This window comes from Bacillus sp. RC240 (assembly GCF_044907945.1).
GTDB lineage: Bacteria > Bacillota > Bacilli > Bacillales > Bacillaceae_G > Bacillus_A > Bacillus_A mycoides.
This window is the reverse complement of record NZ_JBIYCT010000005.1, coordinates 1-115,343: the sequence shown is the minus strand read 5'-3', so window position 1 is coordinate 115,343 and position 115,343 is coordinate 1. Positions and strand designations below refer to the sequence as shown.

At 34.8% G+C, this 115,343-nt stretch carries 101 protein-coding genes, 4 tRNA genes, 2 pseudogenes and 1 riboswitch (1 of these 108 running past the window's edge); of the genes and pseudogenes, 36 read left to right on the top strand and 71 right to left on the bottom strand.

Going from position 1 to position 115,343, the window contains the following annotated elements:
• Together ABH955_RS17925 and ABH955_RS17920 are read right to left on the bottom strand one after the other, a co-directional pair.
• Window positions 1-31, bottom strand: the start of a protein-coding gene (locus ABH955_RS17925) for an SGNH/GDSL hydrolase family protein (RefSeq protein WP_113936155.1). It extends 851 nt beyond the left edge of the window; the window shows 31 of its 882 coding nt (coding positions 1-31); its start codon is at window positions 29-31; its stop codon lies beyond the left edge, outside the window.
• Between the two features lie 10 nt (window positions 32-41).
• On the bottom strand, window positions 42-1,019 hold the full coding sequence (locus ABH955_RS17920) for a LacI family DNA-binding transcriptional regulator (protein ID WP_002068605.1): 978 nt from the start codon (window positions 1,017-1,019) through the stop codon (window positions 42-44).
• Window positions 1,020-1,117: 98 nt separating this feature from the next.
• Here ABH955_RS17920 and ABH955_RS17915 point away from each other — a divergent pair, with 98 nt between their 5' ends.
• Window positions 1,118-1,744, top strand: coding sequence for a YczE/YyaS/YitT family protein (locus ABH955_RS17915; RefSeq protein WP_219300782.1), 627 nt, complete (start codon window positions 1,118-1,120; stop codon window positions 1,742-1,744).
• A 29-nt stretch (window positions 1,745-1,773) separates the two neighbouring features.
• Here the strand turns inward: ABH955_RS17915 and ABH955_RS17910 are convergent, their stop codons facing one another.
• From ABH955_RS17910 to ABH955_RS17900, 3 genes are all read right to left on the bottom strand, one after another.
• On the bottom strand, window positions 1,774-3,069 hold the full coding sequence (locus tag ABH955_RS17910; RefSeq protein ID WP_404454837.1) for a homoserine dehydrogenase: 1,296 nt from the start codon (window positions 3,067-3,069) through the stop codon (window positions 1,774-1,776).
• Window positions 3,070-3,206: 137 nt separating this feature from the next.
• Entirely contained in the window at window positions 3,207-4,112 is a 906-nt protein-coding gene (metA, locus tag ABH955_RS17905; protein ID WP_113936153.1) for a homoserine O-acetyltransferase MetA, read from the bottom strand.
• Window positions 4,096-5,394, bottom strand: coding sequence for a bifunctional O-acetylhomoserine aminocarboxypropyltransferase/cysteine synthase (locus tag ABH955_RS17900; RefSeq protein WP_404454840.1), 1,299 nt, complete (start codon window positions 5,392-5,394; stop codon window positions 4,096-4,098). The genes metA and ABH955_RS17900 overlap by 17 nt, the downstream gene beginning before the upstream one ends.
• A 235-nt stretch (window positions 5,395-5,629) precedes the next feature.
• A riboswitch (SAM riboswitch) is annotated at window positions 5,630-5,734 on the bottom strand.
• Window positions 5,735-6,050: 316 nt separating this feature from the next.
• On the opposite strand from ABH955_RS17900, the gene ABH955_RS17895 reads away from it, so the two are divergent.
• The gene (locus tag ABH955_RS17895; protein ID WP_404442459.1) at window positions 6,051-7,280 is read left to right on the top strand and encodes a chloride channel protein; all 1,230 of its coding nucleotides are present in this window, start codon (window positions 6,051-6,053) and stop codon (window positions 7,278-7,280) included.
• A 186-nt stretch (window positions 7,281-7,466) separates the two neighbouring features.
• On the opposite strand, the gene ABH955_RS17890 is transcribed toward ABH955_RS17895, so the two are convergent.
• A complete protein-coding gene (locus tag ABH955_RS17890) occupies window positions 7,467-8,162 on the bottom strand; it encodes a YjjG family noncanonical pyrimidine nucleotidase (RefSeq protein WP_404454843.1) in 696 nt (231 codons plus the stop codon).
• A gap of 106 nt (window positions 8,163-8,268) precedes the next feature.
• Here ABH955_RS17890 and ABH955_RS17885 point away from each other — a divergent pair, with 106 nt between their 5' ends.
• Window positions 8,269-8,940 (top strand): transcriptional regulator YeiL, encoded by a 672-nt coding sequence (locus tag ABH955_RS17885; protein WP_404442465.1) that lies wholly within the window; start codon window positions 8,269-8,271, stop codon window positions 8,938-8,940.
• A 57-nt stretch (window positions 8,941-8,997) separates the two neighbouring features.
• Here the strand turns inward: ABH955_RS17885 and ABH955_RS17880 are convergent, their stop codons facing one another.
• The 3 genes from ABH955_RS17880 to ABH955_RS17870 all read right to left on the bottom strand — a co-directional run bounded on the left by ABH955_RS17880 (window position 8,998) and on the right by ABH955_RS17870 (window position 12,054).
• Window positions 8,998-9,624, bottom strand: coding sequence for an FMN-dependent NADH-azoreductase (locus ABH955_RS17880; RefSeq protein WP_404442468.1), 627 nt, complete (start codon window positions 9,622-9,624; stop codon window positions 8,998-9,000).
• A gap of 190 nt (window positions 9,625-9,814) precedes the next feature.
• A complete protein-coding gene (locus tag ABH955_RS17875; RefSeq protein WP_404454846.1) occupies window positions 9,815-10,462 on the bottom strand; it encodes a response regulator in 648 nt (215 codons plus the stop codon).
• Between the two features lie 20 nt (window positions 10,463-10,482).
• Entirely contained in the window at window positions 10,483-12,054 is a 1,572-nt protein-coding gene (locus ABH955_RS17870; protein ID WP_113936147.1) for a GAF domain-containing sensor histidine kinase, read from the bottom strand.
• 134 nt (window positions 12,055-12,188) lie between these two features.
• On the opposite strand from ABH955_RS17870, the gene pdxK reads away from it, so the two are divergent.
• On the top strand, window positions 12,189-13,013 hold the full coding sequence (gene pdxK / locus ABH955_RS17865) for a pyridoxine/pyridoxal/pyridoxamine kinase (RefSeq protein ID WP_002016397.1): 825 nt from the start codon (window positions 12,189-12,191) through the stop codon (window positions 13,011-13,013).
• Between the two features lie 111 nt (window positions 13,014-13,124).
• On the opposite strand, the gene ABH955_RS17860 is transcribed toward pdxK, so the two are convergent.
• The 8 genes from ABH955_RS17860 to ABH955_RS17825 form a co-directional block, all read right to left on the bottom strand.
• Window positions 13,125-14,180: a diguanylate cyclase gene (locus tag ABH955_RS17860; RefSeq protein WP_078213803.1), complete on the bottom strand. Its 1,056-nt coding sequence runs from the start codon at window positions 14,178-14,180 to the stop codon at window positions 13,125-13,127.
• A 147-nt stretch (window positions 14,181-14,327) separates the two neighbouring features.
• Window positions 14,328-14,531 carry a YbdD/YjiX family protein gene (locus ABH955_RS17855; protein WP_002184484.1) on the bottom strand — a complete coding sequence of 68 codons (204 nt, stop codon included), beginning with the start codon at window positions 14,529-14,531 and terminating at the stop codon, window positions 14,328-14,330.
• Window positions 14,524-16,599, bottom strand: coding sequence for a carbon starvation protein CstA (gene cstA / locus ABH955_RS17850; protein WP_404491405.1), 2,076 nt, complete (start codon window positions 16,597-16,599; stop codon window positions 14,524-14,526). The genes ABH955_RS17855 and cstA overlap by 8 nt, the downstream gene beginning before the upstream one ends.
• Before the next feature lie 122 nt (window positions 16,600-16,721).
• Window positions 16,722-17,438, bottom strand: a complete 717-nt coding sequence (locus tag ABH955_RS17845; protein ID WP_002089871.1) for a LytR/AlgR family response regulator transcription factor — start codon at window positions 17,436-17,438, stop codon at window positions 16,722-16,724.
• 208 nt (window positions 17,439-17,646) lie between these two features.
• Window positions 17,647-18,846 carry an MFS transporter gene (locus tag ABH955_RS17840; protein WP_404454853.1) on the bottom strand — a complete coding sequence of 400 codons (1,200 nt, stop codon included), beginning with the start codon at window positions 18,844-18,846 and terminating at the stop codon, window positions 17,647-17,649.
• A gap of 151 nt (window positions 18,847-18,997) precedes the next feature.
• The gene (locus tag ABH955_RS17835) at window positions 18,998-19,738 is read right to left on the bottom strand and encodes a WecB/TagA/CpsF family glycosyltransferase (protein ID WP_002016406.1); all 741 of its coding nucleotides are present in this window, start codon (window positions 19,736-19,738) and stop codon (window positions 18,998-19,000) included.
• A 21-nt stretch (window positions 19,739-19,759) separates the two neighbouring features.
• The gene (locus ABH955_RS17830) at window positions 19,760-20,869 is read right to left on the bottom strand and encodes a glycosyltransferase family 4 protein (protein WP_088033868.1); all 1,110 of its coding nucleotides are present in this window, start codon (window positions 20,867-20,869) and stop codon (window positions 19,760-19,762) included.
• A gap of 95 nt (window positions 20,870-20,964) precedes the next feature.
• Window positions 20,965-22,437 carry an O-antigen ligase family protein gene (locus ABH955_RS17825; RefSeq protein ID WP_404442484.1) on the bottom strand — a complete coding sequence of 491 codons (1,473 nt, stop codon included), beginning with the start codon at window positions 22,435-22,437 and terminating at the stop codon, window positions 20,965-20,967.
• Window positions 22,438-22,933: 496 nt separating this feature from the next.
• Between ABH955_RS17825 and ABH955_RS17820 the strand changes: the two genes are divergently transcribed.
• From ABH955_RS17820 to ABH955_RS17810, 3 genes and pseudogenes are all read left to right on the top strand, one after another.
• Window positions 22,934-23,566 (top strand): trimeric intracellular cation channel family protein, encoded by a 633-nt coding sequence (locus ABH955_RS17820; RefSeq protein ID WP_000924380.1) that lies wholly within the window; start codon window positions 22,934-22,936, stop codon window positions 23,564-23,566.
• Window positions 23,567-23,690: 124 nt separating this feature from the next.
• Window positions 23,691-24,188 (top strand): annotated as a pseudogene (locus ABH955_RS17815) (protoglobin family protein); the annotation flags it as partial.
• A gap of 99 nt (window positions 24,189-24,287) precedes the next feature.
• The gene (locus ABH955_RS17810; protein ID WP_002184479.1) at window positions 24,288-24,989 is read left to right on the top strand and encodes a methyl-accepting chemotaxis protein; all 702 of its coding nucleotides are present in this window, start codon (window positions 24,288-24,290) and stop codon (window positions 24,987-24,989) included.
• A gap of 67 nt (window positions 24,990-25,056) precedes the next feature.
• Here ABH955_RS17810 and ABH955_RS17805 read toward each other — a convergent pair whose 3' ends face one another.
• Window positions 25,057-26,370 carry an ArnT family glycosyltransferase gene (locus ABH955_RS17805; RefSeq protein WP_404454857.1) on the bottom strand — a complete coding sequence of 438 codons (1,314 nt, stop codon included), beginning with the start codon at window positions 26,368-26,370 and terminating at the stop codon, window positions 25,057-25,059.
• A 299-nt stretch (window positions 26,371-26,669) separates the two neighbouring features.
• On the opposite strand from ABH955_RS17805, the gene ABH955_RS17800 reads away from it, so the two are divergent.
• From ABH955_RS17800 to ABH955_RS17790, 3 genes are all read left to right on the top strand, one after another.
• Window positions 26,670-27,182, top strand: coding sequence for an acyl-CoA thioesterase (locus tag ABH955_RS17800; protein ID WP_002144630.1), 513 nt, complete (start codon window positions 26,670-26,672; stop codon window positions 27,180-27,182).
• A 209-nt stretch (window positions 27,183-27,391) separates the two neighbouring features.
• A complete protein-coding gene (locus ABH955_RS17795) occupies window positions 27,392-28,120 on the top strand; it encodes a glycosyltransferase family 2 protein (RefSeq protein WP_113936141.1) in 729 nt (242 codons plus the stop codon).
• Between the two features lie 6 nt (window positions 28,121-28,126).
• Window positions 28,127-28,483: a DUF2304 domain-containing protein gene (locus tag ABH955_RS17790; protein WP_070145695.1), complete on the top strand. Its 357-nt coding sequence runs from the start codon at window positions 28,127-28,129 to the stop codon at window positions 28,481-28,483.
• 76 nt (window positions 28,484-28,559) lie between these two features.
• Here ABH955_RS17790 and ABH955_RS17785 read toward each other — a convergent pair whose 3' ends face one another.
• A complete protein-coding gene (locus tag ABH955_RS17785) occupies window positions 28,560-29,837 on the bottom strand; it encodes a glycosyltransferase family 39 protein (protein ID WP_404454860.1) in 1,278 nt (425 codons plus the stop codon).
• Window positions 29,838-30,062: 225 nt separating this feature from the next.
• On the opposite strand from ABH955_RS17785, the gene ABH955_RS17780 reads away from it, so the two are divergent.
• The 7 genes from ABH955_RS17780 to ABH955_RS17750 all read left to right on the top strand — a co-directional run bounded on the left by ABH955_RS17780 (window position 30,063) and on the right by ABH955_RS17750 (window position 41,165).
• Window positions 30,063-31,043: a glycosyltransferase family 2 protein gene (locus tag ABH955_RS17780; RefSeq protein ID WP_404454863.1), complete on the top strand. Its 981-nt coding sequence runs from the start codon at window positions 30,063-30,065 to the stop codon at window positions 31,041-31,043.
• A gap of 97 nt (window positions 31,044-31,140) precedes the next feature.
• Entirely contained in the window at window positions 31,141-32,556 is a 1,416-nt protein-coding gene (locus ABH955_RS17775; protein ID WP_404454866.1) for an oligosaccharide flippase family protein, read from the top strand.
• 346 nt (window positions 32,557-32,902) lie between these two features.
• Window positions 32,903-35,581, top strand: coding sequence for a YfhO family protein (locus ABH955_RS17770; protein ID WP_404454869.1), 2,679 nt, complete (start codon window positions 32,903-32,905; stop codon window positions 35,579-35,581).
• 84 nt (window positions 35,582-35,665) lie between these two features.
• Window positions 35,666-36,604, top strand: a complete 939-nt coding sequence (locus ABH955_RS17765; RefSeq protein WP_000175832.1) for a glycosyltransferase family 2 protein — start codon at window positions 35,666-35,668, stop codon at window positions 36,602-36,604.
• 129 nt (window positions 36,605-36,733) lie between these two features.
• On the top strand, window positions 36,734-38,326 hold the full coding sequence (locus ABH955_RS17760) for an ABC-F family ATP-binding cassette domain-containing protein (RefSeq protein WP_404454872.1): 1,593 nt from the start codon (window positions 36,734-36,736) through the stop codon (window positions 38,324-38,326).
• A gap of 214 nt (window positions 38,327-38,540) precedes the next feature.
• Window positions 38,541-39,935 (top strand): MBOAT family O-acyltransferase, encoded by a 1,395-nt coding sequence (locus ABH955_RS17755; protein ID WP_002144620.1) that lies wholly within the window; start codon window positions 38,541-38,543, stop codon window positions 39,933-39,935.
• A 12-nt stretch (window positions 39,936-39,947) separates the two neighbouring features.
• Complete coding sequence (locus ABH955_RS17750) at window positions 39,948-41,165, top strand: alginate O-acetyltransferase AlgX-related protein (protein ID WP_404454875.1); 1,218 nt, start codon at window positions 39,948-39,950, stop codon at window positions 41,163-41,165.
• Between the two features lie 52 nt (window positions 41,166-41,217).
• Here ABH955_RS17750 and ABH955_RS17745 read toward each other — a convergent pair whose 3' ends face one another.
• Window positions 41,218-42,087 carry a TetR/AcrR family transcriptional regulator gene (locus ABH955_RS17745; protein WP_404491404.1) on the bottom strand — a complete coding sequence of 290 codons (870 nt, stop codon included), beginning with the start codon at window positions 42,085-42,087 and terminating at the stop codon, window positions 41,218-41,220.
• A 299-nt stretch (window positions 42,088-42,386) separates the two neighbouring features.
• On the opposite strand from ABH955_RS17745, the gene ABH955_RS17740 reads away from it, so the two are divergent.
• Entirely contained in the window at window positions 42,387-45,503 is a 3,117-nt protein-coding gene (locus ABH955_RS17740) for an efflux RND transporter permease subunit (RefSeq protein WP_002034974.1), read from the top strand.
• Window positions 45,504-45,528: 25 nt separating this feature from the next.
• Here the strand turns inward: ABH955_RS17740 and msrB are convergent, their stop codons facing one another.
• The 7 genes and pseudogenes from msrB to lytS form a co-directional block, all read right to left on the bottom strand.
• Window positions 45,529-45,981: a peptide-methionine (R)-S-oxide reductase MsrB gene (gene msrB / locus ABH955_RS17735; RefSeq protein WP_404442637.1), complete on the bottom strand. Its 453-nt coding sequence runs from the start codon at window positions 45,979-45,981 to the stop codon at window positions 45,529-45,531.
• Window positions 45,982-46,026: 45 nt separating this feature from the next.
• Window positions 46,027-46,494, bottom strand: a pseudogene (msrA, locus tag ABH955_RS17730) (peptide-methionine (S)-S-oxide reductase MsrA); the annotation flags it as partial.
• 91 nt (window positions 46,495-46,585) lie between these two features.
• The gene (locus ABH955_RS17725) at window positions 46,586-47,629 is read right to left on the bottom strand and encodes an AI-2E family transporter (RefSeq protein ID WP_002089894.1); all 1,044 of its coding nucleotides are present in this window, start codon (window positions 47,627-47,629) and stop codon (window positions 46,586-46,588) included.
• Window positions 47,630-47,963: 334 nt separating this feature from the next.
• Complete coding sequence (lrgB, locus tag ABH955_RS17720) at window positions 47,964-48,656, bottom strand: antiholin-like protein LrgB (RefSeq protein ID WP_002184461.1); 693 nt, start codon at window positions 48,654-48,656, stop codon at window positions 47,964-47,966.
• 34 nt (window positions 48,657-48,690) lie between these two features.
• Window positions 48,691-49,122, bottom strand: coding sequence for an antiholin-like murein hydrolase modulator LrgA (lrgA, locus tag ABH955_RS17715; RefSeq protein ID WP_002068680.1), 432 nt, complete (start codon window positions 49,120-49,122; stop codon window positions 48,691-48,693).
• 133 nt (window positions 49,123-49,255) lie between these two features.
• Window positions 49,256-49,996 carry a LytR/AlgR family response regulator transcription factor gene (locus ABH955_RS17710; RefSeq protein WP_088293189.1) on the bottom strand — a complete coding sequence of 247 codons (741 nt, stop codon included), beginning with the start codon at window positions 49,994-49,996 and terminating at the stop codon, window positions 49,256-49,258.
• The gene (gene lytS, locus ABH955_RS17705; protein ID WP_002089899.1) at window positions 49,974-51,743 is read right to left on the bottom strand and encodes a two-component system sensor histidine kinase LytS; all 1,770 of its coding nucleotides are present in this window, start codon (window positions 51,741-51,743) and stop codon (window positions 49,974-49,976) included. The genes ABH955_RS17710 and lytS overlap by 23 nt, the downstream gene beginning before the upstream one ends.
• Window positions 51,744-52,071: 328 nt before the next feature.
• Between lytS and ABH955_RS17700 the strand changes: the two genes are divergently transcribed.
• On the top strand, window positions 52,072-53,370 hold the full coding sequence (locus tag ABH955_RS17700; RefSeq protein WP_016127605.1) for an MFS transporter: 1,299 nt from the start codon (window positions 52,072-52,074) through the stop codon (window positions 53,368-53,370).
• A 119-nt stretch (window positions 53,371-53,489) separates the two neighbouring features.
• On the opposite strand, the gene ABH955_RS17695 is transcribed toward ABH955_RS17700, so the two are convergent.
• Both ABH955_RS17695 and ABH955_RS17690 read right to left on the bottom strand, forming a co-directional pair.
• Window positions 53,490-55,058, bottom strand: a complete 1,569-nt coding sequence (locus ABH955_RS17695) for a BCCT family transporter (protein WP_404454883.1) — start codon at window positions 55,056-55,058, stop codon at window positions 53,490-53,492.
• 361 nt (window positions 55,059-55,419) lie between these two features.
• Window positions 55,420-56,490 (bottom strand): nitric oxide synthase oxygenase, encoded by a 1,071-nt coding sequence (locus ABH955_RS17690; protein ID WP_002089906.1) that lies wholly within the window; start codon window positions 56,488-56,490, stop codon window positions 55,420-55,422.
• A 217-nt stretch (window positions 56,491-56,707) separates the two neighbouring features.
• Between ABH955_RS17690 and sodA the strand changes: the two genes are divergently transcribed.
• Window positions 56,708-57,334 carry a superoxide dismutase [Mn] gene (gene sodA / locus ABH955_RS17685; protein WP_199627391.1) on the top strand — a complete coding sequence of 209 codons (627 nt, stop codon included), beginning with the start codon at window positions 56,708-56,710 and terminating at the stop codon, window positions 57,332-57,334.
• 88 nt (window positions 57,335-57,422) lie between these two features.
• On the opposite strand, the gene ABH955_RS17680 is transcribed toward sodA, so the two are convergent.
• Both ABH955_RS17680 and ABH955_RS17675 read right to left on the bottom strand, forming a co-directional pair.
• Window positions 57,423-58,367 (bottom strand): NAD-dependent epimerase/dehydratase family protein, encoded by a 945-nt coding sequence (locus tag ABH955_RS17680; RefSeq protein ID WP_404491402.1) that lies wholly within the window; start codon window positions 58,365-58,367, stop codon window positions 57,423-57,425.
• Window positions 58,368-58,410: 43 nt separating this feature from the next.
• Window positions 58,411-59,001: an AmiS/UreI family transporter gene (locus tag ABH955_RS17675; RefSeq protein WP_002068662.1), complete on the bottom strand. Its 591-nt coding sequence runs from the start codon at window positions 58,999-59,001 to the stop codon at window positions 58,411-58,413.
• A 523-nt stretch (window positions 59,002-59,524) separates the two neighbouring features.
• Here ABH955_RS17675 and ABH955_RS17670 point away from each other — a divergent pair.
• Window positions 59,525-59,926 carry a hypothetical protein gene (locus ABH955_RS17670; protein ID WP_002143948.1) on the top strand — a complete coding sequence of 134 codons (402 nt, stop codon included), beginning with the start codon at window positions 59,525-59,527 and terminating at the stop codon, window positions 59,924-59,926.
• A gap of 117 nt (window positions 59,927-60,043) precedes the next feature.
• Here the strand turns inward: ABH955_RS17670 and ABH955_RS17665 are convergent, their stop codons facing one another.
• Window positions 60,044-60,862, bottom strand: coding sequence for a glycoside hydrolase family 191 protein (locus ABH955_RS17665; protein WP_016096433.1), 819 nt, complete (start codon window positions 60,860-60,862; stop codon window positions 60,044-60,046).
• A gap of 297 nt (window positions 60,863-61,159) precedes the next feature.
• On the opposite strand from ABH955_RS17665, the gene ABH955_RS17660 reads away from it, so the two are divergent.
• Genes ABH955_RS17660 through pelG form a run of 5 tightly spaced genes read left to right on the top strand, consistent with a single transcriptional unit; the run spans window position 61,160 to window position 67,989 of the window.
• Window positions 61,160-62,383 carry a GAF domain-containing protein gene (locus ABH955_RS17660; RefSeq protein ID WP_113936122.1) on the top strand — a complete coding sequence of 408 codons (1,224 nt, stop codon included), beginning with the start codon at window positions 61,160-61,162 and terminating at the stop codon, window positions 62,381-62,383.
• Window positions 62,383-63,303 carry a tetratricopeptide repeat protein gene (locus ABH955_RS17655; RefSeq protein WP_063219271.1) on the top strand — a complete coding sequence of 307 codons (921 nt, stop codon included), beginning with the start codon at window positions 62,383-62,385 and terminating at the stop codon, window positions 63,301-63,303. Before ABH955_RS17660 ends, ABH955_RS17655 begins: the two co-directional genes overlap by 1 nt.
• Entirely contained in the window at window positions 63,287-65,119 is a 1,833-nt protein-coding gene (locus ABH955_RS17650; RefSeq protein WP_404454890.1) for a DUF2194 domain-containing protein, read from the top strand. The genes ABH955_RS17655 and ABH955_RS17650 overlap by 17 nt, the downstream gene beginning before the upstream one ends.
• Window positions 65,120-65,122: 3 nt before the next feature.
• Window positions 65,123-66,544, top strand: coding sequence for a GT4 family glycosyltransferase PelF (gene pelF / locus ABH955_RS17645; RefSeq protein WP_061673855.1), 1,422 nt, complete (start codon window positions 65,123-65,125; stop codon window positions 66,542-66,544).
• A complete protein-coding gene (gene pelG / locus ABH955_RS17640; RefSeq protein WP_404454895.1) occupies window positions 66,532-67,989 on the top strand; it encodes an exopolysaccharide Pel transporter PelG in 1,458 nt (485 codons plus the stop codon). The genes pelF and pelG overlap by 13 nt, the downstream gene beginning before the upstream one ends.
• Window positions 67,990-68,038: 49 nt before the next feature.
• On the opposite strand, the gene galE is transcribed toward pelG, so the two are convergent.
• Window positions 68,039-69,055, bottom strand: a complete 1,017-nt coding sequence (gene galE / locus ABH955_RS17635) for a UDP-glucose 4-epimerase GalE (RefSeq protein WP_002016440.1) — start codon at window positions 69,053-69,055, stop codon at window positions 68,039-68,041.
• A 184-nt stretch (window positions 69,056-69,239) separates the two neighbouring features.
• The gene (gene trhA / locus ABH955_RS17630; protein WP_105586729.1) at window positions 69,240-69,887 is read right to left on the bottom strand and encodes a PAQR family membrane homeostasis protein TrhA; all 648 of its coding nucleotides are present in this window, start codon (window positions 69,885-69,887) and stop codon (window positions 69,240-69,242) included.
• 164 nt (window positions 69,888-70,051) lie between these two features.
• Between trhA and ABH955_RS17625 the strand changes: the two genes are divergently transcribed.
• Window positions 70,052-70,612: a DUF1836 domain-containing protein gene (locus ABH955_RS17625; protein ID WP_372488433.1), complete on the top strand. Its 561-nt coding sequence runs from the start codon at window positions 70,052-70,054 to the stop codon at window positions 70,610-70,612.
• A 44-nt stretch (window positions 70,613-70,656) separates the two neighbouring features.
• On the opposite strand, the gene ABH955_RS17620 is transcribed toward ABH955_RS17625, so the two are convergent.
• From ABH955_RS17620 to ABH955_RS17610, 3 genes are all read right to left on the bottom strand, one after another.
• A complete protein-coding gene (locus tag ABH955_RS17620) occupies window positions 70,657-72,102 on the bottom strand; it encodes a DEAD/DEAH box helicase (RefSeq protein WP_219300729.1) in 1,446 nt (481 codons plus the stop codon).
• A gap of 179 nt (window positions 72,103-72,281) precedes the next feature.
• Window positions 72,282-72,494, bottom strand: a complete 213-nt coding sequence (locus ABH955_RS17615) for a lysozyme inhibitor LprI family protein (RefSeq protein ID WP_404458020.1) — start codon at window positions 72,492-72,494, stop codon at window positions 72,282-72,284.
• A 12-nt stretch (window positions 72,495-72,506) separates the two neighbouring features.
• Complete coding sequence (locus ABH955_RS17610; RefSeq protein ID WP_404458009.1) at window positions 72,507-73,247, bottom strand: hypothetical protein; 741 nt, start codon at window positions 73,245-73,247, stop codon at window positions 72,507-72,509.
• 271 nt (window positions 73,248-73,518) lie between these two features.
• Here ABH955_RS17610 and guaC point away from each other — a divergent pair, with 271 nt between their 5' ends.
• Both guaC and pepF read left to right on the top strand, forming a co-directional pair.
• Window positions 73,519-74,502: a GMP reductase gene (gene guaC / locus ABH955_RS17605; protein ID WP_002068771.1), complete on the top strand. Its 984-nt coding sequence runs from the start codon at window positions 73,519-73,521 to the stop codon at window positions 74,500-74,502.
• Window positions 74,503-74,640: 138 nt separating this feature from the next.
• Window positions 74,641-76,458 (top strand): oligoendopeptidase F, encoded by a 1,818-nt coding sequence (gene pepF / locus ABH955_RS17600; protein WP_404491400.1) that lies wholly within the window; start codon window positions 74,641-74,643, stop codon window positions 76,456-76,458.
• Window positions 76,459-76,494: 36 nt separating this feature from the next.
• On the opposite strand, the gene ABH955_RS17595 is transcribed toward pepF, so the two are convergent.
• The 24 genes from ABH955_RS17595 to ABH955_RS17480 all read right to left on the bottom strand — a co-directional run bounded on the left by ABH955_RS17595 (window position 76,495) and on the right by ABH955_RS17480 (window position 95,876).
• Window positions 76,495-77,373, bottom strand: coding sequence for a radical SAM/SPASM domain-containing protein (locus tag ABH955_RS17595; RefSeq protein WP_002016446.1), 879 nt, complete (start codon window positions 77,371-77,373; stop codon window positions 76,495-76,497).
• Window positions 77,374-77,553: 180 nt separating this feature from the next.
• Window positions 77,554-78,033, bottom strand: coding sequence for a 23S rRNA (pseudouridine(1915)-N(3))-methyltransferase RlmH (gene rlmH, locus ABH955_RS17590; protein ID WP_002130178.1), 480 nt, complete (start codon window positions 78,031-78,033; stop codon window positions 77,554-77,556).
• A 59-nt stretch (window positions 78,034-78,092) separates the two neighbouring features.
• Window positions 78,093-78,278 carry a CxxH/CxxC protein gene (locus ABH955_RS17585; protein WP_002035001.1) on the bottom strand — a complete coding sequence of 62 codons (186 nt, stop codon included), beginning with the start codon at window positions 78,276-78,278 and terminating at the stop codon, window positions 78,093-78,095.
• Between the two features lie 53 nt (window positions 78,279-78,331).
• Complete coding sequence (locus ABH955_RS17580; RefSeq protein WP_002191364.1) at window positions 78,332-79,519, bottom strand: S1C family serine protease; 1,188 nt, start codon at window positions 79,517-79,519, stop codon at window positions 78,332-78,334.
• A gap of 63 nt (window positions 79,520-79,582) precedes the next feature.
• Window positions 79,583-80,377, bottom strand: a complete 795-nt coding sequence (locus ABH955_RS17575) for an MBL fold metallo-hydrolase (protein WP_002191365.1) — start codon at window positions 80,375-80,377, stop codon at window positions 79,583-79,585.
• Entirely contained in the window at window positions 80,361-81,197 is an 837-nt protein-coding gene (locus ABH955_RS17570) for a two-component system regulatory protein YycI (protein ID WP_000383744.1), read from the bottom strand. The genes ABH955_RS17575 and ABH955_RS17570 overlap by 17 nt, the downstream gene beginning before the upstream one ends.
• Entirely contained in the window at window positions 81,178-82,521 is a 1,344-nt protein-coding gene (locus ABH955_RS17565; protein WP_002191367.1) for a YycH family regulatory protein, read from the bottom strand. The genes ABH955_RS17570 and ABH955_RS17565 overlap by 20 nt, the downstream gene beginning before the upstream one ends.
• Entirely contained in the window at window positions 82,518-84,353 is a 1,836-nt protein-coding gene (walK, locus tag ABH955_RS17560) for a cell wall metabolism sensor histidine kinase WalK (RefSeq protein ID WP_002191368.1), read from the bottom strand. The genes ABH955_RS17565 and walK overlap by 4 nt, the downstream gene beginning before the upstream one ends.
• A 3-nt stretch (window positions 84,354-84,356) precedes the next feature.
• Window positions 84,357-85,064, bottom strand: coding sequence for a cell wall metabolism DNA-binding response regulator WalR (gene walR, locus ABH955_RS17555; protein ID WP_000971867.1), 708 nt, complete (start codon window positions 85,062-85,064; stop codon window positions 84,357-84,359).
• A gap of 282 nt (window positions 85,065-85,346) precedes the next feature.
• Window positions 85,347-85,419 (bottom strand) — tRNA-Phe (locus ABH955_RS17550).
• A 41-nt stretch (window positions 85,420-85,460) separates the two neighbouring features.
• Window positions 85,461-85,536: transfer RNA gene (locus ABH955_RS17545), tRNA-Asp, on the bottom strand.
• Window positions 85,537-85,557: 21 nt separating this feature from the next.
• Window positions 85,558-85,629: transfer RNA gene (locus ABH955_RS17540), tRNA-Glu, on the bottom strand.
• 13 nt (window positions 85,630-85,642) lie between these two features.
• Window positions 85,643-85,718: transfer RNA gene (locus tag ABH955_RS17535), tRNA-Lys, on the bottom strand.
• Window positions 85,719-85,872: 154 nt separating this feature from the next.
• Window positions 85,873-87,162, bottom strand: a complete 1,290-nt coding sequence (locus ABH955_RS17530; RefSeq protein WP_002138921.1) for an adenylosuccinate synthase — start codon at window positions 87,160-87,162, stop codon at window positions 85,873-85,875.
• Window positions 87,163-87,377: 215 nt separating this feature from the next.
• A complete protein-coding gene (dnaB, locus tag ABH955_RS17525) occupies window positions 87,378-88,739 on the bottom strand; it encodes a replicative DNA helicase (protein ID WP_002089943.1) in 1,362 nt (453 codons plus the stop codon).
• A 27-nt stretch (window positions 88,740-88,766) separates the two neighbouring features.
• Window positions 88,767-89,213 (bottom strand): 50S ribosomal protein L9, encoded by a 447-nt coding sequence (rplI, locus tag ABH955_RS17520; RefSeq protein WP_016096416.1) that lies wholly within the window; start codon window positions 89,211-89,213, stop codon window positions 88,767-88,769.
• Window positions 89,210-91,183: a DHH family phosphoesterase gene (locus ABH955_RS17515; protein ID WP_002068737.1), complete on the bottom strand. Its 1,974-nt coding sequence runs from the start codon at window positions 91,181-91,183 to the stop codon at window positions 89,210-89,212. Before ABH955_RS17515 ends, rplI begins: the two co-directional genes overlap by 4 nt.
• Window positions 91,184-91,261: 78 nt before the next feature.
• Window positions 91,262-92,197: a YybS family protein gene (locus tag ABH955_RS17510; protein WP_002016461.1), complete on the bottom strand. Its 936-nt coding sequence runs from the start codon at window positions 92,195-92,197 to the stop codon at window positions 91,262-91,264.
• Between the two features lie 79 nt (window positions 92,198-92,276).
• Window positions 92,277-92,510, bottom strand: coding sequence for a 30S ribosomal protein S18 (rpsR, locus tag ABH955_RS17505; RefSeq protein ID WP_000918874.1), 234 nt, complete (start codon window positions 92,508-92,510; stop codon window positions 92,277-92,279).
• Window positions 92,511-92,554: 44 nt separating this feature from the next.
• Window positions 92,555-93,076 carry a single-stranded DNA-binding protein gene (gene ssb / locus ABH955_RS17500; RefSeq protein ID WP_000981963.1) on the bottom strand — a complete coding sequence of 174 codons (522 nt, stop codon included), beginning with the start codon at window positions 93,074-93,076 and terminating at the stop codon, window positions 92,555-92,557.
• A 26-nt stretch (window positions 93,077-93,102) separates the two neighbouring features.
• Window positions 93,103-93,393, bottom strand: a complete 291-nt coding sequence (rpsF, locus tag ABH955_RS17495; RefSeq protein WP_001233782.1) for a 30S ribosomal protein S6 — start codon at window positions 93,391-93,393, stop codon at window positions 93,103-93,105.
• A 191-nt stretch (window positions 93,394-93,584) separates the two neighbouring features.
• Window positions 93,585-94,685, bottom strand: coding sequence for a redox-regulated ATPase YchF (gene ychF / locus ABH955_RS17490; protein WP_002089951.1), 1,101 nt, complete (start codon window positions 94,683-94,685; stop codon window positions 93,585-93,587).
• 115 nt (window positions 94,686-94,800) lie between these two features.
• On the bottom strand, window positions 94,801-94,998 hold the full coding sequence (locus ABH955_RS17485) for a DUF951 domain-containing protein (protein WP_000436054.1): 198 nt from the start codon (window positions 94,996-94,998) through the stop codon (window positions 94,801-94,803).
• A 20-nt stretch (window positions 94,999-95,018) separates the two neighbouring features.
• On the bottom strand, window positions 95,019-95,876 hold the full coding sequence (locus tag ABH955_RS17480) for a mechanosensitive ion channel family protein (RefSeq protein ID WP_002089952.1): 858 nt from the start codon (window positions 95,874-95,876) through the stop codon (window positions 95,019-95,021).
• A 260-nt stretch (window positions 95,877-96,136) separates the two neighbouring features.
• Here ABH955_RS17480 and yyaC point away from each other — a divergent pair, with 260 nt between their 5' ends.
• Window positions 96,137-96,733, top strand: a complete 597-nt coding sequence (gene yyaC, locus ABH955_RS17475) for a spore protease YyaC (RefSeq protein WP_016096412.1) — start codon at window positions 96,137-96,139, stop codon at window positions 96,731-96,733.
• A gap of 20 nt (window positions 96,734-96,753) precedes the next feature.
• On the opposite strand, the gene spo0J is transcribed toward yyaC, so the two are convergent.
• The 10 genes from spo0J to rpmH all read right to left on the bottom strand — a co-directional run bounded on the left by spo0J (window position 96,754) and on the right by rpmH (window position 105,810).
• Window positions 96,754-97,605 (bottom strand): stage 0 sporulation protein Spo0J, encoded by an 852-nt coding sequence (gene spo0J, locus ABH955_RS17470; protein WP_195743302.1) that lies wholly within the window; start codon window positions 97,603-97,605, stop codon window positions 96,754-96,756.
• Entirely contained in the window at window positions 97,598-98,359 is a 762-nt protein-coding gene (soj, locus tag ABH955_RS17465) for a sporulation initiation inhibitor protein Soj (RefSeq protein ID WP_002016469.1), read from the bottom strand. Before soj ends, spo0J begins: the two co-directional genes overlap by 8 nt.
• 186 nt (window positions 98,360-98,545) lie before the next feature.
• Window positions 98,546-99,418, bottom strand: coding sequence for a nucleoid occlusion protein (gene noc / locus ABH955_RS17460; RefSeq protein WP_404442575.1), 873 nt, complete (start codon window positions 99,416-99,418; stop codon window positions 98,546-98,548).
• A 105-nt stretch (window positions 99,419-99,523) separates the two neighbouring features.
• The gene (gene rsmG / locus ABH955_RS17455; protein ID WP_002016472.1) at window positions 99,524-100,243 is read right to left on the bottom strand and encodes a 16S rRNA (guanine(527)-N(7))-methyltransferase RsmG; all 720 of its coding nucleotides are present in this window, start codon (window positions 100,241-100,243) and stop codon (window positions 99,524-99,526) included.
• A 22-nt stretch (window positions 100,244-100,265) separates the two neighbouring features.
• On the bottom strand, window positions 100,266-102,155 hold the full coding sequence (gene mnmG, locus ABH955_RS17450; protein WP_002068716.1) for a tRNA uridine-5-carboxymethylaminomethyl(34) synthesis enzyme MnmG: 1,890 nt from the start codon (window positions 102,153-102,155) through the stop codon (window positions 100,266-100,268).
• A gap of 58 nt (window positions 102,156-102,213) precedes the next feature.
• Window positions 102,214-103,590, bottom strand: coding sequence for a tRNA uridine-5-carboxymethylaminomethyl(34) synthesis GTPase MnmE (gene mnmE, locus ABH955_RS17445; protein ID WP_002068714.1), 1,377 nt, complete (start codon window positions 103,588-103,590; stop codon window positions 102,214-102,216).
• Window positions 103,591-103,817: 227 nt separating this feature from the next.
• Complete coding sequence (jag, locus tag ABH955_RS17440) at window positions 103,818-104,435, bottom strand: RNA-binding cell elongation regulator Jag/EloR (protein ID WP_002166368.1); 618 nt, start codon at window positions 104,433-104,435, stop codon at window positions 103,818-103,820.
• Window positions 104,432-105,199, bottom strand: a complete 768-nt coding sequence (spoIIIJ, locus tag ABH955_RS17435; RefSeq protein WP_002089960.1) for a YidC family membrane integrase SpoIIIJ — start codon at window positions 105,197-105,199, stop codon at window positions 104,432-104,434. The genes jag and spoIIIJ overlap by 4 nt, the downstream gene beginning before the upstream one ends.
• Before the next feature lie 52 nt (window positions 105,200-105,251).
• Complete coding sequence (gene rnpA, locus ABH955_RS17430) at window positions 105,252-105,599, bottom strand: ribonuclease P protein component (RefSeq protein ID WP_002089963.1); 348 nt, start codon at window positions 105,597-105,599, stop codon at window positions 105,252-105,254.
• 76 nt (window positions 105,600-105,675) lie between these two features.
• The gene (gene rpmH / locus ABH955_RS17425) at window positions 105,676-105,810 is read right to left on the bottom strand and encodes a 50S ribosomal protein L34 (protein WP_002068706.1); all 135 of its coding nucleotides are present in this window, start codon (window positions 105,808-105,810) and stop codon (window positions 105,676-105,678) included.
• 563 nt (window positions 105,811-106,373) lie between these two features.
• Here rpmH and dnaA point away from each other — a divergent pair.
• The 6 genes from dnaA to gyrA all read left to right on the top strand — a co-directional run bounded on the left by dnaA (window position 106,374) and on the right by gyrA (window position 115,044).
• Window positions 106,374-107,714, top strand: a complete 1,341-nt coding sequence (gene dnaA, locus ABH955_RS17420; RefSeq protein ID WP_002016481.1) for a chromosomal replication initiator protein DnaA — start codon at window positions 106,374-106,376, stop codon at window positions 107,712-107,714.
• Between the two features lie 182 nt (window positions 107,715-107,896).
• On the top strand, window positions 107,897-109,042 hold the full coding sequence (gene dnaN / locus ABH955_RS17415; protein ID WP_002034988.1) for a DNA polymerase III subunit beta: 1,146 nt from the start codon (window positions 107,897-107,899) through the stop codon (window positions 109,040-109,042).
• Between the two features lie 128 nt (window positions 109,043-109,170).
• The gene (yaaA, locus tag ABH955_RS17410; protein ID WP_002016484.1) at window positions 109,171-109,383 is read left to right on the top strand and encodes a S4 domain-containing protein YaaA; all 213 of its coding nucleotides are present in this window, start codon (window positions 109,171-109,173) and stop codon (window positions 109,381-109,383) included.
• Window positions 109,384-109,395: 12 nt separating this feature from the next.
• A complete protein-coding gene (gene recF / locus ABH955_RS17405; RefSeq protein ID WP_002016486.1) occupies window positions 109,396-110,523 on the top strand; it encodes a DNA replication/repair protein RecF in 1,128 nt (375 codons plus the stop codon).
• Window positions 110,524-110,561: 38 nt separating this feature from the next.
• Entirely contained in the window at window positions 110,562-112,484 is a 1,923-nt protein-coding gene (gyrB, locus tag ABH955_RS17400; RefSeq protein ID WP_002034986.1) for a DNA topoisomerase (ATP-hydrolyzing) subunit B, read from the top strand.
• 88 nt (window positions 112,485-112,572) lie between these two features.
• The gene (gyrA, locus tag ABH955_RS17395; RefSeq protein ID WP_002016488.1) at window positions 112,573-115,044 is read left to right on the top strand and encodes a DNA gyrase subunit A; all 2,472 of its coding nucleotides are present in this window, start codon (window positions 112,573-112,575) and stop codon (window positions 115,042-115,044) included.
• Window positions 115,045-115,343 lie beyond the last annotated feature (299 nt).

Genomic DNA, 115,343 nt, shown 5'->3' with positions numbered 1-115,343 from the left:
ACCAAACGAATTTTCGAAAAGCGATTTTCACACCTTCTCTATTATGTCGTTTCCCTATCTACCAAATTTGGTAATAACTCTACATGTTTCACATCTATTTCCTCATCATTAATCTTTTCATATAATAATTCAAATGCCTTTACACCAACATTTTTACTGGAATGCGAAATCGTCGTAATACCTAATATATTTGCCACCTCTTGATCATCACATCCGATAATCGTAATATCCTCTGGGATACGAATTCCTTGTTTTTTCGCCTCCGTTACCATTCCTGCAGCAATATGATTGCAAGATACAAGAAAAGCCGTCGGTTTTACAGACATACGAGCCCATTCCCTGACTACATTGCGCCCATCTTCCACCGTAAAACAGCCCTTAAACTTCCAGGCATCTAACGGTGTTACAACAATCTGTTGAAGTGAATCCTCATACGCTTTTTTTCGCCTCTGGCTATTAATACTATTACTTCTTCCAATGCAATATCCGATACGTGTATGACCAGCATCTATTAAGCTTTTCATCCCGCGCAAAAATACTTTGTAGTAATCAATATGTACACTCGAAATGAATTTCGAATCTATTTCTTCACACATCACAATTGGACCAAACTTCGTATACTCTTCAAGCTTTTCCTTACTATTTGTCCGTGAACATATAATTACTCCATCAAGCTTTTTCATTTTTAACATATGTAAAATTTCAAGCTCTTTTTCTTCGCTATAATTTGTCTGGCAAAGCATCATATTATAATTGTTCTTTGCGGTTTCCTTTGATATCCCCCCAATAATGGCACTGTAATATTGATCATTTACGTGCGGCAATAAAACGCCAATTACATTCGTTTTTCCTTTCACTAAATGAATCGCATTCACATTTTGCGTATAATTTAATTCTTCAATAATCGCTAAAATCTCTTTTCGTTTCTGTTCATTCACATACGGATGATTATTGAGTACACGTGAAACAGTTGAAACAGATACCCCAGCAAGTTCAGCAATCTTTCTTATATTAGTCATCTCATTCTCCCCTTCCCCTCAAAAATTCCCGCTTGACCTGGTAAGCTTTCCACAGTATATCCTTTCTTAGCAAATACATTTTGAAAGGATATACAACTATGCTTCGATTCAAACTAGAATATATATTTTTCATTGGCGGTTTACTCATTCTCGCCATCGGTATTAATATGATGACGACAATTACTTCCTTTGGACTTAGCCCTTATGATTCCTTCTTTATTGCACTATATCAAAATTTTGGGATAAGTATTGGTTTTTGGATTTTCATGATTAACTTTGTTTTTACCCTGATCGTACTCTTTTGGGACAAAAAACAAATTACAATCGGCACAATTGTCACAATGATTCTTATTTCTCTTTTTGTTGATTGGGTTGGTTCTATTACGACTATTATGGATGCTATCCGCTCTCTTCCAAAATATATAACACTTGTTTGCGGAAATCTATTCGTCGGAGCCGGAATTGGTCTTTACGTCTCTACTAACCTTTGCGCAGCACCTCAAGAGGCTTTCGTTTTAACTGTTGCTGAGAAAAAGAAATGGACATTTAGAAGAACAGAAATTTCATTAGCTTTTTTATTTTTAACATTAAGCTTTTTATTAGATGGGCCAATCTATTTTGGAACAATTATCTTATCCTTTACAACAGGTTGGATTATTCAAGCTTTTATTCAAGTTGGTACGCAGATTTTAAATAGAAAAAAACCTATTAAGCAAGCCGCTTAATAGGTTTTTTCGTTTTATTAGAAGTGATACTACTTAGCATTTCCTTCAATTCGATAATTTGCTTTCACACAATCTATTTCTTCATACGATTGCAATGTATGTAGAATGTACTCATAATCCGCAAGAGAAGCACGATGCGTTACAATTACGATTTCTGCTTTCCCTTTCTCTTCAAGTGGCATCTGAATGATCTTTTCAAAACTAACACCGCGTTCAGAGAACAATGATGTAATTTTTGCAAATACACCAATTTCGTCTTTCACATGAAGTCTTAAAAACTTTTTCACAATAATTTCATCTGGCTCTTTTAGTACCTTTTGATATTGCGGGACTACAGCACTATTTCCGTTTACACCTAACCTAATATTTTGCATTACAGCAACTAGATCTGACACAACAGCTGTCGCTGTCGGTAAGCTTCCTGCTCCCGGACCATAAAACATCGTTTCTCCTACCGCTTCACCATACACATACACAGCATTATATTCATTTTGTACTGCCGCAAGAGGATGTGCATTTGGAAGTAACGTTGGTTCAACTGTAACCTCTAATTTTTCACCATCTCTCTTTGCAAGACCAATTAATTTAATTGTATAGCCTAAGCTCTTACTATATTCAATATCTTCTGCTGTAATAGAAGTAATCCCTTTTACCTTCACATCTCCAAGCTCTACATTTGTAGAGAAACCGAGAGTAGCCAAAATCGTCATTTTTCTTGCTGCATCTAAACCTTCTACGTCTGATGTTGGATCTGCTTCTGCAAATCCAAGCTGCTGAGCTTCTTTTAACACGTCGTTATATGCTCTCCCTTCGTCTGACATTTTCGTCAAAATAAAATTTGTCGTTCCATTTACAATTCCCATTACTTTCGTAATAAGATCTGAAGAAAGTCCTTCTACGATGCTTCGTAAAATCGGAATTCCTCCCGCTACACTTGCTTCATAAAATAGATCAGCCTTATTATCCTTTGCTACCGCTAATAATTCCGCTCCGTGTAACGCCATTAAATCTTTATTTGCAGTCACAACGTGCTTCCCACTTTGTAAAGCTTGTAAAATATATGCTTTTGCATCATCAATGCCACCCATCACTTCGATGACAACATCAATATTAGGATTATCTAAAATTTCATTCACATCTTGTGTTAATAGAGTAGAAGGCACGTCGACCTCTCTCTCTTTCTCAATGTTTTGCACCAATACTTTCGTTACTTTCACTGGACAACCTACTTGGTGTATAAGTCGTTCTTGATGATCTGTAATAATACGAACTACACCACTACCAACTGTCCCAAGACCTAATAACCCCACTTGAATTTCTTTCATAATACTGTCCACCCCTCAAAAATTGTGTTTAGATGAATTATATAGACGAAAAATCTGAAAAACAATGAATTTAGAACATTCGGAAAAATAAAGGCTAATCTTTACAAGGAAAACGCTACCACGTGTTACACAATCATTTACAATACATAAGGGGTTTCTTGATACACGTAATAATTCAACCAATTAGAGAATAATAAATTCCCGTGACTCCTCCACCTAACAAGTGGCTTCTCATTTGGATTATTATGTTTAAAATAATTTTTTGGCACATCAATATTTAACCCTTTTTGGCAGTCCCGTTCGTATTCTTGCTTTAACGTATCACAACTGTATTCACTATGTCCGAGTGCGAAAACTTGCCTTCCATCTTGCCCAATAGCAAGGTGAACACCTGCTTCTTCAGAATTGGCTAATAACGTTAATTCTTTCACCTTTTCAATATCACTCTCTCTTACTTCTGTATGACGAGAATGCGGAGCAAAAAACACTTCATCAAACCCTTGTAACAATTTCACATGTTGCTCGCGAACCTCATGTTCAAATACACCAAACATTTTTTCCGCAAGAGGATACTTCGGCACACCATAGTGATAATACAAACCTGCTTGTGCCCCCCAGCAAATATGAAGCGTAGATGTTACATTCGTTTTTGAATACTCCATAATACGTCCAAGCTCTTCCCAATAATCTACCTCTTCAAAAGAAAGAGTTTCAACTGGTGCTCCTGTAATAATGAGTCCATCAAATTTTTCATCCTCAATATCACGAAATGTTTTATAGAAGCTCGTTAAATGGTCCTGCGCTACATTGCGAGACAGATGCGATTCCATATGAAGTAAATGTACATCTAATTGCAACGGCGTATTTCCAATTAAACGAAGTAATTGCGCCTCTGTTTCTTGCTTTGTAGGCATTAAATTTAATATAGCAATTTTCAAAGCACGTATATCTTGTGTTACTGCTCGCTCCTTCGTCATTACAAAAATATTTTCCTTCTGCAATACTTTGCGAGCTGGTAAATCTTTATCAATTATGATCGGCATGTTGTTTGCCTCCGACTAGCGCCGCTTTTAAATCGGCAATAATATCAGAAACATCTTCTATACCGACCGATAAACGGATTAAATCAGATGTAACGCCAGCTAAACGCTGATTTTCTGCGCTTAATTGTCTGTGCGTCGTACTAGCAGGATGTATTACACAAGTTCTTGCGTCAGCTACATGCGTTACAAGAGTTGCAAGTTTTACATTTGCGATAAATTCTTTTGCTGCTTCTAATCCGCCTTTAATACCGAAAGTTAAAACTCCACTAGCACCTTTTTTCAAATATTTTTGTGCTAACGAGTAATTTTCATTACTATCTAACCCTGGATAATTCACCCACTCAATACGATCATGATTAGCAAGCCACTTAGCAACTTCGAGAGCATTTTCACTATGACGCTCCATTCGTAAATGCAATGTTTCCAGGCCAATGTTGCTAATATATGCATTGAATGGGCTCATACAGTTTCCGTAGTCTCTTAATAACTGAACGCGCGCTTTCACAATATACGCTGCTGCTCCAAAATTTTGAACATAGCTTACGCCGTGATAACTCGGATCAGGTTCGACAAGCTCAGGGTATTTTCCATTTGTCCAATCGAAATTCCCTCCGTCTATTACAATGCCGCCTAGAGAACTTGCATGGCCATCAATATATTTCGTTGTAGAATGGACAATGATATTTGCCCCATGTTCAAACGCCTGGCATAAATAAGGCGTCGCTAATGTATTATCAACGATAAAAGGTACTTCTAATTCTTTTGCTGCTGCTGAAAGTTCTTTGAAATTCAAAACGTTCATTGCTGGATTTCCTAACGACTCTGCATAAACGAGTTTTGTCTTATCATTGGCAAGTGCCACAATCTCATCTGCCGTTAAATTAGGATTAAAGAACGTAACATCGATGCCAAGCTTACGCAAACTCACTCCAAATAAATTAAACGTTCCTCCGTAAACAGTTGAAGAACAAAGTAAATGGTCTCCACTACTGCAAATATTTAAAACCGCAAGCATAATAGCTGCCTGCCCAGAAGCTGTTGCAACAGCCCCTACACCGCCTTCTAAATCCGATAACTTCTGCTCGAATGCAGCTAGAGTAGGATTTCCAATACGCGTATATATATATCCTTCTGCCTCTAAATTAAATAGTGCTGCTAAATCATCTGAAGTATCGTATTTATACGTTGTACTTTGATAAAGCGGCAAAACACGCGGCTCACCATTTTTTGGCGTATAGCCGCCTTGCACACAAATCGTTCCTTTCCCCCATGATTCTCCCATCTCTCATTCTCCTTTCTTTTATCCCGCTATTTGCGGTCAGTAAGACTCCCACCTCAAAATTCGGCGAATGCGAGGAAGTTAGGCGGGAGATAACTTCCTGATTGGTGTGGGCTAATAATCCGCGGGGGAGGGACAAAACCCCCACTGATTAAAGTTTCACTTTATGCAAAATAAAAAACTGCCCCTTTCCTGAAAACAAGAAAGGAGCAGTTTGAAAACACGCTCTAAAGGATCTTTCTTATCTCTCAGGATTATTACCTGCAGGATTTGGCACAATTCCGTTATACGGCTGTTGCCAAGGTTTCATCGGGCCTGTCCCTCCACCTTTTCTTGATAAGACTATGCAATTACCGTTGATTTTATAGCAATAATTTCCTGATGTCAAATAGTTTTTCTGAATGTTCTAAATTAAATGCAAGGAATTTAATACAAACAATAAAAGAAATATATTCCATATTCATTTGAAAAAGACCTTTTAAAAACTCCAATCCATATATAGAATTAAATAAGTGGTTTAACCGCGTTGGTTTCAAATTTTCATGAGATCCCAATATATTGAATAAGCCACCCCCTCAAAAAGATACTATATATATATTCAATTCACACTAGCATATTTAATCCTTTCTACATGAAAATTTACATAACGGAGGTACAACATGACAAATAAAAAGGACATGCACCATATACTCGTCCTATATGGCATTCTTTTAGGCTCTATAGTCGGAGTCACGGTCTGGTCATTTTTAGTCACAATAAATATCGGAATTCACTTTATTTGGGGATACTTACCTACTCTTTTCTCTTCTCCCCCTTATTACACCATTTGTGTAACAATCATCGGTGGTATCCTCGTTGGTTTAACACAAAAATACTTCGGTACATATCCACGTCTTATGCCCGAAGTGATGGCTGAATATAAAAAAACAGGTAGAATTGAATACCGTTTTGTACATAAAGCTACTTTAACTGCGATTATCGTTTTAATATTTGGAGCAAGTTTAGGACCAGAAGCTGCACTTGTTGGAATTATCGGTGGACTTTGTACATGGGTAGGAGATCGCTTTAAATTTGCTTTAAAGGGAATGAATGAACTAACAGAGGTTGGAATTGGTGCCACTTTAAGTGTTATTTTTAATGCACCATTATTCGGTTATTTAGCTCCGAATGAAAATGAGGGTGAACAAATTAATGAATTTTCGAAAGGAAAAAAAGCAATTGTATATTTAGCTACCACTTTTGCCGGTTTTTCCGTTTACTTATTGCTTAGTAAACTCGATAATCGTGGATCCTTTATTGTTGATTTTGGGGAAGGGTCTCTTGCTCTTAATGAATGGATCGCCTTTCTACCACTTGCTAGCATTGGTGCTATAGTTGGTTTCTTTTATTTCAAATTAGAATTCACATTAGAGAAATTAATCCACCCCTTCAAGGAATACAAGGTATCACTTGGAATTATAGGCGGTATTTTATTGGGGATCACAGGAACTTTTCTCCCGTACACGTTATTTTCAGGGGAACATCAATTAAAAGATTTAGTCGTTGAATGGAGCCAATTATCCTTCTCGGTACTACTTCTTTCCGGGGTTTTAAAATTATGTATTACTGCCGTTTGTTTAAATACGGGTTGGCGCGGCGGACATATTTTCCCAATTATATTTGCTGGATCAAGTATCGGATATGCTATAGCTTCTATTATCCCTATAGATCCAATAGCTTCTGTAGCCATCGTCACGACAGCTATTTCAAGCTATGCATTAAGAAAACCAATAGCTATAACATTACTATTACTCATGTTTTTCCCGCTCAATTTATTATTACCGATGCTCGGGGCAGCAGCGATTGGGAATGCATTTCCGCTTCCTAAAAACAATGAAGCTACAAACTAATACATACAGGCAGTAGGGACAAAAGTTCCACTGCCTGTTTTTATCCCGCTATTTGTGAGCAGTAAGACTCCCACCTCAAAATCCGGCGAGTGCGAGGGAGTTGGGTGGGAGATAACTGCCCGATTGGTGAAGGCTAATAATCAGTGGGCGATGGCCAAAACCCACACTGATTAAAGTTTCACTTTATTACACATGCTGCTTTAATAGCGCGTATAACGCTTCAAAACTATGCACTTCATATATTGGCACAATCTCGCTATTATTTGGTTTCTTTTCTGAATTAAACCAACAAGTATCAATTCCCGCTACATATCCACCTTTAATATCAGCACTTAACGAATCCCCAATAATGAGCCCTTCTTCAAAAGCGAAATTAGGAATCCTTTCAAAAACATAATCAAAATACTCTTTCATCGGCTTTTGGAATCCCGTATCTTCAGAAACAAAAATATCTTTAAACAATGAATGTAATCCTGCATTACGTAAACGTTTATCTTGCGTCTTAGAAATACCGTTTGTCACTATATATAAATCATACTCACTTTGGATTTGATTTATAAATTCAAATGCACCTTGCATGAGTTGGTTTCCTTCTTCTAAGTAGATACGATAATTATTTTCGAATAATATCCCATCTACTTCTTCCCCGTACTCTTTAAACAAAATCGAAAATCGTGTATTTACGACTTCATCACGGTTTATTTCACCTTCTTCAAAAGCATCCCAAAGGCTTTTATTAATTTTTTTATACTGCGCTTCAACCTCGCTAGTTAAAGGAATCCCTTTCTCTTCAAAGAGCATACGTAACGCCACTTTCTCTGCCTTCTGAAAATCTAACAATGTATCATCTACATCAAATAGCAATGTTTTATATTTTTTCATAAACCCCTCACACTCTCTTTTCTACAAAAACAAATTTACATAAATCGTATCATTCTTCCTTGTAAAAATAATAGGAGATATCTCATACTAAACATGAGGTGAAAACATGAAAGTCAGTAAAAATAGCGAAGAAATCTCTCATTACATGCAAACTTATAACTTCCATACTCTTTTTTCTTTTGATGTCTTACCGTATGCTGAACTACATTCTTTTCAAAAGAAAGAAAGGATATGTAAGGAGGGAATCGACCTTCCTTATCTCTATTACTTAATTTCCGGGAAAGCCAAAATATATATGAGCCATAAAAATGGGAAAGTTTCTTTAATTAATTTTATTCAAGCACCTTCATTCATTGGGGAATTAGGATTAATTGGCGTAGAATCTGTTACGAAAGCGGTTGAGGTGATTGAAGATTGTATTTGCCTAGCGCTTCCTCTTAAAGATTGTCAGCATCTTTTATTGCAAGATGCTACCTTTCTACAGAAACTATGCAAATTTATCGGCGAAAAAACAATTACCCGAACAGAAAGTTACGCCAAAAACAATAGTTATCCGTTCGAAAATCAATTAGCGGCTTTTATTCTATTAACAGAACAAAATAACAGTTATACAGAAAAACATACTGAGGCTTCGGAATACTTAAATGTCAGCTACCGTCACCTTTTATATGTATTAAACCAGTTTTGCCAGCAAAACTACTTAAAAAAGGAAGGACGAACATATTATATACAAGATCGAAATCAATTAGAAAAACTTGCTGACGAGCTAAAAATATAAAAAACAGCATTAACATAAAAGTTAATGCTGTTTTTTGAGTGGCGATTATAATTTAAATTAAAATTTACTTGCTACTTTAGCCGCTTCTTCAAGACCTGCTGCAATGATCTCTTCTGCTTTATCTGGGAATTGGTTATGTCCTTCAATAACTACCGTTTCCATATTTGTTGCGCCGAAGAAGCCCATCATGCTCGCTACATATTTTACAGCCATTTCCATATCAGCTGCTGGTCCTTCAGAATATACGCCACCGCGTGCATTTAATAACGCAATCTTCTTATCTCCAATAAGCCCAACTGGACCTTCTGGTGTATATTTAAACGTTTTACCAGCACGGTTTAAATAATCAATATACGTGTGTAATACGGCCGGAATCGTTAAGTTCCATAACGGGAAACCGAAAACTACTTTATCAGCTTCTAAGAATTGATTTAAATACTTATCAGCAACTGCTACCACTTTTGCTTCTTCTTCTGTTAAATCAAATCCTCTACCTGCTTTGAATGTACCATTAATCATATCTACGCCTACATATGGTAATTCTTCTTTATATAAATCAAGTTCTACCACTGTATCATTTGGATGCGCTTCTTTATAGTTTGCTAAAAATGCCTCGTATAATTTCACACTAACTGCTTGTTCCGCTGGGCGGTTGTTTGCTTTTACAAATAAAACTGTTGCCATTGTTTTTCCTCCTACTACTCACTCTTATGTTGTTATATATCACTTACGAAAAAGGGTACTCCCTTATAATTATTGTTGCTTACAAATACATTTTATCTTTATATCAAAACAATTACGTCCTCACATAGACGTATTTTTCCATAAAAAAAGTCCACCTTCTAAAGGCGAACTAGGTCTTACGACTTTTGTCTTATACGATTCCATTTTTCACTGCATATAATGCTGCTTGTGTGCGATCGGATAAATGTAACTTACTCAAAATACTACTCATATGAGCTTTTACCGTTTTTTCTGTAATAACTAAAACAGAAGCAATTTCTTTATTACTCATCCCTTTCGCCAATAACTGCAATACTTCATTTTCTCTCGCTGTTAATACATCCACTTGAACGGAAGGTTCTTCTTCTTTCTCTTCCTGTGGTAATGTTTGAGAAAGAAGGGCATTTGCTATATCTGGATGTAATTGAATATTACCTTTATACGCGCTTCGAATAGCTTCAACAAGCTGATCTGGTTCGATATCTTTTAAAATATAACCGCTCGCCCCAGCTTTTAGTGCCGGCAATACATGAGCTTGATCAGAGAAACTAGTCAATACAATTACTTTCACGTTTGGATATTCTTTTTTAATACAAGCTGTTGCCTCAATTCCATCCATCTCAGGCATATATAAATCCATTAATACGACATCTGGACTTGTTTCGCCTACTTTCACTAGCGCCGCTTTCCCATTATTTGCTTCACCAACTAATTCAAAATCTTCCTGTGTGCTTAGAAAAAATGCTAATCCTTTTAAAACAACTGTATGATCATCAACTAACAATACTTTTATTTTCACAAACTTCCCTCATTTTCACATCATAATGGTACATTTACTTTTATACTCGTTCGTTTCTTACTACTTACAATTTTAATTGTTCCACCAACTAATTCTACTCTTTCACGCATCGTAGTCATACCGAGTGATTTCTTCTCTTTTATATCCTTTTCTACAAACCCATTTCCTTGATCGACTATTTCTAATGATACATTTTTCTCCGTCACTTTGAAATAAATCGTCGCTTCTCTTACATTCGCATGCTTACTTACGTTATTTAAAGCTTCTTGTCCAATTCGCCATAGCGCTTCTTCTACTACACGCGGCAAATCACGTACACCTGTAACTTGTTCCCGAATTTTCAATCCTAAACTTTCACCATATTGCTTTAAAGCTGGTAATAACCCTTTCTCTAATCCAGCCGGACGGAGCTGCCAAATTAATGTCCTCATTTCTTTTAAGGCACCTTGTGCTAATTCACGCATCTCATACAAAGACTGATCTACCTTTTCATTTTGACCCTTTAAGACAGCTTCAGCGCCTTTCGTCATAAACGTTAATGAAAACAACTTTTGTGAAACAGAATCATGTAAATCTCTAGCTAAACGATTACGCTCTTCCATTCGTACAAGTTCGCGGCGTTTTTCATTTAATCTTAAGTTCTCTATCATTAATGAAATATGATTTGCTAACGCTTGTACTACATCTATCGTATTTATATCAAATTCTCCATTATTAGAACTTACACTTAATACTCCAAATATATGATCTTGAATATGTATCGGAATAGCGATAACTGCCCTATTGGGATGCTCTATATTACCAACCTGACGCTTCAACAAAACAGATTCTTCTTTTTCCAACGCTTCCTGTGCTGCTGCCCTCAAATCATCTTGTAGTTCACCTTTCTTATAAGAAGCTCTCACAGCTAGTTCATTTTCTTCTCTAATAAAGAATACAACTTGCTCCCATAGAAATAAGCTCCCTATTTGCATTACAATCTCTTCTGGTAATGCATTAAATTTATGAATTGTCCTTAAAGCTTGAATAAAGCGTTCTAACTTTACATAATAATGAGCTCTTCTCTTTTCATTTTCATACAGTTTTGTACGCTTTAATGCCGTTCCAATTTGAAAGGCAACTGATTGTAATAGTACTAATTCTTCTTCCGAAAAATGCGTTTTACCTGGGCTAGCTACATTTAACACGCCAAATTCATCTTCTCCCGCTTTTAGCGGTACTGTCGCATGATGTACAATCCCTTCTGTATCTCCCCAGTTGTATTCAATCGCATTATTAATTCTCTTACATTCAATAATATTAACTGCTCGCTCTAGTTTTCCTTCCACAAAACGGTGTAAGCACCAGCAATTCCCCTCACACATCGGTCGTTTATTTTCGAATTTCAATCCCTCTGGTAATTGGTAATCAATTAATTTTGTATATCTACCATTTTCATCCGCAAGGAAAATCCATCCTGTCGTTAAACCAGTTACATTCAACAGCTTTTCCAGCACAGCTTGAAGTACGTGATATGTATCATTTGAGGTATTTAACGTTTCTGCAATCTCTTTTAATATAACTAATTCATTTGTACGATTCTCTTGAAACATAATTCGTCTCCTACATACAAGATTTTAAATAGTACTTAACATAAATCATCTACTTTTCACTTTGTACTTATTCGTAACATTGATATAATGGTGAAAACATAGTTTTCATTATATCACTTGAGGGGGCTTTCATAATGACATTGAATAAGGCACTTACTATCGCTGGTTCTGACACAAGTGGCGGTGCTGGTATACAAGCAGATTTAAAAACATTCCAAGAACTTGGTGTATACGGAATGACATCTCTTACGACAATCGTAACAATGGATCCACATAACGGTTGGGCACATAACGTATTCCCAATCCCAGCTTCTACATTAAAACCACAATTAGAAACGACAATTGAAGGCGTTGGCGTAGATGCTTTAAAAACGGGTATGCTTGGATCAGTAGAAATTATCGAAATGGTTGCGGAAACAATTGAAAAGCACAATTTCGAAAATGTAGTAGTTGATCCTGTTATGGTATGTAAAGGAGCGGATGAAGCGTTACATCCTGAAACAAATGACTGCTTACGTGACGTTCTTGTTCCAAAGGCATTAGTCGTAACGCCAAACTTATTTGAAGCATATCAATTAAGTGGTGTGAAAATTAATTCTCTTGAGGACATGAAAGAAGCTGCAAAAAAAATCCATGCTTTAGGTGCTAAATACGTACTGATTAAAGGTGGTAGCAAACTAGGCACAGAAACTGCTATTGATGTGTTATATGACGGCGAAACATTCGATCTTCTAGAATCAGAAAAGATTGATACGACAAATACACACGGTGCAGGTTGTACATATTCTGCTGCAATTACAGCAGAACTTGCAAAAGGAAAAACGGTGAAAGAAGCAGTAAAAACTGCGAAAGAATTCATCACAGCTGCAATTCGTCATTCATTTAAGATTAACGAATATGTAGGACCAACACATCACGGTGCATACCGTAAATTCGTTGCACCGAAAGAACTTGTCTAACACAAAGCTTTTTATTAATAAATTTAAAAATAGATTAAAACCCACAGAACATTTATTGTTCTGTGGGTTTTAATTACTTTACAGAAATGTTTTAAAGTACTCCCCAAATTCCTATGATGCTGAACTAACCTTGTTTCTACCATTTCTTTTTGAATAATATAACGCATCATCCGCTGATTGAATAAATTGCTCAGGTGATTTTTTATATTCTGAAAGCCCAACAGAAACTGTAATTTTAATTTTTTCCCCATTTTGCAGTTGAAATGAATGCTTTTCAACTGCTAGTCGAATTTGTTCCCCTATACGAGTTCCAAATGCTACCCTTTTTTTCGGTAACAACAGAGCAAACTCTTCGCCACCCTTTCGAAAGACTAAATTTGGGAATGGTGCATTTTCTAACAAAATACGCCCTAGTTGTTTTAACACTTCATCTCCAGCAGGATGACCGTACGTATCATTTACATACTTAAAGTGATCAATATCTATAAGTAATAAACAAAGTGAATCATTTTTCATATGCTTGCTACCAATATGACGATTCATCTCGAAATCAAACTGTCTTACATTTCCTAGATTCGTTAATGCATCTATCGTTGCATAATGCTTCATCGTTTGAAATAATTCATTGGATTGCAATACGTAACTTGCACTTACAAATGTGATGTATGCCGCTACAATACAACAAATTAAATATAATACCACTACATATATATCCTTAAATAAAATATAAAGTGGTAGTATTAAAATAGACAAACTGTACACATTAAACCATATCCATTTTGTAAATATAGAAATCTTCATCCGCCAAATGAGAGTAATGCCAATCCCTATTGCCACGATAGTATAGCAGGCCAATTCAGAGGCTAAAGAATATTCAGTAAAAAATACCCGTGTTATTAAAGTGATCATAACTGTTATACTACTAGCTATCGGGCCACCGATTATAATCGCCAAAACAACAGCTAAATAACGTAAATCCAACATAATATCTTCAATATGCACACCAAAATGCATCAATAATATACTTAATATTCCAGTTAAAATACCGACCAAACATTTCTGCCAAAAAGAGAATCCTTCTTTTAATGGCTTATCTCTTAAAAGCTGAGCACCTACAAAGATAAAGGACAGAATGATTGTCATATTTACAAATAGATCTCTAAACATAAAATAATCTCCCTACTTTTTCTTTTCCATCTATCCCTTTCTATATGTTATTGTATTACGAAATCCCTATAATTCCCAAACTTTTTTATTATATTGTTCCACGTGGAACAGCAAAATAAAAAAGGAGACGAAATTTCGTCTCCTCCATTAACAACATCGCGATATCTTTCCGCCTTTTGCATTAAATCTAGCTTCTTGTGCCTCAGCAAAAAATTGCTTTTGACATAAAATTTTCTCTTCTGGATGATGTAATTTCATGTGATTTACATACGTTTCATAACTTGGAACTCCGACAAGTAAACTAATAAATTGCTTTCTCTTTCCCCATACGTTCCGTAAATTTTTAAGCATAGTTCCTCGACTCACTTTCATCTTTTGGAATATATGGTGCCTCTTTTAACGGCATTGGCTTATTTCTTAATACTTGAATCCAAATTCGAAGTGCAGAAATTAATACAGCAATTACAACTATCATAAAAATTCCACAAAGTGCTGCATCAATATAGTCATTAAAAATAATTTGTTTCATTTGCGCAACATTTTTAGCTGGAGCTAATACCTTACCATCATCTAATGCTCCCTGAAATACTTTCGCATGTGATAGAAATCCTATTTTAGGATTTTCATGAAATAACTTTTGATAACCAGCTGTCATCGTTACAATAAGTAATCCTATAGTCGGAATAAGCGTTACCCAAACGTATGCCTTTTTCCCCATTTTGAATAAAATTGTCGTTCCAAGTAATAGTGCAATCCCCGCTAACATTTGATTTGCAATACCGAAAAGTGGCCATAGCGTATTAATTCCACCGAGAGGGTCAACCACCCCTTGATATAAGAAGTACCCCCAGCCTAATACGCATAACGTTGTAGCAACCACATTCGCTATTGTGGAATCTGTTTTCGCAAACGGCTTGTACACATGCCCTAAAATATCTTGAATCATAAATCGTCCTACGCGTGTTCCAGCATCAATCGTTGTTAAAATAAATAGTGCTTCAAAAAGAATCGCAAAATGGTACCAAAATGCCATCATCGCCGTTCCACCTATTACTTGTGAAAATATATGTGCCATACCAATTGCTAATGTTGGTGCGCCACCTGTACGTGATAAAATGGTCTGTTCTCCGACGTTAACAGCAAGTTCTTTTAATTCATTCGGTGTAATAGCAAATCCCCACGAAGAAATAACTTGAGCCGCTTGTGATACATCTGTTCCGATCAGTGCTGCTGGACTATTAATTGCAAAATAAGTTCCTGGTGTTAATACACAAGCTGCAATCATAGCCATCGCTGCTACAAATGATTCCATTAACATTGCCCCATAACCAATTGGCTGTGCATGACCTTCTTGCTCAATCATTTTCGGCGTCGTACCTGATGAAACGAGAGCGTGGAATCCAGAGACAGCACCGCAAGCTATTGTAATAAATAAGAACGGAAATAAATTCCCGGAGAAGACAGGGCCTGTTCCATCAATAAACTTAGATACTGCCGGCATCTTCAAATCTGGAGCTACAATTAAAATACCAATTGCTAATCCAAGTATCGTTCCTATTTTTAAAAATGTACTTAAATAATCACGTGGTGCAAGGAGCATCCAAACTGGTAATGCCGATGCAATGAATCCATATACGATAAGCATAATAGCAATTGTTTCACCACTAAAAGTAAACATACTTGCAAGTGTTGGATTTTCTGCTACATACTGTCCACCAATAAGCGATAGAACTAGTAGAACAATACCGATTACTGACCCTTCCCCTACTCGTCCTGGTCTAATGTAACGCATGTAAACTCCCATTAAAATAGCAATTGGAATTGTTGCTGCGATTGTAAACATTCCCCATGGGCTTCCAACAAGTGCCTTCACAACTACTAAAGCTAATACTGCTAATAAAATTATCATAATACCTAAAATACCAATCATCGCAATTAATCCTGTAACAGGACCAATTTCATCTTTAATCATTTCTCCTAATGATTTACCATTACGTCTCATCGAAGCAAATAAAATTACAAAATCTTGTACAGCTCCGGCAATAACTACCCCAACGATAATCCAAATAGTTCCAGGTAAATACCCCATCTGCGCCGCCAAAATTGGTCCTACTAAAGGACCCGCCCCTGCAATCGCAGCGAAGTGATGTCCGAATAAAACCCATTTATTTGTTGGAACATAATCCTTCCCATCATTTAACGTATGAGCAGGCGTTTGCCTATTACTATCTAGGCCAAAAACTTTCCTTGCTATAAATCTACTATAAAAGCGATAAGCAATCGCATACACTGATACAGCAGCAACTAATAGCCATACAGCATTAATTGTCTCACCTTGTGATAAAGCTATTACACCAAAAGCAGATGCTCCTACCGCTGCAATAACTCCCCAAAGTAAAATTGATTTCAATGTTTTCACGTACAATCCCCCCATTACTACTTCTTAGAGGAGATTGTACTAAATTTTCTGAATATTTAATTTGAATCCTCCTTATCATGAAGGATTTCTAGGCTATTATGTTAAAATTCTCTCATTACTTGTCATAGCTCAATTTTATTTCGAAGCCGTTTTACATAATTACGGCTTACTGGAATCGGTTGCTCATCGTACCTGTCTAAATGCAAATTATACGTGCCATTATAATAAGGTTTAAGTTCTTGTACATATGACATATTAATTAAATAGCTTTTATGTACACGTAAAAAATCATATGCATTTAGTTTATTTTCTAATTCCTGGAGTGTGTATGTTGAAATATACTGATTATTCGTTGTATAAATTGAAACGGTTTTATTTTCCTTATTTTTACTAATATATACAATATCCTCCGGGAGAATATATCTAATCCCCTCATGGCCTTCTATCGGCAGTTTACGCAGATGACTCTTTGCTTTCTCACCTTGTTCTTTTCCCATTTTATATAAAATGAATTGTAAATCTTCTTCACGAAATGGTCGTAATAAATAATAAAACGCTTGGAAACGAAAAGCTGTAATTGCCTCTTCTATATCCTCACCAATAAAAATAAATTTCGTATAACAATTCACTTCTCGTAACAAACTCGAATATTCAAAGCCAGTACCATCCATTAATTGCGAATTTAAAAAAACAAAATCAGGTGTATGTTTTTTCATTATTAGCAAAGATTCTGTTCCAGTTTTCGCTTCAAAACATTCTACATTTCGAATGTTTTCAGTAAAGTTCTCAACTAATTTTCTTCGCTCTTCTGTTTCTTCCATGATAAGTAAGATTTTCATTTATCCAGCCACCTAATTCCTTTGTCCATATGTCTTGTTGTATACATTCGCTTTAGTAAGAAACATTCCCTTTTTCTTACTATACCATTATTTATCTAAAAAAACAGAAAAAAGGAAACCACTTTGGTTCCCCTTTTCTTTTATCCCGATTGGTGTGGGCTAATAATCAGTGGTTGATGGACAAAACACCACTGATTAAGGTTTCTCTTTATACTAATTCCCTCTGTTTCGTTTCTTGACCAAGTATAACTACAGCAAGTGCCCCAATTAAAATTGATCCACAGAAAATCGTAAATATTAGCGATAGTGAAGCTTGTGAAGCAACTAAATACCCTACTAATAGTGGTCCAAGAATACCACCAATACGCCCAAATGCAGCTGCCATTCCTGCACCTGTACCGCGAATAGTTGTTGGATACTGTTCCGGTGTATAAGCGTATAATGCACCCCAAGCACCTAAATTAAAGAAGGATAGTAACATACCCGCCACTATTAATGCTGTTAATGAATCCGCAATTCCGAACACATAAGCACTACATGCTGTACCAATTAAATACGTAACCAATACAAATTTACGACCAAGACGTTCAATAAACCATGCAGCTGTGAAATATCCTGGAAGTTGAGCTAAAGTCATAATGAGCACGTACTGAAAACTTTTTATTAAACTAAAGCCTTTCAGTACCATTACACTAGGTAACCAAAGGAACATTCCATAATAGGAAAAGACCACACAAAACCATAGAATCCATAACATAATTGTTGCTTTACGATATTCTCCAGACCAAACCGATTTTATATTTTCAATAACAGATGGCCTTTTTGCAACCTTTTGGAATCTTGGAGAATCGGGTAAATTCCATCTTAAATATAAAGCATATAACGATGGAACTGCACTTAATACCATAGCAACTTCCCAACCGTATTTAGGAATAACAAAATATGAGATAAGAGCTGCGATTAACCAACCACCAGCCCAAAAGCTTTCTAATAGTACAACTATTTTTCCACGTTCGTGCGCTTCAACACTTTCTGATACAAGAGTAGATGCAACTGGAAGTTCCCCGCCAAGTCCCATACCAATTAAAAAGCGTAAAACGAGGAACATCGCGAATGTCGTCGTTAAAGCAGTTAAACCACTACCGATAGAAAATAGTAATAATGTAATAATAAAGACTGATTTCCGTCCTATTTTATCTGATAGTATCCCAAAAAGGAGCGCTCCTACTGCCATACCAATTGAATTAACGCTACCTATCCAACCCATTTCTTGAGTACTTAATCCCCAATCTTTTTGGAGTGCTACGATTACAAATGAAAGCATTCCAACATCCATTGCATCAAATAGCCAGCCAAGCCCTGCTATACCAAGTAGCTTTCGCTTCGAAATTTCTTTTACCTTGCTCACAAGAAGTCCTCCTTACACAGCTGTCTTTACACATCATTTTACATGTGTGTATTGCATAAGTAAAATACTTTCTTATAAAAAATTCCCCTTCATCATTCCCAAAAAGTAAAATGTTTATCAAAAATAAATAAAAAAAAGTAGCGATGTTCCGCTACTTTTTTGAACGCATTACTTCTTTTAAAAATTCAGCTAATACTAACTGACGACGCCAACGTGTTGGATTACTACATAATCTGTAAAACCACTCTAAATGAATAGATTGAATCCATTTTGGCGCACGCTTTACCTCTCCAGCCCACACATCTAAACTACCGCCTACTCCAACAGCCATTTTCGTTTCTAAACGATGCTTATTGTTTTGGATAAAGTTTTCTTGTCTTGGAAAGCCAAGTGCGACAAGTAATAGATCTGGTTTTGCCTCTTGAATACGTGAAACAATATTCTCTTCTTCTTCTTGTTTAAAATATCCATCTTGTATCCCCACGATAGATGCAGCCGAATATGTCTTCGTTAAATGATCAGCCGCGGCTTGTACAACATGTGGTTTTGCACCTAATAAGAAAACAGATACTGGTTTATTCTCTTCTGATAACTTCGCAAATAAATTACACATTAAATCAAAACCTGCTACACGTTCTTTTACAGGTGTACCAAGCATACCACTTGCTTTTACAACCCCAATACCATCAGGTGTAATTAAATCGGTATTTAGTAATGTTTTATGGAACTCTTCATCCTTTTTTGCACACATAACAATTTCAGGATTTGCTGTTACTACCTGAAAAGTATGAGTTTGCTCCAATTCTAGTTGTTCCTTTAAATATTGGACCGTTTCATCCATTGTCATTGTAGAGAAAGGAACACCTAGAATATCAACCGTTTGTACTGCCATAATTAACTATCCTCTCTATCATTAAAGGTTTTTTGCTATTAATTGCTTATATGTTTCTTTCGTATCTTCATATAATTTTTGAAGTGAGAAGTTCATAGTAGCATGCTCATAAATATGCTTGCCCATTACTGATAACTCTCCAGTTTTCCACTTATCATACGCCTCTTCTAATGCCGATGCCAATGCTTTTCCATCACCAGTTGGTACAATCCACCCATAAGTTTCATCTGCAATTAACGGTTCGATTTCTCCAGCTCTAGTCACAATTGATGGTACACGTTGATTTGCCGCTTCTAATAAAACTAATGGAAATCCTTCGCTATGGGAAGTTAACAAATTGACATGCGATGAAGCAAATAATTGTTTCACATCTTGACGATGCCCTAAAAATTCAACTTTATCATTAATCCCTTTTTCAGTAGCTAACGCCTTTAGTTCTCTTTCTAACGGCCCGTCACCAACTAATAACACTTTAATTTTCTCCAATTTTGTTTGTTGTAACGCATCGAATAAAACTTCATGTCCTTTAACAGGATGCAAACGCGCTACTTGGATTGCCGTAAACACATCTTCATCAATATTAAACATTTCCTTTTTATTATAGCCATCTGCTTTTTCCTGATCATATTCAATCCCGTTATAGATAACATGCATCTTTTCATTTGAAATACCTAATGCGGCTAAGCTTTTTTTCAACCTATTCGTTACAACAAAAAATAAATCTATATTTTTTAAAGCTTTCAAATTTAATTTAGTAAAAATCCAGCCTTTTAAGCCTTGTTTAGTAAAGTCTTGAAATGGATCACTATGAATTGTCGTAACCCATTTTGCCGCGAATTTCTTCTTCATTAGAGAAACAAAGAAATTCGCCCTAGGACCGTGTGTATGAACTACATCAAATTTTTCTTTATTAATGAATTCACTTATGTTCTTTAAAATGGATAAATCATAGCGAGATTTTTGTGAAAACACATGAACTTTTATTCCTAGCTCTCTTGCTTCTTTCGCAACAATTCCATCTTCAAATACTGCTAATTCTACTTCACCATTCGGAAATTGATCGAGCAGTGAAATAATATGTGTTTTTCCTCCACCATCTTCTGCTCCTGCATTCATATGCAATATCCTCATATTTTTTCCTCCTTTAAATCCTCGCTACATTTCCATCTATCTTTATTTTACTGTACTAAAAAATAAAAGCTAACAAAAGTTAGCTTTTATTTTTATCATTCAATTTCTAAATCTACGATTAGATAAGCTAACACCACTACAAAGTAAATCCCTACTCCTGGTGCTGTCAAAATATGTCCTGCAATATATGCAATACCTAATGCTAATACTAAGCTTGCTGTAATCATTCCATATTTCACATTAAATATTTCCTTAAATCTTGTAATAAATGCTAGTAGGATTCTTACGCCGTAATAAATAAATGGAATCATCATTAACGCAAAACCAATAATTCCGAAATCATAAAACCAATCATGGAAGTCCATTTCGATTAGCTTCGGATCTGGCTGCTTTTGTTCATTATATTTATAGTTACCTGCATAACCCATTCCTAATAACTTTTGTGACGTTGGCGCTTCTTTAAAGAACTGCTTATGTCTCTCTTCATATACTTGACGTCCACTGAAAATAAGATTCTCTTGATTTTCTTTCTTTTGCTCTTTCTCAAGCTCTTTCTTAACTTCAGCTTCTACCTTCGCCTTTTCTTCTGGTTTCTCAACTTTATGTTGTTTTTCTTCTTTTTCTTTAATTTCTTGTTCTTTTTTCAGTTTATCTTTAATTTCTTGTTCTTTTTGACCGTGCTGTGCTACATTTTGTTCTGCTAAATAGTTATTATGAATGCCCATATTTTGTGCTAATGGCGTCATTTTAAATGTTCCAACTACACCAGCTAATAGGACAATCGCAATTAATGCATTAAGTGCAAGAGATTTTTTGTTCGGATTTCTTCTATCAAATAATAATTGTAGTACAATAATCCCGATTGCTGCCGCTAATGTAGCACCAATTGAGCCCATTCCTACTTTCGTACCAACTTGAATTAAAGAGTAAATCATTAGAAGCGATGGAATCCAATATAAAACGTGCTTCACGCTCTTTGTTTTTTGAATAGAATATAATACCACAATAGGGAAAATAATAGCTAAGATTGACCCTAGTTCATTACCTGCATAGAACCATCCTCGGGAACCAACCTTCATCCACTCATAACTTCCAAAGTCTGTAGAAGTTGTAATAGAAATAACCATAATAGCATTAATAATTAATGTTGAATACACAATGTTATTTCTAACTTTATCGCTAATATTTACTGTCTTCTTCAGTGATTTTAAAGCTAAAATGTATGAAACAAGCATAATATATATATATAATGCTTTTCCAATGAATTTAACTTCTTCTGCGATTACAATAGGACTCTTGATTAACTTATTATTAATAAATCCTATTCCTAATATAGCTCCTAGTAATACAAGATAAATCAAAAACTTCCTATTTTCTCTTTCTTTTGCCTGAATTAAAATATAAATACCACCCATTGCCATAATGAGGAATCTTACCATAATTCCAACTGTCGCATTTACTTTTAATAACTCAATGCTAAGAGACGTTAATAAATCTAAAACAGGCTGTAAAATAATAAAAATGAGCAAAAAATGCTCAAATCTAACCCTAGCTTGATTTGCTAACATTCCAAGACCTCCATACAAAATCTTCACATTATCTTTTAATCATAGTTTTCTACTGTTTAAACATACCTAGCAATTATAACATAACTCATATTTAAATTGAGAACTATTTTTCATGCCGAAACTAGTCAAATCCAGCATTATTAGTAACCGAAAACATTGTCTTTTAGCTATCCTTCCCTATCCCTATAAAAACTATCTAACACATATACACTTATTTTCGACCGTACAGAAATATTTTTTTATCATTTTATACAAATGTACAAAACGGACTTCTCCTATTGTACCATCCCTCTAACTAAGCTACATCAAAAAAACTATGCAATGAATCTTCCCACACTTTTTCACTTTACTTTATCGCTACTTATCAAGCATTTTCAAACGCTTTCTTTAGCTATTTCATCCATTTTTCTACATGTAGCGAAAAGTAATTGTTATTTCCAAAACTTTAGTGTATATTTTTTCTCTGGAACATCTTTAAGAGGAAGGAATTAAAGCCATGTTATTAATCGATATATTTACGTTTCTTGGCATTATCGCCGCTGCCATTTCTGGTACATTAGTTGGTTTGAAAAAAGATCTAGATTTATTTGGTGTCCTTTGTTTAGCTGTAGCTACTGCGCTCGGCGGCGGTATTATTCGTGATATTATGATTGGTAACCTGCCTCCTGTCGCATTTGTAAAACCCATTTACTTTTTCGTAAGTGTACTATCAGCATTATTCACATGTATGTTTTTTGAGCGCATTAATAAACTTCAAGTCGTTATTATGCTTTCTGATGCTGTTGGTTTAGGTGTATTTACAGCTATTGGTGCAAATGCAGCAATGTCACATCACGTTGACGCCTCGTTTTTAGTCGTTTCAATGGGAGTTATTACAGGTATTGGGGGCGGTATTTTACGCGACATTTGCGCTCAAGATATCCCGTATGTATTCCGAAAAGAAATATATGCAATTGCTTCTATTTTAGGAGCAGTTAGTTTCCTAATTACACATGCAATGGGGGCACACGTCTTAGCTTTCTATGTTTGTTTATTAATAACATTCGTTATTCGTGTAGTCACCGTAATATATAATGTACATTTCCCAGTTTTCTTTAAAACACATGCAAAAATTAATAAAGGCCATTAAGAGAATTCTGCATAGAATTCTCTTAATTTATATACAATTCCATATACTATAGAGTAATTGTATATAAAAATATATAATTACATTAGAATAAAAAAATGAAAACGTTTTATAAACAGGGGGAAGAATGATGCTTGGGGTTTTTAAAAAAAATAAAACAAACACCAGTATAATTGAATTAAGCAAAGGCCAACAAATCATATTTAACGTGCCTGCTAATTCTGAACTAAAAACTCAAATGGATATGCTACATATTTCAAAGGAAGATTTACAAATTGTTAAAGTATTACAGCCATTTATTTATGAGGAAATAGATTGGATAACAGAAAAATTCTACACCAACATCACAAAACAACCTAATTTAATTGCTGTTATTGAACGCTACAGCTCTATTCCAAAATTAAAACAAACTTTAAAGACACATATTAAAGAATTGTTCAGCGGGAATATGAATGAAGATTTTATTGAACAACGTGTTAGAATTGCAAAAAGGCACGTACAAATTGGTTTACATAGAAAATGGTATACCGCTGCTTATCAAGAATTATTCCGCTCCGTCATAAAGATTTTGCAAACGAAAATTTCAACGATAGACGATTTTTCTTATTCTATAAACGTAATAAATAAATTATTAACATTAGAACAAGAACTCGTTATTGCAGCTTATGAATCCGAATATGAAAGAATCCAAAAAGAACATGAAAAAGAAAAAGAACTGACAGCTATGACGATTACACATATTGCAACAGAACTAGCAGCAGTATCTGAAAAAACAAGCTCTTCTATTCAACAGTTAACATCTAAATCAGAAAGTATCGTAGGAATTGCAAAAACAGGTACATCATTAGCTACGACATCAGAAGAAAAGGCCAATAAAGGAAAAGAACAATTAAATCTGCAAAACAAACGAATGGAAAGCATCCAAACGAATATGGAAACTATCATTACTGATACTCATGAGCTTCTTGATATTTCTAACAAAATTAACGAAATCATTGATATTGTAAAATCAATCGCCGAGCAAACAAATTTACTAGCATTAAATGCTGCTATTGAATCTGCACGTGCTGGCGAATTTGGTAAAGGTTTTTCAGTCGTAGCGGGAGAAATCCGAAAGTTATCAGAGCAAACGAAAGAATCAATTTCCAACGTTACAAAACTCGTTGAAAAAACTAATGAACAAATTATACACGTCTCTTCTTCCGTGGAACAAATAAGCTCTCTCGTATCTGAAGGGACAGATAGTATGCATGCGACAGATCAATATTTCCAAGAAATCGTAAAAGATATGTCTAACTCTAAAGAACAAAATAAAAAAATTGAAAATGAATTAGAGACTATCTCACAAGTAATGAAGAGTATTCAAGACGATTCCTCAACAATGGCCTTAACAGCGGATAATTTACAACTAGAACTAAACCGATAAGACGAATCTCCACTTTGCATTCATCCTTATCATCCATCTACAAAAAAAGAATCCAAAATGGATTCTTTTATTTTCTGAAAAATATTTTTTGGCAATAAAAATAACTCATATAAACGCCAAAGCTTTGTAAAATAAACAAGGCTGGCATACTGATATTATAATATGCCATATCTACTCGGAAGAGCCTTAACGACACATATCCGGTAATTAATAATACAAACAACATATATCCTTCATTTTGTTGTTTCTTGATTAGAAAATGTAATAAAGCTATGGCCATAAACAATGTCACCACTATATATATAAGCTTTTCACTTTTAAATAGAATAGAGTTTGTTCCCTCATCTGAAAATTTGTTAATAACCGGTTTTAAGGGTTTAAATCTTTCTTCTTCAATTTCTTTTAACTCTTGATCAATATGCTCTTTTACACTTTGATTTTTGAATATTTTTTCTTCACTTTGACTTTTTCCAATTAAAACAGTTTGAACATAAGTCTCATTAGAAATTGTATACTGTGACATTCCCATCATCTTGATACCATAACTCACACCAAAATGAGTACTATAAAATACAATAAGGAGTCCTATCATTTTTAATAGTAATTTTTGTTTCGCCCCTGATTGAAATACTTCAATTAACAGCACATATGCAGCTATAAAAATAGGTGAAAATAACCCCATCGGGAAAATCATATTGCTAAGCGCAAATAAAATGGCTGAAATTACCCACATATAAGGATGGTCTAATCCCTTATATAAAAATATGTAACAAGCACAATAAAATAAAAATATTGCGAGTGATTCCGCCGTTAATACAGAACTCATAAATATATTTGGAATATATAAAGCGTAAAACATTGATGCAATACGACCACACTCTTCTCCAAAGACCATTGACGCAATGCAATAAATGAAAAATGCAGTTCCTGTACAAAATAAAATATTAAATAATTGTAAAGCGAATACCGTATCACCAAATATACGAATGATGATCGATTCATAAATAATAAAAGGTAACTGTGCTATATTTTCTATATTATTGCCAATTGCAATCTGCTTTGCAGACTCATACATAGCTTTCATATCACCTATCATCGGACTGTCTACAAATAGAACTGTAATCAGTCTTGCAACTATAGATATGCTTATAAGAAAAATAAGAAATTGCTTATCTGTAAAACGATATTGCAAAATCGATGCTATTAACAAAATAAGAATAATAAAAATCACTAATACGATTGTAATACTTGTTGTACTTCCTCCAAAAAATTGCTTACTTGTTTCAAAAGCCGACCAACAACTATAAACAAAAAATGCGAGTATCGTACCAATCATTATTTTACTAAAGAAAGAAGAAAAATTTGTTCTTATATGATTCATATGTCCATTGCACCTCTATTTCCATTCATAACAAAACGATTCTATCATGAATAGGCACAAGGTTAACAGGGAATTTCTATGACAAATACATGGTCATTACTTTTTCACTTGCAATGTAAGCGAATCCTCTTTTACACTACATTTTAGATAAAATAAATTTTCTTTCAGTTACATGAATACAAATACAGAAGTTTAACTAATCATCTTTTAGAATACACTTTACTTCATTAAGTATCTAATATGAGTATTCCACTTACACATTTCATTCTGATTGAAAACAGACTATAGGGGCTGAATATATGGAAAAGAAATTCATGCGAGAATCAAAAGCAATTAAAACAACACGTGTTTTTCCGAACGATTTAAATAATCACCAAACACTTTTCGGGGGAAAATTATTAGCAGAAATTGATAGTATTGCTTCAATTGCAGCTGCGAGACATAGCCGCAAACATTGCGTAACAGCATCTATCGATTCCGTTGATTTTTTAACTCCAATTCACCAAGCAGATTCTGTTTGTTATGAAGCATTTGTATGTTATACAGGGAAATCTTCAATGGAAGTTTTCGTAAAAGTAATTGCAGAGAATTTATTAGCAGGCGAACGTAGAATTGCTGCTACTTGCTTCATTACATTTGTGGCAATAAAAGATGGAAAGCCTTCGTCCGTACCACAAGTACTCCCTGAAACTAAGGAAGAACATTGGTTACACACAACCGGTTTAGAACGCGCGGAAAATCGAAAAAAGGGACGTTTAAAAAGTAAAGAGATGGCTGAAGTTTTAACTTTAAGTAAGCCTTGGAATATTTAACATAATCTTCTCATCATACATGCACGGACTCTTCCTTGCATGTATTTTTTATTATAAAAAATACTATTTCTTGCCTATATATTCAGTGGCCCCCTCCTAAAGTCACCCATTAGTTTTTCCTTTATTTCCTTATACTATTAATGGTATATTAAGTAAAGTTGTTTGAAAATAACCATAATGTAGTTAAATATGTAAGGAGTGGTGCGATAATGTCTATCGAGGTACCAATTTCAATACCAAAAACGCTAATTATTATTCCAGCATATAATGAGGAAGAAGCAATTGCAGATACATTAACAAGATTATTAGAACTAAAACAACATTTTACAAGATTAAGCATTTGCGTTATTAATGATGGTTCACAAGATAAAACAGCTCAAATCGTAAAAAATTTCCCTGTTCATCTTATTAATTTACCATATAATCTGGGCATCGGTTCAGCTGTACAAACTGGCTATAAATACGCATATGAGAATGGATATGATATTGCAATTCAGTTCGATGCTGATGGACAACATAATCCGGATGATTTATACAAAATTATACAGCCTATTGCTGAAGGCCAATGCGATATGGTGCTAGGTTCACGCTTTACAGAAAAAACAGCTTATAAAGGTAGTATTTCAAGAAGAATCGGTATTTTTTATTTTACCGCCCTATTGAAAGTGTTAACGAAACAAACATTTATGGATCCAACTTCTGGATATCGTGCTATCAATCGAGAAGTAATTAAGATTTTTGCACACAATTATCCAAAAGATTATCCAGAGCCAGAAGTCCTTATTCATTTAAAAAAGAAAAAACTTCGCATTAATGAGATATCTGTAAATATGCAAGAGCGACAAGGTGGACAATCTTCCATCACACCTCTTAAATCTGCATATTACATGGTTAAAGTAAGCCTTGCTATATTGATGCAAAAAATCGTGAAAGGTTGATAGTGAATGCATATAATTACCTTTTCATTCATCTTTATTTTGTTATTATTCTTCTTAATTATTAATTCTATTCGTCGCGGGACTTTAGAAACAAAATATGCTATTTTGTGGATTTTCGTTTGTGTTGCAATGGCTATTTTAAGTTCTACTGATAAAATTATAAATTGGATTGGAAAACTATTAAAAGTAGAATATCCACCATCCATTTTATTCTTATTTGGATTATTATTCTGTTTCATCTTAATTTTTGACCTAACAAGAAAAATTTCTAAGCTACACCATCAACTTGTAACATTAACGCAAGATTATGCATTATTAAAGCAAAAATTAAACGTAACGCAAACTGAAACAGATAACGAATAATTTTTTCCATTTAAATACTAATATATGCAAAAAGCCCCTTGATTCTTCTAAGAATCAAGGGGCTTTTCATTTCAAACTATTTGTTTCTAATTAATAGTTTACTAATTTTCATAACCGTTGCCACGGTCCCTACTCCAATTATAATAAATAAGAATGGGATTAATGGTAATGCATATCTTTCATATGCAGCATAAAAGCATGTTAAAGCTGTTTGCAGTAAAAGGATTGACCATAAAAATGTAGTCTCTCTCCACCTTTTTAAAAGGAAGATAAATGAAAGTATTGTACATATTAAGAACATCGTCTTAATAAAATTATGTATTTCATTCATATCCTTTGCAGAAACATTGAATACTTCAATATTATGCTCTATAGAATAATACGGTTTTTTCCACATAATTTCTGGCTTCAAGATTAAATAACTCTCTATCATGGAGGTCTTATCTGTTTTCCACCATTCTTTCATTTTATCTTTCGCTATTTTTTCTTCTAATTCCATAAATTCATGTGCTTCCAGGTTAGGGTACTTTGCGTGTAATTCTATTTCAAGTGTTGCCATATCCTTACCTTCTGGGTAGCCTTTCCCTTGATACGTTCCAAGTAATAACGGATTCCCTGCCCCAGCAGTTAGTGGAATAAATTTATCAAATTGAATGTAATTGCGGGCCCACCATGGTCCAAGTACGATAAGTCCTATTCCTATACTTATAATCGCTTGCTTCATCATAACGCGGAATGGATAGCGCTTCATTAAGAGATATATAAATAATGGTATTGGATATAAAGCAACTTGTACGCGTAAGTACAATGCTAAAAAGTAGAAAATTAATACAATTAGAAAATGTTTCGTTTTATGAGTATCAGCTAATTTTAAGCTCCAATATAATAATCCCAATGAAAAGAATAAAAACGGTCCTTCTGTTAAAGTTAAATTTTCTATAACAATCTCTGGAGGATACACAGCTAATAAGAAAGCACCTATTAATCCTGCAGCGGGATTCAATAAATAAGTACCAATCTTATAAGTTAGTAAAATACTAAGTACCCCTAATAGGATAATAATTAATTTAGCTACAAAAAGGCCTTCATTACCATTTCCAAAAAAGTAAAATACAGTAGCTAAAAACGCTGGAAAACCTGGCATAATATGAATAGTTGGTTTATCCGGCTCATGATATGTTAACATTCCTGTTTCCAATAAAATGGTTGCCGTTTTTTGATAACCAATATCATCGCTAGCTATAGTCAAATCTGCACCATGTGTTTGTAAAGTTGCAAAACGAAGCGCAAAACCGACTATCATAATAATCCCTAAAAGGATTACATTAGATTTGCGAGTAAATCGCCTTAACATCTCATCTTCTCCTTTCAAATACATAATTTTCAAATTATGTTTCTATATTTTTACAAGACAATATATTCTATAATAAATACTTTTTATACAAAGTACAATAATAGAAAGTTGATTTACAAAGTTTATATGCGTTAAACTGATACAGATGTTCTTGTAATCTTCTTCCTTTCAAAAGGCTTGTATATATGGTGCAAGACATAAAAAATTTGAGGAGATAAAAATTCTATGATGGAACAAAAACAACTTGTTTCTGTTGTCATACCCCTGTATAACACAGAAAAATATATTGAAGAAACGATGCAGTCAATACTGGATCAAACATATAAAAACATTGAAATTGTAATTGTAGATGATGGAAGTAAAGATCAATCACCTTCTATCGTAAAAAATCTTGCAGAAAAATATCCGGGTCAAGTAAAATACGTTCACCAAAAAAACCAAGGTGTTTCAGTAGCTCGTAATACAGGAATTGAAAATGCTAGCGGAGAATACGTCGCTTTCCTTGATAGTGACGACTTATGGCATCCAACTAAAATTGAGAAACAAATCGAGAGTATGCATAAAAACAACATGGACGCGTGCTATTGTGGTTATATGAATTTCTACGAAGAAACAGGCGAAAAGGTTGATCATACAACAAACTTTATTAAAGGTGATATGGCAAAAGCATTCTTAACACACCAAGTTGTTGCTCAAACAAGTACTTGGGTTTTCAAACGCTCTATCGCAATGAATCATAATATCCGTTTTACACCAGGATGTAGCTGGGGAGAAGACTTGGAGTTTCTATTTAAATTAATGAGCGTAACAAACGTATGCTATGTAGATGAATATTTGACATATTATCGAATTTTATCAGAAGGAAATCTTTCTTCTAAATATAAAGATTACGAATTAAAAACAACTAAAGAACTGGAAGTATTCAATCGTATGAAAGACTGGGTACATAATAAATCTCAAGACTTCATTACGAAAGACCCTCAGTCACTTATTGAGATTCTTGAGACCTATTTATTCCCTTATACGGTTATCAATAATGCTTGTATATACATTAAAGAAAACTCTCAATTAGATAATTCCCAAGTTCAATTAATCAAAAAAGATATAAAGAAATATTGCCGTAAAATCTATTCAAAAAACGGAAAGCGTAGTAAAAAACTATATGCAATGCTTTGGTTTGTACGAATTAAATTTCTGTTTTCTTAAACCGAAAATATAGTACTCACCTCTCTTTCCATAAACAAATCAAATTTACAAATAGGACAAACTAACAAGGTCCTAAAGAATAGAAAGGTCTTTTTCCATGAAAACAAACAAAATCCTTAAAAATGCCTCCTACCTCTTTGTAGGAAATATTACGGTTCGATTTGTACTTGCTATTGCGACGATTCTCTTTGCAAGATATGTTTCACCAGATGAGTATGGGATGTTTACAGTTGCATTAGCAGTTTCCGCTGTCATTTGTTATTTTACAGATGCAGGCTTGACACATACGTTTATGCGTGAAGGAACAAGAAGCGGCGCTAACATTAGCGTATTAATCAGTAGTTATTTACGTATTCGTTTCGTATTAGCTGTCGTAATTTCTGTACTCTTCGCTATTTTTGCTCAGTTCTTCTATACGGATGCCTACTTACGTGCCATGGTATATTGGGTTGTACTACCGACAATGTTTGGAGCAACTTTACAAGGCGTTGGAATGGCTTATTTCCAAGTAACAGAACGTATGCAATTTACAGCGATTATTTCTGTACTACAAGGTGTAACAGCCGCAGCTGCGCTTCTACTAGGAATGTCATTTAAATGGTCACTTATGATGGTCGCTGCCATGTACGGGGTCTCTAGTCTTATAACAGGAGTCATCGCCTTCATAATGGTGCTCCGCCATACAACAGTTCATAAAGGCTGGGACAAAGGTATTTTAGATCAACTGCTTATTTTCACAATCAATGGCATTATCATTATGCTTTTACCGCAGTTAGGTCCTATTATATTAGAAAAAGTTTCAACACATGAGCAAGTTGGATTCTTTGGGGCTGCCTATAAAATACCTGCCGTACTTTATCAAATACCTGGTGTGATTGCAGCTGCCTTTTACCCAAAGTTATTTGCTTTTGGAAATGAAAAGAATATTGATGAACATAGAAAGCTATCTCAGTTCGAATTAAAACTTATGTCTTTCTTAGGGATGGGAATCTCGATTCCATTTATCGCCGATCCAAGTTTTTGGATTGTTACTTTATTAGGCAAAGAATATGCACCAGCTGGTGATGCTCTTGCAATCTTAGCCTTTATGGTTATTTTACAATCTATCAACTATCCACTTGCTGATAATTTAACAACTATTGGTCAACAGTGGAAGCGTGCGACAACGATGGGAATTGGATTAGCTGTCGCTATCATAAGTTACATCGCATTAGGCAGCCAATTTGGAATGATGGGAGCTGCGGCAGCTGCGATCATTACCGAGATTACATTATTGATCGGATTTACTTTATTCGTTCGCAAAGGTTTTTCATTACTATTCAAAGGAATAATATTCAATGCACTAGCGTTTATAATCAGTTACGCAATATACCGTACAGCATTAATTAACTTACCCCCACTAATAGCTTTAACACTTACTGGTATATTGTACGGTATTATCGGTCTTGCCATTGACCCACAAATACGTGGATTGATTTTAGGATTTATAAATAAAAAGCTGGCTCGAAAATAAATAAAAATAAAAACTTCAAATTTAATTTGAAGTTTTTATTTTATCTTCTTCACTTAGAATGAGCCCTGTTTTCAATCCATATCTTAAATTGACTTGCCTTTCTGGAATGATTATACTTGGAAACGAACAGCCCTAGATGTACAACACCTAGTATTAAAGCAATTCACAGTTAATCTTTTATACAAACATTAACTCGTTACACCATAAATTACACAACAGAAAACTTTATTACTACCGTTAAAAATCGTCGATTCATCCATAGTTTTTCTTCATTATAAGACAATATCTAAATATGGAGAATATGGATTAAATCTTAATAATTGTATTGGGGAGGCTTATTCATTTAATGACTTCAGAGGTAAATAAAAGAACATTTTTTACTAAAAGCACACTTATTATCATTCCATTATTAATAATATGTGCATTTGCTTTTCATTACTTTTTCTTAAAATCAGACAGTGTATTTTCTAGTACGGGAGATGCATTATCACAATTCAGCTTCTTTACATTCCTTTTACAACATGCATTTAAAGATGGGAATTTATTTTGGTCTTGGGATTATGGCTTAGGTGGAGATTTATTCGGGGAATTTAGTTATTACTATAGTACAGCACCATTTTTCTGGCTTACGCTTCTACTTCCTAAACTAAATTTTGACCAAATCTTTGAGATGAAGCTATATATGAGTATTTTAAAAAGTACATTAGCGATGTTATTCATGTATGGTTCTTTACGTTATCATAATAAAACTATTTTTTCTTCTTTCATTTCTGCCATTATATATGGAGGATGTGTGACTTTTATTCGCCATTCTTTATTATGGGATTTCATGGCAGATGCTATAGTGTTTTTACCTTTAGTAATATGGGGATTAGATAAATATATTTTAGAGCGAAAAAAGGGATTATTCCTGCTTGCAACAGCACTTATGCTTGCATCAAATTTCTATTTCGCTTTCATTACTAGTATTTTCATCTATATTTATGCCTTTTTCCAATATTTTGCTACACAGCAGAATAAAACAATTAAAACATTTATAACTTATTATATTAGAATTGCTTTCCTATATTCTTTATCACTAGGTTTAGCCGCTGTTTGCTTTATACCATCTGTAAATGGGGTATTTAGTTCAGATCGACTAGCTACAAAATTTACTATTCCATTATTTTTTGAAGATACGTTTTATAAAAACTTAATAGAAAGTATCTTTTTCATTAATAATACAGAGGATTATCAGCTCGCATTCCCAGTTTTCATCCTCTTCCTTATTACAAGTGCGCTTCTAATACGCAATAAACTTGTCACAAATAAGTTACTCTTTACTGGGTTTATGTTAGTTCTATATATGCTTCCATATACGTATTCCGTATTTAATGGCTTTTCCGCTATGCAATACAGATGGTTTTACTTATTTGCATTTGTAGTTGCGCAAACTGCCGCCTACATTTTAGATTGGATGCTACTTAACAAAAAGAAGGTCAACTCTTTAATAGGTCCTTTGCTAGCAACAGCACTATTTATTTACGCATTCTATAGAAAAGTAAATATAAACGGACAACCACTAGAAACGATTGATAAAATTTTAATCGGTACTACTGTTTTATCTATTATTACAATATTACTATGGCGCTATTTGTCAAAAGCAGTCTTACAATCTTTCATTATATTGAATGTACTGGTCAATGTAATATGTATTAATTACATCTATGCAGATACAGCTCTTAGTAAACACTTTAATCAAGCAGGCGCAACAAAAGAATCATTACATGGTCCAGGTCTCGATAATAAGGATGAAATTGACGCAATTCATTATATACAAAATCAAGATAAAGATTTTTATCGAATTATCAATCCAAACAATAATTATAAGAATACACCGATGCTGCAAGGTTATCATGGTACAAGTACTTATCAAAGCTTAGTCAATCGTGATGTTCATGACTTTATGAAAAATAAGTACAATGTTTTCCAAGGATATGATAGTCCATCTATGTTCTTCCAGTTAGATAAACGACTATTCCTTGAGAACATGCTAGGGGTAAAATATTATGTATTAAGTGAAGGTGCTAATAAAACTGATATTCCGTATGGTTATAAATATTTACAACAAGTAGGTCCTTACAACATTTATAAAAACGAATTTGCACTACCATTAGGCTATGTATACGAAGCTGGAATAAGTGATGAAGAATTTTCAAAACTTAATTTTGCTGAGAGAGATCAACTTTTATTAGATGCTGTAGTTGTAGATAATGTTGGAAGTCTTCCGTTAAAACAATTTAATACAAAACAGCTAGATTCAAAACAAATTAAGATTAATCCAAATAAAATTAAGTGGGAAAATATAGATAAAGAGAAAGATATACTCACTGTTCATGAAAATGGGCGTATAATAGTACCTGTTGATAATACCGATATGTTAGGTGATCTCCTTGTTGAAATTAAAATTAGAAATATAAATAAGGAATCATTTGGGGTTACTGTGAATGACAAATCTATGATAAAAGGTAATGAAGATGGAGCTTATGCTTACCCGTTAGAAAGATTTGTTTACAATTTAGGAAAAGATGCGAAGCCAACTGAGCTAATCATTTCTATCCCTACTCCTGGCCAATACGAGTTGAAAGACTTACAAGTCAACAGTACCAACTATAAAACTGTCCCGAAAAAAGTGAATACTTTAAAAGAAAATAGCCTACAAAATATTTACTATAAAGGTAACTACTTAAAAGGTAATATTAATTCTACTAAAGATGGATTACTATATTTATCTGTACCGTATAGTAAAGGATGGTCGATACAGGTTGACGGTAAAGAAACTGAGTTTACGAAGGCTAATTCTTCCTTTATTGGTGTTCCTATTTCAAAAGGGCAGCATGTAGTTGAAATGAAATACGTCACACCTTATTTCAAAATGGGTCTCGTTATTTCTATCATTTCATTTATCATTTGTATCTCGCTTCTAGTTCTTGGAGATAAGGATCGATATAAAAAATTTAAAAGTCGTTTTAAAAAAAGTTATTAAAATAAAGTGAAGTAAAAGTTGAAGATAATTGCTTGAGCTTTTACTTCATGCCCAGTTTAAAATTACACCTAAGGAGGTCCTAACATGACCCTTTCAATAGTAGTACCTTGTTATAATGAAGAGAAGGTACTCAGAGCTTTCTATTCAGAGACTTCTCTTGAAATTCATAAACTAACTACTGATTATGAATTTGTTTTCGTCAATGATGGAAGTAAAGATAACACACTAGAAATTCTACGTGACCTAGCCGATTCAGACTCAAGTGTGCATTATATATCATTTAGTAGGAATTTTGGAAAAGAAGCTGCTATGCTTGCCGGTCTAAAGTATGCTACAGGCGACGCTGTGGTTATTATGGATGCTGATCTACAACATCCACCCGAACTAATAAAAGATATGCTAGACGGCTATAATAACGGCTATGATCAAGTAATTGCAAAGCGAACTAGAACGGGTGATTCACCAGTACGTTCTTTCGTTTCTAGCTTATATTATAAAGTCATGAATAAATTCGTTGATATTGAGCTAGTAGATGGCATCGGTGATTTTAGACTTTTAAGTAGAAGTGCAGTCGATTCACTACTATCTCTAACTGAATACAATCGTTTTTCAAAAGGTTTATTTTCTTGGATTGGTTTCAAAGAACAAATTATTGAATACGAAAATGTATTACGTTCTGACGGAGAAAGTAAATGGACTTTCTCTAAGTTATTAAATTACGGGATAGATGGTGTAATTTCGTTTAACAATAAACCATTGCGATTATCTATATACCTTGGATTATTAACAACGCTTTTAGCTGTTTTATATGTAATCACTACATTTATTCAAATTACCGTTAGCGGCGTCGATGTACCAGGATACTTTACATTAATTTCTGCCATATTATTTATCGGTGGTATTCAACTCATTTTCCTAGGGGTTATCGGTGAATACATCGGTCGTATTTATTATGAAACAAAGCGTAGACCACATTTCATTGTAGCAGAAAAAAAAGTTAGTAAAGTAAAACAAAAAGCTTAGTAAAAAAGTTACTTCTGTAAATAGAAGTAACTTTTTTACTATTATATTTCCCAAAAAAATTAACGCAAAATAATTCTTGAAAAAAGATACATTTTGAAAGGATAGCATTATACTCAATAATTTAGTATCATGATTCAAGGTACTATTTCAAGTTGGACGGAGGATACTATGAGCTTATTAACAGTAGAAAAACTAGGCCATACATTTGGCGATCGCACATTATTTAAAGATGTATCCATGCGTTTACTAGCAGGAGAACATGTTGGATTAGTCGGTGCAAACGGTGTTGGCAAATCAACATTTATGAATATTATTACTGGTCAACTTATCCATGATGAAGGCCGTGTAGAATGGACACCTGGTACAAATTACAGTTACTTAGACCAGCATACAATTTTAACACCTGGTCGCACAATTCGTGATGTATTAGCTGACGCGTTTTTACCTTTATTTGAAAAAGAAAAAGCTTTAAATGAAGTTGCAGAAAAAATGGGAACGGCAACACCGGAAGAATTAGAGGACCTTCTTGAGCAGATGGCAGAAATACAAGATGCTCTCGAAGCAGGTGGTTTCTATTTACTAGATATGAAAATCGAAGAGGCAGCAAGAGGTCTTGGAATTGATGCAATCGGTTTAGATCGTGATGTTTCAGCACTAAGTGGTGGGCAACGTACAAAAGTATTACTTGCAAAACTATTACTTGAGCAACCAGAAGTGTTATTACTCGATGAGCCTACTAACTATTTAGACGTTGAACATATTCATTGGTTAACGAATTATTTAAAAGAATATCCACATGCATTCTTATTAATTTCTCATGATACGGAATTTATGAATAAATGCGTTGATGTTATTTTCCATCTAGAATTTACAAAAATGACGCGCTATACTGCGACATACGAAAAATTCCTAGAACTAGCAGAAATCAATAAAAATCAACATATAAACGCTTATGAAAAGCAGCGCGAGTTTATTAAAAAGCAAGAGGACTTCATCGCAAAGAACAAAGCTCGTTATTCAACTACAGGTCGTGCAAAGAGTCGTCAAAAACAGCTTGATCGCATGGAGCTTATCGATCGTCCTGAAACAGCAATTAAGCCAGAATTCTCATTTAAAGAATGTCGCGCAAGTAGCCGTTTCGTCTTTGAAGGTGAAAATGTAGAAATCGGATATACACATCCGTTATTACCAAAACTAACAATGACAATTGAACGCGGTGAAAAAATTGCCATCGTTGGTTGTAATGGTGTTGGTAAATCAACATTACTAAAAACGATTTTAGGAAAAATTAAACCTTTAAGCGGTAAAACAAGTCTTGGTGACTTCTTAGAGCCTGCATACTTCGAGCAAGAAGTAAAAGCTGATAATATAACACCAATTGATGACGTTTGGAACACATTCCCTAGCATGGACCAACATCAAGTTCGTGCAATGTTAGCGAAATGCGGATTAAAAAACGAGCATATCTCTCGCCCGCTAAATCAATTAAGTGGTGGCGAACAAGCAAAAGTTCGTTTATGTAAGTTAATGGGTGAAGAAAGTAACTGGATCCTATTTGATGAGCCAACAAACCATCTTGATGTTACAGCAAAGGAAGAACTTCAAAAAGCTCTGAAGGCATATAAAGGGACCATTCTTCTTGTATGTCACGAACCCGACTTCTATGAAGACTGGATAACAAAAGTTTGGAATATTGAAGAATGGGCAGAAAAAAATAACTAAATTATTTCATGTCAGTAAAAAAGGGCCGTTCCTAAAAGGTAATTAGGGACGGCCTTTTTTTATAAACAAAGATTCTTTTCTCTCTCACCACTTAAGAGAACTTCTCACAATATAAAGAAATTAAAAATGTAAATAATATCCTGAATTTTATAAACTTACATTTAGAAGATAATTTTGGTATCATTTAGATAAAATAGGAAAGGAATTAATTAAAATGGTATTTAGTAACCTTGTCTTTTTATGTTTATTTTTACCCGCTGTACTCTTAATTTATTATGCTGTACGCAAAGAACTACAAAATATAGTTTTATTATTTTTTAGTTTAGTATTTTATGCTTGGGGCGAACCCATCTATGTTTTCCTAATGCTGTTCTCTATCTTTGTTAACTATTGGTTTGGTATCTTGTTAGGGAATAGTCGCTTCACAAATGGGCAAAGAAAACTATTATTAACGTTTGCAATTATAATGAACACAGCTATTTTAGGATATTTTAAATACGCAAACTTTTTAGTGGATAATATCAATTCTATCTTCCATACCAATATTATTCTTGAAAAAATACCTTTACCAATTGGTATTTCATTTTTCACGTTCCATGCGATGAGTTATATTATCGATATTTATAAGAAAAAAGTCGATGCTCAACGAAATATCTTTGATTTGGCTTTATACTTTACTGTATTTCCACAATTAGTAGCAGGACCAATTGTTCGTTATAATACAATTTCTCACCAATTACACCAGCGAACTGTTGATGCCGAAAAATTCTCTGAAGGAGTTCGCCGTTTTATTATTGGTTTGGGGAAAAAAGTTTTAATTGCTAACCAATTAGGTGCTATAGCCGATGAGATTTTCGCAATGAATCCTTCTGATATGAGTGTATCATTAGCTTGGATGGGAGCCATTGCCTATACGCTACAAATTTACTTTGATTTTTCTGGATACAGTGACATGGCAATTGGATTAGGAAAGATGTTTGGATTTGATTTTCTAGAAAACTTTAATTATCCATATATCTCAAAATCCATTTCTGAATTTTGGCGTCGTTGGCATATTTCGCTCGGTTCTTGGTTCCGTGACTATGTCTATATTCCTCTTGGAGGAAATCGCGTTACAACTTGGAAAATTTATCGTAACCTCTTCATTGTATGGGGATTAACCGGGTTTTGGCATGGTGCCAGTTGGACCTTTATGATTTGGGGTATTTATTATGGAATTCTAATTGCACTTGAAAAAGCAGGACTTGAAAACCTACTTCAGAAATTATGGAGTCCTCTCCAACATATTTACGTTATGTTTTTAGTTATTATTGGATGGGTATTTTTCCGAGCAGATAATTTCAGTTATTGCCTTGAATTTTTAAAATCCATGTTCGGATTTAACGGTCCATTAACAGACATTAATAGTTATTTCTATGTAATGAATTATTGGGGAATTTTCCTATTAGCTATTATTACTGCAGCGCCCGTATTTCCATGGTTACAAAAAGTGTTATCAACAAAAAGATTTGCTGTTTTATCGCCAATTTATTATTTAAGTATTTTAGTCATTGTTTTAGTATTCCTAACAAATGCAACTTATAATCCATTTATTTATTTCCGTTTTTAAAGGAGGTTCACTATGAAAAAATTTCAAAACCTCACTTTAATAATGGGGTTTCTTACAGTTATTTTTGGAGTGGGTATTTGGACAGCAAAAGTTATCCTTATAGATAAAAAAACATTTTCTGAATTTGAGAACAGAAACTTAGCAATTAGACCTGCTGTAAATGCTTCCACTATAAAAACTGGCGAATTATTTAAAGGTATCGAAACACATTTTACAGATCATATTGGACCTAGAGATTTCTTTCTTGAAAGTTATATAAAGTTCCAATTGTCTATGAATCGAACATTCGTAAACAACATTCATGTTACAAACGATCAATTTATTTTTAATAGGCCTAATATGGAAAATCATTTAAACGATGTTGATGCTGGGGTTCATGAATTAAATACTTTGAAAAAAGATTTTCCTCAAACAGAATTCTATTTTTCTTTAGTTCCTAGTAAGCAAACAGCGTTACAATATAAGCTTCCCTCTTACCTAAATCTTGGGTACGAACAAATACTTAGGGATCACCTTGCTGAGAAATTGGCAGAAACTAAATTCCCTATTATTGATGTATTACCGATGTTTAAAGAAAGTTTTACTAACAAAGAACTAGAACGAATGTATTTAACTACAGACCATCATTGGAATATGGAAGGTGCCTTTTATGCATATGAGGATACGATGAATTTTATTAATTCTCATTCAAACAAATATAAAGGGCAACCAATAAAGAAAGATGACTACACCATTAACTGGGAAAAACCGAAAGGAAAGTTTGTTGGTAGCTGGAATAATCAATTGTACCGCTTAATTGATACTTCATCTGTACAAATTCCGTATGTCCATTATAATTCGGGTGAATCTTGGGACGACTACACAGTTTACTATGGTGCTATTAAAGATGATACCGCTAAGGAATCTATGGCTCAGTTTTACGGAAAAGAAAAAAATAGTCCTGCTCCTGGATATGCTAATGTTTATCAAACGGATTTCCCTGAAATAAACATCATTAATGAAAAGGCAGACAACGATTTACACATTGTTATCTTAAAAGATTCGTATGCTGATGCTACATATCCTTTATTTGCGCGTAATTTTGCTAAAACAACTTTTATTGATCCTCGTTACACTCAAGGAAAAAGTGTGAAACAGCAAATAGAAGAACAAAATGCAGATATTGTATTGTTTATATACAACGACACCAACGTTTATGGTGATATGTATAAATTTCAAAATGTAAAATAAAAACTTATTTTCAACTATAATCAGTGGGATTTCAATCCCACTGATTATAGTCTCAATTTATATAGTAATATCGGGCTAACCTCAATCTAAAATCATTCAAATCATTATACGTTTCCAAATTCGCTAACATCCCTCGAATAACTGGAATCCTTGGATTTTGAACTCTCATTTCGGATTCTAAAACATCTAAAGTGACTAAAACCTCATCATTTTCTAATTGATCAGCTAATGTTCGTTTAAATACAATAATTTCACTTAGAAAATGTTCCTTCACCTGTTCCTTAATAAGCTCGGAACTACAAAGAAATTCTCCTAGTCTCTCTTCATGTAGGACAGGTTCCTCCGAAGATTCTAGAAGCCCCTCTACTAAATTGTCTATCCTTTTTAAAATAAAAGCTGAGACATAGGACAAATCAATTTCTGGTGCATTTAAAATAATTAATTCTAAATACCCACGGCATATCCCTTCCACCATAATTACTAGATCTAACAAGTATGGAATAACCTTTTCACCATAAATGGACAGTAAGCTATTCCGATAAAATGCATGAGACTCTAATTTCATCCTCATCATAAACTCTTCTACTTCTTTATTAAACGGAATTGCATTTTCTCTTGCATGCATAATAATAAATTCTTTATGTTTTTGCACATCAGTAAACTGACAATATAATTGTTTTTCAAATTTTTCACGTGGTAATAAAGATTCTTTTTCAATATCCAGCATTTTCTTCTGAATCTTGTCATAATAATATCGAAGTGTGGCCAATAATAACTCGTCTTTTGATTTGAAATATAAATAAAAAGCTCCTTTTGATATACCACATGCGGTTACGATTTCTTGTACTGACGTTGCATTTACACCCTTAGTTGCAAATAACCTCATAGCCATCTCTATAATTAAGCGCTCTTTTTCTTTCATATTCTCTCTCCTAAATTTAATCTCGCATCTTATGTAAATTCAAACTTGATTTTATTCCACATTAACTGAAAATAAAACTCCCCATATAAAATTTAATGGAGTAAATGGTTTATATAGAAGCCTTTCCATCTATAAAATTCGGTTAGTAAAAGCCAATGATCAGAAAAAGAATAGGAAACCGACTACTTACAGTTTGATTTTATTATACCATCTCTTTTCATTGACGACTGACCAATCGGTCAGTTATATTATGTATTAGACTGACCGATTGGTCAATATAATAAAAAGGGAGCGCAAACATGAACAAAATCATCAATTTCACGTTAAAAAATAAGTTCGCAGTTTGGCTACTAACCATTATTGTTACTATTGCGGGTATTTATTCTGGACTCAATATGAAGCTGGAGACAATTCCTGATATTACAACACCGATTGTAACAGTAACCACGGTTTATCCTGGTGCTACACCAGAAGAAGTAGCCGATAAAATTTCAAAACCAATGGAAGAGCAACTCCAAAATTTAAGCGGTGTAAACGTTGTTAGTTCATCATCTTATCAAAACGCATCTTCTATTCAGGTAGAATATGATTTTGATAAAAATATGGAAAAAGCCGAAACGGAAATTAAAGAATCGCTCGCAAACGTGAAACTGCCAGAAGGTGTGAAAGACCCGAAAGTCTCACGAGTAAACTTTAATGCCTTTCCTGTTATTTCATTAAGCGTAGCGAGTAAAAATGAATCTTTAGCTGCCTTAACAGAAAATGTAGAAAAAAATGTTGTTCCTGGATTAAAAGGACTTGATGGTGTCGCATCTGTTCAAATCGCAGGTCAACAAGTAGATGAAGTACAGCTTGTCTTCAAAAAAGATAAGATGAAAGAATTAGGTTTAAGTGAAGATACTGTAAAAAATATGATTAAAGGTTCGGACGTATCGTTACCACTTGGCTTATATACATTTAAAGATACGGAAAAATCAGTTGTTGTCGATGGTAACATTACAACAATTAAAGCATTAAAAGAATTAAAAATTCCAGCTATCCCTTCATCACCGAATGGTCAAGGTAGTCAAAACGCTGGTGCTGGAACACAAGCACCACAGATGAATCCGGCCGCTATGAATGGCATACCAACGGTTACATTAGAAGAGATTGCTGATATTAAAGAAGTTGGAAAAGCGGAATCCATTTCTCGAACGAATGGAAAAGAAGCAATCGGTATTCAAATTGTGAAGGCTGCTGATGCGAATACAGTTGATGTTGTAAATGCAGTTAAAGATAAAGTAAAAGACCTTGAGAAAAAATATAAAGACTTAGAGATTATTTCAACATTCGATCAAGGTGCGCCTATTGAAAAATCAGTCGAAACAATGCTTAGCAAAGCTATTTTCGGTGCTATCTTTGCGATTGTTATTATTATGTTGTTCCTGCGAAACATTCGAACAACACTAATCTCTGTCGTTTCTATACCACTTTCTTTATTAATTGCAGTTTTAGTAATAAAACAAATGGATATTACCCTTAACATTATGACACTTGGAGCAATGACAGTTGCTATTGGACGCGTTGTTGATGACTCAATTGTTGTTATTGAAAATATTTACCGACGTATGTCTTTATCAGAAGAGAAATTACGTGGGAAAGATTTAATTCGTGAAGCTACGAAAGAAATGTTTATCCCGATTATGTCTTCTACAATTGTGACAATCGCTGTATTCTTACCTCTTGGGCTTGTAAAGGGTATGATTGGTGAAATGTTCTTACCATTTGCTTTAACAATTGTTTTTGCCCTACTTGCTTCCTTACTTGTGGCAGTTACAATTGTGCCGATGCTAGCACATTCCTTATTTAAGAAGGAAAGCATGAGAGAAAAAGAAGTACATCATGAGGAAAAACCAAGCAAATTAGCAAACGGCTATAAACGTATACTTGAATGGGCGTTAAACCATAAAATTATTACATCAAGTATCACAGTCCTCCTATTAGTAGGCAGCCTTGCACTTGTACCAATCATCGGTGTCAGCTTCTTACCATCTGAAGAAGAAAAAATGATTATCGCAACGTACAAACCTGAGCCAGGTCAAACGTTAGACGACGTTGAAAAAATTGCAACGAAAGCTGAAAAGCATTTCCAAGATAAAAAAGACGTCAAAACGATTCAATTCTCATTAGGCGGCGAAAACCCAATGAGCCCTGGTCAAACAAATCAAGCGATGTTCTTCGTTCAATATGATAACGATACGAAAAACTTTGAAAAAGAGAAAGAACAAGTCGTTAAAGATTTACAAAAGATGTCTGGAAAAGGTGAATGGAAAAACCAAGATTTCGGAGCAGGTGGCGGTAGTAACGAAATTAAGCTATACGTTTATGGAGATAGCTCTGAAGAAATTAAGCCTGTCGTGAAAGACATTCAAAATATCATGAAGAAAAATAAAGATTTAAAAGACATAGACTCTAGTGTTGCAAAAACATATGCAGAATATACTTTAGTCGCTGATCAAGAAAAGTTAAGTAAAATGGGGCTAACTGCTGCTCAAATTGGAATGGGACTTTCTAATCAACATGACCGCCCTGTTCTTACAACAATTAAAAAAGATGATAAAGATATAAATGTATATGTAGAAACTGAAAAACAAAACTATGAAACGATCGATGACTTAACAAATCGTAAAATTACAACACCACTTGGTAATGAAGTTGCTGTTAAAGATGTTATGACTGTAAAAGAAGGTGAAACTTCTAACACAGTAACACATCGTGATGGCCGTGTTTATGCAGAAGTTAGTGCAAAACTAACATCTGATGACGTTTCAAAAGCATCTGCCGCTGTTCAAAAAGAAGTAGATAAAATGGATCTTCCTTCTGGTATAGATGTTTCTATGGGTGGTGTTACACAAGATATTCAAGAATCATTCAAGCAACTTGGCTTAGCGATGTTAGCTGCGATTGCCATTGTATACTTCGTTCTTGTTGTTACATTTGGCGGTGCCCTTGCACCATTCGCAATTTTATTCTCGCTACCATTCACAATCATTGGTGCACTCGTTGCCTTATTAATTTCTGGCGAAACGTTAAGCGTATCTGCGATGATTGGGGCTCTTATGCTAATTGGTATCGTTGTAACGAACGCAATCGTGCTCATTGACCGTGTTATTCATAAAGAAAATGACGGCCTATCAACACGTGAAGCATTATTAGAAGCTGGTACAACACGCCTGCGTCCTATCTTAATGACTGCAATTGCAACAATCGGGGCTCTTATCCCGCTTGCATTAGGATTTGAAGGTAGCGGCTTAATTTCTAAAGGACTTGGCGTAACAGTAATTGGTGGATTAACAAGTTCAACATTATTAACACTTCTTATTGTTCCAATCGTTTATGAAGCATTAAGCAAATTTAAAAAGAAAAAAGTAAAATAAAAAAATAACCTCGCTGACTGCGAGGTTATTTTTTATTCCCAAACAAGATTAGGAAATCACCATATCCTTCTTTTTCTAAATCTTCTTTTTGAATAAAGCGTAGCGCTGCCGAATTAATACAATAACGAAGGCCGTTTTGTCCCGGGCCGTCTGAAAATACATGCCCAAGATGTGAATCTCCTTCTTTACTTCTCACTTCCGTACGCGTCATATTATGGCTAACATCCATTTTTTCTTTCACACTAGCTGACATAACTGGTTTCGTAAAACTCGGCCATCCACAGCCGCTATCGAACTTATCGAAAGAAGTAAATAATGGTTCCCCCGAAACAATATCTACATAAAGCCCTTCTTCTTTATGATTCCAATACTCATTTTGAAAAGGCGGTTCTGTCCCATTTTCCTGTGTTACATAAAACTGCATCTCGTTTAATCTTTCTTTTAAATGAGCATTATTCTTTGGCCAATGTTGTTTAATAAAAGCATCTCGACCTGAGCCTTTACGATATAACTCATAGCGAAATGTATTCTTCTTATAATATCCTTGGTGATATTCTTCAGCTGGATAAAACGTAGCAGCTGGCAATATTTTTGTCGCAATTGGCTTCGAAAAATGCCCACTTTTCTCGAGCTCTTCTTTTGAAGCCTCTGCCTTTTTATGTTGTTCTTCATTATGATAAAAAATCACCGTTTCATAAGACTGCCCGCGGTCGTGGAATTGTCCCCCTATATCAGTCGGGTCAATTTGTCTCCAATATATATTTAACAACTCTTCATACGGCATTTTATTTGCATCAAATGTAATTTGTACTGCTTCATAATGCCCAGTTGTTTCCGAGCACACTTCTTTATACGTTGGATCCTCTTTATGGCCACCTGTATAGCCTGAAACAACCTGTATAATCCCTTCCATCTCTTCAAATGGCGAAACCATACACCAGAAACACCCTCCGGCAAACGTAGCTAACTCTATCTTTTCATTTACAGCCATTATTTCACCCCTATTCTATCTTCTCCTTACAGTATGGCATAAGGAACGTCATGTTATAAAAGAAAAAGCATCGAACATCGATGCTTTTTCTTTACTTCACTTTATTTTTTTCAACGTCCTTCTCCATTTCATCACTTGTCACATCTAAGACATCTAATAAGAAAATGAAGATTGGAATACCGATAATAAGTCCCCACACACCTAAGAAATGCTCAGAGAAAATTAATACCATAAATGTGTAGAAGATTGGTAAGTTTGTTTTTTGAGACATAAACTTCGGATTTAATACATAGCTCTCAAGTGCATGAATTACTGTTACGATAACTACAATATAAACGACATACATAATACCGCCAATATTGTAAGCAATCATACAGAGTGGGAATAACGAGATAATAACACCCGCCACTGGAATTAAACCAAGCAAGAAAATCATTAACGCTAAACCTAGTAATTGCGGGAATCCTAATATCCATAATGCAATAACAGATAAAACACAGTTAACAATTGCAATTAAAAATTGTGCTTCGATTACTTTTCCAAATGAACGTGCAAATTTCTTTCCGAAATACTCTATTTCGTTATAGAAAATTGCAAGTCGGCTTTCTTTAAATTTCGAAGTAAAAGCAACGATACGTGCTTTTTCAAGTAAGAAAAATAAGCTTAAAATTACAGAAAGTAAAACTTGAAGGCCAAATTTCCCAACATTCGTAATAGATTTATACAAAATGTCTACGCCTTGCCCCACATATTTAGAAAGCTCCATATGATTAACAGCATTAACTGCATACTTAATTAATTCACTATCAGGTGGATTTCTTAAAAATACATTAAATTGATAAATCAATTGTGAAATTTGTATTGTTAATACCGGTAAATATTTAAATAGCGTAATGGCAATTCCTGCCACTAACATTACATATAAAAGCGCTATAATAATTTTTCGATTAATTGGCATGAAATGATCTAATTTACGAGAAATAAACTTTTGGAATCGATCCATTAAATACGTCAACATAAACGTAATTAAAATTAAATTTAACATACTTTGCATCCCATACAATATGAGAGCAAGTAATACTAATACGATTAACCTCTGAAATCCTTTGCTTTGAAACAGGTTTTTTATTTGCATAATCGACGAGTACTCTCTCCTGTCCTATAAAGTAAAACGTTAACAAGTAGATCTCTCTCTATTTTCTACTTATAATTATCCTTTAATATTAAAGCCATTGCGAGCAATTTATATTCAACCCTAACCACCCGTTAATTGTGCTATATATTATGTTACTTCTTATTTTACAATACAATGACCTATTTCAGAACGCATTATACGTAGTATTAATGAAGATTTAAGGAAACTTTTATCCTTCAATAGGTCTTACCACTACTGTAACATAAAAAGCAAGCTATCAGTAGAAATCCGTCCTACAAATAACTTGCTTTTATATTTTTTTTAGTAAGTTTTATCATCCAATAAACGGCATGAACATTGGAATAACCACCACTGTTACGACACCAACCACTGTCACAGCGATACTGGCCATAGCTGCTTCTACTTCACCCATTTCGATACCTACTGCAACCCCTAACGCATGTCCTGCTGTTCCAAGCGCTAAACCTTTAGCAATCGGGTGTTTCACTCTAAATGTTTTTAAGAATAACGCACCTAATGCGTATACGATAACAGCATTAAAAATAACTGCAAATGATGTAATTGCTGGAATACCACCGATACTTTCAGATATTGGTAATGCAATTGCTGTTGTCGCTGCCTGTGGTAGCATTGAGTTCATTACAGCTGTGTTTAAACCAATTGCTTTTGCGACAATGAACACCACAACCACTGAACAAATAGATCCAACCACGATAGCCGATAAAATTTGCCACCAATATTTTTTTAACTTATCAACTTGTTTATATAATGGAATTGCAAAGGCGATTGTTGCTGGCTCTAAGAAGAAACTAATCATCTTCCCGCCCGTATTATATTCCTCAAAGGTAAAGTTACCTACCTTTAAAAATACAATCCCTAATACCATTGCTACGAATAGTGGTGTAAATAAGAAGAATCCTTTTGAGTGTTTGAATAAAAACGTTCCGATTCCGTATGCAATTAACGAAACGACGATTCCAAAATATGGAGTCATTGTGCTTGCCATGTTCATTCCCTCCTAACAATATATACTAAATTGGTTACGCAACTTTTCCGTGCTTACGTCCTTTATTTACTACTTTCAATTCTTTCGTATCTTCTATTTCTTTATCGTCTTTTCCTAAAATAAATTGTGCAAATAATCCTGTTACAGCGAGTAAAATAATTGTTGCGACAACAATTACAGTTAAAATTTGTACAAAATATTGTCCCATTACACCGAGAGAATTAATAACCGAAATACCTGATGGAACGAAAAGGAATCCGATAATACCTGTTAAGGCCGTTCCGAATGATTCAACTTGTTCCAATTTAATAACTTTTAAACATAATAGGCTAAATAAAATAACTAATCCGATCACCGATGAAGGCATCGGAATTGGTAAATGTGTTGCAATAATATTAGAAACTAACATAATAGCTGAAAATATGAATGCTTGTGATAAGAAACTATATACTTTTTTCGTACTCATTTTGGCCACCTCTTTCGATTTGGTACCTTTATTGTATAAGATAAAAATAAAACTGTAAGCGTTTACACAACAGAACGTCAAATATACAAAATTAGTTACAAAAATAGGAAGACGAAATACAAAAAGCTGCTTCTTAAATACGAAGCAGCTTTTTAAGTTCTTTTGCATATGTACGGCTAACCGGGACTTTGGATCCCTCTTTCATAATTAAGTTATAAGTCGAATTAAACCACGGCTGTATCTCAGAAATATGATTAATATTAGCAACGAAACTACGATGAACACGCATAAAAATTGTTTGTGGTAATTTCTTTTCCAAAATGACAAGCGTATCATGTGTTACATATGTTTCTTTCATTGTTTTTACAGTTACTTTCCCATCTACAAGCCCTACATAAATAATATCTTCAATGTTAACAAGTACAATTGATTCCTCAATTGGTAATGCTAATTTATGCATCTCGGCCGTTACATCTACACTCTTTACATCTTGCTTTGTTTCTAACTTTGTTTGCTTTTGTTTTTTATATTTCTTTAATGTCTGTACGATACGTTCTTCATCAAATGGCTTTAAAATGTAATCTAACGCATCTACTTCAAATGCTTGCAATGCATATTGATCATAGGCAGTAGCAAACACAATTGAAGGTGGGTTTTTCATTTTCTTTAATATATTTGCGATTTCAAATCCATTATCATCAGATAATTGAATATCTAGAAAAACAATATCCGGTTTGTTTTTCATTAATTCTTCTAATGCATCCTCTACACAATCCGCCTCACCAATTATCTCTACTTCTTTTGTTTTCTCTAATAAATATTTCAATTCATCCCGTGCTAACATTTCATCATCAACTACTAATACTTTTAACACTCCGTTTTTCCTCCTCTACTTTTTTCGGAATCACAAAGAGGATCTTTGTCCCTTGCTCTAATTCACTTTCAATTTGAAGCATTGTCTCTTTCCCAAATAACCCGATAAGTCGTTCATTAATATTATATAAGGCTGTTCCCGTCCCTTTCTTTGATGGAACTACCATTTTTCCTAATTGCTCTAGACGTTCACTCTCAATCCCTTGTCCATTATCCTTTACTTCAAAGTGAACCATCCCTTCTTTTTCAAACACATGTACCTCGACTTGGCACACTGGCTGCTTTTTCGGAAAAGCATGGCGCAATGCATTTTCAACTAATAGCTGAAGCACAAATGGTGGAACTAAAGTCACCTTTAGTGCCTCTTCAATGTACATCTTCACTTCATACTTATTCGGAAACCTCGCTTGCTCTAACGATAAATATGCATGTACATGATTCAACTCTTGTTCTAATGGAATAAGTAATTGTCGTGCCCCTTGCAAATTACAACGAAAATAAACGCTAAGCTGCAATAATAATTTCCTCGCTTTTTCTACATCTGTTCGGCATAAAGCCGATACGGTATTAATTGCATTAAATAAAAAATGCGGATTGATTTGTGCTTGCAACGCTTTTATTTCGGCATCTTGCAATAACTTACTTTGTAACTCAGCTTCACCTAACTCAAGCTGTGTGGAGAATATTTTCGCTAGCCCTTCCGCTAACTCTTCTTCAACACGACTTAATTGATTAGGGTTTTTAAAATAAAGTTTTAATGTTCCTATCGTATTTCCATGTGAAGTTAATGGAATAACAACTGCCGCTTGTAATGGACACCCTTCATGTTGACAATTAATAATCTCACGTGATTTTGCCTTCATTATTTTCCCTGTTTTTAATACTTCTTTTGATAAACCTGTTATTAAACTGTGTGAAGGAATATGATGATCTGATGCTAATCCAACGTGAGCTAAGATTTCCTCTGTATCTGTTAAGGATACCGCATCTGTTCCCGTAAAGCGGTGAATAATTTGTGCCACATGTTTACAAGACTCTTCTGTTAACCCTTGGCGGAAATATGGTAACGTCTTATCAGCAATTCGTAATACTTTATGCGTTTGCAAAGCTTTTGCGTTTTCTTCTTGTCGTAAAATAGCTAGTATCATCGAAAGTAAAATGAAACTGCCAAAACTATTTACAAGAATCATCGGTAGCGCAATTGTTTTCACAACACTAAGTCCATCTTCTATAATTAATAGAATCATAAGCATTTCTAAAGTAACGATAAAAACACTTAAAATCGCAGAAAATTTAGGAGTAATAGTACGGTTATATTTTTTGAAAATGTATCCAATATAACCTGTTATAATCCCAGCCAAAATTGATGAAATTGCACAACTTACTGCCGTCGTCCCGCCAAGCATATAACGATGAATACCCGCAATAGAACCTACTCCAATTCCGACGATAGGACCGCCAAGCAATCCACTAATTCCAACACCCATGATTCGTGTATTCGCAATTGTGCTGGATGATGAAACACCTTGTAACCAATTTTCATTCATAATAGTATTTCCTGCTATTTCAATCCCTGTGTAATTGCTTACAATTGTAAACACTGAAAAAATACAAATAAGCTTAAACTTATCTACATATCCGTCCTGCTTATGAAGAAGACGCCGGAACGTTTTAATATGAGAGAGTAAAAATCCTAAAATAACAATAAGTCCGACGCGTTCAATCATCATAAGTACTAAATTTAGCATCTGTGATTCATTCCTTTTTATATTAGTTAGTTTTATTATGGGAAAATAATGAAGCGTGCGTCAAGGAGAATGAAATGTTTTTTGAAATATTTTACACATAACTACCCCCTCTTTATTTGACAATCTAACAGAAGAGTGCTAAAAATAAAGTAATATAATACAGTCCTTTAACCCAACCCCGTGAGGTTGAGAAGGAAGTCGGAATATACTATACGTATGGTCTTTTTTAGGGATACGTATGCTTTTTTGGCCTTCTCATCATATCAGGTGAGAAGGCCTTTTGTTATTCTTCCATAGCGACTGTAGAAGAAAATAAGGAGGAGTAATGATGAACGTCACTACTGATGTACAATCAACAACAGAGGAGACGAAAGAGAAAAGATATAAAACATTGTTTGGTTCTGCGCTAGGATATGCAGCAGAAGGTTTAGACATGTTGCTCTTATCTTTCGTACTCGTCTACATTTTAAAAGAATTTCATTTAAGCCCTGTTGAAGGTGGAAACTTAACATTAGCTACCACAATAGGAATGCTAATCGGGTCTTATTTATTTGGATTTATTGCTGATTTATTTGGGCGTATCCGTACGATGGCCTTCACAATCTTACTATTCTCACTAGCAACAGCACTTATTTATTTCGCAACAGATTATTGGCAATTATTAATTCTTCGCTTTTTAGTTGGAATGGGAGTTGGTGGTGAATTTGGGATTGGGATGGCCATCGTAACTGAAACATGGTCTAAAGAAATGCGCGCTAAGGCGACATCCGTTGTTGCACTTGGATGGCAATTTGGCGTACTAGTCGCTTCACTCCTTCCGGCATTTATCGTCCCGCATTTCGGATGGAGAGCTGTTTTCTTATTTGGACTCATTCCCGCTCTACTAGCTGTTTACGTCCGCAAAAGTTTAAGTGAACCGAAAATATGGGAACAAAAACAACGATACAAAAAAGAATTGTTACAAAAAGAAGCTAAAGGTAATTTAACAACTACTGAGGCAGAACAACTAAAGCAAATGAAAAAGTTCCCACTTCGAAAGTTATTTGCCAATAAAAAAGTAACGATAACAACAATTGGTCTTATTATTATGTCATTCATCCAGAACTTCGGATATTATGGAATTTTCACATGGATGCCAACTATTTTAGCGAATAAATATAACTACACATTAGCAAAAGCGAGCGGCTGGATGTTCATCTCTACGATCGGCATGCTAATTGGAATTGCGACTTTTGGTATTCTAGCCGATAAAATTGGTCGACGTAAAACTTTTACAATCTATTATGTCGGTGGTACTATATACTGTCTCATTTACTTCTTCTTATTCACAGACTCAACATCATTGTTATGGGGAAGTGCATTGCTTGGATTCTTTGCCAATGGCATGATGGGGGGATTCGGAGCAATTTTAGCTGAAAACTATCCTGCTGAAGCTCGCTCGACAGCAGAGAACTTTATTTTCGGTACAGGACGTGGGTTAGCTGGATTTGGACCTGTTATTATCGGCTTACTTGCTGCAGGTGGTAATTTAATGGGAGCATTATCTCTCATCTTCATTATCTATCCAATCGGTTTAGTTACAATGCTATTATGTGTCCCAGAGACGAAAGATAAAGTATTAGAATAGATTGAAACTATACGAAATGTTTATCCAAATACTGTCCCCTCAGGAAAAGTATTTGGATAAATAGCAAAGAGGAAGCATCTCAAATGAAATGCTTCCTCTTCTTATATAAATACAATTATTTATTTTGATTTACTAGCTTTTTGGAACAAGAAGCTAGTTTTATCTTCTTCTTTTACAATACCTTGTTTTAACGCTAATTCCCCTGCGACTTTAGGCGCTAGCCATAGCATTGGGAATAACAGAATAGATACTGGAACAGCCGTCACTACAATGAAGGATTGTAAGGCGTTAATACTCCCCTCACCCATATATAAAAGAATCGCCGCAACTGCGCCCATAATAAGCGACCAAAAAACTCGCAAACTAATTCTAGGATCTCCATCTCCAGTCACTGCCATTGAAATCGAATAAGCCATTGAATCTCCTGTTGTCACTACAAATAAAATTGTTAATAAAAGAAATGCAGGTCCAATAATATTAGATAGTGGCAGTTGCTCTGTGATTGCAATCATAGCCGCTGGCATACCAGATTCACTTAATGCGGTCGAGATAGAACCAGGATTCATTAACTCATAAAACACACCTGATCCCCCTAGTATAGTAAACCAAAACGTTGTAATAATAGGTGCAATAATTCCAATTGCAACGATGATTTCTCGGATTGTTCTTCCTCTTGAAATTCGGCTCACTAAAATTGCCATCATCGGTCCATATCCAATAAACCATCCCCAGAAAAAGATTGTCCACGATCCTAACCAAGCTGTATCACCACGATATGTGCTCATTGGAATAAATTCATTTATATAAAATCCAAACGAAGAAACAAATGAATCGATAATAAATCCACCTGGTCCAAATAGTAATACAAATACCATTAATAGAACTGCTAACCTAACATTTAAATTACTTATAATTTGAATCCCTTTATCAATTCCTGTTACCGCAGATATAGTAGAAACAGCTACTACACAAACAATAATGGCTAATTGAGTAGTAAACACATCAGGAATGTTAAACAATGCTTGTAACCCATAACTTGCTTGCAAGCCTAAAAATCCGATTGGACCAATCGTCCCTGCAGCTACCGCAATAATGGCAAATACATCGATCATTGTTCCAAGCCAACTCTTTCGCAATTTCTCTCCAAAAATAGGATATAAAAGCGTTCGAGGTTTTAAAGGCATATCTTTATGATAATGCCCGTACATCATAACTACCGCACTAATTGTACCTAAAATCGTCCAAGCCAGGAAACCCCAGTGCATATAACTTTGTGCTAAAGCCGGCATTACCGCTTCTTTCGTTCCAGCAGTTATACCTTCATTTATTGGTGGCACCGTCATCAAATGGTACATCGGCTCTGCGGCTGCCCAAAAAACGCCACCTCCAGCAAGTAATGTAGACATAATAATAGCGAGCCATTTTGTCGTACTAATCTCAGGTTTTTCTAGCCCCCCAAGTTTAACTCTCCCATATTTTGAAAACGCCATACACATTGCAACAATAAATGTACCAATTAATAAAACCTGCCAAAAGGCACCAAAATATTTAATTGAAGCTGCAAAACTGCTATTAATGGCTCCCTCTACGTAACTTTTATTTAAAATAACTGCAATTACAAATAATAAAAGTGAGCCACCACTAATAAGAAATACAGGCCAATCCGTTTTTCGACTCTTCATCCTCATTTACACTTCCTCCTTCCTCAGCAATCTAAAAAAACAACTTTATTATGTTTTCTTGTTTACACCCAAAACACAATGATTATATAAGTATAATAATTCATCAATTTCCTACACACTTATGTTGTCCCTAAAAATATGCTAAATCCCTTATTTAAAAGAAAATTTCTATTCCTATTACATAAAAAAGCAAAACAAAAGACCTTATATTTCTATAAGGTCTTCGAAACAGAAATTTGATTATAACATAAGGAACTCCTTGGTTCAAAAAGCCCTTTCCAAAAATAGCCGATAGTAAAGGCTTCCATTTGCTACGTAACAGTAATTAAAAAAAATTATATTTTGCAGAAAAAAACTATACTAGCTATTATTTATGAAAGAAATTCGGCTTCAAAATTTCATTTGGATACGGTTTATGATAAATATGAGTGGTAGCTGGCGACAACGGTGGAATGAGCCACACCCAATTACCTGTTACAACCCGTCCACATGCCGCTTCCTGCTTCTCAAATTGTTGAAATTGTTGTGCAGCTGTATGGTGATCTACAATACTAACTCCTTGTTTTTTAAAAGAATGTAAAACAGCCACGTTTAATTCAATTAGCGCCTTGTCTTTCCATAACGTACCGTTTCTCGATGTATCGAGCTTCATCATCTCCGCAACAGCCGGAAGTAAATTATAGCGATCATGATCCGCTAAGTTACGAGCCCCAATCTCCGTTCCCATATACCATCCATTGAACGGGGCTGCCGTATAAGAAATACCGCCAATTTCTAAGCACATATCTGAAATCATTGGAACCCCATACCATTTTGCTCCAAGTGACGAAATCGGGTATTCTGGGTGTTCAATTGGCACTTCTTTTACTTCTTCTCTCGGAATTTCTTTATATATAGGTGCCTTCCCGTTTATAGAAAACACAAGTGGCAATACATCGAAATTCGTACCTTCTCCTTGCCAGCCAAGTTCCTGACAAAAATCTGTAAACGCAGTGGAATGAGAGTCACCAATCACTCCCATTTCTGTTTTATATCCTGCATACCGAATCAATTGGTGATTATAAATTCGTATATTATTTTCTTCACCTTGATATTGCTTAAAAATTGTAATTGTCGGTTTAACTTTCCCATCGTTCGTTGCATATTTAATATGATGAATTAATGCATTGTATACACCTTCCTCATCATTTACCTCACGTGCATCTAATATGTGCATCTTACTCCAAAATAGTCTTCCGATACATCGATTACTATTGCGCCATGCCATTCGTGATCCATGAACAAGTTCTTCAAATGTATGCTCATACGTCCCCGTCTTCTCTATCTCAACTTGAATTTCTTTTATTCTCTCTTCTATGAATTGTTCTTTATTAAGCTCTTTATAGCAAACCGTAATAAAATGACTCGCTTCCTCTATTAATTGTTTCGTTTTACTCATAAACGATCTCCTTCTATTTCAACAAAACGTTACTACTTTACAGTATAAGCAAAAAGAATAAGAGTCACAAATGAAATTCGAAGTGTTACTTTTATTGTAATATTTTTCAGAAAATTAAAGAGATTACTATTGACTTGTATAAAAAATAGGTGTATTTTTGACTCAGGTAAATTATTTTTACCTAGACCAACTTTTTAATAAGAAAGGAGGGAATGTTATGTCTTCATTTCAATTGCCAAAGCTTTCATATGACTATGATGAACTAGAGCCATATATCGATAGCAACACGCTTTCTATTCATCATGGAAAGCACCATGCGACATACGTAAATAACTTGAATGCCGCTTTAGAAAACTATACGGAATTACATAATAAATCTTTAGAAGAGTTACTATGTAATTTAGAAACTTTACCAAAAGAAATTGTTACAGCTGTCAGAAATAACGGTGGTGGACATTATTGTCATAGTCTTTTTTGGGAATTAATGAGCCCGCGAGGTGGCGGTGAGCCTAATGGAGACGTTGCAAAAGTAATTGATTATTATTTCAATACCTTTGACAACTTAAAAGATCAACTTTCCAAAGCAGCTATTAGTCGTTTTGGAAGTGGCTATGGATGGCTTGTTCTTGACGGTGAGGAACTTTCCGTTATGAGTACACCCAATCAAGATACACCTTTGCAAGAAGGTAAAATTCCATTACTCGTCATCGATGTATGGGAACACGCCTATTATTTAAAGTATCAAAATCGGCGTCCAGAATTTGTTACCAACTGGTGGCATACGGTGAACTGGGACCTGGTAAATGAAAAGTATTTACAAGCAATTCAATCACAAACACATTAGTCGTGCGTATAAGGTAAATTTGGTAATGTAAAATTAGTATTGTCGAAATCCTCCAGAATCCCCCGGATTGCCACCGGGGGATTTATGATTATTTCATTGTATTTATGTAATAACGTAAAACTTTTTCCGTCTCTAATTTCAACTCTCGGAACGGGAATCCTAATTCACGAGCCTTTCCATTATGTAACGTACAATTAATCACTCCATTATAAGGAGCTATATTATCTCCTACTTCTTGAATGAGCGCTTTTCTCCCGGTATTCTCTTCTATGAAACGAATAACTTCTCTGGTAGAAACCACCCCGTTACTACAAGCATTAATTGGCCCTTCTATGTTTCCCATCCCGCACCAAGCTAAAAACTGTCCTGCTTCCTTTTCATGTATAAATGACAACTCTCCATCTACATGATCCACAACGATAGACTCTTGTTTCACAACATGTTCAACGTAAAATTGTAATCTTTTCGTATAATCGTTTTCTCCAATAACAACTGGAAAACGCACTGCGACAACTGGAAATGTTGCATGTTGAAATAAAACTGCTTCGGCTAATCGCTTACCTTCACTATAATTGAAATCATTCCTACCTCCATACGTAATTGTATACTCGTACGGATTGAAGTTTTCTTCTAACAGGCCTAGCGCAGGCTCATAGACAGCCATTGAAGATGTCATAATGTATTTCTTCGTTTTTCCTTTTAGCACTTCACATATTATCTTCGCTGCATTCGAGCTATAGCATAAATTATCGTATACGATATCATAACTTTTACCTTCAAAACGCTCTTCTAGTAGCCTCTCATCTTCTCTATCTACAATCAGTCTTTTTACTGCACCTTCAAAGGAATCTTCAGTAACTCCCCTCGTCGCAATCGTTACATCATGTCCAGCTTGCAACAGTACTTCTACTAAATGTTTACCAAAAAATCTTGTTCCCCCTAGCACCAATACTTTTTTCACCTTCATCATCCCCGTTTTCAAAAATTGTAAAATACTACCTCTATTATTATAAACGCTAAAATAAAAAAACATGGAATCAGTTTAACGATTCCATGTTTTTTCTACACACGATACATTAACGTACTCGATATTTAAAAATACAATAGCAGCAATATAAAATAGAAATTACTGATACATAAACCCATAGTTCATATATGAATCCCTCGCCCCATACTCCCATAAAATAAAAGAGTGAAGGCAACGTCAATGTTACCCATGATTGTACAAAGGCAATTCTGCCAAGATATTGATTGATATTCTTTTTTTGTGCATTTAATACAAAGAATAAATACCAAAGTAATGCCCACATAAACCATGTTAACGCATTAACAACATCGTGGAATTGAACAAATGAAACAATCATATAGAATAAAGCAATAATTGCTACCCAAATACAGAACCAGCCTAGTCCACTACTATCCATTCCTTTAATAAAAGTAACGCCTACATATAAATAAGTTAAACCAAATAAAAAAGTAGCCGCATATGAATATACCGTCCAATTACTTTGATCAGAAATCATAATCAAATAGAACGGAATGATAATTTGTAATGCCCCCACAAATAAATTAAAGACACCTGCACTTTTCATCTCTACTTTGCCTAATATGACAAGACTATTTAAAAATAAAGCTGCACCTGAAAGTAATAATCCTACGTAACCCATATATATTCGTGTGAAAATCTTTCCCTTTCACACTTTTAACCTCCCCACAATATAAAGTGATACTTTATCCCGCATTAACGAGCAGTAAAACTCCCACCTCAAAATTCAGCTGGAGCAAAGAAGTTAAGTGGGAGATCAACTGCCCGTAAAGCCCGATTGGTGAAGGCTAATAATCAGTGGGGATGAACAACCCCTACCCACTGATTAAAGTTTCACTTTATTATTTTTCTTCCTATTTAAAACTACATACATAATTTTTAATCTGAATAAGTCAGACTTCCTACCTTAAAAAATAACAAATTTAAAACGCTTTCAATAATAAATAACCCTATCAAAACATGAAATAGGATTCCTTGATTATAAACGTACTCTAACAATGATACAAGTGTTGGAATACTTTTCAATACTACGTTTTGAATTTCTATAAAAAATTAGTAGAATGATACATTTTCCCTATCTCATTCTATTAATTATTTGCATAGAATATCGTACACTCATATTAATTTAGAAAGGTTTGATATTTATGCCTCTTCATTATCCAAATCATTTTGTTTTTCACTCCACAGGTGTATTAACAAGAGAGCCTGCAACTGTTTCAGCAGTAGTAAACATTGTAAATTTAGATGCATATTACACACACCATGTAACTATAGAGGTTTGGGATTGGTCTAACTATTCTAATCCTGTAAAATTACCTGTACTACTTGGTGAAAATACGGAAGTAGCATTCCCATATATTTTACAAGGCAACCACTTAGCAGTTTTTTATGCTGATTTAGATGACTCTATTGATTTGTATGAAATCCGTATTTCTTATCCTGGCCACTCCAATATTGTTGCAAATTGTTTTGGGCGAAGTATCCCGCCATATACAAGCCAAGAAGGTAATACAGTATACCATAAACAACTCGTTCGAATTCATTAAATCTCCCCTATTATGTGAAAGGGGCTGGTCAGTAATACATTTATCTTTATAAGATAATCGTATTACTGACCTAAAGCGTGATAGTCAATCTTGATAGTTTCTCATTTTGAACACTTGCTATTTATCATAAATATCATTCGGATTTATTGTAGGAACAAATCCATTTGTAGAACTATATTTTTTAGATACATTATCTGGGGTCACGGTAAACGTTACAATTTTATTGCTTTGTTGTTTAAAATAACGCATCCAATTTTGACTCCATTCATCTTTCGCAATAACTTGTTTATTGAAGTCTTCCCACAATACACCATGTATAAAATTCAAGGATGTATTTTTGATTGTGTCAAATCCCCAATTCTGTATAAGAAGCAGGTTGGAATCAACACTTTTAATTTCTTTTAATAAATTTACATATGCTTCTCGAAATTTCCCTTGTGTAGACGGCTGATCATAAAAATAGTCATCAATATCACCAGCTGTATCTAAAAACACCCCATCTATTCCTTTTCCAATGACTTGCTGTTTCACCTTATTCACAACAATCCCACGGTAGTGTTCATCAGCTAAATTCATAATATATGTATCCCACTGCTCAATCTTCATTTTCTTACCATCTCTATAATAATAGTCTGATTCAACTACTTGCGATTTATGCCACGATTCTAATTCTAAAACACTAACATAGCCAAGAACTACCGTTCCTGATTTTTTTAATTGCTGAACCTGTTCTTTCGTAAATGCATATGGCTCTATAATAACCATGTCATACTTTGAAAGTCTCTCAATTACTTGCTCATTTGCTTCACCATAATAAATTTTATAACTTCGTACATTTTTTAAAACTGGTTCCACAACATTTGCTTGTGCGGATGTACTTGAGGAAAAAATAAAAGAAAATATAGCTAAAAAACATACGGAACGTTTCCACTCCATAATAATATTACCCCCTATACAACTGTAATTTTCTATTGTTTTAAATGTTAATACAAATATAGTAATACCATAACATTCTACATTTTTTCAAACTCGATTTTTTATAAAAATTCTAATAAATGCAATATATTAACAAAAATTAGAATTTATTTCACTTGAATTTACTACATCTCTGTTGATAAAATGATTTGGGCTTTATATATTATATATCTTAAAATAATTCTTTTAAATTATGTATTTTATTTCAGTGTACTATTCCTCAAAATTAAATTTGCAAACGAAAGAAGGGATTTTTTTATGCACTATAGACAATCTAATATATTCCAAAAGATGATTGAACCTACGATTCTCTTTATTGCACTATTTTTTCTATCAATACTAACTGATTTTCTTACACCAACGTATGAATACTTCTTACTCTTATTTATTACATTAATTATCTCTAGCCGATATGGCATATCTATTGCCATTTTCGCCTTTTTGGAAGCAATGATTTATATTTTTGTAAGCGGTATATATAAAGAAAATGATGTATTGTTGTACTTTTATTCATTAGATTACTGGATAAGTTGGATTTTCTTACTTGTTATTAGTTTATGCTGTGGACTGATGAGCACTGCACAAAAAGAACGTTATGAAGATGTACATATGATAAATAATGAGTTGAAAGCTGAAAATAAAGAATTAAAATATGTCGTGAAACAATTGGATGAAACACGTATTACACTACGTTCTCGTGTACTTGAATCAAATAACCACTTATCTAAAATGTATCATATGTTTAAAGCTTTAAATCATACACATCCTGAAATTGTACTCGATGAAGGAATGAATGTATTAAAAATGTATTTTGGAGCAAAAAAAATTGGTATCTATCACGTTGATAACAATAAACAATCGCTTCGTATTAAATTAAGAGCTGAAACTGGTAAAAATACATTATCCCAATCTATTTTCGTTAAAAACGCTTCCTTAGTCATCAAAAATGCGCTAGCGCATAATCGACCTTTTTTCCGTACAGATGAGGATTTTCAAGACGCTCCACTTTTAGTTGGTCCCGTCCTATTCCAAGATGATGTACAATACGTCATTATATTAGACGAAATCGAGTTTTCAAAAGTAACTTCTGAGCAATTCGAACTTTTCACATGGTATTTACGCTGGATGGGTGATCGTTTACAAAACGCTTCTAATCTTTGGCTATCCAGTCAAGAGGATCGCACATTCCCTAAAACAAGCATTTATTATGAAGATGAATTTGAACATTTACTAAAAATAGAAAAGAAACGTTACGAAACATTATCTTATCCATATTCCTATTTTGAGTTCAATGCTCCACAAGATTCTTTAGGAATGATAAATTCTATTTTAAAAGACCACTTGCGAGATATCGATATATTCGGTTATAGTACAACCGAGCAGAAAATCATGATTTTATTACCTGGCACTGAAGAACAGTTTTATATACAAGTTCAAACTCGTATACAAAACGCTCTTTCTTCTAAAGGAGTGATAGTCTAATGATTTTACTCCTTCTTTATTTTATTTATGTTATTTTGGTTTTTCTTTTATTTCGATTTACGAAAAGTTTGATTACTAAAGATAAAAAAGGAATTATTGAATTTTGCTTGATTCTATCTCTTCTTTTCCCACTTATCGGACTTATTGTATCAGCAATCATGTTATTACTTAATATAAGACGCTCCAAAACCGAGTGGTTACAGCAATACTCTGATTATGTTGCCTTTCACGTTGATAATTACGAAGATATTTTGGAATCAGCAAAACAAGATATGGACTTAATTTCATTTTCTTCTGGATTAGAACTAGATAAGCCTGAATTACATAAACAACTCATTGTACAGTTAAGCTCCTCCTCTATTGCTAATGAAGGAGGCTTATTGAAAGAAGCCATTCACCATAAAGATCCTGAAACTGTGCATTACGCAGCAACTACTATTAATTTACTAAATGAACGGTACGAAAAACAAATCGAATACTTAAATAAGCAATTTCTACAAAATCCACAAAATGAAATTGCAAAAGAATTGGTTTCTAACTATTTAAGATATATAAACAGTGGTCTTCTTTCTAATCAGCAAAAAGAAAAAATAATCGCTAAATTTATGAATTTTATTACACAAGGTGTAGAACTATTCCCTAACGAACCTCTTTACCCTTTCCATCTTGGAAATCTGTTTCTACACACAAAACAATATGCAAAGTCTGAAGAACAATTTTTAAAGCTTATTCATTTCTATCCTGAATCATATTACGGTTACGTTGGTTTACTTGAAATATATTATGAGCAACAGTTATGGGACGAGCTCTATAACTTAATCAATAATCTAACGGATGCAAAAAGAGTTCATATACTACCGCGTAAATATCAATTATTTGTAAGGCAGTTTGGAGGCGCACACATTGAAAAAGGGGATTAATATATATATCGGGATTATTAGTATCATTTTATTTCTCTTAATTTTATCCATCCTTATATATCGAACAGAAAATTTTTATCAAAAGTTTTCTGTTCCTAAAACTAAAGAAACAGATACTGTTAAAACACTCAAAGCAAAAGATGTAACTCAAAATGGACAAAAAATGCAATTATACGTTTTAAAAACGGATAATACATTAGGGCAACAAGTCGAATTTAATACGAAGAAGGCAATGGATTACGCACACCTACACTATAAAGATATTACAGCTAATGAAATTAAGGGACTTACACCCTCTCCCTATACAGGGATTATTATTACAGGTGAAATAATGGAGCAACTTCCACAAGCTGATATTCAAAATTTTGTACAAATGGGCGGAAGAATTATTATCGCAAACCGACTTGATTCAGATCCTTCCTGGAACACATTATTTGGTATTACCCAAAAAGAAGGTTTCAAAGATGCGAAAGGATTAACCTTTGAAGAAGTTTTATTCCCTGGTTATCCAGATCTCTCAAGTTCTTCTCCATTGTTTACTCATAGCTCAATGAATATTACGCTAGATGAGAATACAACTAATACTTGGATTACAGCGGAAGATACTCCCATCCTTTGGACCAATGACTACGGTGAAGGAAAAGTCTTATATTGGAATACAACAGCATTGAACGATAAATTAGGTAGAGGTATGTTCGTTCAATCACTGGGTACTATTTTCCCGACTTTCGCTTCAGCACAACTTGGAGCGGAGATTATGTATATCGATGACTTCCCATCTCCGATTCCAAGTGGAGAACTAAAAAACTTAACGAAAGAAAAAATTTCTGTTGAAGAATTTTATAAAAAACATTGGTGGAAAAATATGAAGGATATCTCTGAAGATCTTGATATTAAATATACGGGTGTTGCCATTGGGACGTACCAAAATAAAGTAACGCCACCCTTTGAAGATTTCACAGGTAAAAATAGAAATACCTATTTATTATTTGGGAGAGAATTACTAAGTCACGGCGGGGAAATAGGCATTCATGGCTATAACCATCAACCTTTATTATTACCACCAGATCCAGTAGATAAAGCACTTGAATATGTTCCATGGAATTCACAAGAGGATATGGAGAGCTCCTTAGATGCTCTGCAAAAACTCGTGTATAACTTCTTTCCAAACGAAAAATTAAAAACCTATGTACCACCATCCAATATTATAAATACAGCTGGATTAAGTGCATTAAACGACGCAGTTCCAACTATGGAAACAGTTGCTTCTCTATATGTGGGAAGTAAAAATAACGGTAGTTTAATTCAAGAATTTGGACCAGATGAACATAATAAAAACATTTATCACTTCCCGCGCATTACGAGCGGCTATGCTATCACAGATGAAGAGCAATTTATCTTAACTGATGTTACCGCAAATTTAGGGGTTATCTCACATTTCGTCCATCCAGATGATATCCTTGATGAAAAACGCTCAGGTAATTTAACATGGGAAGAATTATTTAAAGCTTATAAAAAGACAATTAAAGAAATACGAGAAAGATATCCTTATATAAAAAGTATGACCCAAAGTGAAGCAACTGCTTCTATGAAAATTTATCAAACTGGTGACCTAGATGTTTCTTATGAAGATGATGCTGTTCACATTGCATATAAAGGGTTACCAAACCATACTTCAACAATTATACGTGTAGAAGAAGGTAAGAAGATACAACCTGGCTCATTCTCTTACGGTACAGTTAAAAAGCTTGATTCCCAAATTTATAGCGTTACGTTAACGAAAGCCAGCGCTACGATTCCAATTAAAGGAGCATAACAGATGAGAATAGGTTTGGTCGTTGAAGGCAGTTATCCCTTTGTAAGTGGAGGGGTAGCAAGCTGGGTTCAAATGATTATCCAGCAGTTTAAAGAACATGAATTTACGATTTTCGCGATAGTCCCTCAAGTAAAAACAGAAGATGAATATCAATATGAAATTCCAAGCAATGTAAAAGACATCATTCTGATTCCTTTGCAATCAGAAAATGAAGCAAAACATATAAAAACTAATTTAACTAAACAAGAAGTACAGACACTTCAAAAATGGTTTACATTTCAAGCCAACGATACAACAGCATTACAAATATTAGGGAATAAACAAAAACTAGGAACACTCCATTCCTTCTTCGAAAGCCGTGAGTTTTATGCAATTGTTAAAGAAAGCTATTTATATGAAGAAAGTAGTGGATCCTTCTTAAATTACTTTTGGATGTGGAGATCTATGTTCACACCAATCATTCAAATTTTACAAATTGATTTTCCTGAATTAGATCTTATTCATTCTGTATCGACAGGGTATGGTGGATTGCTTGGTGCTGCAATTAGTGCCAAGTCCGATATACCATTTATTCTAACTGAACACGGTATTTATTCTCGGGAGCGTGAAGAAGAAATACTACAATCTACTTGGATACCAATTGAATATAAAAAAAGATGGGTTTCTTTCTTTCATCACTTGTCTCATCAAGCATATGAACAAGCCGCTGATGTAATTACGTTGTTCGGCCGAAATAGTGCATATCAAAAAGAATTAGGTGCTCCGGCCCATAAACTAAAAATCGTTCCAAATGGCGTTACTTTATCTGACTATAAAGGGTTACGTAAGCCAAAATACAATTCGGATAAACTCATCATTTCCGCTATTATACGAGTTGTGCCAATTAAAGATGTAAAAACAATGATTTATGCAGCTAAATTATTATTAGAAAAAGATATTCCATTTATATTTTACTTACTAGGTCCTGATACAGAAGAAGCAGAATATGCTCAGGAATGTCGTGATTTAATTCAACAATTAGGATTAGAAGAGCATGTAATAATGACCGGCAAAGTAAATATTAAAGATTACTTAAAACAAACAGATATTCTCGTATTAACAAGTATATCTGAAGGACAACCATTAGCTATGTTAGAAGGAATGGCAGCAGGATTACCATGGGTTGTTACAGATGTCGGCTCTTGTAAGGAATTAATTTACGGACAAGATGAAGATCCTTACGGACAATGTGGATTTGTTGTACCACCTGTATCTCCTGAACAAGTTGCCATTCATTTAGAGTGGTATTATCGTCACCCTGAATCCATTCAACAATTTGGGGATAACGGGCGCAATCGTATTGAAGCGCACTATCAATTATCAGGTGTCGTTGATAGTTATCGTAAGCTTTACTTAGAAAGAGGTAAAAAAACATGGCAGGGATAGGATTTCGTTTACAAAAATTATTCCAAGAAGACTACTATTCTTCCAGAATAAAAGCGTACGGATTTTCATTATTTGTTACAGCTGGTCCTTGGTTAGTCGTTATTTTAGCAGTAACAGCTATTCGATACATTTTAAGTTTGTTCCATTCTATTTCAATTGAGGAACAGCGCCTTTTCACAATTTCAATTTCATACTGCTTCATTTTTTCTCAAATCATATATGGTGCCTTACAGCTCATCGTAACTAGATATGTGGCCGACCTTTTATACGAGCAAAAAGCTGATAAAGTATTTTCTTCCTTTTTAGGAATGACGAAAATCACACTTTTTTTAGCTATTATCTTATGGATTTTGTTTGCAATTTTTACACCATTAGCCTTGTATTATAAAATCGTGATGCTATTTTTATTTTTAGCTTTAAACATCATTTGGATTCAATCCATTTATTTAACAGCAGCTAAAGATTATCAGTCCATCGCTCTTGCATTTTTAATTGGTTCCATTTTCTCCTTATCTGGAATTGCGCTTATTGCTTACTGGCATCCAACACTTGGAATAGAACACGGATTGGCCCTATTACTTTTAATTTCTTTTACAATCGGGACTTTCATTACATTAGTGTGGTTAAGTATAGTTATTGTACGAATGTTTCCAAATAGTGATGCTACTGAACAATTTACCTTTCTTTCTTATTTAGATAAATATCCAGAACTATTTTGGTCAAGCTTACTTTACAATATTGGCATTTGGGTATGTAACTTTGTTATTTGGTTCGGAGAAGGGCGAGGAAATATTGAAAACACGTTTATTTATCATCAAATTTATGATACATCTGTTTTCTGGGCTTATTTAAGCATTATCCCAACCTATATTTTCTTCGTAGTATCCATTGAAACAAGGTTTTATGAACGGTATAAGAAGTTCTTCGGTTCAGTTAACAATGGGGCGACATTAAATACAATTTTACAATTAAAAGAATCAATGAACTTTGTCCTAAAGCAAGAAATGGAACGAATACTTCGTAATCAAGGTATTTTTTCTTTACTTATTATTTTTATAATATGGATGTTTAGTTCGCAATCTGGGAACGTAACACTTGAATACTCTATTTTGCAGCTGACTATAATTGGTGCTTATGCAAACGGGATGATCCTTGTTATCACATTACTACTCTTATATTTTGAAGATCGTAAAGGAGCATTTCGAACATCAGCCCTGTTCTTTTTTGCAAACCTGTTATTAAGTCTTCTTCTACTTCCATTTGGATTTAATGGTTACGGTATTAGTTTTGCACTCGGATCTTCTATTACATTCTTATATGCTATTTCTAGACTCTTTACTTACATTAAAGATATTGATTACTATACGTTTTGTCAGTCAAATACTCCTATAAAAAGGCGAACTTTCTTTACTAAATTTGCTAATAAACTTAATGGAAATAAATAAATAAAAATGACCTTTTGCTCCCGCAAAAGGTCATTTTTTTATCTGTTTATTAAACTTCTAGATAGCCATTTTTGTTATTTGATTGCCATCTCCAAGAGTCTGCACACATCTCTTCTAATCCGCGTTTTGCTTCCCATCCTAATTCACGCTTCGCTTTCGATGCATCTGCAAAACATACTGCCACATCACCAGGACGACGTTCCGTAATTTTATAAGGAACTTCCTTGCCTGAAACTTTTTCAAATGCTTCAACCATTTCTAATACACTATAACCAGTACCTGTACCGAGATTGTATGCATCTATCCCAGTAGTGCCAAGTACCTTTTCAAGCGCCTTTACATGGCCATTTGCTAAGTCTACAACATGAATATAATCACGGACACCCGTGCCATCTTTTGTTGGATAGTCATTTCCAAATACACTTAATTCCTTTAACTTCCCTACTGCTACTTGTGTTACATATGGCATTAAGTTATTTGGAATTCCGTTTGGATCTTCTCCAATACGTCCACTTTCATGTGCACCAAATGGGTTGAAATAACGAAGTAATGTGATACTCCATTCTGCATCCGCAAATGCTACGTCACGCATAATTTGTTCAATCATTAATTTCGTTTGACCATATGGATTTGTTGCACTTAATGGAAACTCCTCCGTAATTGGTGATGTTTCTGGAATACCATACACTGTTGCAGACGAACTGAAGATCATCTTCTTCACATCATGCTTCTGCATCACTTCACATAGCACTAATGTGCTTGTAATGTTGTTATGATAATACGTTAACGGAATTTCTACTGATTCCCCTACAGCCTTAAAGCCTGCAAAGTGAATAACAGCTTCAATTGTATTTTCTTCAAAAATCGTATCAAGTGCTTCTCGATTTAAAATATCTTCTTTATAAAATTTAAACTGTTTTCCTGTTATCTCTGTCACTCGATTTATAGACTCTACTGAGCTATTCGAAAGATTATCTACTACTATAATTTCGTAACCGTTTTTTAGTAATTCTACGCATGTATGACTACCAATATATCCTGCTCCACCTGTTACAAGTATTGCCATAATTATAGTCCTCCATATTTCATTCATTATAAACTTCTCAAAGTATATCACATATTTCTTATCATATGTTTATTATGCGAACACAGAAACTTACATTTTATCCCATGATTTTTTGTACAATACACGATTCAAATCAGGTAATAAAAAAAACGCCACATAACAGACATCGCGTGGCGTTTTTTGATTAAATTACGTAACAATATACACTTAGAAAATGTGCAAGACTACCTAACAATACAAAAACATGAAAAATTTCATGGTGTCCCATATATTTAAACTCCAACCATTTTGGCTTCGCACCGTAAATAAACCCACCAATTGTATAAAAAATGCCTCCAAGTACTAAGAAAATAATACCTCCTGTACTTAGATTCTCAGCTAGCGGTGCAAAGAATAGAACAATTAGCCAACCCATCAGAAGATAAATTGCTGTCGATAACCATCTTGGACAATTAAACCAAAACATTTTAAAAACAATACCACAAATTGCCGTTGCATAAACTAAACAGAATAATAGTAAACCATTTGCCGAATTTAATGTAATTAAGCAAAAGGGTGCATATGTACCTGCAATTAATATGAAAATCATAGAATGATCTAGCTTCCTAAAGAAATAAATAACACGTTCACTAGCTACGACACTATGATACACAGCTGATGCCATATAAAGGACCATCATCCCGATACCGAATAAAATAACAGCTGTAATTGCAGCAACAGATGGCATCTTAACAGAAACTTTCACAAGCATAGCTAATAATGCAATAAATGATAATACAGCTCCTCCTAAGTGAGTAAATGCATTAACTGGTTCTCTTACATAAACATTCATATAAACACCCCTCATATAATTACATGTAGTTTTAATAACTACATGTAATTATATACATATTTTCCGTGCGGGTCAACATTTACAATTCATTTGTTTCGTAATACCATATTTAAAGATATACTAAACATTAAGTTCCACTAAGTTATAAAAGTGAGGGGTTCTACGTGGAAAATATAAATAAATTACTTGAATCATTACATTTAGAAAAAAGTATTAAACTTGAGGATATCCCAAATGTCGACTTATATGTAGACCAAGTTGTCCAACTATTTGAGAATACTTATGTGGATACAACGAGAACTAATGATGAAAAAGTATTAACAAAAACAATGATTAACAATTACGCAAAAGGGAAATTATTCATCCCTATCAAAAATAAAAAGTATTCAAAAGAACATATGATTTTAATCAGCTTAATTTATCAATTAAAAGGAGCTCTTTCCATTAATGATATAAAAAGCTCCTTAGAAAATATAAATGCACCGTTAATAAACGATGATACATTCGAATTAAACACTCTATATAAAGATTACCTTTCTCTTACTGACACCAATGTGGAAAGCTTTAAGCAAGACGTGAATAACCGTGTTAAGGAAGTAAACGAGGTTTCTTCCTTAGAAGATCCAAAGCTAGAAAAGTTTTTATTACTAACATCCTTCGTGACTATGAGTAATATGTATAGACGTTTAGCAGAGAAATTAGTTGATGACCTCAAAGAAACTTAAACAAAAAAACTATCCATCTGTTAGAGGTGGATAGTTTTTTTTGTTTACTTAATTGCTTCATGAACCTTTAATTGTTTCCCTTTAATCGTTGTGTTTTTCATAATTTTTAAAACAAGTGGTCCTTTTCCATTTAATATTTCAACGTAAGAAACATTGTCTTGTATTGTAATAATGCCTATATCTTCTGCTGTAACACCTTTAATTTTAGCAATTGTACCGACGAAATCTACCGCCCTAATTTTCTTTTTCTTCCCGCCATTAAAGTACAATTTCATAATTCCTTTGTTTAGGCCTGCATTTTTATCTTTCTTTATAATTGGTTTAGCATGTATCTTTTCCTCAAATACTGCTTTACCTTTCATAACTTCTTCTTTTGAAGGTGCAAGTGCCTTTGGAATTTCAAAGCCAATGTACTCCTCAATCTCTTCTAAAAATCTATTTTCATACGGCGTCATGAATGTAATAGCTTTCCCGTTATTACCAGCTCGTCCCGTTCTTCCCGTACGATGTACATAACTTTCTTTTTCTAATGGAATATCATAGTTAATAACATGTGTAATATTATCAATATCAATTCCTCTAGCAGCTACGTCTGTCGCTACTAAATAACGGAACTTCCCTTTTCTAAAATCGTCCATAACTTCAAAACGATCTTCTTGTACCATACCACCATGTATTTTGTCACAAGGATAGTTAACCCGCTTTAACTGTTGAAATACGTGATCTACATTTTCTTGCGTACGGCAAAAAATAATACAACTATCTGGATTCTCAATCGTTGTTACATCTTTAAGAAGTGAAAGCTTCTCCTCTTCTCTCATCTCAAAAAGTGTATGTTCAATCTTATCTGTTGTAATCCCGGTAGCCTTAATTTCAATATGCGTTGGCGAATCCATATACGTACGAGATAACTTTTCAACATCTTTTGGAAGTGTTGCTGAAAATAGCATTGTCATTCGTTTTTTAGGTAATTCGTCAATAATTGCCTCTACTTGATCGATAAAACCCATATTCAGCATTTCATCCGCTTCATCAATAACTAAATACTTCAAACACTCTAAAGAAAGGGTACCTTTTTCAATATGATCTAACACACGGCCAGGAGTCCCAACTACAATATGTGTTTTTTGCTTTAACTCTAATTTTTGACGTGCAAATGGAGATTTACCATAAACTGCAGCGGCCTTAATTCTTTTGAAACGACCTATATTCGTAATGTCTTCTTTTACTTGCACCGCAAGCTCTCTCGTCGGTGTTAAAACTAGAGCTTGTGGCTTATTCTCTTCCCACTCCACCATTTCACAAAGTGGTATGCCAAATGAAGCGGTTTTTCCACTTCCAGTCTGTGATTTCACGACAAGGTCTTTCTTTTGCAAGGCAACTGGAATAACCTCTCCTTGCACTTCCGTTGGATGTTCATATCCTAAACCAGTAAGTGCTCTTACAATTTCTTTACTTAATGCATAATCAGCAAAACTTTTTTTACTCATATGTTAACCTCTTTTTATTCTGTATTATTTTCTTTTTTCGCTTTTCCTATCAATGAATCATCATATACCTTATTATGACCTTATTCATTATACTTGAAAGCTCACATAAAAAGGCGAATCATTCGTGATTCGCCTGACTAAACAAAAGGATCTTCTATTTTAAAAACTTGTTAAAAATATTATTCCATATATTGCTCAACTAACTGATAACATCTTTCCCTCGTACTATTTGCATTCGATGAAATAGTTGCTATCCCTGATAATGTTCCCCGCCCAGATTCATTCCAAGCTTCTTCCGCCTTGCGATCTCGATACGTAATCCATTCACGCTGTTTCTCTCTCAAAGTGTTCATTTCACTTGTAGAAAGTTGCTTTTTCAAAACAGCATAAATCTCATTTAAAGCTTAATCCCATGCATCGTATCTTTTAACTTCCCCTTCTTTCATTTCAGTTGTAATTCCGTTCTCATATAAGTAATCGAGCTTTTTCAAACTCTCCTCAATACTATTTAGTTTAGTAATATATTCTGCCTTCTGACCGGTAATAACACTTTCTTTCTTCGGCTTCTCTTCTATTACTTTTTCTTCCTTACGGTTCTCATCTTTTGTTTTATCTACATCTACCGCCCTCGGCACACTCTGTATAATTTGTTCATTCGCATTTTGATAATATATTTTAAACTGTTCTTTCCCTTTCGTTTCCCTAATAATTACGTTAAGTTGCTCTTTTACATCCGCAAACTTCTGCTCGTTTTTCAACTCCTCTACTTTAACTAGCATTTGCTTATATTTTTCTTCCTCATCTTTTTGATTAGCTAAAACTTCTCGTTTTTCTTTTGCTTGTTTGGCTAATATAACTGAACTAGCAGAATCATTTTCAATTTCCCTCAATAACGAAATTGCTCGGTCTATATTACTTTCCTGTAATGCTTCAATCATTTTATTTGTTTGATTCACCTTCAGTCTTACTTCCCGATCATCCTTCTTTTCTTCTAATGCTAATTCAAAAGATGCGACTGCTCTATCGTATTCTTTATTTTCCAATGCTAAATCTCCTTGTTTCTCTGCCTTATCAAATGCATCATTATTGCTACATCCGGCAGTAACCAACAAAGTTATTCCTATTATTAGTATTAATTTTTTCATAGTATTTCCCCAGCCCCCTCGCTCAAAATAAGAAGCATACATACAATCTTATGCAATTATCGCAACTTTCCTTTCTTTTTTATAAACGAACATTATGCATAAGAAATCTATTTAAATTCGTTTTTAACGTTATTTTTAAAATATATTGGCTTCTTTTTAAAAAAACGTTAAGAAAATCTTTGACTTCTTACTGAAAATGATGTAAATTATCCTATGGACGAACATTTTCAATCAATAAAAATAAAATATTCGTATTTTAGGGGTGTAAATGATGGAAAACGTATTTGACTATGAAGATATTCAATTAATTCCTGCAAAATGCATTGTAAATAGCCGATCTGAATGTGATACAACTGTCACTTTAGGAAAACATAAATTTAAATTACCTGTTGTACCTGCAAATATGCAAACGATTATTGATGAAAGAATCGCAACTTATTTAGCTGAAAATAATTACTTCTATATCATGCATCGTTTCCAACCAGAGAAACGAATTTCATTCATTAGAGATATGCAATCACGTGGATTAATTGCTTCAATCAGCGTTGGTGTTAAAGAAGACGAGTACGAATTCGTACAACAATTAGCTGCTGAGCAACTTTCACCTGAATACATTACAATCGATATCGCACATGGTCACTCTAACGCTGTGATCAACATGATTCAACATATTAAAAAACATTTACCAGAAAGCTTCGTTATCGCTGGAAACGTTGGAACTCCAGAAGCGGTAAGAGAATTAGAAAACGCTGGTGCTGATGCAACAAAAGTTGGCATTGGACCTGGTAAAGTTTGTATTACTAAAATTAAAACAGGCTTTGGAACTGGCGGTTGGCAGCTAGCTGCACTTCGCTGGTGTGCAAAAGCTGCAAGTAAGCCAATTATCGCTGACGGTGGTATTCGTACACATGGCGACGTAGCTAAATCAATTCGATTTGGAGCAACTATGGTTATGGTCGGTTCTCTATTCGCAGGTCATGAAGAGTCTCCAGGGGAAACAATCGAAAAAGATGGCAAACTTTATAAAGAGTACTTCGGTTCAGCTTCTGAATTCCAAAAAGGTGAGAAGAAAAACGTTGAAGGTAAGAAAATGTTCGTTGAGCATAAAGGTTCTTTAGAAGACACTTTAATCGAAATGGAACAAGATCTTCAATCTTCTATCTCTTACGCTGGTGGAACAAAATTAGACGCAATTCGTACTGTAGATTATGTAGTCGTGAAAAACTCTATTTTCAACGGTGACAAAGTATATTAATTTATAAATTTAACTAGAAGGACAAGCATTTTTTATGCTTGTCCTTCTTTTTCATGTATAAAAATGTGAAATATTTTCATTTCACTGAATTTTCTAGTATCATGTTTTTAGATACTTATAATAAGGGGGATATAACAAATGAAAAATGTAATTGAGGAACGCCTTATTCGCGCGGAAGTCTCTACTGAATTGACATGGGACCTTTCTGATTTATACGAATCTGATAAAGAGTGGGAAACTGCATTACGTGTATTAACAGACGATATAAAAAAACTTGATGCATTTAAAGGACAATTACACACTAGCCCCGCTACCTTATTAAATTGCCTACTTTTAGAAGAAGAACTTTTAATGAAGTTAACAAAACTCGGCGCATATGCAAATTTAAAAGAATCCGCTGATCGTACAGATTCAGTTATTCAAGCGAACTCTTCCAAAATTTCCGCTCTAGGAACGAATGTACATACCGCACTATCCTTTATTCATAACGAAATTCTCTCATTTGAGGAGGGAATAATTGAAAAATATTTAACTGAGGAAATAAAACTTGAACCTTTCCGTAAATCATTACTAGAGATACTCAAAAAGAGGCAGCACACTCTCTCTCCTGAAACAGAAGAAGCTCTTGCTGCACTCGGCGAAGTTCATAGTTCACCCTACAAAATTTACGGCATGACTAAATTAGCCGATATGGATTTCCTTTCTATACAAGATGAACAGGGAAATGATTTGCCTGTATCGTTTGCATTATTCGAAAGCAAATATGAATTTTCTCCAAGCGCATATATACGTAAAAAAGCATATTCATCATTTGTTTCCACATTGAAACGATATAAAAATACAGTTGCAACAACATATGCTACTGAGGTAAAAAAACAAGTGGCGCTTTCTCGTTTGCGCAAGTACGAGTCCGTTACCCATATGCTTTTAGAGCCTCAAAAAGTTCCACTTGAAATGTATAACAACCAACTAGATATTATTTATAACGAATTAGCGCCTCATATGCGCCGTTTTGCAGATTTAAAAAAGAATGTATTAGGGCTTGATCAAATGCTTTTCTGTGACTTACATGCACCGTTAGATCCTGAATTTAATCCAACAATCACTTACGAAGAAGCTGGCAAACTCATTCAAGATTCTTTAAAAGTATTAGGAAATGAATATAGTTCCATTATCGAAAAGGGCTTCAAAGAAAGATGGGTAGACCTTGCAGATAACGTAGGAAAATCAACAGGTGCCTTCTGCTCTAGCCCATACGGTTCTCACCCTTATATTTTAATTACATGGCAGGGTACGATGCGCGGGTGTTTCACATTAGCTCATGAATTTGGACATGCTGGTCATTTTTATTTAGCAAATAAAAATCAGCGTATTATGAATGTGCGTCCATCTATGTACTTCGTTGAAGCTCCATCAACGATGAATGAATTACTATTAGCCCAGCATTTACTTGCGACTACTGAAGATAAGAGAATGCGCAGATGGGTTATTCTGCAACTACTCGGCACATATTACCACAACTTCGTTACCCATCTACTTGAGGGAGAATATCAAAGAAGAGTATACGCTCTAGCAGAAGAAGGGCAAGCACTCACAGCTACAACTTTAACTGAAATAAAAACGAAGGTCCTTTCGACATTCTGGGGAGATTCCGTAGAAATTGATGAAGGCGCCGGTTTAACATGGATGCGTCAACCTCACTATTATATGGGCTTATATTCTTACACATATTCTGCGGGACTAACTGCTTCTACCGCTGTAGCTCAAATGATTAAAGAAGAGGGACAACCTGCTGTTGATCGCTGGCTTGATGTACTCCGTGCAGGCGGTACAATGAAACCACTTGAATTAATGAAACACGCTGGAGTAGACATGTCAAAACCAGATACAATCCGTAAAGCTGTTTCTTACGTAGGTTCCTTAATTGATGAATTAGAACGTTCTTATCAAGAATAAAAATAAGCCCTCGCTTTATGAGGGCTTATTCTATATTTACTTTCCAAATCTTTTGCGGTATCCGCACTTTCTACATAGTTCTTCTACTGCAACCCTTTTCGAAAATCCATCTACAATATTGTTCGCTCTTTCGCCTTCAATAATATTAGAGAATGAATCATTATTAATATTTCCAAGATTAATAATTCCCTCACCATCTAGACAACAAGGAATAACAGTTCCGTTCGCTAAGATTCCAGCCTGATTTCGAAGACCATGACAGAATCCTTTTCCATCATCCTCTTCTTCATGCAATGCCGGCCACTGGAATTCATAGTCTTGATTAATAAAGACACGTTCCGCAATTTTTATACCTTTTCCCGGTGTAAGCTTCTCTTCAATTTGATAAGATAGATCAAACTCATTTTCAATTATAGATAATAAATCCCTATTTTTTTGGATTTCAGCATTTGTTTTATTATCCTGAGTTAAATTCCATAATCTTAGTGAAACGATTAAGTCCGATTGACTTGTTGCCTCTCTAATGAAAGAAAGTATACTCCTTACATAGCCCTCTTTATCTTGCGAACCTGGGTGTCCATCAAAACTGTGCAGTGAAAAATTCATTTGTCTTAACGCAGGCTTATTTAACAGTCTATGCCTTCTCTTATTAATTAACGTTCCGTTCGTTGTAATATTAACTTTAAACCCTTTTTCATGGCTTAAATCTAATAGTTGATCTATTTTCGGATGGAGCAACGGCTCACCCTTCACGTGCAAATAAATGTAGTCTGTGTGAGGTTTAATTTGGTCTAATCTTTTAGCAAAATCCTCTACAGAAATGAATTGCTTCTGCCTTTCCGTCGGCGGACAAAAGCTGCACGCGAGATTACATACACTCGTAATCTCCAAGTAAAACTTCTTAAACTTCTTCACCTTTAATTCCTCACTTCTATGACTACTTATACTTTTTCCCTCTTCATATTACAGCATATTTTTTTAGAAATAGAAACATACTTATTTTAGGAAATCTACATACCATCTATTAATGTTTAAAAGACCATCGGTGATTTTTGTCCAATGGTCTTTTTTACTCTTTATATACAAATGAAAAATTTATTTATGATACGGTTCACCACGATTAATCCGAAACGCTCTATACACCTGCTCAAGCAATACTAATCGCATTAATTGATGTGGTAATGTCATCTTTGAGAAAGAAAGAGATTCGTTTGAACGCTTCATTACTTCCGAACTAAGCCCCAGTGATCCGCCAATTACAAATGTGATCTTGCTCTTTCCATATGTAGCAAGGCGATCTATACTTACCGCAAATTCTTCTGATGATTTTTGCTTTCCTTCTATTGCTAATGCAATGACGTGCGTATCATCAGAAATTTTATCTAGTATACGAATACCTTCTTTTTCTTTTACAATTAACATTTCTGCTGCACTTAAATTTTCTGGTGCCTTTTCATCTGGCAATTCAATTACTTCTACTTTTGCGTAAGAAGATAATCGTTTTAAATATTCTGCTATACCTTGTTTTAAGTACTTTTCTTTTAATTTCCCAATTGAAATAATCGAGATATTCACATTTATTCCCCACCTTACAAACACGTTATCCACAGGACTTATCCACATATCCACAAATGTTACCCACATATTGTGTGAGAATCTGTGTTCGATACAACATATGTCGCCTCATTTTGACAAAATTCACATGTTTTTTTCTCTTCTTTAGAGTTATCCACATTGTTAATAACCGGTGCGACTTCACACTCATCCACAATGATATCTAATGCTAATTCAACATGTTCTAAACAACAAGGTAAATTCATATTCTTCACCTCACTTTTCTACAATAGAAAACAGGAGGTAGGCCCTCCTGTTTTTAATACTTTTGAATGCCTAATTTCACCGTTGTTGTCGCTCGTTTTGTACCACGATAAAACGTAAGAGTCATTTTATCATTAATTTTTTTATTATATAAGGCCGTGCGGAACCCAATAATATCGTGCACCGCTTTTCCATCTACCGCCACAATAACATCATGTTCTCTAAGACCCGCATCCGTACCTGGCGAAGGACTTTTCACATCTAAAATGCAGACTCCTTCTTTTACGTTATCTGGTAATCGTAACGTTTTTGACCAATAGTAACTCGGAATCTCGTTTAAAGACCTTAGTTCAATCCCAACGTAAGGTCTTTTTACTTTACCGTACTTTTCTAGTTCATTCATAATAGGAACAGCTCTCGTAACTGGAATAGCTAGTCCAATTCCTTCTACTTCTTTTGCTGCAATTTTCATTGAGTTAATACCTATTAATTGTCCCGCTACATTTACAAGCGCTCCACCACTATTACCTGGATTAATTGCCGCATCTGTTTGCAATACTTCTACTTGCCAATCGTAATGTCCATCTTGATTTAAATCTACAGGAACAATACGCTCATTAGCCGAAATAATACCTTGTGTGACAGTTCCGGAAAATTGTAGCCCAAGTGGATTTCCAATCGCAATAACTGGTTCTCCTCTACGAACGGTATTAGAATCGCCAATTTCAATCACTTTCTTCACATACTTCGCATCTATTTCTAGTACCGCTAAATCAGTGACTACATCGGTTCCTAATACTTTACCTGGAATTTTCTTACCGTCACTTAAGCTCACTTCAATACGATTCGCCCCAGCAACAACGTGGTTATTCGTTACAATATACGCATGTCCATCTGTTTTCTTATAAATCACACCAGATCCTGTACCAGCTTCCGAATCAGCCTCTGAAAAATCGTCTCGTTGAATATTAATAACACCAACAACAGCCTCTGAAGCACGATCAACAGCGTCTACAAAGCTAATCTGTTTAACAGGAACATTTCCACTTTGAGCTTCAGCCATATTTTTTTCACTCGCTTCAACTTGCGGAAGCTTACCTTCATCATTTGAAAATAAAGGCGCTCCAAATGCAAATAATGAAGCCCCTACAATTGTTCCCGCTATACTAGAAATAACAATACCTTTATGTTTCTTTTTCCCTGCACGTTTAATACGATATTTTTCTTCATCAATAAAGGACATATTTGTTCACCTATCTTCCTGAAAACAACTATATTCACCTTTATTGTTTACTAAAATGAAGAATTATACGTATTGAATTTTCGTAGGCATTTTTGGATCTGTATCATGTATTTCAAAGGATTCTCCAACCCCAAAACCTTTTTCTTCTAATACTTGTGATACAGACATACGCGCTAATTCTTTCATGTTATTATCTAAGCTTAAATGCGCTAAATAAATGTGTTTTGTATCGTCTGTAATAACATCCGCCATCGCTAATGCAGCATCCTCATTACAAACGTGACCTACATCACTTAATATGCGTCGTTTAATGCTCCATGGATAACGTCCCATACGAAGCATTTCCACATCATGATTGCTTTCAAACACGAAAGCATTCGCTCCCTTAATAACACCTTTCATACGGTCACTTACGTAGCCCGTATCTGTAATAAGAGCTAACTTTCTATTATTGTTATGAAAAGCATAAAACATCGGTTCTGCCGCATCGTGAGAAACACCAAATGATTCAACTTCAATATCTCCAAATGTTTTCACGTCTCCTACTGAGAAAATGAATTTTTGATCAGTTGGGATATTACCTATTAAATGTTCCATTGCATTCCATGTTTTCTCGTTCGCATAAACAGGTAAATCATATTTACGCGCCAATACACCTAATCCTTTAATGTGGTCACTATGCTCATGCGTTACAAGAATACCTGATATGTCATTTATATTCAGTTCAGCTTGCTTAAATAAGGCCTCTGTAGCTTTACCACTTAAACCTGCATCGACGAGCAATTTTTTTTCATCTGTTCCTACATATAGCATATTCCCTGTACTTCCACTTGCAAGTACACTAAAGTGCATACTCATTCTTTCTCACTCCATTATGTTCTTCCGGCACTTGAGTTTCCCCTAATTCCATAACTTGTCCTTCAATTGCATTCACAAAATAGTCCTTTTTCTGCTCTGTCTTTAAGTTCCACGTTGGAGCAAGCACTTGTATATTAGAAGAAGATTCAGCTAGAGTCGCATATCCAATCTGCGCCTCTTTCACGTGCGTATTTTCTGCAATTTTATTTTTTACATATATATTTTCTAAAGCTGTTTGAGCAGTGATAATTTCTTGTTCTTTCGTTTTTTCACTTTCGCCCATTTCCTTCAAATCCGTTAACATTGTTTGTGTATACGAAACAAGCTCATTTTTTTCATTCAAATCTACAACAATCATTGCATGATTGTTGTAGAAAATCGGCTTATCCTTATACTTTTGAAAGAAATAAATTTTTGAATCTTTCATTGCCCCAAACTCGTATTTCTGCCCATCAAGCACGTAGTTTTTTAAGAAATCATTATACTTGTCCTTTGATAACGATTTTGCATTTAAAAATGGTTCTTTCAACTTACTTTCTATCTTATATTCTTCTTGCAGATGCACTGTTTGATTTTTTAAAGACTGCACATCTTCTTCCTTAAAGCTTTTATTTTTCGCCATAATAAACGACTCTTTTTTCGGCTCTTTAGGAAAACTTCCCATAGTAATTTTAGACTCTTTTAATTGTTGATCAATTTTTGTTTCTGTCACAAGTTCCAATTGATTACTATCTTGCTTTTGAATGAACTGAAAGATAAGAAAGAGATCTAAAACAAAAAAGGTCACAATAAATATGGTTTTAATTCGATCCCAATCCATTTAGTCCCCCCTCACTCCATTCAAATATTTTTTGCTTACCATTTTCTTCACATTTTACATACCATATTGGCTTTAAAATAATGTTTTTTCCTTCGTTAATGGAATCTTCCAATGATAACTTATAACCAATTCCAACATCCTGAATTGAATTTTTATCAATTTGCGGATTATTCTCTAATGATGTCATCACTGTACGACCCGATGCGAGAGAAGTTGTTAGTTGTTTTCTAGGTAATTTGAAACTTGGATCAAAAAAGGATCTTTCATACTGCATGATTTCACCTGAACCCCATGCTTGCTTTAATTCCGCCATTCCATCGCTATTAAATACAGGCAACCCATCCTCATAAAAACGGAAGGACGTTTTCCCCTTATTAATATAATCAAAACGATAGAGCTTTAACGCACCACTATGCCCACTTACAAAGTCAAAACTTTTTTGTAAAAGTGCTGCATTATCCATAGATTCATCACTATGTACAGCGGAGTTTTTATATTTCAACATTGCATTTGACTGATCAATTTCCATAGAACGTATACCATCTGTAAATGTTTTCTTTGATTTCTCAGAAATAGGGCTTAAATAACGTGGATCACTAAATAATGCATTTTTAAATGTATCCTCATCTAACCTAGCTCCAAAATACTCTACCTCACTTAATTCCGTAATTCCATCTGGTAAGTAAAGTTTTTTTCTATCACTTATTTGATATTCAAAATACGGTCTCGCTACTGTTATAAGTTGATTTTGAGCATTTATAACATCCTTTACGTAAACACCACTCAATTTTGCTTCATATATTTTACGATAAGGATAAGTATCATAGGAAACAAAACTAATTTTAATTTCTTGGTCCTTACTTCGAGAAGGGTCAATTATAATACGATTGAAACTCCTATTACCTTCTATGTTTTTATCTTTAAAATTAAACATACTTTTAATCGTACCCAGTGGAATGTTTGTAGGAAAAACAAATTCAATTTTTTCTTCTCCATGTACATACGAAAGAAAATCACCTTTAGGAACTGTCCCTGTTATTTCCTTTAAATCATGTAACTCTCCATTTTCAAGAATTCTATAAATTAAATCCACATTACTCTTGTTTTCACTCACATAATGATTTTTCTCTTTATGAACGATTACAGAGGATGGGCGAACAACCTCCGAAAGTTTTATTGGATTTATCTCTTCATTACCTTGAACAAATTTTGCATTTTGTATCGAGGTAGAATCAGGAACATATGTCCATAAGTTAAAAGTAAGAAATAGGCTAATAACAACTAAATTAATTAAAACTATTGTTTTAAAGTTTTCCATACTCATTCCCAATCGTCCTCTTCATCAGTTGCCATTGGCAGTGTGAAATAAATAGTTGTTCCTTTTCCTTCCTCACTTTTCGCCCAAATTGAGCCGCCGTGTGCCTCAATCATTTCTTTCGCAATGGCTAATCCAAGACCTGTACCACCCATTTGTCTCGAACGCGCTTTATCTACACGGTAAAAACGTTCAAATATTTTATCTACATTTTCCTTCGGGATACCCATTCCTTGATCACTCACACTAATTTCTAATAACTCACCACGGTCACGCAGGCGATATGTTACTGTGCCACCTTCTGGCGAATATTTTAATGCATTGGAAATAATGTTATATAAAACTTGTGTAATTTTGTCTGTATCCATATCAATAAATCGAGATTTTTTAGAGAAAGATCGTTTGAAGCTTACATTTTGCTCTTTAGACATTTCAAAACGATCGATAACGTTATTAAAGAAATCAGTAAAGTCGACCCATTCCTTCATTAAGCGATGTTCTGTACTATCTAGTTTAGATAGTTGTAACAACGCATTTACAAGTCTAATCATTCTTTCTGTTTCTTCTTGTGTAACCGTTAAAAATTGCGGTGCGATATTCGGATCTTGCCATGCCCCATCCGTAAGTGCTTCTAAGTAACTGCGCATCGTTGTTAACGGTGTTCTTAGCTCATGAGATACGTTCGCAACAAACTCACGACGCTCTCGCTCTATACGCTCCTGCTCCGTTACATCATATAATACAGCAATTAAACCATTTGCCTTCCCTGTTTCTTTTTGAATGACAGAGAAACTAGCACGTAAAATATATGGTTCATTCCTCGTACTAAAATCTAATAAAACTGAATCAGGTTCTTCATATAAATGATCCAGCGTAAATTCTTCTTGTATCCCTAACACTTCTAAGACAGATTGATCTAATGCCGTTTCACGCGAAACATTTAACATTTTTTCCGCAGGATCATTTAATAAAATGATGTCACCTTTTCGATCAGTAGCAATTACTCCATCTGTCATATGTGATAAAACAGATGATAGTTTGCGCCTTTCACTCTCTGTTGAAGAGCGGGCTTGTTGTAATTTTTTTGATAAATTATTGAAAGATAATGCTAGTTGTCCAATTTCATCATGGCTATGCACTTTTACTTTTCTCGAATAATTTCCTTTTGCCATTTCAATTGCTTGTCTCCGCATATCTGAAATTGGTCTTGTAATTGTTTGAGCCAACAAAATCCCAAGTACAGCTGTTACTAGTAAAGCAATTACTGTCCCCGTCGCGAAAATTTGGTTTATATCTTTCATTTGTTTATACACATCTTCCATAGATGCAACAATACGAATGACGCCAAGTACCTCTCCTTCTTGCTCTTTTAGAATAGGAGTAATCATCACTTGAACCCGATGACCTGTTTTCACGTCTTTCTCAACCTTTGACTCTGGTTTTTTTTGTACCATTACCCGTTGTACAGCTGTGTCTGCTGACGTTCGTCCTACTTTATTTTGCTTAGACGCGTCTGAAATTGCCATTAATTTTTTAGTAGAATCAATTACACTTATTTCTTGAATATCTTTCTTACGATCCGATGCAAGTTTTTGAATCGAATCATTAATAGCTTTATCTACTGATTCTGCTTTAGGACGCTCTTTTACAAACTCTTGCTTCAGGTTATAAGAAAGTAAATTTGTTTGCTGCGTTAAGGAATCTTGAAAACCTTTTACAAGGCTTTTTTCTAATTCCCTAACGAAATATACACCAATTACTTGCATTGCTATTAATATTAACAGCATATATATGAGCACAAATTTTAAATGAATAGATTGAAAAAAACCAACTTTCTTCATATACTATTCCTGTTCTGGGTCACGCAAGTAATACCCTACCCCACGTCTAGTTACAATTAAAGTAGGATGACTTGGATTATCTTCAATTTTTTCGCGTAAACGACGTACTGTTACGTCTACTGTACGTACATCTCCAAAATAATCATAACCCCAAACTGTTTGTAATAAATGTTCACGAGTCATAACTTGACCTAAATGCTTTGCTAAATAATGTAGTAATTCAAATTCACGATGTGTAAGCTCAATGCTTTCTTCACGCTTCGTTACACTATAAGCGTTCGAATTGATAACGATTGGTCCAATAACCATTTCGGTATTTTCTTCTTTCTCTGCAGCACCACCCTGCTGATGGCGACGTAAATTTGCTTTCACACGAGCAAGTAACTCCCTCGTACTAAATGGCTTCGTTACATAATCATCTGCCCCAAGCTCAAGCCCTAATACTTTATCAATTTCAGAGTCTTTTGCTGTAAGCATAATAATTGGCATTTCTGAGCTTTTACGTATTTCACGACATACCTCTAAACCGTCTTTTCCCGGTAACATAATATCTAATAAAACCATATCTGGCTGTTCTTCATTTGCTTTTTCAATCGCTTCATCACCATCATGCGCCATTACAATTTCAAAACCTTCTTTTTCTAGGTTGAACTTCAAAATATCCGCAATTGGCTTCTCATCATCAACTACTAAAATTTTCTTTCCCATCATCGTCTATTTCCTCCTTATAAAAATATGATCAATAATCCTCAAACATATTGGTGTTTCTATAGTATGTTCCTATATGACAACAATCTTAGTCTAAGTATTTCTCCTCTATTCTCATAGACTCATGTATCATCCACTTTTACACGGAATCCTATACGATCTATAGAAAAACCTCTAGCTTCAACTGCTAGAGGCTCCTCATTCTATTGTAAAATAACTACCCACATTTGTAAAACTGGACAAAATAAAAAGGATATTAAGTGGGCCCACTTAATATCCTGAGAGTGGCTCGGGACGGAATCGAACCGCCGACACGAGGATTTTCAGTCCTCTGCTCTACCGACTGAGCTACCGAGCCAAAACTATATATAAAACCACTAATGGTGGTATAAACAAAAGTGGCGGTCCCGACCGGGGTCGAACCGGCGATCTCCTGCGTGACAGGCAGGCATGTTAACCACTACACCACGGGACCAAAAATGAACATAAAAAAACATGACCCGTACGGGATTCGAACCCGTGTTACCGCCGTGAAAGGGCGGTGTCTTAACCACTTGACCAACGGGCCACGAAAAATAAAATGGTGAGCCATGAAGGATTCGAACCTTCGACCCTCTGATTAAAAGTCAGATGCTCTACCAACTGAGCTAATGGCTCATACTCACCAACGTCATATTTTCGTGACGACAAGACATATCATAACATGCTATCTTTCATTTTTGCAATACCTTTTTTTATTTTTTTATAAAAAATAAGAAAAAACTCATAAAAATATGAGTTTTTTCTTAAAAAAATCAATTTTTTATATCAATTAAGCTTCGTATACATTACGAACGATATTTGTTTGATTACGATCTGGTCCAACCGAGAACATAGATAATTGGATTCCTGTTAATTCAGAAACACGCTCTACGTATTTTCTTGCATTTTCAGGAAGTTCATCCAATGATTTCATAGCAGTAACATCTTCTGTCCAACCTGGAAGCTCTTCATATACAGGCTCACATTTCGCTAAAATGTTTAAGTTAGCTGGAACTTCATCGATAACTTCGCCATTGTATTTGTAAGCAACACAAATTTTAAGAGTTGGGATACCTGTTAATACATCGATAGAGTTTAATGATAAGTCTGTTAAACCACTAACGCGACGTGCATGTCTTACAACAACGCTATCGAACCAACCTACACGGCGTGGACGACCAGTTGTTGTTCCGTATTCACGACCAACTTCACGAATTTGATGACCGATTTCATCATTAAGTTCCGTAGGGAATGGACCATCACCTACACGGCTTGTATATGCTTTACATACACCTACAACGCGAGTAACTTTCGCAGGACCAACTCCAGTTCCAACTGTTACACCACCAGCAATTGGGTTAGAAGATGTAACGAATGGATACGTACCGTGGTCGATATCAAGCATAACACCTTGTGCACCTTCAAATAATACACGATGATTGTTATCTAGTGCATCATTTAATACGACAGATGTATCGCATACATACTGTGCGATTTGTTGTCCGTATTCGAAGTACTCTTCAAAGATTTCTTCTACGCTGAAACCTTCTGTATCGTACATTTTTTCAAATAAACGATTTTTTTCCACTAAATTGCGCTCAAGCTTCTCTTTAAATGCTTCACGGTCTAAAAGATCAGCCATACGGATACCAATACGAGCAGCTTTATCCATATATGCAGGACCGATACCTTTTTTGGTTGTACCGATCTTGTTATCACCTTTACTCGCTTCTTCTAACTCATCTTGTTTTAAGTGATAAGGTAAAATAACGTGCGCACGGTTACTTACACGTAAATTATCAGTACTTACACCACGATCGTGTAAGTATTTTAACTCTTCAAGTAATGCTTTCGGATCTACTACTAAGCCGTTTCCGATTACACAAATTTTCTCTTTATAGAAAATACCAGATGGAATTAAGTGTAATTTATATTTAACTCCGCCGAAAACAATTGTATGTCCCGCGTTATTTCCACCTTGATATCTTGCAACTACTTCCGCATGCTCAGAAAGAAAATCAGTGATTTTACCTTTTCCTTCGTCGCCCCATTGTGTTCCTACAACTACTACTGAAGACATTATTAAAGCACCTCCGCAATTTTCAAACGATCTATTCAAACAATATAATTGTACCAAAACAGAAAGAGAAGTCAACCAAAAAGCGAACATTTTTTTATAGAAAAACGTTTTCGTTCGTAAGAATTACATATTCACCTTATGAAAGCCCTATCTTTCATATAAAAAAAAAGAAACACATCTTATTATAAGAAATGCGTTTCTTTTTTATACTGCCTTTATGCGTGCGGTGCATGTCCATCCTCAAAGCGGCGTTCTAAGTTGACGAATTTATTAAATTCCTTAACAAACGCAAGCTCTACTGAACCTACCGGACCATTACGTTGTTTTGCAATGATAATTTCAATTGTATTTTTATTTTCTGTTTCACGATCATAGTAATCTTCACGATATAGGAAGGCTACAATGTCAGCATCCTGCTCGATACTTCCTGATTCACGAATGTCAGACATCATCGGACGTTTATCTTGACGAGATTCTACACCACGAGATAACTGCGACAAGGCGATAACAGGTACTTGCAATTCACGTGCAATCCCTTTTAATGTACGAGAAATCTCAGATACTTCCTGCTGACGGTTTTCTCCTGATTTCCCACTTCCTTGAATAAGCTGTAAATAGTCAATCAAAACCATCCCAAGACCTTGTTCTTGCTTTAATCTACGACATTTTGCTCGAATCTCATTTACTTTAATCCCTGGTGTATCATCAATATATATACCAGCATTAGAAAGGCTACCCATCGCCATTGTTAATTTCGCCCAATCATCAGAAGTTAATGAACCGGTACGAAGTCTTTGCGCATCAATATTTCCTTCCGCACAAAGCATACGCATAACAAGCTGATCAGAGCCCATCTCCAAACTAAAAATCGCTACATTTTCATCAGTTTTCGTCGCTACGTTTTGTGCGATATTTAATGAAAATGCAGTTTTCCCTACCGATGGACGCGCCGCCACGATGATTAAATCATTTCGCTGAAAACCTGCGGTCATCTTATCTAATTCAGTAAATCCAGTTGGTATCCCGGTAACTTCACCCTTTTGATTATGCAAAAGTTCAATTTTATCATAAGCATCTACAAGAACATCTTTAATGTTTTGGAATGCTTTTGCATTTGTTTGGTGAGATACTTCTAATATTTTTTTCTCAGCCTCATTTAAAAGGCCATCCACATCATCTTCTCGCTCGTATCCATCCGATACAATATGAGTCGCCGTTCGAATTAAACGACGTAAAAGTGCCTTTTCAGCGATGATGCGTGCATAATATTCTACGTTAGCAGCTGTTGGAACAACTTCTGCTAACTCTGCTAGATAAGAAACCCCACCAACTTCTTCTAGTAATCCTTGATCAGCCATCGCTGATGTCATTATTACTAAGTCGATTGGTTCTCCCTTATCAGACAACCCAAGCATGACTTCAAAAATCTTTTGATGTTTCGTTCGATAGAACGAGTCAGGTAGCAACAGCTCTGATGCTGACGTTAATGCATCTTGATCAATCAATATAGCCCCTAAAACCGCCTGCTCTGCTTCTATATTATGCGGAGGGGTACGATCAGCCATTACATCACTCATGCGCAATCCTCCTTGCTTAATTTATTTTTATTGTTCACTAACATGAACTTTTACTGTTGCTGTTACTTGCGGATGCAATTTCACAGTGACGTTTGTATAACCTAATGCACGGATTGCATCATCCATTTCAAATTTACGTTTATCAAGTTTAATCTTGTGTGACTTTTGCATTACATCTACAATTTGTTTACTCGTGATAGAACCAAATAAGCGGCCACCTTCTCCAGATTTCGCCTTTACTTCTACAGTTAATTTCTCTAATGTTTCTTTCAGCTCTTTTGCATTCTCAACTTCTGCTGCTGCATCTTTTTCCTCTTTGCGCTTTTGAGCATCTAAAGTTTTCATACTGCTGTTTGTCGCTTCGGCAGCTAACCCCTGTTTTAGTAAGAAATTATTTGCATAACCGTCTGGTACGTTTTTTATTTCTCCTTTTTTACCTTTACCTTTTACGTCTTTTAGAAAAATTACTTTCATGATTGTGTGCCTCCCTGTAAATAGTCATCAATAACAAATCGAAGCTTCTCCTCCGCTTCATCTACTGTAACATTTTTCATTTGTGTGGCTGCATTTGTTAAGTGCCCGCCACCTCCTAAATTCTCCATAATTAGCTGTACATTCAATTCACCTAAAGATCTACCACTAATTCCAATGAAATTTTCTCCACGTTTTGCAATAACAAACGATGCAATGATACCTGTCATTGTCAATAATGTGTCTGCTGATTGTGCAATAAGTACTTGGTCATAATATTCATCACCATCAACTTTAGCAATCGCAATTCCATTTTTATAAATGTACGCATTTTTAATGGCTTTTGCAACTCGTAAATACTGACCCATATCTTCTTTTAAAAGTTCTTGTACAAGTACAGTGTCTGCGCCATGCGAGCGTAAATAAGAAGCGGCATCAAATGTACGAGCGCCTGTACGGAATGTAAAACTTTTCGTATCAACAATAATACCAGCTAACAATGCCGTTGCTTCTAACATTGTCATCTTTAAATTTTTCGGTTGATACTCAAGTAATTCTGTAACAAGCTCTGCCGTTGAAGAAGCGTATGGCTCCATATAAACAAGTAATGGATCTTCAATGAAATCTTCCCCGCGGCGATGATGGTCAATAACTACTACATTTTCAATCTTGTGTAACAGTTTTTCCTCCATCACCATTGAAGGTTTATGCGTGTCAACAACAACAAGTAATGAATCATCGTTTGCAAATTCCATCGCTTGCCCTGGTGAAATAAAATGTGACCATAACTCTTCATTTTGTTTCACTTTGTCCATCAAACGTTTGATTCCTTTATCAGAATCATTTTCATCTAATACAATATATCCTTTGCGCTCATTTAATTGAGCTACCTTTAAAATACCAATCGCTGCACCAATCGCATCCATATCAGGAGCTCTATGCCCCATTATAATGACATTACTGCTTTCTAATACTAAATCCTTTAATGCATGTGAAATAACTCTAGCACGTACACGAGTACGCTTTTCGACCGGATTCGTCTTGCCACCGTAAAACTTAACTTTACCCGTCGCTTGTTTTATAGCTACTTGGTCTCCTCCTCGTCCTAATGCAAGGTCTAAACCAGATTGAGCCATCGCTCCAAGCTCCGATAAAGGTAAATCACCCGAGCCAACACCAACACTTAGCGTAAGTGGTATATTCCTTTTTGATGTTTCTTCACGCACTTGATCCAAAATACTAAATTTCCCTTTCTCCATTTGTGCTAAAATACTTTCATTTAGTACAACGAAGAATCTTTCTGAAGATGCACGTTTCAAATATGCACCATACTTAACAGCCCATTCATTTAGACGTGACGTCACAAGACTTGTTATATTCGTGCGTAATTGATCATCTAACCCTTGTGTAACTTCATCATAATTATCTAAATAAATAACAGCTAAAACGGTGCGCTGATCCTCATACATTTTTTCAATCTCTGTTTGCTCAGTTACATCAAAAAAATAAATTAGTTTTTCTTCTTTCCTTACAAACACACGGAACTTTCGACTATTTAAAGATACTATATCGTCAGAAGTCTCTCCTTTAATAAAAAGGAGTAATGTTTCTGATACATCGTACAGATGCCACCCAGCTAATGCGTGTTGCCCCAAACATGAAGACAAGTAAGGATTTGCCCAATCAATCCCATACTCCTTATTGTATAACAATATACCGATTGGCATCTGGTTGAATGCTTCGTTACTCACTTTTTTTACCCTAGTAATCATATCTGTCGTATACTTTTCAAAATTCCTTTGAAAGTTAAGTTCAAATCGTATAACTAAAAAGAAAACGATGCTAAAAATAAAAAAGGCAGCTATCCCCATAATTAAGTGAAAATAACAGAGAATCGAGATTAGCACCAACACAAAAAATGCCAATACGTAAACAGGATATAAAAACCACTGTTTCTTATAAAATTCAGGCATGTATACAACTCCTATAAAGTAAAACTAACTCACTTTCCAGTTAGTTAAACAAATTAAAATAGTGTAAGGAATATTATTTTATTCCCCTATTTTAGAACGCAATGAAATCCCTAAATCAATTATACCTAAGATTGTCACAAGAGGAAACATCATCGGAATAAACATGCAGACAATAAAACTAATAATAGGAACACCTTTAGTAAATCCTTTTCTATGTGCTAAAAAGGCGATAAATGTCAGACCTTGCAGTACGAGCAATAGTGCAAAGATTACATATAGGTTAGAAAATACCATATGTAAATATGATGTTGGTTCTACCTTTATAAAAGTTGCTAACAGAATAAATATGACGTAATACCAAATAATACTCTTTGGCAATTGTATGTCTTTAAATTTAGGCCAAAGTGTTACTTCATGCTTTAACTTTTTCAAAACACTACCTGATATCATAACCGTAATCCAAGAAAGACACACAGAAACCATTACAAGTATACTCGGGAGTATCGTTTGTAATATATCATTCATTTGTGCGAATAAATCTTTTTGTTTCTTACTAACCTGCATACCAGCAGCATTTGCTATCTTTTCACTTTGTACTACACTTTCACTAAACATATTTTGCATTTTCTGTATTAAATCTATGTTGAAAAATTTTATACTCACAACATAAATGAGCATAATACCGATTAAGTATGCAAGTGTCCCTGCTATCAAAATTTCCAACGGCTTTCTTTGTTTTTTATACATGTATCCTAAAACAATACCCGTACACCCAAACATAATTGTCTTTACTAGACCTATTGGTTGACCCACAATAACAGCAATGAAAAATGCTGCTGTAAAAATCACAAAGGCATTAGGTACACCATATTTTATCGTTAACAATATAAATGGTAACGGCAATACAAATGTTACAACTGTACCCAAAATCGGAACATACATAGATATGAGCAATAACATTGCATATACAGCCAATAACGCTGCGCCTTCGGTAATAAACCTTGCTTGTTTCACATTTTAACCTCTCTTTCAAAAAGAAAAGCATAGCAAAATGCACAGTAGAGTCCGACTCTACTGTGCATTTCATACGCTATTATTCACCAACATATGGTAAAAGTGCCATTTGACGAGCACGTTTAATTGCAACTGTAAGTTTGCGTTGGTATTTCGCGCTTGTTCCTGTTACACGACGAGGTAAAATTTTACCGCGCTCAGAAACGAAACGTTTTAATAAATCAACATCTTTATAGTCAATGCGAGTGATGCCGTTAGATGTGAAGAAACACACCTTACGACGCTTCGCACGTCCACCTTTGCGTCCTGCCATGTCTATTCCCTCCATTCTTTGTTAAAAATAGCCGATTCACACCATTAAAATGGTAAATCGTCGTCCGAAATGTCAATCGGTTGACCAACATTCGAAAATGGGTCGTCATTCTTCGTAAATCCAGAGTTACCTTGATTACCTTGGTTACCTGAATTACTAGATTGACCAAATGGGTTAGAGCTTTGGTTACCGAAACCAGCTCCTGATGGTTGCTGATTGAATGAACCACGTTGCTCCCCACCGCCATTACGCGGCTCTAAAAATTGTACGCTCTCCGCAAGAACTTCTGTTACATATACACGTTTACCATCTTGTCCATCGTAATTACGAGTTTGAAGACGTCCGTCTACGCCTGCTAAGCTACCTTTTTTCAAATAATTTGCCACGTTTTCTGCTTGTTTACGCCATATTACACAATTAATAAAGTCAGCTTCACGCTCACCTTGTTGATTCGCAAATGCGCGATTCACAGCTAACGTAAAAGTAGCTACTGCAACACCATTGGGCGTGTAACGTAAGTCAGGGTCCTTAGTTAAACGACCAACGAGGATAACACGATTCATCAATCGAACCACTCTCCCTTATATATCAATTATTTTTCTTCTTCTTTAACAACGATATGACGAAGGATATCTTCGTTGATCTTAGCTAAACGGTCGAATTCGTTAATCGCCTCTGAGTTAGAGTTCACGTTTAAGATCATGTAGAAACCTTCACGTAAGTCGTTGATTTCGTAAGCTAAACGACGCTTACCCCACTCTTTTGTGTTAATGATTTCTGCACCATTGTTTGTTAAAACACCTGCAAAACGTTCAACTAAAGCTTTTTGAGCTTCTTCTTCAACGCCAGGACGAATGATGTACATAATTTCGTACTTTCTCATTACACTTTCACCTCCTTTTGGTCTAAACGGCCCATAATGGGCAAGGAGCAATTAATTTATAGTAATTACTCACGAGTTTAGATTATATCATAGTAAGTTATATGAATCAACTCACCAATACGTAAAAAACTTGGCAAACACATAATATATTTGCCAAGTTCATATCTTTATTTTTCCTAGGAAATATTAAATTAAACGTTAAAGCGGAAGTGCATAACATCTCCGTCTTTTACGATATACTCTTTTCCTTCTAAACGTACTTTACCAGCTTCTTTTGCAGCTGTCATAGAACCGTTTGTCATTAAATCATCATAAGAAACTGTTTCTGCGCGAATAAATCCACGCTCAAAGTCTGTATGAATTACACCAGCACATTGTGGTGCTTTCATACCTTGTTTAAACGTCCATGCACGTACTTCTTGCACACCAGCTGTGAAGTAAGTAGCAAGTCCTAATAAATCATATGCAGCACGAATTAATTGATCTAAACCAGATTCTTCAATGCCTAGTTCTTCAAGGAATACTTTTTTCTCTTCCTCGTCTAGCTCAGCGATTTCTTCTTCGATTTTTGCACATACAACGATTACTTGAGAATTTTCATTTGCTGCAAATTCTTTTACCATTTGTACATATTTATTGTCAGAAGGATCCATAATATCATCTTCACTTACGTTTGCTACGTATAGCATTTCTTTCGTTGTAAGTAAATGAAGGCCTTTAACAATCTTCATTTGCTCTTCTGTAAATTCAACAGTACGAGCTGGTTTTCCCTCTTCAAAAGCTTCTTTTAAACGAACTAAAATTTCATGCTCATATACAGCTTCTTTATCTTTTTGTCTTGCTAACTTCGCAACTCGTTCGATACGCTTATCAACAGATTCCAAATCCGCTAAGATTAGTTCTAAGTTAATTGTTTCAATGTCATCAATTGGATCTACTTTTCCTGAAACGTGCGTAATATTTTCATCTTCAAAACAACGAACAACTTGGCAAATTGCATCTACTTGACGAATGTGAGATAAGAATTTATTTCCTAACCCTTCACCTTTACTCGCACCTTTTACGATACCTGCAATATCAGTAAATTCAAATACAGTCGGAACAGTTTTTTTCGGTTCTACTAATTCCGTTAATTTATTTAGACGCTCATCTGGTACTTCTACAATCCCTACGTTTGGATCGATTGTACAGAATGGATAGTTCGCAGATTCTGCTCCTGCTTGTGTAATTGCATTAAATAAAGTGGACTTACCTACGTTAGGTAATCCAACAATCCCAGCCGTTAATCCCATATTTTTCACTCCTATGTCTCAATCTTTCATCATTATAGATAGTAACGAAAAAAATGACAAGTTTCCACCAAATGAAAAAAAGCAACGGCTGTCTACTGCAGCTGTTGCTTTTTCACTATTCTTCGTGCTTCACAAGTATTTTTTTCACCTTGCGATCAAACTCTCTTCGAGGAATCATTACCGAATGGTCACACCCCTCGCACTTAACGCGGATATCCATTCCCATACGAATAATCTTCCAGCGATTTTCACCACATGGATGGGCTTTCTTCATTTCCACAACATCGTACAAGTTATATTGCTTTTGCTCCATTCTCTAAATCCCTCCCACTATTAAATTGCTTTTTCACTAACTAATTCTTCGCGACTATATAAAACCATACGTGGGTATGGAATTTCAATACCATGTAAATCAAGACGATTTTTAATCTCTTTGCGAAGAGCCCTCGCAATAACTGCATGCTGCATCGGCTCAACTTCAGCAATAACACGTAATACAACTTCAGACGCTGCCAATGTTTGAACACCTAGCAATTGAGGTGTTGTTACCATTTTCTCATATTTTTCTGGTAGTTCCACTAATAAATCTTCAATAACTTGCTCCGCTCGTACTATATCACTTTCATAAGAAATAGATACATCAACAAATGCTACACTATTACTAACGGAAAAGTTCGTTACTTGTACAATACTACCATTTGGTATTATATGAATTTCACCTGTCCAGCTTTTCATCTTCGTTGTACGTAGTCCAATTTCCAAAACAGTTCCTTCAAATTGACCTATTCTTACATAATCACCTACTGAAAATTGATCCTCTAACAAAATAAATAATCCTGTAATAACATCTTTAACTAAACTTTGTGCACCAAAACCGACTGCTAAACCAATTACCCCAGCACCGGCTAATAGACCTGATGCATTAATATCAAACACACCTAAAATCGCAATTAACATAATGAACATAACAACGTATGCCACAATATTTTCAAGCAACTTCGCTACCGTAACTGTACGACGTTCTGAAATTTGAATCGGCGAACGGCTTCCCATACGAAACGCATTTCGTACAATTGCCCTTGCAACTCGCACAACGATTGCACCAAGTATTAAAATAACGATTATTTTTAGTGACTTCACACCTATATTCGTCCAATCAATGGACTCAAACCATTTCAACGCTAAATCCATGTCCCTCTACCTCTCTGGCTAGAATTTCTTTTTAGTTATCCTTATTATTGTATCAGAACTCTCTCTGATTTCTGAAAAAAATTTATGACTTTAATTCCATTTGTTAACTTCCATTCAGGTATAAAATGAAACGAATATATATATACTAGTACTATTATTTCCGTTTTCATTCACAGTTTGTAAAAAGTATGCACTTATAATTTTCCATTTCACACACCATATAACATATTGTGAAAATTTATTAAAAGGATGGGTGCTTCATGAATATTAGAAGTTTTCGCTTACCTTTTTTTGAAAAAGAAACTCAAAATGTTATGCATCATGACTTAGAAGCCTCTGAGACAATCAGTAATTTCTTACTTTCCCATATTCCCATTAAGACTAATATGCCACTCATTCTCATTTGTATCGGAACAGACCGTTCCACCGGTGATGCACTTGGTCCATTAGTTGGTACTAAACTAGAACAAATTGAAATCAAAAACCTTCAAGTATTCGGCACACTAGACGAACCAATACATGCACTAAATTTAGAAGAGAAAATTCAGAATATACAGAAAGAAAATCCTACTTCATTTATTATTGCTGTTGATGCATGTTTAGGGAAATCTCAAAGTATCGGTTCTATAACTACTGGAAAGGGCCCTAGTAAACCTGGAGCTGCGATGAATAAGAAATTACCTGAAATTGGTGATTTGCATATACATGGCATCGTAAATTTAAATGGTTTCATGGAGTTTTTCGTACTTCAAAATACAAGACTAAGTTTAGTCATGAAGATGGCTGATGTAATTGCACAAAGTATAAAAGAAACAGACCAAAAATTATCTGCATTAAAAAAAGCAAACCATCTATAAACAATAAGATGGTTTGCTTTTTAATTTTCCTTTGATAATAATTCTAAAATTCGATTTAAATCTTCTTTATTAAAAAATTCGATTTCGATTTTACCTTTTTCTTTTTTCGTTTCTTTGATTTTTACATCCGTACCAAACTTTTCTCTTAAAAACGTTTCACGCTCTACAAAAAATATATTTCTTTCTTTTTTCACTTGTTGTGTTTCACGTGAAACACGTTGATTAATTTCCTGGACAATTTGTTCCAATTGGCGAACATTCAGTCCTTCTTTTTCAATTCGCTTCAATAAAGATTTCAACTGTTCTTCATCTTTTATTGTAAGTAAAGTTCTTCCATGAGCCATTGAAAGCTCACCGTTTGCAATCATATCTTGAACGAATGAAGGGAGGCTTAACAAACGAGTATAATTTGCGATATAAGGTCTGCTTTTACCAAGACGTTTTGCTAATTGTTCTTGTGTTACATTTAGCTCGCTCATTAACATCTGATATGCCATTGCCTCTTCCATAGGATTTAAATCTTCTCGTTGTAAGTTTTCAAGCAAAGCAAATTCCATCATTTGCTGCTCATTTAATTGCCTTACAACAGCAGGCACTTTCTCAAGTCCGGCCTCTTTAGCAGCACGATATCTTCTTTCACCTGCAACTATTTCATATCCTTTAATACTCTTTCGAGCAATTAACGGTTGCAATATACCGTGCTCTTTAATAGAAGCCGCTAATTCCTGAATCGCTTCTTTATTGAAATGTTTACGTGGTTGATATGGATTCGGCCTTAATTCAGTTACTATAATCTCCTGAATCGTTTCTTCTTCTTTCACATCTAAATCTGGAAAAAACACGTTGATTCCTCTTCCTAATCCCTTAGCCACCTGCAATCACTTCCTCTGCTAAATCTAAATATACTTCTGCTCCTCTTGATTTAGCGTCATACTGCATAATTGGTTTTCCATGACTTGGTGCCTCACTTAAGCGAACATTACGAGGAATAATCGAACGATATACTTTATCCCTAAAGTATTTTTTCACTTCATCTATAACTTGAATTCCTAAATTTGTACGAGCATCCAACATCGTTAACAATACACCTTGAATTGCTAAATTTTTATTTAAATGCTTTTGCACAAGTCGAACTGTATTTAATAGCTGACTTAACCCTTCCAGCGCGTAATATTCACACTGTACAGGAATAATAACAGAATCTGCTGCTGTTAATGCATTAATCGTTAATAACCCTAATGATGGGGGACAGTCAATAATAATATACTCATATTCATCACGAATTGGCTGTAACGCTCTTTGCAAGCGTACTTCCCGGGAAATGGTTGGTACCAATTCAATTTCAGCACCAGCCAATTGAATTGTAGCGGGTAGAACATCTAAGTTTTCAGTTGCGGTTTTCCGTATGGCACCTTGAACATCTGCATCTTCTACAAGAACATTATAAATACATTGATCTAATTCAGACTTTTCAATCCCTACACCAGTCGTTGCATTTCCTTGAGCATCAATATCTACGAGAAGTACTTTTTTTCCTACTTGTGCCAATCCAGCCCCTAAATTAACGGATGTTGTTGTTTTTCCAACACCGCCTTTTTGATTAGCAATAGCAATGATTTTTCCCATGATGTCACCTACTTTCAACCTTTCTTTCTTATTCTAGAAACAATTACGTTTATTGTAACATGAAATAAAAGTTTTTCTTTTACGTCCTTATTAAACTTCAAAATTTATTTCTAAACTCCTTCTTGCTTTAACAAGAAAATATAGTAAAAGAGACCTCTCCAATAGGATAAGGTCTCTAGCACGTGATTATTTTTTCTTCGGAATTTTAATCGTAATTTGATAGTATTCATCAAACTCTTCTTCCGCAGAATTAACATTCAAACCACTATTAGCAACCATTTGTAATGATTGTCTAATTGTGTTCATAGCAATTCTCGCATCTCGACTTACTGCTTTTTGCTTCGCTTTGCGCTTTGGTTTTACTTCTTCTAGTAACTTTGCAATTCGTTCTTCTGTTTGCTTTACATTCAATTGCTTCTCCACAATCTCTTGTAAAACCTTCAGTTGTAATTCCTTATTTTTCAAAGGAATTAGGGCGCGAGCATGCCGTTCTGTAATACTTTTTTCTAATAATGCACTTTTGATTTCTTCAGGCAATTTTAATAATCGCAATTTATTTGCGACTGTCGATTGTCCTTTTCCAAGTCGTTGTGCCAATGCTTCTTGTGTTAAATTATGTAACTCAATCAGCTTTTGATATGCCACAGCTTCCTCAATTGCTGTTAATTCCTCACGTTGCAAATTTTCAATTAACGCTACAGAAGCTGTCTCAGTATCATTTAAATTCTTTATTATTGCAGGAACTTTTTCCCACCCTAACTTTGTTGCTGCGCGGAAACGCCTTTCCCCGGCAATAATCTCGTACTTATCATCCTCATACTGTCTCACAACAATCGGCTGGATAAGCCCATGTGTACGAATCGTTAATGCTAGCTCCTCAATACGTGCATCGTCAAAAACTGTTCGTGGTTGATAACGGTTAGGGGTAATGTTTACTATCGGAATTTCCTGTATTTCTTCATATACCTTTTTAGCTATTTCTTCATGGCTTTCGTCTTGTAATTCGAATTCGCTCTCTTTATCTCCAAAGCCAAATAAACGAGAAAACGTATTTTTCATACATATTCCACCACCTTTTAGGCCTATTGACTGTTCTACATAAAATGTTTCCTATGAAACATTTACGTTTTCATTTATATAATTTAATCTTACGTCTAATAAGATTTATTTTTCAATAGGTAATTTATTGGGCGTTCCCGGTTTGCGTGGATATTTCTTTGGTGTCTTGCGCTTTTTCTCGATTAATAAAATATTACGCTCACTTTCTTCAAACGGTAATTGGAACGTAGACATTTCTTTCAATTCTCCGCCAAGTACCTCTAAAGCATATTTGCCATTTTCGATTTCTTCGTTAGCCGCTGCACCTTTCATTGCAATGAATGTTCCCCCTACTTTTACAAGTGGTAAACATAGCTCACTTAATACAGAAAGACGTGCAACTGCACGTGCCATTACAATATCGTATGCTTCACGTACACCTTCTTTTTTTCCAAATGTTTCAGCACGATCATGACAAAATGCAACATCACTTAATTCTAACTTTTGCGCTAAGTGATTTAAGAAATTAATACGTTTTTGTAATGAATCTACAATTGTTACTTTTAAGTGCGGGAAACAGATTTTTAAAGGGATACTTGGGAATCCAGCTCCTGCTCCAACATCACAAATAGAAAATGGTTTCGAAAAATCATAATAAAAAGCCGCTGTAACAGAATCAAAAAAGTGTTTTAAGTATACTTCTTCTTTCTCCGTAATAGCCGTTAAGTTCATTTTTTCATTCCACTCTACTAATGTTTCAAAATAGATTCCGAACTGCTCTAACTGTCTAGAAGAGAGGGAAATACCCTTCTCTTCTAGCATAGATTGAAATTGTTCTATGTTCATCTAGCAATATCTCCTTACTATGTTATTGGTTCGATACTCGTGCAATTTTTCCTTGTTCAATGTAAATAAGCAAAATGGAAACATCAGCTGGATTTACGCCAGAAATACGTGAAGCTTGCCCCATTGAAAGTGGACGAACATCTTTCAATTTCTGTCTCGCTTCTGAGGCAAGGCTAGAAATCGCATCATAATCAATATCCACAGGAATTTTTTTGTTTTCCATTTTCTTCATACGTTCTACTTGCTGTAAAGATTTTTCAATGTATCCTTCGTACTTGGTCTGAATTTCAACTTGTTCCGTAATTTCATCACTTAATGCTACTTCACTTGGTACTAAAAGATGAATATGCTCATATGTCACCTCTGGACGACGTAATAAGTCACTTGCACGTATTCCATCTTTCAATTCACTTCCGCCAATACTACGAATTAATTCTTGAACTTCAGGACGTGGTTTAATAAAAATACTCTCTAATCGTTCCTTTTCCTGTTCAATTTGTAGTTTTTTATTTGTAAATCTCTCATAACGATCTTCTTTAATTAAACCAATTTCACGACCAACCTCAGTTAGACGAAGATCTGCATTATCATGGCGTAATAATAAACGATATTCCGCACGAGACGTTAATAAACGGTATGGTTCATTTGTGCCTTTTGTTACAAGATCATCAATTAAAACACCAATATATGCATCAGCGCGACCTAAAATAACTTCTTTTTTACCTAAAGAACGACATGCTGCATTAATTCCAGCCATAAGCCCTTGTCCTGCCGCTTCTTCGTAACCAGAAGTTCCATTAATTTGTCCTGCTGTATATAAATTTTTAATTTTTTTCGTTTCAAGTGTTGGCCATAGTTGAGTTGGTACGATTGCATCATATTCAATTGCATAACCCGTACGCATCATTTCAACATTTTCCAGGCCAGGAATTGTTCTAAGCATTGCACGCTGTACATCTTCTGGTAAGCTCGTCGATAAGCCTTGTACATATACTTCTTGTGTATTACGTCCTTCTGGCTCTAAGAAAATTTGATGACGTGGTTTATCATTAAATCTTACTACCTTGTCTTCAATTGAAGGGCAATATCTAGGCCCTGTTCCTTTAATCATACCAGAATACATAGCTGAGCGATGTAAGTTTTCATCTATTAAACGATGTGTTTCTGTACTTGTATACGTTAACCAACATGGAATTTGATCCATAATAAATTTTGTCGTTTCAAAAGAGAAAGCACGTGGCTTATCATCACCTGGTTGAATTTCTGTTTTACTATAATCAATCGTATTACTGTTTACACGCGGAGGTGTACCTGTTTTAAATCTAACAAGATCAAAACCAAGTTCCTCTAAGTGTTCAGATAATGTAATAGATGGTTGCTGATTATTTGGACCACTTGAATATTTTAAATCTCCCATAATAATCTCACCACGTAAAAATGTTCCCGTTGTAATTACAACTGTTTTCGCTGTGTATTCAGCACCAGCTTGCGTAATTACCCCTTTACATACACCATCTTCAATAATTAAACGCTCTACCAGACCTTGAAACAACGTTAAGTTTGGTGTTTCTTCAATTGTTTTCTTTAATTCATGCTGGTAAGAGAATTTATCAGCTTGTGCACGAAGCGCGCGTACAGCTGGTCCTTTACCCGTATTTAACATACGCATTTGAATATGTGTTTTATCAATATTGCGTCCCATTTCTCCGCCTAATGCATCAATTTCACGAACAACAATCCCTTTTGCTGGTCCACCAACAGAAGGGTTACATGGCATGAACGCTACCATATCTAAGTTAATTGTTAACATTAATGTTTTTGAGCCCATTCGTGCTGCCGCAAGACCAGCTTCACATCCTGCATGACCTGCACCGATTACTATGACATCATATAAACCGGCATTGTATCCCATTGTTTATTCCTCCTAATAACCTCTATCTTACTAAATCATCTCTGATTAAAGTTTCACTTTATTTTCCTAAACAAAATTGAGAGAACAATTGGTCAATTAAGCTTTCATGGACAGTATCACCAGTAATTTCACCAAGTATTTCCCACGCTCTTGTTAAATCAATTTGAACCATATCAATCGGAACACCATTTTCTATCGCTTCAATTGCATCGTTAATTGTTCTTCCTGCTTGTGTTAATAATCCGATATGTCTCGCATTAGACACGTATGTCATATCCGCAGAATCAATTGTTCCTTCAAAGAATAAATCAGCTATTGCCTTTTCAAGCTCATCTATTCCTTGCTCCTCAATTAAAGATGTTGTAATAACACGATTGCCTACCGCTAAATCTGTAACACGTTCCATATCAATTTCTTGCGGTAAATCTGTCTTATTTACAATGACAATGAAATCTTTTCCCTGTACGGCACGGAATAGATCCTCATCTTCATTTGTTAAAGCCTCGCTATAGTTCACTACAATTAACACTAAGTCTGCTTGGCTCATCATTTCCTTCGAACGCTCTACACCAATTCGTTCAACAATATCTTCCGTTTCACGAATTCCGGCTGTATCTATAAGTTTAAGTGGTACACCACGCACATTAACGTACTCTTCAATAACATCACGAGTTGTTCCTGCAATATCAGTTACAATTGCCTTTTTCTCCTGAACAAGACTATTTAATAGCGATGATTTCCCAACGTTAGGTCTACCGATAATCGCGGTAGAAATGCCTTCACGTAAAATCTTTCCTTGCTTCGATGTTTCTAATATCTTTGCAATTTCAGCACGGACATGTGTAGCTTTCTCAATTAAAATATTATGCGTCATCTCTTCTACATCATCATATTCTGGGTAATCTATATTCACCTCAATATGAGCTAATGTTTCTAATATTTCTTGACGCAGATGGCCGATTAATTTAGATAATCGTCCTTCCATTTGGTTAATCGCTACATTCATAGCACGATCTGTTTTCGCACGGATTAAGTCCATAACAGCTTCTGCTTGTGACAAATCAATACGTCCATTTAAAAAAGCACGTTTTGTAAATTCACCAGGCTCTGCCAGTCGTGCTCCTTGCGCTAAAATAAGCTGTAATACTTTATTTACCGAAACAAGTCCACCATGACAGTTAATTTCTACTATATTTTCACGTGTAAAAGTCCTTGGTGCACGCATAATGGACACCATAACTTCTTCAATAACTTGATTTGTATCTAAATCGACAATATGACCATAATGAATTGTATGAGAAGAAACCTGTGTTAAATCCTTCCCTTTAAAAATACGATCAACTTTCTCAATCGCATCATCCCCACTTACTCGAACAATGGCAATTGCACCTTCCCCAAGTGCTGTGGAAATTGCGGCAATTGTATCAAATTCCATGTCCTTTCACCTCACTTGCTTATTTATCTCTATTTCAACATGAATTTTTTCCGTCACTAAATTATTAGGATACCATAACGAACCTATCTACAAAAGAATAATAACTCATTTTATTATGTCCTTATGTAAAAAACACTAAACTTATTCACAGTGGATAAGTTTAGTGTTTTTTAGTTATCCACATTTATTTTCTCCTCAAAAAAACCGGCACTCAATTGAGTAACCGGTCACTTGGAAGATATTACAACATACCGATGTGGTTCTTTCCCTTCAGAAGTTGTAATGATATTTTGATGATTAGATAATGCTTGGTGAATAATTTTCCGTTCAAAAGAAGGCATTGGTTCTAGAACAACTCTTTTTTTCGTACTCACTACTTGTTTTGCTAATCGATAGGAAAGAGATTCTAACGTATTTTTTCTTTTACTACGATAGTTTTCAGCATCCAGTGTAATACCAATATATTGCTTTGTATTACGGTTCGCAACAAGTTTTGTTAAATATTGTAAAGAATTTAACGTATTCCCTCTTTTACCAATTAAAACACCGATATTTTCACCAGAAATTGTAAATTCAACTTCGCGTCCTTTTACAATTTTTCTAATCTCAACTTCCACACCCATATTTTGAATAACATTTTTTAAATATTCTTCACATTCTTGGATTGGATCTTTTTTCAATACAACTTCTACAACAGCGGGGCGATTCCCAAATAAACCTAGGAACCCCCTCTTACCCTCATCGATAATATTTATATCTACTCGATCTTTCGAAGCATTTAATTGTCTTAAAGCATCTTGTACTGCCAGCTCGACTGTTTGTCCTTTAGCAGTAATCATACTCACTTGCTTGATCCTCCTGCCTTACTGGCCTTAATTTCAGGCCCTTTGATCATATACATTTGAGCGATACCAAAGATATTACCAACTACCCAGTACAATGATAGTGCTGCTGGGAAGTTAATTGCAAAGACTAAAATCATAATTGGCATAAGCCAAATCATCATTGCCATTTGCGGATTTTGTCCAGCCGTTCCTGCCATTGCAAGTTTTTGCTGAATAAACGTCGTAATAGCTGCAACAATTGGAAGGATATAGAACGGATCCGCCTGTCCTAAATCGAACCATAAAAATGTATGTTCACTAATTGCTGTTGTTCTCATAATCGCATGATAAAACGCGAATAAAATAGGCATCTGAACAAATATTGGTAAACATCCTGCTAATGGGTTTACACCATTCTTTTGATATAACTGCATCATTTCTTGTTGTAGTTTTTGCTGTGTTGCTTGATCTTTAGAACTATATTTCTCTTTTAATTTCACCATTTCTGGTTGTAACGCCTGCATTGCTTTCGTACTCTTCGTTTGTTTAATCATTAATGGTAATAATGCAAAACGAATGATAAGAGTTGTAACAACGATTGCTAAACCATAATTACTACCAAATAATTCTGCAAAATACGTGATTAACTGAGAAAGCGGGTATACGAAATATTCATTCCAAATCCCAGTGCTTTTCGGTGTAATCGGTTGATTTGTTTCACTACAGCCGGTAGCAATTGCCATTAGCATAATAACCATGGCTAATAAACCTATTTTCTTTTTCAAAGCCTGCTCCTCCTTGTTTCGGTATGTATATAGTGTAATTCATTTCCTTACGCTACTTTTTTATTCTTTTCATACCAGAGCGTTTAAAGACATGAATTAAGCTTTTCTTTAACTCTTCATATGTCATCTCTGCACAAGGCTTCCTTGCTATTATAACAAAATCTTTTCCAGAATCTATCTCATCTTTTAATTCTATAATCGATTGGCGAATCATACGCTTAATTCGATTACGCACTACTGCATTTCCTATTTTCTTACTAACAGAAAGACCAATGCGAAAATGCGGCTGTTTTTCTTTATCTAATTTGTATACAACAAACTGGCGATTGGCATTTGATTGTCCTTTTTGGAAAACAGCCTGGAATTCATCATTCTTTTTTATACGATTTTTTTTCTTCATATCATTTGACACTCCTGTATTTCATCAGCGGAAACTCATTATTATTAGAAAAAAAGACCACTGAACGTTCAGTGGTCTACGCAGATAATACTTTTCTTCCTTTACGACGACGAGCTGCAAGCACTCTACGTCCGTTTGCTGTGCTCATACGGCTGCGGAAACCATGTACTTTGCTGCGCTTACGTTTATTTGGTTGGTAAGTTCTTTTCATTATATGACACCTCCCTGAGGAATATCTGTTAAAGACAGTCTAATAAATTATAGTAAATCAAATAGGAAAATGTCAATGGTTCTCGAAATTTTCATCAAATATTCATTTTTAACCTATTCACATACTTTTTCACAGTCCCTATATTTCCTTGTGGATAAATATTTTTTCTCTTTTTTATATCCACAAACTCTTTTTTTACTTTTACACAGTATATCGTGTTGTGGACAAGTTTATTCCACAAGGTATTGATTTTGTGGATAACTTTCTTAAATTCATTGCTATAGCTGCTTTTTTTTGATATTATAGTTGTGTTTTCACTTTGAATAAGTTTTCCACACCTTTATTTTATCCACAATTTGTGTATAACATGTGGATAGTTTAAATCACATGTGGGTAAATAGTTGTCCACATGTGTTATTTTGTCGAAAACTCTATCTCGGATACTAACGACGTTTTTATATTTTAAAATACGTTTCGTATAAATATGCATTAGAAGTATTTACAGGTTGTACAATTGTTGCGCAACCTTATTCTTTTACCATCTTTGTAAAGGAGGGACACCTTTGGAAAATATCTCTGATTTATGGAATAGTGCCTTAAAAGAATTAGAAAAAAAGGTAAGCAAGCCAAGTTATGAAACATGGTTAAAATCAACAACTGCTCATAACTTAAAAAAAGATGTATTAACTATTACAGCTCCAAATGAATTCGCTCGTGACTGGCTAGAATCTCACTATTCGGAACTAATCTCCGAAACACTTTATGATTTAACAGGGGCAAAACTAGCTATTCGTTTTATCATTCCCCAAAGTCAGGCAGAAGAGGATATAGATCTTCCTTCTGTTAAGCAAAAACACGCACATGATGAGTCTAATCACTTACCACAGAGTATGTTAAACCCAAAATATACATTTGATACATTTGTTATTGGCTCTGGTAATCGTTTTGCACATGCTGCTTCTTTAGCTGTAGCTGAAGCACCAGCTAAAGCCTATAATCCGCTCTTTATTTACGGGGGCGTTGGACTTGGAAAAACACATTTAATGCACGCAATTGGGCATTATGTAATTGAACACAACCCAAATGCAAAAGTTGTATATTTATCATCTGAAAAATTTACAAATGAATTTATTAATTCAATTCGTGATAATAAAGCTGTCGATTTTCGTAATAAATATCGTAATGTAGATGTCTTATTGATAGATGATATTCAATTTCTTGCTGGAAAAGAACAAACACAGGAAGAGTTTTTCCATACATTTAATGCGTTACATGAAGAAAGTAAACAAATTGTGATTTCAAGCGATAGACCACCAAAAGAAATCCCAACTTTAGAAGATCGCCTTCGTTCTCGCTTTGAATGGGGGTTAATTACGGACATTACGCCACCAGATTTAGAAACTAGAATCGCAATTTTACGTAAAAAAGCAAAAGCAGAAGGTCTTGATATACCAAATGAAGTTATGCTTTATATCGCAAATCAAATCGATTCAAATATTCGTGAACTAGAGGGTGCACTTATTCGAGTTGTAGCTTATTCATCTTTAATTAATAAAGATATGAATGCTGATTTAGCGGCTGAAGCGCTTAAAAATATTATTCCAAACTCTATACCTAGAATTATTTCTATTTCTGATATTCAAAAGGCTGTTGGGGGCGTCTATCAAGTAAAATTAGAAGATTTCAAAGCAAAAAAACGGACAAAATCCGTTGCATTCCCTCGCCAAATTGCGATGTATTTATCACGTGAACTTACGGACTCATCTTTGCCAAAAATAGGTGAAGAATTTGGTGGCCGCGATCATACAACAGTAATCCATGCTCACGAAAAAATTTCGAAGCTATTAAAAACGGATACTCAATTACAAAAACACGTTGAAGAAGTTAAGGATATTTTAAAATAGTAGTAGCTGAATAGTGTGAATAACTTAGCTTATTTTACGCACAGTCTATCCACATGTAGATAGACTGTTTTTACATCTTTAAACAGGGTTATCCACATATCCACAAGCCCTATTACTATTACTACTACTTTTTTATCTTTATTAAATAAATAAAATCTTATACTTACCGGAGGTTTTTCGTTATGCGTTTTACAATACAAAAAGACTATCTTGTAAGAAGTGTACAAGATGTAATGAAGGCAGTTTCTTCTCGTACAACAATTCCAATTCTTACAGGGATTAAAGTTGTAGCAACTGAAGAAGGAGTTACTTTAACAGGTAGTGATGCAGACATCTCTATCGAATCATTTATCCCAGTCGAAGATGCTGGAAAAGAAATTGTGGAAATTGAACAATCAGGAAGTATTATTTTACAAGCAAAATATTTTAGTGAGATCGTAAAAAAATTACCTAAAGAAACTGTCGAAATTTCTGTGGAAAATCATTTTATGACAAAAATAAAATCTGGAAAATCAGAGTTCAACTTAAATGGTTTAGATGCTGCTGAATATCCGTTATTACCACAAATCGAAGAACATCATGTATTTAAGATTCCAACAGATTTACTAAAGCACATGATTCGTCAAACAGTATTTGCAGTTTCAAGTTCTGAAACAAGACCGATCTTGACAGGTGTAAACTGGAAGGTATATAACAGCGAGCTAACTTGTATTGCAACAGATAGTCACAGACTAGCACTTCGTAAAGCAAAAATCGAAGGGTATAATATTGCCGATGAATTTCAAGCGAATGTCGTTATTCCTGGTAAGAGCTTAAGTGAATTAAGTAAAATTCTAGATGAATCTGAAGAAATGGTAGATATCGTTATTACGGAGTATCAAGTATTATTCCGTACAAAACATTTATTATTCTTCTCAAGATTATTAGAAGGAAATTATCCAGATACAACGCGTTTAATTCCAGCTGAAAGTAAAACTGATATATTTGTAAATACAAAAGAATTTTTACAAGCGATTGATCGTGCGTCGTTGTTAGCAAGAGATGGTCGTAACAACGTTGTTAAATTATCGACATTAGAACAACAGATGTTAGAGATTTCTTCGAATGCACCAGAAATCGGAAAAGTAGTAGAAGAGGTTCAATGTGAAAATGTAGATGGAGAAGAATTAAAAATATCTTTTAGTGCAAAATATATGATGGACGCATTAAAGGCCTTAGATAGTACAGAAATTAAAGTTAGTTTTACTGGAGCGATGAGACCGTTTTTAATTCGCACAGTAAATGATGATTCCATTATCCAATTAATTTTACCAGTCCGTACTTACTAAGTAAGGATTAAGGGTTGCTAGTGTAAAGGTACTAGTGACCCTTATTTGATTTGTGGGGTATTACTTTCCTAATGCTAGTTTATTTAGTACAATGAAAGAATGAACACTTTCAGAAAGTGAGCGATTTTATGAAACTTATTAAGATTTCAACAGAATACATTACACTAGGACAATTTTTAAAGTTAGCTGATGTAATTGATACAGGTGGCGCTGTGAAATGGTTCTTACAAGAATATGAAGTATACGTGAATCAAGAACTTGAAAATAGAAGAGGCCGAAAGTTATATGCAAATGATATTGTTGAAATTCCGGGAAGCGGAACTTTCCAAGTTCAGGCATAAAGGGGGATCCCTTTGTTTATTACAGAAATACAATTAAAAAACTATCGCAATTATGAGCATTTAGAGCTTTCCTTTGAGGATAAAGTCAATGTAATTATTGGTGAAAATGCGCAAGGGAAAACGAATCTGATGGAAGCTATTTATGTATTGGCGATGGCGAAATCTCATAGAACTTCGAACGATCGTGAACTCATTCGTTGGGATGAGGATTATGGTAATATAAAAGGTAGATTACAAAGGCGAAATAGTTCAGTATCCTTAGAATTAAATATTTCAAAAAAAGGTAAAAAGGCAAAGTTAAATCAGTTAGAACAACAAAAATTGAGCCAGTATATTGGTGAAATGAATGTTGTTATGTTTGCCCCAGAAGATTTAAATCTTGTAAAAGGAAGCCCTCAAGTACGAAGACGCTTTTTGGATATGGAACTTGGACAAATAGCTCCGGTCTATTTGTATGAATTAAGTCAATATCAAAAGGTACTCACGCAACGAAATCATTTACTTAAGAAGATGCAAGGGAATAGTAAAAATGAGGAAACGATGTTGGATGTATTTACACTTCAACTTATTGAGCATGGTGCAAAAATTTTGCGAAAACGTTTTGAGTTTTTGCATTTACTACAAGAATGGGCTGCTCCAATTCATCGCGGAATTAGCAGGGGATTAGAGGAGTTAGAAATCGTTTATAAACCAAGTGTAGATGTATCAGAATCAATGGATTTGTCGAAAATAAAGGAAGTATACTATGAAAGTTTTCAATCTGTGAAACAACGTGAAATTTTTCGGGGTACAACTTTACTTGGTCCTCATCGTGATGATTTACAATTCTTCGTTAATAGTAAAAATGTTCAAGTCTTTGGTTCACAAGGACAACAACGAACAACCGCACTATCCCTAAAATTGGCTGAAATTGAATTGATATACTCAGAGGTTAAGGAATATCCAATTCTTTTACTAGATGATGTGTTATCAGAATTAGATGATTATCGTCAATCGCATCTGCTAAATACAATTCAAGGAAAAGTACAAACCTTTGTGACAACGACGAGTGTCGAGGGAATTGAACACGAAACATTGAAAGAAGCGAAAACAATTCATGTAACGAACGGCACGGTAGATTGTGAAATAGACAGAAAATAATTTCTGTTTAAATGGAAAAGTAGGTGATCTTTGTGTCAATGGAACAAAAGCAAATGCAGGAAAATGCATATGATGAAAGTCAGATTCAGGTGTTAGAAGGACTGGAGGCAGTTCGAAAGCGTCCTGGTATGTATATTGGTTCTACAAGTGGAAAAGGTCTTCATCACCTCGTGTGGGAAATTGTTGATAACAGTATTGATGAAGCTTTAGCAGGATATTGTGATGAAATTAATGTCAGTATTGAAGAAGATAATAGTATTGTTGTAACAGATGATGGTCGTGGTATCCCTGTTGGTATACAAGAAAAAATGGGACGTCCTGCTGTAGAAGTTATTATGACGGTACTCCATGCCGGTGGTAAATTTGGCGGTGGTGGTTATAAAGTTTCTGGTGGTTTGCATGGTGTAGGTGCATCTGTTGTAAATGCTTTATCAACAGAATTAGAGGTATTTGTACATCGAGATGGAAAAATACACTATCAAAAATATGAACGCGGGGTCCCGGCTGCGGATTTAAAAGTAATAGGTGAAACTGATCGTACAGGAACGATCACACGCTTTAAGCCAGATTCAGAAATTTTTACAGAGACGACAGAATACGAATTTGATACATTAGCGACTCGTATGCGTGAGTTGGCGTTTTTAAATCGTAATATTAAATTAACAATTGAAGATAAGCGTGAACATAAGCAAAAGAAAGAATTCCATTATGAAGGTGGAATTAAATCATATGTTGAACATTTAAATCGTTCAAAACAACCGATTCATGAAGAACCTGTATATGTTGACGGTTCAAAAGATGGGATTCAGGTTGAGGTTGCTCTTCAATATAACGAAGGCTATACAAATCATATTTATTCATTTACAAATAATATTCATACGTATGAAGGCGGTACACATGAGGTAGGTTTTAAGACTGCTCTAACACGTGTAATTAACGATTATGGTCGTAAAAATAATATTTTAAAAGATGCGGATAGTAATTTAACTGGTGAAGATGTTCGTGAAGGCTTAACAGCAATCGTGTCAATTAAGCATCCAAATCCACAATTTGAAGGACAAACAAAGACGAAACTTGGAAATAGTGAAGCGAGAACGATTACAGAGTCTGTATTCTCAGAGGCGTTTGAAAAGTTCTTACTGGAAAACCCCAATGTTGCACGTAAAATTATAGATAAAGGGACTATGGCAGCGCGTGCACGTGTAGCGGCTAAAAAGGCTCGTGAACTAACGCGCCGAAAGAGTGCTCTAGAAGTTTCAAGTTTACCAGGGAAGCTAGCTGATTGTTCTTCTAAAGATCCAGCAATTAGCGAAATTTATATCGTGGAGGGTGACTCTGCGGGCGGATCTGCAAAACAAGGACGCGATCGTCATTTTCAAGCGATTTTACCACTGAAGGGTAAAATTATTAACGTTGAAAAGGCACGTTTAGATAAGATTTTATCAAATGATGAAGTTCGTACAATTATTACAGCAATTGGTACAAATATTGGTGGGGATTTTGCTATTGAAAAAGCTCGCTATCATAAAGTTATTATTATGACAGATGCCGATGTTGATGGTGCACATATTCGTACCCTATTATTAACGTTCTTCTATCGTTATATGCGTCAAATCATTGAGTGTGGATATATATATATCGCACAGCCACCGTTGTTTAAAGTACAACAAGGTAAAAAAATTCAATATGCTTATAACAATAAAGAACTTGAAAAAATACTAGCTGAATTACCAGCTCAACCTAAGCCCGGGATTCAGCGTTATAAAGGTCTAGGGGAAATGAATCCAACTCAGCTGTGGGAGACGACAATGGACCCAGAAGTACGTTCGTTACTTCAAGTTTCCCTTCAAGATGCAATTGAAGCGGATGAAACATTTGAAATTTTGATGGGTGATAAAGTAGAGCCGCGTCGTAACTTTATCCAAGAAAATGCAAAATACGTGAAAAACCTTGATATTTAAGTGAGTAATGACAGGAATCTAAGTATTCCTGTCTTCTACATATAAATCAATGTATGTGTAACGGAAATGTAAGAGGAGGTGCTCGTTGATGTCAGACAATCAACAACAAGCACGAATTCGAGAAATTAATATTAGTCATGAAATGCGTACCTCATTTTTAGATTACGCAATGAGTGTTATCGTGTCTCGTGCATTACCAGATGTTCGTGATGGATTAAAACCAGTTCATCGTAGGGTTTTATATGCGATGAATGATTTAGGAATTACAGCTGATAAAGCATATAAGAAGTCGGCGCGTATTGTCGGCGAAGTAATTGGTAAGTATCACCCGCACGGTGATTCAGCTGTTTATGAAACAATGGTACGTATGGCACAAGATTTTAGTCAACGTTACATGCTTGTTGATGGACATGGTAATTTCGGTTCTGTTGATGGAGATTCAGCGGCAGCAATGCGTTATACAGAAGCAAGAATGTCTAAGATTTCTATGGAATTAATACGCGATATTACAAAGAATACAATTGATTATCAAGATAACTACGATGGTTCTGAAAGAGAGCCAGTTGTATTACCAGCGCGTTTCCCTAACTTATTAGTCAATGGTACGACGGGTATTGCGGTTGGTATGGCAACAAACATTCCACCGCATCAACTTGGAGAAGTAATTGATGGTGTGTTGGCATTAAGTCATAACCCTGATATCACTATCGCGGAATTAATGGAATATATTCCTGGACCAGACTTCCCAACTTCAGGTTTAATCTTAGGGCGAAGTGGAATTCGAAGAGCTTACGAAACAGGTCGCGGTTCTATTATACTTCGTGCTAAAGTTGAAATTGAAGAGAAAGCAAATGGTAAACAAACTATTATCGTAACAGAACTACCTTATCAAGTTAATAAGGCGCGATTAATTGAAAAGATCGCAGAACTAGTTCGTGATAAGAAAATTGAAGGTATTACAGATTTACGTGATGAATCAGATCGAAATGGTATGCGTATTGTTATGGAAGTACGTCGTGATGCCAATGCCAATGTACTATTAAATAATCTATATAAACATACAGCACTCCAAACAAGCTTCGGTATTAATATGTTGTCTCTTGTAAATGGAGAGCCACAAGTCTTAAATTTAAAACAAAATCTATATTATTATTTAGAGCATCAAAAGGTAGTGATTCGTAGACGTACTGCTTATGAATTAGAGAAAGCAGAAGCGCGTGCTCATATTTTAGAAGGCTTACGAATTGCTTTAGATCATCTTGATGAAGTTATTACTTTAATCCGTAGTTCAAAAACAGCTGATATTGCAAAACAAGGTTTAATGGAACGTTTCGGCTTAAGTGAGAAACAAGCGCAAGCGATTTTAGATATGCGTTTGCAACGTTTAACTGGATTAGAACGCGAAAAAATCGAACAAGAATATCAAGATTTAATGAAGATAATTGCAGAGTTAAAAGCAATTTTAGCAGACGAAGAAAAAGTTCTTGAAATTATTCGCGAGGAATTAGCTGAAGTAAAAGAGCGTTTTAATGATAAGAGAAGAACAGAAATTACAATTGGCGGTATGGAAGCTATAGAGGATGAAGATTTAATCCCAGAACAAAATATCGCAATTACACTTACTCATAATGGTTATATTAAGAGGTTACCGGCTTCTACGTACAAAACACAGAACCGTGGGGGACGTGGTGTACAAGGAATGGGTACGAATGATGATGACTTTGTCGAACATTTATTAACAACGTCTACTCATGATCATATTTTATTCTTCACAAACAAGGGTAAAGTATACCGTACAAAAGGATATGAAATTCCAGAGTATAGTCGTACAGCAAAAGGTATACCGATTATTAATCTATTAGGGGTAGATAAGGGTGAGTGGATCAACGCTATTATTCCAATTCGTGAATTTGGTGACGACCAGTTCTTATTCTTTACAACGAAACAAGGTATCTCTAAGAGAACACCACTTTCATCATTTGCCAATATACGTACAAATGGTTTAATTGCAATTTCTCTTCGTGAAGAGGATGAATTAATCTCTGTACGCTTAACATCTGGTGATAAGGATATTATCGTTGGGACAAGTAACGGTATGTTAATTCGTTTCAATGAGCAAGATGTGCGTTCAATGGGACGTAATGCGGCTGGCGTAAAAGCAATTACATTAGGTGATGAAGATCAAGTTGTAGGTATGGAAATTGTCGAAGAGGATGTAAATGTTCTAATTGTAACGAAAAATGGTTATGGAAAGCGTACACCGATTGATGAATACCGCCTGCAAAGTCGTGGTGGTAAAGGTCTGAAGACTTGTAATATTACAGATAAAAACGGTAAGTTAGTAGCGGTTAAGTCTGTAACAGGCGAAGAAGACATTATGTTAATTACAGCAGCAGGCGTTATTATTCGTATGCCGGTTGATCAAATCTCTCAAATGGGACGTAATACACAAGGTGTTCGTCTAATTCGATTAGAAGATGAGCAAGAGGTAGCGACAGTAGCAAAAGCGCAAAAAGATGAAGAAGAAGAATCTAATGAAGAGGATTCTTCTGAAGAGTAAGAGTGGGGATTTCTCCCCCTCTTATTTTTTTATAATAATACTTGCATAGCAATAGGAAAGTGTATATAATAGGAAAAGTCAGCAAATGAGAGATACAAGTTATCGAAAAAAACTTGTTGACGAAAATAATATACTATGATATATTATGAAAGTCGCTGAAACGCGATGTTGAACTTTGAAAACTAAACGAAACAAACAACGTGAAACGTCAATTTTTATTTTTAGATGCTAGACAAACTAACTTTATTGGAGAGTTTGATCCTGGCTCAGGATGAACGCTGGCGGCGTGCCTAATACAT

What these genes read in the sequence shown, in the direction of transcription:
- ABH955_RS17920 (WP_002068605.1), bottom strand. Translation starts at nt 1,019, where the DNA reads ATGACTAATATAAGAAAGATTGCTGAACTTGCTGGGGTATCTGTTTCA.
- ABH955_RS17915 (WP_219300782.1), top strand. Translation starts at nt 1,118, where the DNA reads ATGCTTCGATTCAAACTAGAATATATATTTTTCATTGGCGGTTTACTC.
- ABH955_RS17910 (WP_404454837.1), bottom strand. Translation starts at nt 3,069, where the DNA reads ATGAAAGAAATTCAAGTGGGGTTATTAGGTCTTGGGACAGTTGGTAGT.
- metA (WP_113936153.1), bottom strand. Translation starts at nt 4,112, where the DNA reads ATGCCGATCATAATTGATAAAGATTTACCAGCTCGCAAAGTATTGCAG.
- ABH955_RS17900 (WP_404454840.1), bottom strand. Translation starts at nt 5,394, where the DNA reads ATGGGAGAATCATGGGGGAAAGGAACGATTTGTGTGCAAGGCGGCTAT.
- ABH955_RS17895 (WP_404442459.1), top strand. Translation starts at nt 6,051, where the DNA reads ATGACAAATAAAAAGGACATGCACCATATACTCGTCCTATATGGCATT.
- ABH955_RS17890 (WP_404454843.1), bottom strand. Translation starts at nt 8,162, where the DNA reads ATGAAAAAATATAAAACATTGCTATTTGATGTAGATGATACATTGTTA.
- ABH955_RS17885 (WP_404442465.1), top strand. Translation starts at nt 8,269, where the DNA reads ATGAAAGTCAGTAAAAATAGCGAAGAAATCTCTCATTACATGCAAACT.
- ABH955_RS17880 (WP_404442468.1), bottom strand. Translation starts at nt 9,624, where the DNA reads ATGGCAACAGTTTTATTTGTAAAAGCAAACAACCGCCCAGCGGAACAA.
- ABH955_RS17870 (WP_113936147.1), bottom strand. Translation starts at nt 12,054, where the DNA reads ATGTTTCAAGAGAATCGTACAAATGAATTAGTTATATTAAAAGAGATT.
- pdxK (WP_002016397.1), top strand. Translation starts at nt 12,189, where the DNA reads ATGACATTGAATAAGGCACTTACTATCGCTGGTTCTGACACAAGTGGC.
- ABH955_RS17860 (WP_078213803.1), bottom strand. Translation starts at nt 14,180, where the DNA reads ATGTTTAGAGATCTATTTGTAAATATGACAATCATTCTGTCCTTTATC.
- ABH955_RS17855 (WP_002184484.1), bottom strand. Translation starts at nt 14,531, where the DNA reads ATGCTTAAAAATTTACGGAACGTATGGGGAAAGAGAAAGCAATTTATT.
- ABH955_RS17845 (WP_002089871.1), bottom strand. Translation starts at nt 17,438, where the DNA reads ATGAAAATCTTACTTATCATGGAAGAAACAGAAGAGCGAAGAAAATTA.
- ABH955_RS17835 (WP_002016406.1), bottom strand. Translation starts at nt 19,738, where the DNA reads ATGGCAGTACAAACGGTTGATATTCTAGGTGTTCCTTTCTCTACAATG.
- ABH955_RS17830 (WP_088033868.1), bottom strand. Translation starts at nt 20,869, where the DNA reads ATGAGGATATTGCATATGAATGCAGGAGCAGAAGATGGTGGAGGAAAA.
- ABH955_RS17825 (WP_404442484.1), bottom strand. Translation starts at nt 22,437, where the DNA reads ATGTTAGCAAATCAAGCTAGGGTTAGATTTGAGCATTTTTTGCTCATT.
- ABH955_RS17820 (WP_000924380.1), top strand. Translation starts at nt 22,934, where the DNA reads ATGTTATTAATCGATATATTTACGTTTCTTGGCATTATCGCCGCTGCC.
- ABH955_RS17810 (WP_002184479.1), top strand. Translation starts at nt 24,288, where the DNA reads ATGACGATTACACATATTGCAACAGAACTAGCAGCAGTATCTGAAAAA.
- ABH955_RS17805 (WP_404454857.1), bottom strand. Translation starts at nt 26,370, where the DNA reads ATGAATCATATAAGAACAAATTTTTCTTCTTTCTTTAGTAAAATAATG.
- ABH955_RS17800 (WP_002144630.1), top strand. Translation starts at nt 26,670, where the DNA reads ATGGAAAAGAAATTCATGCGAGAATCAAAAGCAATTAAAACAACACGT.
- ABH955_RS17795 (WP_113936141.1), top strand. Translation starts at nt 27,392, where the DNA reads ATGTCTATCGAGGTACCAATTTCAATACCAAAAACGCTAATTATTATT.
- ABH955_RS17790 (WP_070145695.1), top strand. Translation starts at nt 28,127, where the DNA reads ATGCATATAATTACCTTTTCATTCATCTTTATTTTGTTATTATTCTTC.
- ABH955_RS17785 (WP_404454860.1), bottom strand. Translation starts at nt 29,837, where the DNA reads ATGTTAAGGCGATTTACTCGCAAATCTAATGTAATCCTTTTAGGGATT.
- ABH955_RS17780 (WP_404454863.1), top strand. Translation starts at nt 30,063, where the DNA reads ATGATGGAACAAAAACAACTTGTTTCTGTTGTCATACCCCTGTATAAC.
- ABH955_RS17775 (WP_404454866.1), top strand. Translation starts at nt 31,141, where the DNA reads ATGAAAACAAACAAAATCCTTAAAAATGCCTCCTACCTCTTTGTAGGA.
- ABH955_RS17770 (WP_404454869.1), top strand. Translation starts at nt 32,903, where the DNA reads ATGACTTCAGAGGTAAATAAAAGAACATTTTTTACTAAAAGCACACTT.
- ABH955_RS17765 (WP_000175832.1), top strand. Translation starts at nt 35,666, where the DNA reads ATGACCCTTTCAATAGTAGTACCTTGTTATAATGAAGAGAAGGTACTC.
- ABH955_RS17760 (WP_404454872.1), top strand. Translation starts at nt 36,734, where the DNA reads ATGATTCAAGGTACTATTTCAAGTTGGACGGAGGATACTATGAGCTTA.
- ABH955_RS17755 (WP_002144620.1), top strand. Translation starts at nt 38,541, where the DNA reads ATGGTATTTAGTAACCTTGTCTTTTTATGTTTATTTTTACCCGCTGTA.
- ABH955_RS17750 (WP_404454875.1), top strand. Translation starts at nt 39,948, where the DNA reads ATGAAAAAATTTCAAAACCTCACTTTAATAATGGGGTTTCTTACAGTT.
- ABH955_RS17745 (WP_404491404.1), bottom strand. Translation starts at nt 42,087, where the DNA reads ATGAAAGAAAAAGAGCGCTTAATTATAGAGATGGCTATGAGGTTATTT.
- ABH955_RS17740 (WP_002034974.1), top strand. Translation starts at nt 42,387, where the DNA reads ATGAACAAAATCATCAATTTCACGTTAAAAAATAAGTTCGCAGTTTGG.
- ABH955_RS17725 (WP_002089894.1), bottom strand. Translation starts at nt 47,629, where the DNA reads ATGCAAATAAAAAACCTGTTTCAAAGCAAAGGATTTCAGAGGTTAATC.
- lrgB (WP_002184461.1), bottom strand. Translation starts at nt 48,656, where the DNA reads ATGGCAAGCACAATGACTCCATATTTTGGAATCGTCGTTTCGTTAATT.
- lrgA (WP_002068680.1), bottom strand. Translation starts at nt 49,122, where the DNA reads ATGAGTACGAAAAAAGTATATAGTTTCTTATCACAAGCATTCATATTT.
- lytS (WP_002089899.1), bottom strand. Translation starts at nt 51,743, where the DNA reads ATGCTAAATTTAGTACTTATGATGATTGAACGCGTCGGACTTATTGTT.
- ABH955_RS17700 (WP_016127605.1), top strand. Translation starts at nt 52,072, where the DNA reads ATGAACGTCACTACTGATGTACAATCAACAACAGAGGAGACGAAAGAG.
- ABH955_RS17695 (WP_404454883.1), bottom strand. Translation starts at nt 55,058, where the DNA reads ATGAGGATGAAGAGTCGAAAAACGGATTGGCCTGTATTTCTTATTAGT.
- ABH955_RS17690 (WP_002089906.1), bottom strand. Translation starts at nt 56,490, where the DNA reads ATGAGTAAAACGAAACAATTAATAGAGGAAGCGAGTCATTTTATTACG.
- sodA (WP_199627391.1), top strand. Translation starts at nt 56,708, where the DNA reads ATGTCTTCATTTCAATTGCCAAAGCTTTCATATGACTATGATGAACTA.
- ABH955_RS17680 (WP_404491402.1), bottom strand. Translation starts at nt 58,367, where the DNA reads ATGTTTTTTTATTTTAGCGTTTATAATAATAGAGGTAGTATTTTACAA.
- ABH955_RS17675 (WP_002068662.1), bottom strand. Translation starts at nt 59,001, where the DNA reads ATGGGTTACGTAGGATTATTACTTTCAGGTGCAGCTTTATTTTTAAAT.
- ABH955_RS17670 (WP_002143948.1), top strand. Translation starts at nt 59,525, where the DNA reads ATGCCTCTTCATTATCCAAATCATTTTGTTTTTCACTCCACAGGTGTA.
- ABH955_RS17665 (WP_016096433.1), bottom strand. Translation starts at nt 60,862, where the DNA reads ATGGAGTGGAAACGTTCCGTATGTTTTTTAGCTATATTTTCTTTTATT.
- ABH955_RS17660 (WP_113936122.1), top strand. Translation starts at nt 61,160, where the DNA reads ATGCACTATAGACAATCTAATATATTCCAAAAGATGATTGAACCTACG.
- ABH955_RS17655 (WP_063219271.1), top strand. Translation starts at nt 62,383, where the DNA reads ATGATTTTACTCCTTCTTTATTTTATTTATGTTATTTTGGTTTTTCTT.
- pelF (WP_061673855.1), top strand. Translation starts at nt 65,123, where the DNA reads ATGAGAATAGGTTTGGTCGTTGAAGGCAGTTATCCCTTTGTAAGTGGA.
- pelG (WP_404454895.1), top strand. Translation starts at nt 66,532, where the DNA reads ATGGCAGGGATAGGATTTCGTTTACAAAAATTATTCCAAGAAGACTAC.
- galE (WP_002016440.1), bottom strand. Translation starts at nt 69,055, where the DNA reads ATGGCAATACTTGTAACAGGTGGAGCAGGATATATTGGTAGTCATACA.
- trhA (WP_105586729.1), bottom strand. Translation starts at nt 69,887, where the DNA reads ATGAATGTTTATGTAAGAGAACCAGTTAATGCATTTACTCACTTAGGA.
- ABH955_RS17620 (WP_219300729.1), bottom strand. Translation starts at nt 72,102, where the DNA reads ATGAGTAAAAAAAGTTTTGCTGATTATGCATTAAGTAAAGAAATTGTA.
- ABH955_RS17610 (WP_404458009.1), bottom strand. Translation starts at nt 73,247, where the DNA reads ATGAAAAAATTAATACTAATAATAGGAATAACTTTGTTGGTTACTGCC.
- guaC (WP_002068771.1), top strand. Translation starts at nt 73,519, where the DNA reads ATGGAAAACGTATTTGACTATGAAGATATTCAATTAATTCCTGCAAAA.
- pepF (WP_404491400.1), top strand. Translation starts at nt 74,641, where the DNA reads ATGAAAAATGTAATTGAGGAACGCCTTATTCGCGCGGAAGTCTCTACT.
- ABH955_RS17585 (WP_002035001.1), bottom strand. Translation starts at nt 78,278, where the DNA reads ATGAATTTACCTTGTTGTTTAGAACATGTTGAATTAGCATTAGATATC.
- ABH955_RS17580 (WP_002191364.1), bottom strand. Translation starts at nt 79,519, where the DNA reads ATGTCCTTTATTGATGAAGAAAAATATCGTATTAAACGTGCAGGGAAA.
- ABH955_RS17575 (WP_002191365.1), bottom strand. Translation starts at nt 80,377, where the DNA reads ATGAGTATGCACTTTAGTGTACTTGCAAGTGGAAGTACAGGGAATATG.
- ABH955_RS17570 (WP_000383744.1), bottom strand. Translation starts at nt 81,197, where the DNA reads ATGGATTGGGATCGAATTAAAACCATATTTATTGTGACCTTTTTTGTT.
- ABH955_RS17565 (WP_002191367.1), bottom strand. Translation starts at nt 82,521, where the DNA reads ATGAGTATGGAAAACTTTAAAACAATAGTTTTAATTAATTTAGTTGTT.
- walK (WP_002191368.1), bottom strand. Translation starts at nt 84,353, where the DNA reads ATGAAGAAAGTTGGTTTTTTTCAATCTATTCATTTAAAATTTGTGCTC.
- walR (WP_000971867.1), bottom strand. Translation starts at nt 85,064, where the DNA reads ATGATGGGAAAGAAAATTTTAGTAGTTGATGATGAGAAGCCAATTGCG.
- ABH955_RS17530 (WP_002138921.1), bottom strand. Translation starts at nt 87,162, where the DNA reads ATGTCTTCAGTAGTAGTTGTAGGAACACAATGGGGCGACGAAGGAAAA.
- dnaB (WP_002089943.1), bottom strand. Translation starts at nt 88,739, where the DNA reads ATGAGTGATGTAATGGCTGATCGTACCCCTCCGCATAATATAGAAGCA.
- rplI (WP_016096416.1), bottom strand. Translation starts at nt 89,213, where the DNA reads ATGAAAGTAATTTTTCTAAAAGACGTAAAAGGTAAAGGTAAAAAAGGA.
- ABH955_RS17515 (WP_002068737.1), bottom strand. Translation starts at nt 91,183, where the DNA reads ATGCCTGAATTTTATAAGAAACAGTGGTTTTTATATCCTGTTTACGTA.
- rpsR (WP_000918874.1), bottom strand. Translation starts at nt 92,510, where the DNA reads ATGGCAGGACGCAAAGGTGGACGTGCGAAGCGTCGTAAGGTGTGTTTC.
- rpsF (WP_001233782.1), bottom strand. Translation starts at nt 93,393, where the DNA reads ATGAGAAAGTACGAAATTATGTACATCATTCGTCCTGGCGTTGAAGAA.
- ychF (WP_002089951.1), bottom strand. Translation starts at nt 94,685, where the DNA reads ATGGGATTAACGGCTGGGATTGTTGGATTACCTAACGTAGGTAAGTCC.
- ABH955_RS17485 (WP_000436054.1), bottom strand. Translation starts at nt 94,998, where the DNA reads ATGGAGCAAAAGCAATATAACTTGTACGATGTTGTGGAAATGAAGAAA.
- ABH955_RS17480 (WP_002089952.1), bottom strand. Translation starts at nt 95,876, where the DNA reads ATGGATTTAGCGTTGAAATGGTTTGAGTCCATTGATTGGACGAATATA.
- yyaC (WP_016096412.1), top strand. Translation starts at nt 96,137, where the DNA reads ATGAATATTAGAAGTTTTCGCTTACCTTTTTTTGAAAAAGAAACTCAA.
- soj (WP_002016469.1), bottom strand. Translation starts at nt 98,359, where the DNA reads ATGGGAAAAATCATTGCTATTGCTAATCAAAAAGGCGGTGTTGGAAAA.
- noc (WP_404442575.1), bottom strand. Translation starts at nt 99,418, where the DNA reads ATGAAAAATACGTTTTCTCGTTTATTTGGCTTTGGAGATAAAGAGAGC.
- rsmG (WP_002016472.1), bottom strand. Translation starts at nt 100,243, where the DNA reads ATGAACATAGAACAATTTCAATCTATGCTAGAAGAGAAGGGTATTTCC.
- mnmG (WP_002068716.1), bottom strand. Translation starts at nt 102,155, where the DNA reads ATGGGATACAATGCCGGTTTATATGATGTCATAGTAATCGGTGCAGGT.
- mnmE (WP_002068714.1), bottom strand. Translation starts at nt 103,590, where the DNA reads ATGGAATTTGATACAATTGCCGCAATTTCCACAGCACTTGGGGAAGGT.
- rnpA (WP_002089963.1), bottom strand. Translation starts at nt 105,599, where the DNA reads ATGAAGAAAAAAAATCGTATAAAAAAGAATGATGAATTCCAGGCTGTT.
- rpmH (WP_002068706.1), bottom strand. Translation starts at nt 105,810, where the DNA reads ATGAAAAGAACTTACCAACCAAATAAACGTAAGCGCAGCAAAGTACAT.
- dnaN (WP_002034988.1), top strand. Translation starts at nt 107,897, where the DNA reads ATGCGTTTTACAATACAAAAAGACTATCTTGTAAGAAGTGTACAAGAT.
- yaaA (WP_002016484.1), top strand. Translation starts at nt 109,171, where the DNA reads ATGAAACTTATTAAGATTTCAACAGAATACATTACACTAGGACAATTT.
- gyrB (WP_002034986.1), top strand. Translation starts at nt 110,562, where the DNA reads ATGGAACAAAAGCAAATGCAGGAAAATGCATATGATGAAAGTCAGATT.
- gyrA (WP_002016488.1), top strand. Translation starts at nt 112,573, where the DNA reads ATGTCAGACAATCAACAACAAGCACGAATTCGAGAAATTAATATTAGT.